Origin of the sequence: Flavobacterium anhuiense, assembly GCF_050990855.1 — a bacterium.
Taxonomy (GTDB): domain Bacteria; phylum Bacteroidota; class Bacteroidia; order Flavobacteriales; family Flavobacteriaceae; genus Flavobacterium; species Flavobacterium anhuiense_C.
Map to the genome: position 1 here is coordinate 2,154,972 of NZ_CP158861.1, position 115,343 is coordinate 2,270,314.

89 protein-coding genes, 6 tRNA genes and 3 rRNA genes (2 of these 98 cut by a window edge) are annotated in these 115,343 nt (G+C 35.2%); 62 read left to right on the forward strand and 36 right to left on the reverse strand.

Features of this window, described 5'->3' with window-relative positions:
- The 6 genes in view from ABTV69_RS09690 to ABTV69_RS09715 are tightly spaced (at most 26 nt apart) and all read left to right on the forward strand, a layout consistent with a single transcriptional unit that may run on beyond the window.
- Positions 1-2,034: the 3' portion of a molybdopterin oxidoreductase family protein gene (locus ABTV69_RS09690; protein WP_433835837.1), read on the forward strand. It extends 183 nt beyond the left edge of the window; only the last 2,034 of its 2,217 coding nucleotides appear in the window; its start codon lies off the left edge, out of view; it ends in the stop codon at positions 2,032-2,034.
- 19 nt (positions 2,035-2,053) lie between these two features.
- On the forward strand, positions 2,054-2,623 hold the full coding sequence (locus ABTV69_RS09695; RefSeq protein WP_433835839.1) for a 4Fe-4S dicluster domain-containing protein: 570 nt from the start codon (positions 2,054-2,056) through the stop codon (positions 2,621-2,623).
- A gap of 11 nt (positions 2,624-2,634) precedes the next feature.
- Positions 2,635-3,144: a ubiquinol-cytochrome c reductase iron-sulfur subunit gene (locus ABTV69_RS09700; protein WP_433835841.1), complete on the forward strand. Its 510-nt coding sequence runs from the start codon at positions 2,635-2,637 to the stop codon at positions 3,142-3,144.
- An 18-nt stretch (positions 3,145-3,162) separates the two neighbouring features.
- Positions 3,163-3,417, forward strand: coding sequence for a DUF6755 family protein (locus ABTV69_RS09705; protein ID WP_248729610.1), 255 nt, complete (start codon positions 3,163-3,165; stop codon positions 3,415-3,417).
- Positions 3,418-3,429: 12 nt separating this feature from the next.
- Positions 3,430-4,449 carry a 2-hydroxyacid dehydrogenase gene (locus tag ABTV69_RS09710; protein WP_433835844.1) on the forward strand — a complete coding sequence of 340 codons (1,020 nt, stop codon included), beginning with the start codon at positions 3,430-3,432 and terminating at the stop codon, positions 4,447-4,449.
- A gap of 26 nt (positions 4,450-4,475) precedes the next feature.
- Entirely contained in the window at positions 4,476-5,072 is a 597-nt protein-coding gene (locus ABTV69_RS09715; RefSeq protein WP_433835846.1) for a hypothetical protein, read from the forward strand.
- Between the two features lie 227 nt (positions 5,073-5,299).
- Here the strand turns inward: ABTV69_RS09715 and lysS are convergent, their stop codons facing one another.
- Positions 5,300-7,000 carry a lysine--tRNA ligase gene (gene lysS / locus ABTV69_RS09720; protein ID WP_433835848.1) on the reverse strand — a complete coding sequence of 567 codons (1,701 nt, stop codon included), beginning with the start codon at positions 6,998-7,000 and terminating at the stop codon, positions 5,300-5,302.
- 405 nt (positions 7,001-7,405) lie between these two features.
- Here lysS and ABTV69_RS09725 point away from each other — a divergent pair, with 405 nt between their 5' ends.
- The 6 genes from ABTV69_RS09725 to ABTV69_RS09750 all read left to right on the forward strand — a co-directional run bounded on the left by ABTV69_RS09725 (position 7,406) and on the right by ABTV69_RS09750 (position 12,185).
- Entirely contained in the window at positions 7,406-8,209 is an 804-nt protein-coding gene (locus tag ABTV69_RS09725; protein WP_433835850.1) for a hypothetical protein, read from the forward strand.
- Between the two features lie 66 nt (positions 8,210-8,275).
- On the forward strand, positions 8,276-9,025 hold the full coding sequence (locus ABTV69_RS09730) for a hypothetical protein (protein WP_433835852.1): 750 nt from the start codon (positions 8,276-8,278) through the stop codon (positions 9,023-9,025).
- Between the two features lie 5 nt (positions 9,026-9,030).
- Positions 9,031-9,729: a lipoyl(octanoyl) transferase LipB gene (gene lipB / locus ABTV69_RS09735; RefSeq protein ID WP_433835854.1), complete on the forward strand. Its 699-nt coding sequence runs from the start codon at positions 9,031-9,033 to the stop codon at positions 9,727-9,729.
- A 20-nt stretch (positions 9,730-9,749) separates the two neighbouring features.
- Positions 9,750-10,325, forward strand: coding sequence for a Crp/Fnr family transcriptional regulator (locus tag ABTV69_RS09740; protein WP_433835856.1), 576 nt, complete (start codon positions 9,750-9,752; stop codon positions 10,323-10,325).
- A gap of 65 nt (positions 10,326-10,390) precedes the next feature.
- Positions 10,391-11,128: an SDR family oxidoreductase gene (locus ABTV69_RS09745; protein ID WP_433835858.1), complete on the forward strand. Its 738-nt coding sequence runs from the start codon at positions 10,391-10,393 to the stop codon at positions 11,126-11,128.
- A gap of 205 nt (positions 11,129-11,333) precedes the next feature.
- The gene (locus ABTV69_RS09750) at positions 11,334-12,185 is read left to right on the forward strand and encodes a nuclear transport factor 2 family protein (protein ID WP_433835860.1); all 852 of its coding nucleotides are present in this window, start codon (positions 11,334-11,336) and stop codon (positions 12,183-12,185) included.
- Positions 12,186-12,300: 115 nt separating this feature from the next.
- On the opposite strand, the gene ABTV69_RS09755 is transcribed toward ABTV69_RS09750, so the two are convergent.
- Positions 12,301-12,963 (reverse strand): ribonuclease HII, encoded by a 663-nt coding sequence (locus ABTV69_RS09755; RefSeq protein WP_433835862.1) that lies wholly within the window; start codon positions 12,961-12,963, stop codon positions 12,301-12,303.
- Positions 12,964-13,132: 169 nt separating this feature from the next.
- Here ABTV69_RS09755 and ABTV69_RS09760 point away from each other — a divergent pair, with 169 nt between their 5' ends.
- From ABTV69_RS09760 to ABTV69_RS09780, 5 genes are all read left to right on the forward strand, one after another.
- Positions 13,133-15,118, forward strand: a complete 1,986-nt coding sequence (locus tag ABTV69_RS09760; RefSeq protein WP_433835864.1) for a putative porin — start codon at positions 13,133-13,135, stop codon at positions 15,116-15,118.
- A 48-nt stretch (positions 15,119-15,166) separates the two neighbouring features.
- Positions 15,167-16,528, forward strand: a complete 1,362-nt coding sequence (locus ABTV69_RS09765) for a pyridoxal-phosphate dependent enzyme (RefSeq protein ID WP_433835866.1) — start codon at positions 15,167-15,169, stop codon at positions 16,526-16,528.
- Positions 16,529-16,606: 78 nt separating this feature from the next.
- On the forward strand, positions 16,607-17,089 hold the full coding sequence (locus ABTV69_RS09770) for a 3'-5' exonuclease (RefSeq protein WP_433835868.1): 483 nt from the start codon (positions 16,607-16,609) through the stop codon (positions 17,087-17,089).
- Positions 17,090-17,165: 76 nt separating this feature from the next.
- Positions 17,166-18,437 (forward strand): DUF2851 family protein, encoded by a 1,272-nt coding sequence (locus ABTV69_RS09775; RefSeq protein WP_433835870.1) that lies wholly within the window; start codon positions 17,166-17,168, stop codon positions 18,435-18,437.
- Positions 18,438-18,516: 79 nt separating this feature from the next.
- On the forward strand, positions 18,517-18,744 hold the full coding sequence (locus ABTV69_RS09780; protein WP_008466940.1) for a PspC family transcriptional regulator: 228 nt from the start codon (positions 18,517-18,519) through the stop codon (positions 18,742-18,744).
- A gap of 53 nt (positions 18,745-18,797) precedes the next feature.
- Here ABTV69_RS09780 and ABTV69_RS09785 read toward each other — a convergent pair whose 3' ends face one another.
- Complete coding sequence (locus ABTV69_RS09785; RefSeq protein ID WP_433835872.1) at positions 18,798-20,270, reverse strand: APC family permease; 1,473 nt, start codon at positions 20,268-20,270, stop codon at positions 18,798-18,800.
- Between the two features lie 263 nt (positions 20,271-20,533).
- Here ABTV69_RS09785 and ABTV69_RS09790 point away from each other — a divergent pair, with 263 nt between their 5' ends.
- The 20 genes from ABTV69_RS09790 to ABTV69_RS09885 all read left to right on the forward strand — a co-directional run bounded on the left by ABTV69_RS09790 (position 20,534) and on the right by ABTV69_RS09885 (position 39,289).
- Positions 20,534-21,421 (forward strand): ComEA family DNA-binding protein, encoded by an 888-nt coding sequence (locus ABTV69_RS09790; protein WP_433835874.1) that lies wholly within the window; start codon positions 20,534-20,536, stop codon positions 21,419-21,421.
- Between the two features lie 13 nt (positions 21,422-21,434).
- Complete coding sequence (locus tag ABTV69_RS09795; protein WP_433835876.1) at positions 21,435-22,574, forward strand: acyl-CoA dehydrogenase family protein; 1,140 nt, start codon at positions 21,435-21,437, stop codon at positions 22,572-22,574.
- Between the two features lie 290 nt (positions 22,575-22,864).
- Entirely contained in the window at positions 22,865-23,059 is a 195-nt protein-coding gene (rpsU, locus tag ABTV69_RS09800; protein WP_026730435.1) for a 30S ribosomal protein S21, read from the forward strand.
- A 95-nt stretch (positions 23,060-23,154) separates the two neighbouring features.
- Positions 23,155-24,048 carry a tyrosine-type recombinase/integrase gene (locus ABTV69_RS09805; RefSeq protein ID WP_433835878.1) on the forward strand — a complete coding sequence of 298 codons (894 nt, stop codon included), beginning with the start codon at positions 23,155-23,157 and terminating at the stop codon, positions 24,046-24,048.
- 32 nt (positions 24,049-24,080) lie between these two features.
- A complete protein-coding gene (gene hpf, locus ABTV69_RS09810) occupies positions 24,081-24,383 on the forward strand; it encodes a ribosome hibernation-promoting factor, HPF/YfiA family (protein WP_008466930.1) in 303 nt (100 codons plus the stop codon).
- 90 nt (positions 24,384-24,473) lie between these two features.
- Positions 24,474-24,547, forward strand: a tRNA-Thr gene (locus ABTV69_RS09815).
- 59 nt (positions 24,548-24,606) lie between these two features.
- Positions 24,607-24,687, forward strand: a tRNA-Tyr gene (locus ABTV69_RS09820).
- Positions 24,688-24,775: 88 nt separating this feature from the next.
- A tRNA-Thr gene (locus ABTV69_RS09825) sits at positions 24,776-24,847 on the forward strand.
- A gap of 55 nt (positions 24,848-24,902) precedes the next feature.
- The gene (gene tuf / locus ABTV69_RS09830; RefSeq protein ID WP_026730432.1) at positions 24,903-26,090 is read left to right on the forward strand and encodes an elongation factor Tu; all 1,188 of its coding nucleotides are present in this window, start codon (positions 24,903-24,905) and stop codon (positions 26,088-26,090) included.
- 55 nt (positions 26,091-26,145) lie between these two features.
- Positions 26,146-26,216 (forward strand) — tRNA-Trp (locus ABTV69_RS09835).
- A gap of 18 nt (positions 26,217-26,234) precedes the next feature.
- On the forward strand, positions 26,235-26,432 hold the full coding sequence (gene secE / locus ABTV69_RS09840; RefSeq protein WP_008466927.1) for a preprotein translocase subunit SecE: 198 nt from the start codon (positions 26,235-26,237) through the stop codon (positions 26,430-26,432).
- Between the two features lie 11 nt (positions 26,433-26,443).
- The gene (gene nusG, locus ABTV69_RS09845) at positions 26,444-26,995 is read left to right on the forward strand and encodes a transcription termination/antitermination protein NusG (protein WP_008466925.1); all 552 of its coding nucleotides are present in this window, start codon (positions 26,444-26,446) and stop codon (positions 26,993-26,995) included.
- 67 nt (positions 26,996-27,062) lie between these two features.
- Complete coding sequence (gene rplK, locus ABTV69_RS09850; protein WP_008466923.1) at positions 27,063-27,500, forward strand: 50S ribosomal protein L11; 438 nt, start codon at positions 27,063-27,065, stop codon at positions 27,498-27,500.
- Positions 27,501-27,513: 13 nt separating this feature from the next.
- The gene (rplA, locus tag ABTV69_RS09855; protein ID WP_025572415.1) at positions 27,514-28,203 is read left to right on the forward strand and encodes a 50S ribosomal protein L1; all 690 of its coding nucleotides are present in this window, start codon (positions 27,514-27,516) and stop codon (positions 28,201-28,203) included.
- A gap of 22 nt (positions 28,204-28,225) precedes the next feature.
- Entirely contained in the window at positions 28,226-28,729 is a 504-nt protein-coding gene (gene rplJ / locus ABTV69_RS09860; RefSeq protein ID WP_012024014.1) for a 50S ribosomal protein L10, read from the forward strand.
- Positions 28,730-28,819: 90 nt separating this feature from the next.
- Positions 28,820-29,191 (forward strand): 50S ribosomal protein L7/L12, encoded by a 372-nt coding sequence (gene rplL / locus ABTV69_RS09865; protein WP_008466917.1) that lies wholly within the window; start codon positions 28,820-28,822, stop codon positions 29,189-29,191.
- 268 nt (positions 29,192-29,459) lie between these two features.
- Positions 29,460-33,272, forward strand: coding sequence for a DNA-directed RNA polymerase subunit beta (rpoB, locus tag ABTV69_RS09870; RefSeq protein WP_379698200.1), 3,813 nt, complete (start codon positions 29,460-29,462; stop codon positions 33,270-33,272).
- A gap of 298 nt (positions 33,273-33,570) precedes the next feature.
- Positions 33,571-37,878 (forward strand): DNA-directed RNA polymerase subunit beta', encoded by a 4,308-nt coding sequence (rpoC, locus tag ABTV69_RS09875; RefSeq protein ID WP_433835882.1) that lies wholly within the window; start codon positions 33,571-33,573, stop codon positions 37,876-37,878.
- A 10-nt stretch (positions 37,879-37,888) separates the two neighbouring features.
- Positions 37,889-38,200, forward strand: coding sequence for a DUF3467 domain-containing protein (locus ABTV69_RS09880; protein WP_201998146.1), 312 nt, complete (start codon positions 37,889-37,891; stop codon positions 38,198-38,200).
- Between the two features lie 333 nt (positions 38,201-38,533).
- On the forward strand, positions 38,534-39,289 hold the full coding sequence (locus ABTV69_RS09885) for a hypothetical protein (RefSeq protein ID WP_433835884.1): 756 nt from the start codon (positions 38,534-38,536) through the stop codon (positions 39,287-39,289).
- Between the two features lie 56 nt (positions 39,290-39,345).
- On the opposite strand, the gene ABTV69_RS09890 is transcribed toward ABTV69_RS09885, so the two are convergent.
- On the reverse strand, positions 39,346-40,938 hold the full coding sequence (locus ABTV69_RS09890; protein ID WP_433835886.1) for a peptide chain release factor 3: 1,593 nt from the start codon (positions 40,936-40,938) through the stop codon (positions 39,346-39,348).
- 149 nt (positions 40,939-41,087) lie between these two features.
- The gene (locus ABTV69_RS09895) at positions 41,088-42,527 is read right to left on the reverse strand and encodes an alpha-amylase (protein ID WP_433835888.1); all 1,440 of its coding nucleotides are present in this window, start codon (positions 42,525-42,527) and stop codon (positions 41,088-41,090) included.
- A gap of 488 nt (positions 42,528-43,015) precedes the next feature.
- Here ABTV69_RS09895 and ABTV69_RS09900 point away from each other — a divergent pair, with 488 nt between their 5' ends.
- The 4 genes from ABTV69_RS09900 (at position 43,016) to ABTV69_RS09915 (ending at position 51,012) form a co-directional block, all read left to right on the forward strand.
- Positions 43,016-44,440, forward strand: coding sequence for a peptidylprolyl isomerase (locus ABTV69_RS09900; RefSeq protein ID WP_433835890.1), 1,425 nt, complete (start codon positions 43,016-43,018; stop codon positions 44,438-44,440).
- Between the two features lie 78 nt (positions 44,441-44,518).
- A complete protein-coding gene (locus tag ABTV69_RS09905; RefSeq protein ID WP_433835892.1) occupies positions 44,519-45,472 on the forward strand; it encodes an AAA family ATPase in 954 nt (317 codons plus the stop codon).
- 379 nt (positions 45,473-45,851) lie between these two features.
- The gene (locus ABTV69_RS09910) at positions 45,852-48,623 is read left to right on the forward strand and encodes a bifunctional aconitate hydratase 2/2-methylisocitrate dehydratase (RefSeq protein ID WP_433835894.1); all 2,772 of its coding nucleotides are present in this window, start codon (positions 45,852-45,854) and stop codon (positions 48,621-48,623) included.
- A gap of 124 nt (positions 48,624-48,747) precedes the next feature.
- A complete protein-coding gene (locus tag ABTV69_RS09915) occupies positions 48,748-51,012 on the forward strand; it encodes an aconitate hydratase (protein ID WP_433835896.1) in 2,265 nt (754 codons plus the stop codon).
- A 71-nt stretch (positions 51,013-51,083) separates the two neighbouring features.
- On the opposite strand, the gene ABTV69_RS09920 is transcribed toward ABTV69_RS09915, so the two are convergent.
- Complete coding sequence (locus tag ABTV69_RS09920) at positions 51,084-52,484, reverse strand: Kelch repeat-containing protein (RefSeq protein WP_433835898.1); 1,401 nt, start codon at positions 52,482-52,484, stop codon at positions 51,084-51,086.
- 163 nt (positions 52,485-52,647) lie between these two features.
- The gene (locus ABTV69_RS09925; protein WP_433835900.1) at positions 52,648-54,027 is read right to left on the reverse strand and encodes a Kelch repeat-containing protein; all 1,380 of its coding nucleotides are present in this window, start codon (positions 54,025-54,027) and stop codon (positions 52,648-52,650) included.
- Between the two features lie 242 nt (positions 54,028-54,269).
- Here ABTV69_RS09925 and ABTV69_RS09930 point away from each other — a divergent pair, with 242 nt between their 5' ends.
- Positions 54,270-55,427 carry an NlpC/P60 family protein gene (locus ABTV69_RS09930; RefSeq protein WP_433835902.1) on the forward strand — a complete coding sequence of 386 codons (1,158 nt, stop codon included), beginning with the start codon at positions 54,270-54,272 and terminating at the stop codon, positions 55,425-55,427.
- Here the strand turns inward: ABTV69_RS09930 and ABTV69_RS09935 are convergent.
- The 4 genes from ABTV69_RS09935 to ABTV69_RS09950 form a co-directional block, all read right to left on the reverse strand.
- Positions 55,424-55,813, reverse strand: a complete 390-nt coding sequence (locus tag ABTV69_RS09935; protein WP_433835904.1) for a response regulator — start codon at positions 55,811-55,813, stop codon at positions 55,424-55,426. The genes ABTV69_RS09930 and ABTV69_RS09935 overlap by 4 nt on opposite strands.
- A complete protein-coding gene (locus ABTV69_RS09940; protein WP_433835906.1) occupies positions 55,803-57,221 on the reverse strand; it encodes a sensor histidine kinase in 1,419 nt (472 codons plus the stop codon). The genes ABTV69_RS09935 and ABTV69_RS09940 overlap by 11 nt, the downstream gene beginning before the upstream one ends.
- Before the next feature lie 408 nt (positions 57,222-57,629).
- Positions 57,630-58,388 (reverse strand): methyltransferase domain-containing protein, encoded by a 759-nt coding sequence (locus ABTV69_RS09945; RefSeq protein WP_433835908.1) that lies wholly within the window; start codon positions 58,386-58,388, stop codon positions 57,630-57,632.
- Between the two features lie 91 nt (positions 58,389-58,479).
- Positions 58,480-58,878: a DUF5958 family protein gene (locus ABTV69_RS09950; RefSeq protein ID WP_433835910.1), complete on the reverse strand. Its 399-nt coding sequence runs from the start codon at positions 58,876-58,878 to the stop codon at positions 58,480-58,482.
- A gap of 306 nt (positions 58,879-59,184) precedes the next feature.
- Between ABTV69_RS09950 and ABTV69_RS09955 the strand changes: the two genes are divergently transcribed.
- Positions 59,185-60,594: an APC family permease gene (locus ABTV69_RS09955; RefSeq protein WP_433835912.1), complete on the forward strand. Its 1,410-nt coding sequence runs from the start codon at positions 59,185-59,187 to the stop codon at positions 60,592-60,594.
- 71 nt (positions 60,595-60,665) lie between these two features.
- Here ABTV69_RS09955 and ABTV69_RS09960 read toward each other — a convergent pair whose 3' ends face one another.
- The 7 genes from ABTV69_RS09960 to dinB form a co-directional block, all read right to left on the reverse strand.
- Entirely contained in the window at positions 60,666-61,070 is a 405-nt protein-coding gene (locus ABTV69_RS09960; RefSeq protein WP_433835914.1) for an MFS transporter, read from the reverse strand.
- A 156-nt stretch (positions 61,071-61,226) separates the two neighbouring features.
- Positions 61,227-61,688: a DUF1810 domain-containing protein gene (locus tag ABTV69_RS09965; RefSeq protein ID WP_433835916.1), complete on the reverse strand. Its 462-nt coding sequence runs from the start codon at positions 61,686-61,688 to the stop codon at positions 61,227-61,229.
- Between the two features lie 161 nt (positions 61,689-61,849).
- Positions 61,850-62,476, reverse strand: coding sequence for an alpha-ketoglutarate-dependent dioxygenase AlkB family protein (locus ABTV69_RS09970; RefSeq protein ID WP_433835918.1), 627 nt, complete (start codon positions 62,474-62,476; stop codon positions 61,850-61,852).
- Positions 62,477-62,484: 8 nt separating this feature from the next.
- Positions 62,485-63,261, reverse strand: coding sequence for an exodeoxyribonuclease III (gene xth / locus ABTV69_RS09975; protein WP_433835920.1), 777 nt, complete (start codon positions 63,259-63,261; stop codon positions 62,485-62,487).
- A gap of 50 nt (positions 63,262-63,311) precedes the next feature.
- On the reverse strand, positions 63,312-64,691 hold the full coding sequence (locus ABTV69_RS09980) for an exonuclease domain-containing protein (protein ID WP_433835922.1): 1,380 nt from the start codon (positions 64,689-64,691) through the stop codon (positions 63,312-63,314).
- Positions 64,692-64,825: 134 nt separating this feature from the next.
- Positions 64,826-67,885: a DNA polymerase III subunit alpha gene (locus ABTV69_RS09985; RefSeq protein WP_433835924.1), complete on the reverse strand. Its 3,060-nt coding sequence runs from the start codon at positions 67,883-67,885 to the stop codon at positions 64,826-64,828.
- Between the two features lies 1 nt (position 67,886).
- Positions 67,887-69,083, reverse strand: a complete 1,197-nt coding sequence (gene dinB / locus ABTV69_RS09990) for a DNA polymerase IV (protein WP_433835926.1) — start codon at positions 69,081-69,083, stop codon at positions 67,887-67,889.
- 87 nt (positions 69,084-69,170) lie between these two features.
- Here dinB and ABTV69_RS09995 point away from each other — a divergent pair, with 87 nt between their 5' ends.
- Positions 69,171-69,944, forward strand: a complete 774-nt coding sequence (locus ABTV69_RS09995) for an XRE family transcriptional regulator (RefSeq protein WP_343589011.1) — start codon at positions 69,171-69,173, stop codon at positions 69,942-69,944.
- A gap of 233 nt (positions 69,945-70,177) precedes the next feature.
- Positions 70,178-70,627, forward strand: coding sequence for a GNAT family N-acetyltransferase (locus tag ABTV69_RS10000; RefSeq protein ID WP_433835929.1), 450 nt, complete (start codon positions 70,178-70,180; stop codon positions 70,625-70,627).
- A 183-nt stretch (positions 70,628-70,810) separates the two neighbouring features.
- On the opposite strand, the gene ABTV69_RS10005 is transcribed toward ABTV69_RS10000, so the two are convergent.
- From ABTV69_RS10005 to ABTV69_RS10060, 12 genes are all read right to left on the reverse strand, one after another.
- On the reverse strand, positions 70,811-71,572 hold the full coding sequence (locus ABTV69_RS10005; RefSeq protein WP_433835931.1) for a phosphatase PAP2 family protein: 762 nt from the start codon (positions 71,570-71,572) through the stop codon (positions 70,811-70,813).
- A gap of 94 nt (positions 71,573-71,666) precedes the next feature.
- Entirely contained in the window at positions 71,667-71,966 is a 300-nt protein-coding gene (locus ABTV69_RS10010; RefSeq protein ID WP_433835933.1) for a type II toxin-antitoxin system RelE/ParE family toxin, read from the reverse strand.
- Entirely contained in the window at positions 71,948-72,184 is a 237-nt protein-coding gene (locus tag ABTV69_RS10015) for a hypothetical protein (protein ID WP_433835935.1), read from the reverse strand. Before ABTV69_RS10015 ends, ABTV69_RS10010 begins: the two co-directional genes overlap by 19 nt.
- Positions 72,185-72,242: 58 nt before the next feature.
- Entirely contained in the window at positions 72,243-73,958 is a 1,716-nt protein-coding gene (locus ABTV69_RS10020) for an ATP-binding protein (protein ID WP_433835937.1), read from the reverse strand.
- Positions 73,959-74,197: 239 nt separating this feature from the next.
- Positions 74,198-75,319: a sensor protein KdpD gene (locus ABTV69_RS10025; RefSeq protein WP_433835939.1), complete on the reverse strand. Its 1,122-nt coding sequence runs from the start codon at positions 75,317-75,319 to the stop codon at positions 74,198-74,200.
- Positions 75,320-75,541: 222 nt separating this feature from the next.
- Positions 75,542-76,618 carry a porin gene (locus tag ABTV69_RS10030; RefSeq protein WP_433835941.1) on the reverse strand — a complete coding sequence of 359 codons (1,077 nt, stop codon included), beginning with the start codon at positions 76,616-76,618 and terminating at the stop codon, positions 75,542-75,544.
- 442 nt (positions 76,619-77,060) lie between these two features.
- Complete coding sequence (locus tag ABTV69_RS10035) at positions 77,061-77,612, reverse strand: K(+)-transporting ATPase subunit C (RefSeq protein WP_433835943.1); 552 nt, start codon at positions 77,610-77,612, stop codon at positions 77,061-77,063.
- Between the two features lie 115 nt (positions 77,613-77,727).
- Entirely contained in the window at positions 77,728-79,785 is a 2,058-nt protein-coding gene (gene kdpB / locus ABTV69_RS10040; protein ID WP_433835945.1) for a potassium-transporting ATPase subunit KdpB, read from the reverse strand.
- A 199-nt stretch (positions 79,786-79,984) separates the two neighbouring features.
- Positions 79,985-81,706, reverse strand: a complete 1,722-nt coding sequence (kdpA, locus tag ABTV69_RS10045) for a potassium-transporting ATPase subunit KdpA (protein WP_433835947.1) — start codon at positions 81,704-81,706, stop codon at positions 79,985-79,987.
- A gap of 109 nt (positions 81,707-81,815) precedes the next feature.
- Complete coding sequence (gene kdpF / locus ABTV69_RS10050) at positions 81,816-81,893, reverse strand: K(+)-transporting ATPase subunit F (RefSeq protein ID WP_073075461.1); 78 nt, start codon at positions 81,891-81,893, stop codon at positions 81,816-81,818.
- Between the two features lie 160 nt (positions 81,894-82,053).
- Positions 82,054-82,335 (reverse strand): DUF7674 family protein, encoded by a 282-nt coding sequence (locus ABTV69_RS10055; protein ID WP_433835949.1) that lies wholly within the window; start codon positions 82,333-82,335, stop codon positions 82,054-82,056.
- Positions 82,336-82,769: 434 nt separating this feature from the next.
- Entirely contained in the window at positions 82,770-84,125 is a 1,356-nt protein-coding gene (locus tag ABTV69_RS10060) for a sigma-54-dependent transcriptional regulator (protein WP_433835951.1), read from the reverse strand.
- A 167-nt stretch (positions 84,126-84,292) separates the two neighbouring features.
- On the opposite strand from ABTV69_RS10060, the gene ABTV69_RS10065 reads away from it, so the two are divergent.
- A complete protein-coding gene (locus ABTV69_RS10065; protein ID WP_433835953.1) occupies positions 84,293-85,504 on the forward strand; it encodes a polysaccharide deacetylase family protein in 1,212 nt (403 codons plus the stop codon).
- A gap of 97 nt (positions 85,505-85,601) precedes the next feature.
- Here ABTV69_RS10065 and ABTV69_RS10070 read toward each other — a convergent pair whose 3' ends face one another.
- The 4 genes from ABTV69_RS10070 to ABTV69_RS10085 form a co-directional block, all read right to left on the reverse strand.
- Positions 85,602-89,138, reverse strand: a complete 3,537-nt coding sequence (locus ABTV69_RS10070) for a M1 family aminopeptidase (RefSeq protein WP_433835955.1) — start codon at positions 89,136-89,138, stop codon at positions 85,602-85,604.
- 4 nt (positions 89,139-89,142) lie between these two features.
- The gene (locus tag ABTV69_RS10075; protein WP_433835957.1) at positions 89,143-90,027 is read right to left on the reverse strand and encodes an ABC transporter ATP-binding protein; all 885 of its coding nucleotides are present in this window, start codon (positions 90,025-90,027) and stop codon (positions 89,143-89,145) included.
- 117 nt (positions 90,028-90,144) lie between these two features.
- A complete protein-coding gene (locus tag ABTV69_RS10080; RefSeq protein WP_008466864.1) occupies positions 90,145-90,351 on the reverse strand; it encodes a helix-turn-helix domain-containing protein in 207 nt (68 codons plus the stop codon).
- A gap of 2 nt (positions 90,352-90,353) precedes the next feature.
- Complete coding sequence (locus ABTV69_RS10085) at positions 90,354-90,869, reverse strand: DUF2975 domain-containing protein (protein ID WP_433835959.1); 516 nt, start codon at positions 90,867-90,869, stop codon at positions 90,354-90,356.
- Between the two features lie 174 nt (positions 90,870-91,043).
- Between ABTV69_RS10085 and ABTV69_RS10090 the strand changes: the two genes are divergently transcribed.
- The 6 genes from ABTV69_RS10090 to rrf all read left to right on the forward strand — a co-directional run bounded on the left by ABTV69_RS10090 (position 91,044) and on the right by rrf (position 98,148).
- On the forward strand, positions 91,044-92,048 hold the full coding sequence (locus ABTV69_RS10090) for an LLM class flavin-dependent oxidoreductase (RefSeq protein ID WP_433835961.1): 1,005 nt from the start codon (positions 91,044-91,046) through the stop codon (positions 92,046-92,048).
- Between the two features lie 950 nt (positions 92,049-92,998).
- Positions 92,999-94,512, forward strand: a 16S ribosomal RNA gene (locus ABTV69_RS10095).
- A gap of 126 nt (positions 94,513-94,638) precedes the next feature.
- A tRNA-Ile gene (locus tag ABTV69_RS10100) sits at positions 94,639-94,712 on the forward strand.
- A gap of 87 nt (positions 94,713-94,799) precedes the next feature.
- Positions 94,800-94,873: transfer RNA gene (locus tag ABTV69_RS10105), tRNA-Ala, on the forward strand.
- A 130-nt stretch (positions 94,874-95,003) separates the two neighbouring features.
- Positions 95,004-97,886 (forward strand): 23S ribosomal RNA (locus tag ABTV69_RS10110).
- Between the two features lie 152 nt (positions 97,887-98,038).
- A 5S ribosomal RNA gene (gene rrf / locus ABTV69_RS10115) occupies positions 98,039-98,148 on the forward strand.
- The 16S, 23S and 5S rRNA genes sit together here with 2 tRNA genes alongside, the layout of an rRNA operon.
- Positions 98,149-98,482: 334 nt before the next feature.
- On the opposite strand, the gene ABTV69_RS10120 is transcribed toward rrf, so the two are convergent.
- Positions 98,483-99,124, reverse strand: coding sequence for a response regulator (locus ABTV69_RS10120; RefSeq protein WP_433835963.1), 642 nt, complete (start codon positions 99,122-99,124; stop codon positions 98,483-98,485).
- 12 nt (positions 99,125-99,136) lie between these two features.
- The gene (locus ABTV69_RS10125) at positions 99,137-101,326 is read right to left on the reverse strand and encodes a tetratricopeptide repeat-containing sensor histidine kinase (RefSeq protein ID WP_433835965.1); all 2,190 of its coding nucleotides are present in this window, start codon (positions 101,324-101,326) and stop codon (positions 99,137-99,139) included.
- Positions 101,327-101,624: 298 nt separating this feature from the next.
- Here ABTV69_RS10125 and ABTV69_RS10130 point away from each other — a divergent pair, with 298 nt between their 5' ends.
- From ABTV69_RS10130 to ABTV69_RS10175, 10 genes are all read left to right on the forward strand, one after another.
- Entirely contained in the window at positions 101,625-102,062 is a 438-nt protein-coding gene (locus tag ABTV69_RS10130; RefSeq protein WP_433835967.1) for a PepSY-like domain-containing protein, read from the forward strand.
- 82 nt (positions 102,063-102,144) lie between these two features.
- Positions 102,145-103,173 (forward strand): LacI family DNA-binding transcriptional regulator, encoded by a 1,029-nt coding sequence (locus ABTV69_RS10135; RefSeq protein WP_433835969.1) that lies wholly within the window; start codon positions 102,145-102,147, stop codon positions 103,171-103,173.
- Positions 103,174-103,433: 260 nt separating this feature from the next.
- Entirely contained in the window at positions 103,434-105,587 is a 2,154-nt protein-coding gene (locus tag ABTV69_RS10140; RefSeq protein WP_433835971.1) for an alpha-glucuronidase family glycosyl hydrolase, read from the forward strand.
- Between the two features lie 180 nt (positions 105,588-105,767).
- Complete coding sequence (locus ABTV69_RS10145; RefSeq protein ID WP_433835973.1) at positions 105,768-106,505, forward strand: SDR family NAD(P)-dependent oxidoreductase; 738 nt, start codon at positions 105,768-105,770, stop codon at positions 106,503-106,505.
- Positions 106,506-106,626: 121 nt separating this feature from the next.
- Positions 106,627-107,790 carry a mannonate dehydratase gene (uxuA, locus tag ABTV69_RS10150; RefSeq protein WP_433836690.1) on the forward strand — a complete coding sequence of 388 codons (1,164 nt, stop codon included), beginning with the start codon at positions 106,627-106,629 and terminating at the stop codon, positions 107,788-107,790.
- A gap of 258 nt (positions 107,791-108,048) precedes the next feature.
- Positions 108,049-110,649 carry a glycosyl hydrolase 115 family protein gene (locus ABTV69_RS10155; protein WP_433835975.1) on the forward strand — a complete coding sequence of 867 codons (2,601 nt, stop codon included), beginning with the start codon at positions 108,049-108,051 and terminating at the stop codon, positions 110,647-110,649.
- Positions 110,650-110,813: 164 nt separating this feature from the next.
- Entirely contained in the window at positions 110,814-111,923 is a 1,110-nt protein-coding gene (locus ABTV69_RS10160) for an endo-1,4-beta-xylanase (RefSeq protein ID WP_433835977.1), read from the forward strand.
- A 276-nt stretch (positions 111,924-112,199) separates the two neighbouring features.
- Entirely contained in the window at positions 112,200-113,633 is a 1,434-nt protein-coding gene (locus tag ABTV69_RS10165) for an MFS transporter (RefSeq protein ID WP_433835980.1), read from the forward strand.
- Between the two features lie 21 nt (positions 113,634-113,654).
- A complete protein-coding gene (locus ABTV69_RS10170; RefSeq protein ID WP_433835982.1) occupies positions 113,655-114,689 on the forward strand; it encodes a glycoside hydrolase family 43 protein in 1,035 nt (344 codons plus the stop codon).
- 4 nt (positions 114,690-114,693) lie between these two features.
- Positions 114,694-115,343, forward strand: partial view of a glycoside hydrolase family 43 protein gene (locus tag ABTV69_RS10175; RefSeq protein ID WP_433835984.1) — the beginning only. Its footprint extends 1,084 nt past the window's final position; 650 of the gene's 1,734 nt are visible here — the first part of the coding sequence; it begins with the start codon at positions 114,694-114,696; its stop codon lies off the right edge, out of view.

A 115,343-nucleotide genomic window follows, 5' to 3' on the forward strand; every position in this document is an offset into this window, starting at 1 on the left:
TTTGAGCCTTGGATGGAATTTCCGTTCAACGAAGGGCGTTTGTGTCCAAAAGGCGTTCAGCGTTATATGCAAAACAACCATCCCGATCGATTACTGCATCCGATAAAAAGAGTAGAAGGTAAAGGCTTCGAAAAAACGACTTGGAATGAAGCAATGGATAAAACGGTTTCTGAAATTAAAAGAATTCAAGAAAAATACGGGAAACATGCTTTTTCGATGCTCTCTGGTGTTTCGCTTACGAATGAAAAAAGTTATTTGGTTGGAAAATTTGCCAGAGTAGCTTTAAAAACCAGAAATTTAGATTACAACGGACGTCTTTGCATGGTAAGCGCGGGCGCAGGAAATAAAAAAGCATTTGGATTAGATCGAGCATCAAACAATTATTCAGATTTAGAATATGCTGAAGTAATTATTGTGGCTGGAGCGAATGTGAGTGAGACCTTTCCAACGTTAACGCATTGGATTTGGAAAGCCAGAGATCGAGGCGCAAAATTAATTGTTGTCGATCCGCGTGTAATTCCGTTGGCAAGAACTGCCGATATTCATTTGGATGTAAGACCCGGAACAGATTCTGCTTTATATGGAGCGATGCTGAAATATCTAGTCGATCATGATATGTTGGATCACGATTTTATTGATAATCACACTTCAGGATTTCAAGAAACTATTGATGCTGTAAAAGAATATACTCTGGAATGGGCAGAAGAAGTTACAGGAATTTCTAAGGAAAAAATCAAAGCCGCAGCCGAATTGTGGGGAAAAGCGAAAACAAGCTTTTTGCTCCACGCAAGAGGAATCGAACATCACTCTAAAGGTGTTGATAATGTAATTGGATGCATCAATTTGGTTTTGGCAACAGGAAGAATCGGAAGACCTTATTGCGGTTACGGAACGATTACTGGACAGGGAAATGGTCAGGGTGGAAGAGAGCACGGTCATAAATGCGACCAGTTGCCCGGAAACCGAGATATCGAAAACATGGAGCATCGAAAATATATTGCCGATGTCTGGAAAATAAAAGAAGAGGATATGCCTCACAAAGGCATCACGGCTTATGAAATTATCGAAGCCATTCACAGCGGTGAAATCAAAGGATTGATTTCGATTTGTTTTAATCCGTTAGTGTCTCTTCCAAATAATAATTACGTGCGTTCTGCTCTTGAAAAATTGGAGTTTTACGCTGCCATAGATTTCTTTTTGAATGAAACTGCCCGTCATGCGGATATTGTTTTAGCAGGTTCATTACAGGAAGAAGAAGAAGGAACAACTACATCAGCAGAAGGTCGCGTTATTCGAATTAGACAAGCTGTTACGCCACCGGGCGAGGCAAGAACAGATACTTCGATATTATTAGAATTAGCCAAAAGATTAGGTGAAGAAGAACGATTTACATATGCCAATAGTGAAGCTATTTTTAATGAATTACGAGTGGCTTCAAAAGGAGGAACTGCCGATTACAACGGAATCACTTATAAAAAAGTAGAAGACAATATGGGTGTTTTCTGGCCATGTCCAACTGAAGATCACCCTGGGACACCAAGATTATGGGAAGATAAAAAGTTTGCCACTCCAGATGGAAAAGCACATTTTAATCCTGCTCCTTACAAATTGCCAGGTGAAATTACGGATGAAGAATATCCGATAATATTAACAACAGGACGCGTTGTGTCGCAATATTTGAGTGGGACACAAACTAGAAGAATTGGAAAATTGGTCGATCAGTTTCCAGAGCCACTATTAGAAATTCATCCAGAAATGGCTAGAAAATATAATATTCAACAAAGGGAATTGGTAAAAGTTTCAACGCGAAGAGGCGAAGGAATTTTTCCTGCCAATATTGTAGAAACAATTAGAAAAGACACTGTTTTTATTCCGTATCACTGGCCGGGGAAAAAATCAGCCAACCAGTTAACGCCTGGAACTTTGGATCCGATTTCTAAAATTCCAGAGTTTAAAGTTTGTGCCTGCAAGCTCGAACCATTAGGAGAAATCGAAAATTCATCAGACAAACCAACAGCTTATGCAAGTGTTTAATCTATAAAAAGCAAGAATTATGAATGTAACCAATTATAATAAAAACGAAGAGTTTTTTGTAGACTTACAAAGATGCATTGGCTGTAAAGCTTGCGAAATGGCTTGTGCAGAATGTGAAACCAACGGCCAGGAATCTATGATTCATGTTAATTATGTAGAACGTGAAGTTACCATTCAAACCACAGTTCAGGTTTGCATGCATTGCGAAGATCCTGTTTGTGCGAATGTTTGCCCAGCTGATGCTATTTCGCAAGATGAATTTGGAGTAGTTCATACCGCAAATACGGAGCGCTGTATTGGCTGTTCCAACTGTGTAATGGCTTGTCCATTTGGGGTTCCGAAGAAAATGGAAGAATACGATTTAATGATGAAATGTACGATGTGTTATGACAGAACCAGTGTTGGCAAAAAACCAATGTGCGCGACAGTTTGTCCGAGTGGTGCCTTGTTTTACGGAACTCGTGCTCAAATCGAAGAAATGCGTCCGAACAGCACTCCTGTAAATTCATTTGTTTTTGGAAAAGAACGTGTAAAAACCAAAGTGAATATTATGATGCCAAAAGGAAGCACTGAACTAAGAATATTCTAAAGCTAAAATCCATGTCTAAAGAAGATAATTTAAAAGAAAATTGGAAGAAGGATTTTCCATATAGAAAACAAGAATCGACACAAGTTAGCCGACGCGATTTTGCCAAATTCCTTACGCTAGTTTCTGGCGGTTTAATGGTTGGTAGCGGATTGGTTGCAGCAAAAGCGTATTTGCTTCCAACTGATGAAGTTGTGGGGGAACATTTTGTATGCGAAATAAAAGATATTCCGTTGGGAGGAACAAGAGGTTTTGTGATTGAAGGGAGTGCGATTCCGTATATTTTGGTGCATTTGGAAAGCGGAATGTTTAGAGCTTACGAACAAAAATGCACACATCTTTCTTGTGCCGTTTTTTATAAACCAGGAACAGGAATTATTCATTGTCCTTGTCACGAAGGCTCTTTTGATGCCTTGACGGGAGACGTTATTGCAGGGCCTCCGCCAAGAGCTTTGCCTCAATTAGAAGTAGTTCTAAAAGGAGAAAAGATTTTTGTAAAAGAATTTGAAAACAAAGCAAGTTAATAGTTTAAAACAGAAATTATGAGTACATTTAGAAAAAGCCAAAATCAGGCAAATCCTAATAAGTTGAATGTTATTCTTTCTACTTTAATATTTGTTTTAATCTTAAATGTAAGCATCCAGATTTGGTTATTATATGCTGCACTAAATAATGCATTAGACAACAATAAAGAGATTTTAATTCCAGCATTTATAGGTTCGCTTATTTTATTTTTAATTGGTTTTGGATGGCTATATTATCTCCCAAAAGGGAATTTTAAAAATAATAAAACATAAATAATAATTATTATGAGCACAAATTTTGGTGCAAACAAAATTGCATTTTTTTCGACCCAGCCCTATGATAAAACGTTCTTCAATAAATACAATGAAGAGTTTGGTTTTCAATTGGATTTTTTCGAAACGCAGCTTAATCCGCAAACAGTTGCTTTAATTGAAAATTGTGAAATTGTCTGTGTGTTTGTAAATGACATTGTAAACGAAACGGTTATAAACCAATTAGCTGAAAAAAAAGTAAAAATACTTGCGCTACGTTGCGCTGGATTTAACAATGTAGATTTGGAAGCCGCTAGAAAACATAATATCAATGTTTGTCGTGTTCCAGCCTATTCTCCGCAAGCAGTTGCGGAACATGCCATGGCAATGATTTTGACTTTAAACAGAAAAACACATAAAGCGTATAATAGAGTTCGTGAACAGAATTTCTCTCTTAACGGTTTATTAGGTTTTGATTTATTCGGAAAAACAGTCGGAATTATTGGAACAGGAAATATCGGAAAAGCATTTTCTAAAATTGTATTAGGCTTTGGCTGTAAAGTTTTAGCGTATGATATTGTGGAAAGTGAAGAAATGAAAAATGATGGGGTTTCTTTTGTTGGTTTAGAAGAGATTTTCAAATCAAGTGATATTATTTCATTGCATTGTCCATTAAACGATCAAACAAAACATGTTATCAATAAAACGTCGCTGACTTTTATGAAAGATAGTGTTATGATTATCAATACAAGCCGCGGCGGATTAATAGAAACGGCATCGGTTATTGAAGGATTGAAGGAAGGTAAAATTGGCTATTTAGGAATTGACGTTTACGAACAAGAAGAAAAATTGTTCTTTAGAGATCTTTCAGCAGACATTATTCAAGACGACGCCATTCAGCGTTTAATGAGTTTTCCGAATGTTTTGGTAACGGCGCATCAGGCCTTTTTTACCAACGAAGCTTTAACGCAAATTGCATTGGTTACGTTTAATAATATAAAATCACTATTGATGCAGCATGATATTGAAAATAAGGCTGCGCTGCTGGTTTGAAAAAAAAAGAATTTAAAAATCTGATCATGAAAAAGAAAATTGTAATTCTAATCGGAATTCTGGTTTTGTCTTCCTGCCAAAACAAAGACAATTCAAAGAATATTGTTAAGACTGTTGTTCAAGATACATTATCTAAAACACTTGGAGGTACGGCAGACTTAAGTGACGTTTCTGAAAAAGAAAATAAAGCGGTTGAAGTAATTCGAAAACAATTACAGGTCTTGTTAAAGAAAGATTTACCTGTAATGACTCCGGAGCAAAGATTCTTTTATTACGAAGCTTTCGATTTAAATAACGATAAGAAAGACGAATATTTCGTTGGCTTTTCCAATTCGTATTTCTGCGGAAGCGGAGGCTGTTCGGGATATATTTTAAATAACGACGGCAGTGTAATTAATTATTTTTCTGTTACCGATTTTCCAATTTATGTGACAACTTCTTCAACAGGAAAGTTTTATGATCTTTTGATGAAAAGCGGTGGCTTAGTCCATTTTATAAAAATGAAAAACGGAAAATATCCGTCAAATCCAACTATCGAAGAAAAATGGAAGGGAGAAATTCCAAAAGACACTACTCCTGTTTTGGATATTCAAGGGAAGAAATTGGAGAAATATTCGTTTTAGACTATAATGTAAATGCAAATCTAAATTAAACCGGATTGAAGTCCGGCTCTACAATATGCTTTGTTCCTTCGGAACTGAAAAAGAGCTTTAGCTCAATTTATATTGTAGGCCCGGACTTCAGTCTGGTTTACATTGGTGTATAAAATATAAATAAAAAACCCGACAGGTTTTTAAAGCCTGTCGGGTTTGAAATATTATAAGTCCAATTGGAATTTGGAATTTTAAATTTACCCCACCAACTCCACAAATTTAAACTCACCATCAACAACAACTTTAGTCAAACCGTGTTTAGATAAGTTTTTCATAGAAGCATCCCATTTTTTACCGCTCAAATTAGCTGTAATTTTAAGCTGGCCTAAATCCATTCTATTTTCGTTTCCTTTTAATAAATCAACGATAAATTTCTCTTCATCAGATAATTCAACGGTTTGTTTTTTCTCAGGACGCATTTGTGGGAACAATAAAACTTCTTGAATAGAAGCGTTGTTAGTCAAATACATAATCAAACGATCCATTCCAATTCCCATTCCAGAAGTAGGAGGCATACCGTACTCAAGCGCTCTTAAGAAATCTTCGTCGATAATTCCGTTTGCTTCATCATCACCTTTTGCTGCCAAACGCATTTGCTCTTCAAAACGCTCTCTTTGGTCAATTGGATCATTTAATTCAGAATAAGCATTTGCGATTTCTTTTCCGCAAACCATTAATTCAAAACGCTCCGTTAAATCTGGATTATCACGGTGCTCTTTACAAAGCGGCGACATTTCTTTTGGATAATCTGTAATGAAAGTTGGCTGAATATAATTTCCTTCACATTTAGCTCCAAAAATCTCATCAATCAATTTTCCTTTACCCATTGTTTCGTCAACCTCGATTCCCATTCCGCGTGCTGCTTCAAACAATTCTTGTTCTGTTTTACCAGAGATATCAAAGCCAGTAAAATGTTTGATAGAATCTGTCATTGTAACACGAGCGTAAGGCGCTTTAAAGTTGATTGTATGCTCGCCAAAAGTAACTTCACTAGTTCCATTTACAGCAATTGCACAATGTTCTAATAAGCCTTCAGCAAATTCCATCATCCAGTTGTAGTCTTTGTAAGCTACATATATTTCCATTGCAGTAAACTCAGGATTATGCGTTCTGTCCATACCTTCGTTACGGAAGTTTCTAGAGAACTCATAAACACCTTCAAATCCACCAACAATTAATCTTTTTAAGTATAACTCATTCGCAATACGCATGTAAAGCGGAATATCAAGTGAGTTGTGGTGCGTAATAAACGGACGTGCAGAAGCTCCACCAGGAATTGACTGTAAAACTGGAGTATCGACTTCCAAATATCCTGCATCGTTAAAATAACCACGCATTGCAGTAAATAACTTAGTACGTTTAATAAAAGTTTCTTTAACCTGAGGGTTTACAGTTAAATCTACATAACGCATTCTGTAACGTAATTCAGCATCTTTAAAAGCATCGTGAACATTTCCGTCAGTATCAACTCTTGGTAAAGGAAGCGGACGTAACGTTTTACTCAAGAAAGTAAGACCGGTTACACGAACGCATTGTGCGCCTACCTGCGTAGTAAACAATTCTCCTTCGATACCCACAAAATCACCTAAATCGGTTAATTTTTTGAAAACAGTATTGTACAAAGTTTTATCGTCACCTTCGCACAAAACATCGCGATTTACGTACAATTGAATACGTCCTTCGCTGTCTTGTAATTCAGCAAAACAAGCTTTACCCTGATCGCGAACACTCATCAAACGTCCAGCAACAATAACCTTCTTACCTTCCTCGAAAGTTTCCTTTATCTGCTTCGAAGTATGATTTACAGGAAAAAGATTAGCCGGATAAGGATTGATTCCTAAGTTGCGTAAGTTTTGAAGTTTTTCTCTTCTGATGATTTCTTGTTCTGATAATGCCATTTTGTGCTATTTTTTTTCGTGCGCAAAGATAGTTTTTAAGTCGCAAAGTTGCAAAGTGATAGAGTCTAAAGTTTTAGAAAAGAGTAATGTTTTTTATTAGGAGCAGAAAAAAGGTTTTTTCAAGAACGTTTTGTCCCGCTATCCGCTTTATCTTTTTCTTGCTAAAGAAGCAAGAAAAAGGATACCGCTTCTATCGGGGCTAGTGTAGAAGTTTTGGTTTTCATAAGAGTTTTTAGTTGGAGTGCAATAGCCAAAAAAGACTCTGAAAACGATAAATTAAAATGTTTATTATTAGAATTTCAATTACAGGATTTTCAAAAGAGCATCAAAATTGTTGTTTTAAAATAAAACCGAAATAATTCAGAAAAGAAAGTATCTTCGCCTATATAACCTAAATCTATTTTTATGAAAAAAACACTACTTTGCTTTTTTATAATGTTATGTCTTTCAAGCTGTATTCTTAAAGAAAAAATGATTATGAATGAAGATGGATCTGGAACTTTCTCGTACGGATTTGACATGTCGCCCATGTTTAAACTGGGAATGAAAAAATCAGATTCTACAAAAGTCAGTAAAGTAATAGACACCACTTTTACCTTTAAAGAAGTATTAGCTAAAATAAAAGACAGCATCTCTAAATTGCCTAATGCAGACAAAGAAAAATTGGCGATGTTGGAGAGTGAAAAAGATAAACTTAAAATTCTAGAGAATTTTAAAATCAGCATGAAAATTAACGAAGAGAAAAAGCAATTCGAATATAGTATGGCGATCGATTTCCCTCCGGGAGAAGATTTTAAATCGATAGCAACGCCTGCTGAAAGTTTAGAAGCTTTGGCGGCTACAGACAAAAAGAATTTAGGAGTTTTAAGTGCAGTGCCAAAACCAGAAGAAAAAGCAACGTCAACTATTTTTTATGATGGTAAAGTTTTTATTAAGAACGTAACGCCATCTAAAGAGGACACAAAAGTTAAAAAGAAAAAAGAATCGAAAAAAGAAAAAAGCGACGATCCTTTCTCAAAAAAAATGGAAGAAATGTTGAAGGAGTGCAAATATATCGCTGAATATCATTTTCCTAAAAAAATCAAAACCGTGTCGCTTAAAAATGCGGTAGTAACTCCAGACAGAAAAAGCTTTACAGTTGAAGTTCCTCTAGACAATATGCAAGAAAGCAATGTAGATTTTGGATTTAAAGTAGAGTTCGAACAATAATTTAGGGTTTTCAATAAAATGTATTTTTAAAAATAGTCTTCGTATCTTTGATAAAAATAAACTGCGATGAAATTATACCAACTACTTAGTTTTTCTTTCTTAATAGCGACTTTAACCAGCTGTACTTTCACTGAAAATATTACAATTAATGAAAATGGAACAGGAAAATTTTCTGTAGATATGGATGGTTCTGCCTTAATGGAAATGGCAGGCGATCAAATTGCAGGTCAAATGGGAGAGACAAAAAAAGACATTGATACTACTTTTACTTTCAAACAGTTATTTGAAGAGAAAAAAGATAGTATTGCTAAGTTATCGCCAGAAACGCAAAAGGAGCTAAAAAAACTGGAAAATTTTGTAGTGTCTACTAAAATGAGTTCGGAGAAAAAGCAGTTTTTAATGAATATGGGAACCGATTTTAAAAACGTAAACGAACTTCAGGATATTCTACAAACATTAGGAACACTTCAAAAATTAGAAGGGGGCGCAAATGCGAATCCACTTGGAAATGGTTTTGGAGATAACGGCAGTAAATTAAGTTATACGTATGACGGAAAGAAATTTACAAGAAAAGCGATAATCGATCAGCAGAAAAAAGCAGCAAAAGCCAAAGATTCTGCTCCAGATATGTCAAAAATGATGTTTGCTTCATCCAGTTATATTGTAAATTATCACTTTCCAAAAAAGATTAAGAAAGTTTCTAATCCAAGTGCCTTGTTTAGCGACGATCGTAAATCAATTACAATTCAATACTCTTTTACGGATTATATGGAGAATCCTGACAAACTTAACTTTGATGTTGAGTTTGAAAAATAATTAAAATGAACAAAAAAATCCAACTTCAGGATCTGGGCAAAAAAGATTATAAATCGACTTGGGAATATCAAGAAGAAATCTTTAAAGATATAGTTGACTTAAAAATCAAGAACAGAAGAGAAGAACTAGAGCTGCCAACACCAAATTACTTATTGTTTGTTGAGCATCCGCATGTTTATACTTTAGGAAAAAGCGGTGATCTTGAAAACTTATTATTGAACGAAAAACAGCTCGAAGCAAAAGGAGCCACTTTTTATAAAATTAATCGCGGAGGAGATATTACGTATCATGGACCTGGACAAATTGTGGGCTATCCAATACTTGATTTAGAAAATTTCTTTACTGATATTCATAAATACCTGCGTTTGTTAGAAGAATCAATCATTTTAACGTTAGCAGAATACGGTTTAGAATCAGGAAGAAGCGACGGAGAAACTGGAGTTTGGTTGGGTGTAGGAACTCCATTTGCGCGCAAAATTTGCGCAATGGGTGTTCGTGCTTCAAGATGGGTAACCATGCACGGATTTGCTTTAAATGTAAATGTCGATTTAGGATATTTTGATAATATAATTCCGTGCGGCATTCGCGGAAAAGGTGTTACTTCTTTAAACGTAGAACTTGGCGTAGAAAAAGTAAACGAAGAAGAAGTAAAAGCCAAAATTATCAAACATTTTACAGCACTTTTTGAAGCAGAATTTGTCTAAAAAGTCAAAATAATTCGAGTATGGAAAATGACAATAAAAATTCATTTTTAAGATATTTAAGTTTTCCAGACAAGGAATTAGAAGAATTAGTGGCTATTTCTAAATATAACAAAATAGCTAAATCAAATTGTTTTATTTGTGAAGGACAAGTACCACGTAAAATGGCTTTTGTCACAAAAGGTTTGTTCCGATATGTTTATACGCATGAAAATGGAAATGAATTCACAAAAAATATTATAGCCGAAGGGAATTTTATAAGTTCTTATTCGGCTATGATTTTTAATATGCCATCGTACTTTTCAATAGAAGCTTTAGAAGATGCTGAAATTTTGGAAATTGACTATAAAGATTGGATTGATTTAAAGGAAAGAAATCCTTTTTGGAACGCCTTTTTAGTTCAAATTCTTGAAAAAGCATTTTCCATAAAAGAAAAAAGGGAAAGAGAATTGTTGCTGCTGGATGCAGAAAAAAGATACGAGATTTTTATTGACGACTTTCCCACTATTGAAAAACGTGTTTCACAGCAAATAATAGCTTCTTATTTAGGCATTCAACCAGAATCATTCAGCAGACTCAAAAGAAAAAGCAGGAGTTAACATAGGTCAATGCGATCTATTGTGGTAAAAATTATTTTTGATTTCTAAATTTTAAAAATGAAAGTATGGAAATCTTAAATAGTACGATCGTGATTACTGGCGGAAGTTCTGGTCTAGGCTTAGAAATGTGCCGACAATTAATAAAAAAGGGAAATAAAATAATAACCTGTTCCCGTTCCTTGGAGAAACTTCAAAACGCAAAAAAAGAATTGCCAGAGTTAATTATCTACAAATGTGATATATCGCAGGAGTCTGAATGCGAAGGTTTTGCAGAATGGCTTCGAATTAATCATGCCGACTTGAATGTTTTGGTTAACAATGCCGCAATTGCAAATAAAATTGATTTTGTTAACGATCTTTCTTCTCTCGAAAAGATGACCCAAGAATTCTTAATCAATTTCCATGCTCCAATACATTTGATAAAATTGTTGTATCCGCTTTTGATTCAAAATCAGAATTCACGAATTGTAAATATTACTACAGGATTAGTTTATGTTCCTCGCGTGATTTACCCTTTTTACAATGCTTCAAAGGTAGCGTTGCATTTTTTTACTCAAGTTTTAAGAAGTCAACTAAAAGAAGAGAAAATTAAGATTATAGAAGTACTATTTCTTGCAGTTGATACGCCTTGGCATGAAGGAAATCCGCCTAAAATTGCTATAACAGCAGAAAAAGCAATCTCAGAGATGTTAGAAGCGATTTCTAAAAATAAAACCGAAATAAGAATTGCAAAAGTAAAACTGCTTTATTTGCTTTATAGAATAGCGCCTTCTTTTGCTTTAAAAAAAATTAATAGCCTTTAAAATAGTGAACGTTTCGAATTAGTAGGGACAATATATTTTACGCATAAAAAGGCTTTTTTCTGAAAAAATATTCGAAAAATGAAAAAACCGTTCTTTGATAGTTAAGATTTTGAAAGGATGATAATTTATAGAATAAAGGTCGTTCTCTTAGGTATTTATGCTAAATTTGAGTACTTAGTATTAAAATTTTAATTCCCGATGGCTTATGAGAAAAATCTACTTATTTTGTTTCCTTTTTGTGCTAAACGGTCTTTTTGCCCAAAAGAAAGATAAATTATATCCAGTTGCAGTGTACGAAAAAGTGTGGCAGGAAAAAAATAGTGATACCAGATTAAAGATGATTAAATCGATCTGGTTAGAAGATAGTACTTTTGAAGATCCATCGGCTTCTATAAAAGGAATTAGCGCTTTTAATAATGTTATCAATGAATTTTACAAGAAAAATCCAGATGCAGTTTTAACCTCTGGAGCAAAGATTGTGAAAGACAATTATGTAACTTGGGAATGGAAAGTTCTTGATTCTAAAAATAACCTGATAATGGCTGGGCGCGATTTTGCGCGTTTAAATGGTAAAGGACAGGTCAGTAAAATTATTGGATTTTGGGATAAAGGAGCGACTCTGTCTGAAGCTGATGTTTTGAAAAACCTAGAGATTGATAATCTGAAAGTTGTGTCGAAATATTACGAAAGCCTTTTTAAAACAAGAGATTTTGATGCTTTAGGGACTGTAATTGCAGATGGAGCCGTTTACAGCCAAGCTAGCGGTTTGCCTTATGGAGGTACTTATATTGGCCTTGGCGAGTGGACTAAAATGTTTACAAAATCAAAAGAGTTTTTTGATTTGCAAATAGAAAAAGAACCTGTCTATTTTAGTGATGCATCTAAAAATGAGGTCATCATATATTTTACCATAAATTGTAAATCTAAAAAATCAGGCAAGACCATGTCAGTTCCAATTTCGGAGCATTTTGATTTAAAAGATGGAAAAATTACAGCTGTCAGACCTTTTTATTACGATACAAAGACGTTTGCTGAATTTTTAAAAAGTAAAAAGTAAAAAGTAAAAAGTAAAAAGTAAAAAGTAAAAAGTAAAAAGTAAAAAGTGAAAAGTGAAAAGTGAAAAGTGAAAAGTGAAAAGTGATAAAAAAACGACCTAAATTGGTCGTTTTTTTTTAGAATAAATCGAGTTCTAATTGCTCTGGCAAAAGCCTAAAACTCATTCTATGGTATTTTGTAGTTCCGAATTCTTTAATCGCCTCACGATGTTCTTTTGTTGGGTACCCCTTATTTTGTTTCCAATTATACATTGGAAATTCTTCGTGAATTTGATCCATGTATTCATCACGATAGGTTTTTGCCAAAACAGACGCGGCAGCAATGCTTAAATATTTTCCGTCACCTTTAATAATGCTTTGATTTGGAATCGATTTTAGGAGTGTAATTTCATCCTGAGAAAACTGTTTTCCAAATGTGTTTTTAAGCCCGAGTTTCGCATTTAAAGAACGATTTCCGTCAACAATAATATATTCGGGAACATGTTTTAGTTTTAAAATACATTCCTGCATTCCTTTCATAGAAGCATTTAGAATGTTTATTTCATCAATTTCTGCTGGAAACAAGTGTGTAACAGCAAAACATAAAGCTTCTTTTTCTATAATGGGTCTTAATTGTGCTCTTGTTTTTTCAGAAAGCTGTTTACTGTCATTTAGAATTTTATTCTCAAAATGTTCAGGCAAAATAATAGCCGCTGCTGTAACAGGACCAGCTAAACAGCCTCTTCCAGCCTCATCAGTTCCTGTTTCTAAAACAAATCCAGAGAAATTTTTTTCGAGCATTTTTTAGGTTTTTAATAACAAATGAGATGAAATTTTTAGCAAAAATATTCGTTTTCGTACTGTCAGCCAAGGCAATTGTATAAAATGAAGTGTTTTTTTATTTATTTGTTTTTATAATTTACCTTTGCTTAGCAAATTTTGTCAAAATAAATTTATACAAAGCCATCAAATGAGAATATTCATTTTTTTATATCTATTAGTTGTTCCAACTTTATTGTTTTCTCAAGAAAAAAAACCTGCTTCTAAAAGTAATTTAGATATGAATACGGAATATTCAAGCATAACGGATACCGTAAAAAAGAAAAAACAAAAAATAGCGACAATAGATCAGTATAAAATTATCACTCTAGAACACGATACCATTTATGCCGATACATCGCTAACAATTAAAAGTGCTTACAGACAAAACCATCTTAGAAAAGATCTTTTTGGACTTCAGGAATTTTCTAATATTGGTCAGCCTTTAAATACATTGCAATATAGCTTGACCAGTTTTTCTCCGTATCCTGAAATTGGTTTCAGCGGTAAACATTCTATTTATATGCAGGCCGATCAAATTAGATATTATTCTGCTGCGACACCTTTCACAGAACTGTTTTTTAATACTACGATTAAAAAAGGACAAAATGTAGACTCTTTTATCACATTAAACGTATCTAAAAATCTTAATTTTTCTATTGCTTATAAAGGACTAAGGTCTGAGGGAGATTATAATAATCAATTGGTTAGTGCCGGAAATTTACGGATAACAACTAGTTACGCGACAACGGACAAACGCTACGCGATAAACGCACATTTTACGAATCAAGATATTATGAACGAGGAAAATGGCGGTATTACAAACGATGCCGATTTTGAAAGTGATAACAAAGATTATAAAAATAGACAAAGATTACAGGTTTATTTAACCGATGCAGAATCTTTTTTAAAAGGAAGAAGATTGTTTTTTGATCACGCTTTTAGAGTAAATCCAAATGACGGAAGCAATAATCTTTATATAACGCATCAATTTAATTATGAATATAAAGATTACGAATATAAACAGCCAACTGTAATTTCGACTATAACAGCCAATGACGGAACAACTAGCCGTGTGCAACGATTTGGAGAATCTTATGCGGCAAACAATATCAACGATCAAACTAAATATGAAAGGCTTTATAATAAAGTTGGTGCAGCTTATGAAAATTCGCTGTTAGGAAAATTCATCTTTTTCATAGACGATTATAGGTCAAACTATAAATACAACAGAATCATTATTGATACAACTGGAAAAGCGATTCCAGACAATTTGTATTTGCAGTTTAATAATTTCGGTGCTCAATACGAATATCAGAAGAACAAATGGAATGGTAGATTTTTATACTCAAGATCAATCACCAACGAATCACTTTCAGATTTAGATGCAAAATTGCGTTATGATATGAATGAGAAAATTAAATTTGATTTTAGATATCGCAACATTAATAAACTGCCAAATAACAATTATAATTTGTATCAAAGTAGTTGGATTTCATACAATTGGTCAAACAATTTTAAAAACGAAAAAATTAATTCGTTAAGTGCAGAAATCACAACTCCTTGGCTTACAGGGCAGGTTCAGTATACCGTGCTGAAAGATCATTTGTATTTTGCAGATGATGCAAACGCCGAACAAATAGCAAATTCTGAGCAAATAGTTAAGCCATTTCAATACGGAAATGCGATCAATTATTTAGAAATAAAAGCAAGTCGTGAGTTTAAATTTGGACCCTTTGCGCTAGATAATACGCTTTTATATCAAAAGGTAGATCAGTCAGATTTAATTTTAAATGTACCTGATTTTGTAACTAGAAATACGTTCTATTACTCTAATCATTTCTTTAAAAAAGCATTGTTTATGCAAACGGGAATTGTGTTTAATTACATGACGAAATATTATGGAGATGATTATAATCCTGTAATTTCAGAATTTTTTGTGCAATCGGAGAAAAAAACGGGTGGTTTTGCAACATTCGATTTATTTGTAAATGCCAGAATACGCCAGACGCGTTTTTATTTGAAAGCAGAGCATTTTAATGCTTTATTTTCGCAAAGCAATTACTATGCTGCACCTCACAATCCGTATCGCGATTTTGTATTGCGTTTTGGTCTAGTTTGGAATTTCTTCCAATAAAAACAGACCTTTTTTTATTTAGAACCACTTAATAAAACTTAAATAAAAATGGACTTTTCAAATAATATTTTAGAAACAATTGGCAATACGCCATTGGTAAAACTCAACAAAATTGTTGCTGAAATTGATGCATTAGTATTGGCAAAAGTCGAAACCTTTAATCCTGGTAATTCTGTAAAAGACAGAATGGCTGTAAAAATGATTGAAGATGCAGAGGCAGATGGCCGACTAAAACCTGGAGGAACTATTATTGAGGGAACTTCTGGAAATACAGGAATGGGACTTGCACTTGTAGCAATCGTAAAGGGCTACAAATTAATTTGTGTAATCTCAGACAAACAGTCTAAAGAAAAAATGGATATTCTTCGCGCCGTCGGAGCAAAAGTTGTGGTTTGTCCTACAGATGTTGAGCCTACAGATCCACGTTCATATTATTCAGTTTCAAAGCGTTTGGCAGAAGAAACACCAAATTCTTGGTATGTAAATCAGTACGATAATATGTCAAATTCTTTGGCACATTATGAGCAAACTGGACCAGAAATCTGGAAACAGACAGACGGAAAAATTACGCATTTTGTTGTGGGAGTTGGAACAGGAGGAACTATTTCTGGAGTTGGAAAATACTTAAAAGAGCAAAATCCAAATATTAAAATTTGGGGAATTGACACGTATGGTTCTGTTTTTAAGAAATATCACGAAACAGGAATTTTTGACGAAAACGAAATTTACTCGTATATAACAGAAGGTATTGGAGAAGATATTTTGCCTAAGAATGTTGATTTCTCTCTAATTGATGGTTTTACAAAAGTAACCGATAAAGATGCAGCTGTCTATACTAGAAAGATTGCGCTTGAAGAAGGAATTTTTGTTGGAAACTCTGCGGGAGCTTGTATAAAAGGTCTTTTACAACTGAAAGAACATTTTAAACCAGAAGATGTTGTCGTGGTATTATTTCACGATTCTGGAAGCCGTTACGTTGGAAAAATGTTCAATGATGATTGGATGCGTGAGCGCGGATTCTTAGAGGAAAACGTAACAAAAGCAGAAGACGTTATCAAAGATCATATTGACAAAGAATTGATCGTCGTGCGTACAGAAGAATTGGTCTCGCACGCTATTGAACGTATGCGTAAATATAAGATCTCTCAAATTCCAGTTGTAGACATCAACGGTTTTGTTGGTTCTGTTGATGAAACAGATTTGTTTAGAAGTTATGTCGAAGATAAAAATGTTGCCGAAAAACCAATTAAAGAGGTGATGGGTAAACCTTTCCCAATTGTAAAATTAGGAACGCCAATAGAGGAAGTTTCAAAACTTTTCAGCAAAGAAAATGATGCTGTTTTGGTAGATTTAGGAAACGGACACCATCACATTATTACTAAATATGATATTATTGGCTCAATAAAATAAGCCTTTGTAAATAGAAATAATCCATAAATCTTATTGTAAAGCAATTCGGTTTATGGATTTGTCTTTTAAAAATATAAAATGAATTTTACAGCAATTGATTTTGAAACGGCAACAGGATATCATCCGTGTTCTGTAGGTATTGTAACTGTCGAAAACGGAATTGTCGTTGACGAATATGTGACCTTAATTAAACCGCCAAATAACGAATATAATCCTTTTACGATTCGTGTGCACGGAATTTATCCTAGAGATACGATAAACGCAAAATCATTCTTTCAAATCTATCCAGAGATTGAAAAGAGATTAAAGAATAGAGTTGTAGTAGCACACAATGAAAGCTTTGACCGTAATGTTCTAATGAAAACAATGTTGCTTCACGGCTTAAATTATGACGATTTGAATATTGCCGCTAAGTGGGAATGTACCGTTAAGATTTATAAAGCAAAAGGTGTAAAGCCAACAAAATTGAGTGATTGTTGTCGCGAAATGAATATTCAGCTCAATCACCACGAAGCGCTATCTGATGCGAGAGCTTGTGCTAAATTATATATGCTCCGTTAATTAATTTTTTATTTTGTAAGAATAATAATATAATTTAATTACTTTTAGATTTTGTAATTGCATTATAAAATCTAAAATGAAAGAAGACTTTCTGCATTATCTTTGGAAATTCAAAAAATTTGATTCCTTACATTTAAAATCTGCTCAAGGCGAATTAATTACGATCCTTAAAACAGGTGATTCTCTGGAACTTTCCGGACCGGACTTTTTTAATGCTCATATAGAAATCGGAAATCAAAAATGGGCTGGGAATGTTGAGATTCATTTAAAATCGTCAGATTGGTATTTGCACAACCATGAAAAAGATCCTGCTTATAAAAATGTTATTCTTCATGTAGTTTGGGAAAATGATACCGCTATTTTTAGAGAGAACAATACTGAAATTTCTGTTTTGGTTCTTAAAGATTATGTCTCAAAAGGAACAATCGAGAATTACAATGCATTGGTCGCTCCAAAAACTTGGATCTCCTGCGAAAGGGAATTAAAAGAAATTGATCGCTTTGTTTTTAGAAATTGGCAAGAACGATTGTTTTTTGAACGCTTAGAGCGAAAGTCAAAGTTTATTTATCAATTATTAGAAGAAACCAATCAAGATTGGGAAGCAGTCTTATTTTGCCTCTTAGCGAAGAATTTTGGTTTAAATACGAATGGAAATTCCTTTCTGCAAATCTCAAAAGCAATTCCTTTTTCAATAATTAGAAAAGAAAGTTTTGAAGTCGAAAATTTAGAAGCGCTGTTTTTTGGCACGTCAAATTTATTGGAAGCAGAAAAAGAAGATGTTTATTATAAAGATCTCAAGTTTCGCTATTTCTATTTATTGCATAAATATCAACTGGAAAAAACATACACAGAACCACTTCAGTTTTTTAAACTTCGCCCAGATAATTTTCCCACAATTAGACTTTCTCAATTGGCAGGTTTATATCATAAACATCAAAATTTGTTTTCGAAAATTATCGATTTAAAATCTGCTGAAGCGGTCTATCGATTACTAAACGTCTCTGCAAGCTCATATTGGCAAAATCATTATCAGTTTGATAAAGAAAGCCCAAAGAAATCTAAAATGCTTTCCAAATCATTTATTGATCTTCTGATTGTAAACACGATTATTCCGCTTCAATTTGCTTATTCAAATATTATGGGCGAATCAATTGCAGAAGATTTAATTGATTTTATGAATGAAGTAACCTCAGAGAAAAATGCGATTATAGAAAAGTTTAATTCGTTTGGTATCAAAACAAAAAATGCATTTGAAAGTCAGACATTATTAGAACTTAAAAATGAATATTGTGAACGCAAGGCTTGCTTGAAATGTGCAATAGGAATTGAATTGCTTCAAAATAATTAGTGAATTAGAAAATGTGATAATTAGATAATTTGTAATTTTGTGAATCTAAAATCTAAAGTCTTAAATCTAAAATATAGAAATGTCAGCAATTTTAAAACTTAAATTCTTTTTTGAAAAATATGGTTTCCATGTTTCTTCAAGACTAGCAGATAAACTCGGAATGCGTGTAACAAGCGTGCGATTATTTTTTATCTATATTTCTTTTGTTACAGCGGGTTTAGGATTTGGAGTTTATTTAACCCTTGCTTTCTGGATTAGGTTAAAAGATTTAATTCGATCAAAAAGAACATCAGTGTTTGATTTATAAAAAAAGCTCCAAATGTAAATTTGGAGCTTTTTTGTTATGAGTAGAATTGAAAATTATTCAACATCTGCTTCTGTATTATTAAGTCTCGATCTTTTCTTGCTATATCCAAAGTATACAATGATACCAAGAATAAGCCATCCAAAAGATAGTAACTGCGCATCTTTACTTAAATTAAAAATTAAGTAAGAGTTGATTGCAATTCCTAATACCGCAATAACTGGTAAAGCAGGAACTTTGAATGTTCTAGTTAATCCTGGTTGTTTTACTCTTAAAATCCAAACAGCGATACAAACCATAGTAAAGGCAAACAAAGTACCAAAACTGGTCATATCAGCCAGTTTGTTGATTGGAGTAAAAGCAGCAACAGTTGCGATAATAATACCAAGAATCATTAAGTTCGTTTTAGGAGTTCCAGAAATTGGATTTACTTTAGAAAAAACTTGTGGAATTAAACCATCTTTAGACATTCCAAGGAAAATTCTAGATTGTCCCATAATCATTACCATTAATACAGAGACTAAACCAATAGTAGCAGCAACAGTAATAATAAAACCAGCCCAACCTTGTCCAGCAATATCAAATGCATAAGCAACTGGAGCTTTAATAGCTTCAGGGTATTTTCCTAGTGGGTTAAAGTCTTGGTAGTTCATCATTCCTGTTAACACTAAAGAAACAAGAATATATAAAGTAGTACAGATTAGCAAAGAAGCAATGATGGCAAACGGAACATCTTTTTTAGGATTGATAGCTTCTCCAGCTTGTGTAGAAACGGCATCAAAACCAACATAAGCAAAGAAAATTGCAGCAGCTCCAGATATAATACCTCCAATTCCATAAGCATTGTGAGTAGTTTCCTTTTCAATAATTTGAGTTGCCTCAGGAATAAATGGGCTCCAGTTTGCTGTATTAATAAAGAAAAGACCAGCAATAATTACAAAAATAACGGCAGATACTTTAAGGATTACAATAGCATTATTTGCTTTTGCAGCACTTTTTGTTCCTTTAATAAGCAATGAAATAACTAAAAGAACGATCAAGAAAGCAGGAAGGTTCATAGAGAAACCTTCTCCAGTGTAACTTGCAGGATCTGTTGTAAGCCAATCAGGAAGTTTTATATGAAATAATTTTAGCAATTTGTTAAAGTAACCGGACCAGGAAACCGCCACAGTCATCGATCCCATAGCATATTCGAGAATTAGCCCCCATCCAATAATCCAGGCAAAAACTTCTCCAATCGTACCATAAGCATATGCATAAGCAGATCCTTCAACAGGCAAGATAGAAGCAAATTCAGAATAGCAAAGAGCCGCAAAAACACACGCAATACCTGCGATGATAAACGAAATTGCTAATGCTGGACCTGCATGATAATAAGCCCCAGTACCTGTAAGTACAAAAATTCCCCCACCGATAATGGCACCAACACCAATGGCAGTAAGACTCCATTTTCCTAGGACTCTCTTTAAATCACTCTTTTTCATATCGGCCTCAAAGGCTGATATAGGTTTAACTCTCCAAATTGACATATTATTTTATTGGTTTATTTGTTATTAAGTGCCAAATGTATTGTTTTTTGTAAAAAATAAAAACAATTATCATGTTTTAAGTTATAAAATGTTTGTTTTTTTTACAATACTCGTAAGAAAGTTTCTCTAAGTATTGACATTCACTAAATTAATTGGCTATTTGTAACATAATCGATAATTTTTTAAAAACTACTTTTCTTACTAATTTTATTGATAAATTTGAAGGGTTTTTCTTATTTTTTATTTTAAAAGTGCTTTTCATCATGAATTTTAAAGCTTTAAAACAATATTTTCTTTTTACAAAACAGCAACAAATAGGTATTTTTATGCTTTTCTTGATAATGATTGGATTGCAATTGTTTTATTTTTTATCCGATTTTACTATTTCAGGAAAACAAAGCCCTGAAAAAGAGAAATGGCTTGCTCTACAGCCAGAAATTGATCAGGAGAAGTTGGTCGATAAGGATGGAAAACCTGCAAATAATCTTTTTAATCCTAATTTTATTTCTGATTATAAGGGATACAAACTCGGAATGTCTGTAGAAGAAATAGATCGTTTAATGGCATTTCGTAAGGAGAATAAATATGTAAACTCGGCCGAAGAATTTCAAAGGGTTACTAGGATTTCAGATTCGCTATTTAATAAAATTTCTCCTTTGTTTAAATTTCCGGATTGGAAACAGAATAAAAATAATTACAGTGCCAAGAAAAGTGATTTTGCTACAAAAAGTTTTCCTAAAAAAGAAAAGTTAGCAATATTAGATATTAATGAAGCAACTCAAGAAGTTCTGATGAAAATTTATGGAATAGGTGAAGGGCTGTCTTCTAGAATTCTAAGACAAAAAGAAATGCTAGGTTCCTTTGTCTCCATGGAACAAATGAAAGAAATTTGGGGGCTTTCGCCGGAGGTAATAAATGAATTAAAGGTATATTTTAAAGTCGTAGTTCCTGCAAATTTGAAGAAAATAAATGTAAACGAAGCCTCATTGAAAGAGTTGGCTCAATTTTCATACTTTAAATACGGATTGGCCAAACAAATAGTAACCTATAGAAGTATGAACGGAAATTTTAATAATATTGAGGATTTAGCAAAAATTAAAGATTTTCCTGTTGAAAAAGCAAAAATAATTAGTTTATATTTGGAGTTCTAAAAGAAACTAACTCATGAACTTTGACTACAACGAAACACAACTAATGATTGCGCAGTCGATAAAAGACTTTGCAGAAAAAAATATTAGGCCTAATATAATGGAATGGGACGAAGCGCAAATTTTTCCACTTCCTTTGTTTAAGCAACTTGGCGAGATGGGCTTCATGGGAGTTTTGGTTCCAGAAGAATACGGAGGTTCAGGTTTAGGTTATCACGAATATATTACAGTAATCGAAGAGATTTCAAAAGTAGACCCTTCAATAGGATTATCTGTTGCGGCACACAATTCATTATGTACCAATCATATTCTAACTTTTGGAAATGAAGAACAAAAGAAAAGATGGCTTCCGAAACTAGCGACAGCCGAATTTATTGGTGCTTGGGGGCTAACAGAGCATAATACAGGTTCAGATGCGGGAGGAATGAATACTACGGCCGTTAAAGACGGAGATCATTGGATTGTAAATGGTGCTAAAAACTTTATTACACATGCTATTTCCGGTGATGTTGCAGTTGTGGTAGTGCGAACTGGCGAAAAAGGTGATTCTAAAGGAATGACAGCTTTTGTTTTTGAAAAAGGAATGAAAGGCTTTTCATCAGGGAAAAAAGAAAATAAACTAGGAATGAGAGCAAGTGAAACCGCTGAATTGGTTTTTGATAATTGCCGAGTTCCAGACGAAAATAGATTAGGGGAAGTTGGAGAAGGCTTTGTTCAAGCAATGAAAATTCTAGATGGCGGAAGAATCTCTATTGGTGCTTTGTCTCTAGGAATTGCAAAAGGAGCGTATGAAGCCGCATTAAAATACTCAAAAGAAAGACACCAGTTCGGACAGCCAATCAGTAATTTTCAAGGAATCTCTTTTAAGTTGGCAGATATGGCAACAGAAATTGAGGCCTCAGAATTATTGCTTCATAAAGCTGCGTATTTAAAACAACAGCATAAACCAGTAACAACATCTGGCGCTATGGCAAAAATGTATGCTTCAGAAGCTTGTGTTAAAATTGCAAACGATGCCGTTCAAATTCACGGAGGTTACGGTTATACCAAAGACTTCCCGGTAGAAAAATTCTATAGAGATTCTAAATTATGTACTATAGGAGAAGGAACGACAGAAATTCAAAAGGTTGTTATCTCTAGAAATTTATTAAAATAGTGATATATGGGCGTGCCCCTAAAAACAAAAGCTATTTAGCAAGCGCGTAATGGCTTTTGTTTTTTGGGTCGGGCTTTTCACTGCAAACGAAGTTCACTGAACTCTAATTAAAATAAATTTAATGTGAAGTAATCTTTTTGTTTTTAAAGAAAAAACAAAAAGGATTTCCGTTGCAATCCCTCACGCATTCGGCAGAAATGGTAGTTTTCGAAAATAATTTGAAATTTATCATTCATAATTCATAATTAATATATACATTTGCAGCCTTAACGAGAGGAGGTGTCTATATTATGTTAATTATACCAATTAAAGACGGAGAAAATATCGATAGAGCATTAAAGCGCTATAAAAGAAAATTTGATAAAACAGGAACTGTTCGTCAATTAAGAGCACGTACTGCTTTTATTAAACCATCTGTTATCAAAAGAGCTCAAATTCAAAAAGCAGCTTACATTCAAGGCTTGAAAGACAGTTTAGAAAGTTAGTATTTAGCTTTTCAAAAATAATTACCGTTAGTGGTCAAAATGTTTTAATTTTGATGCTAACGGTTTTTTTTTTTTTATGCTTAATATTTAGATTTATGAAAACGAATAAAGAGGCTTTTTTGGATTATCTTTTATTGGAAAAAAAATATTCTACACATACGGTTGGCGCTTATCTGAATGATATTGTCTCTTTTGAGTCTTTTGTGAAAGAATCTTTTGATCAGGAAAATATCGATTCGGTAAATTATAGTCAGGTGAGAAGTTGGATTGTTTTTTTGGTGGGTCAGGATATTTCAAATGTTTCTGTTAATAGAAAAATGGCTTCTTTAAAAGCGTTTTATAAATTTCTTTTAAAGACAAAGCAGATAGAAGTTAATCCGATGCTGAAACATAAATCTTTAAAAACTCCAAAGGTGGTTCAGATTCCGTTTTCAGAAAAAGAATTAAAAGATTTGTTTGCTGCAATAGAAGTTCCTGTTGGTTTTGAAGAAATTCGAGATAAGCTCATTGTAGAGATGTTTTACGTGACAGGAATGCGTAGGGCAGAGTTGATTCATTTAATGATTAAGAATGTCGATCGATCGAATAATACAATTAAGGTTTTAGGGAAAAGAAATAAAGAACGCATTATTCCTATTCTTCCAATTATAGCGGATCAAATCGATTCTTATGTAGAGGAAAGAGATGGTTTGGAAAGTCTTCCTGATTCTGACTATTTTTTTGTTTCGAAAAAAGGGTTAAAATTGAGCGAATCTTTTGTTTATCGTTTAATAAATTCATACTTTAGTAGGGTCTCAGAAAAGGTGAAAAAAAGTCCGCATGTGCTTCGTCATACTTTTGCAACTCACCTATTAAATAATGGGGCAGATTTGAATTCAGTTAAAGAATTGCTAGGGCATTCTAGTTTGGCATCTACACAGGTTTATACTCACAATAGTTTGGCGGAACTTAAAAAAGTGTATAAAGATGCACATCCAAGAAATAAATAGTGGTTCTAAATGTTAACCCTAAAATTTTTATTATGAAGGTAGATGTTCATGCAGTTAATTTTACTGTCGACAGAAAATTGGTCGATTTTATCCAAGAAAGAATGGGTAAGCTAGAGAAATACTACGATCGAGTGGTTTCATCAGATGTTTTTTTGAAAGTGGAAAGAACGAGTGATAAAGAGAATAAAGTGGTGGAAATAAAGATTAATGTTCCTGGTGATGATTTTTTGGTAAAAAAACAGTGTAAAACATTTGAAGAGGCGGTTGAGCTTTCGGCAGAATCGCTAGAACGTTTGCTTGTAAAAAGGAAGGAAAAAATTAGAGCACACATTTAATTGAAATTTTTTTTAAAAAATGTTTTGATTAAAAGATAAAATAGCTACATTTGCAGTCCGTTAGAAATAGCGGACTTTTTTAATGTATTCGCCGATGTAGCTCAGCTGGCTAGAGCAGCTGATTTGTAATCAGCAGGTCGTGGGTTCGAGTCCCTCTATCGGCTCAATAAATTTCAAATGCGATTTGAAATTGGTTCTTTAAAATAATGGACTTTTAAAACTAGGGGAGATACTCAAGCGGCCAACGAGGGCAGACTGTAAATCTGCTGTGTGAACTTCGCAGGTTCGAATCCTGCTCTCCCCACTAAATAAAGAAGTTAAGATTGAAGGGTGTTGGTTTTTGAAAGAAAAATCCGAAATCTGAATTCGAAAATCTTAAATCAGAACTCTCTGCCGGTGTAGCTCAGGGGTAGAGTGCTTCCTTGGTAAGGAAGAGGTCTCGGGTTCAAATCCCGACATTGGCTCAAGTAAGTAGGAAATTGAAAATTAATATATAACTAAGATTAAAAATTAAGTAAAATGGCAAAGGAGAATTTTAATCGTTCCAAACCGCACTTAAACATAGGTACAATTGGACACGTAGATCACGGAAAAACTACATTAACTGCTGCAATTACAAAAGTATTGTCAGATGCTGGTTACTGTCAAGCAAAATCGTTTGATCAAATCGATAACGCTCCAGAGGAGAAAGAAAGAGGTATTACTATTAATACATCACACGTAGAGTACGAAACTGCTAACCGTCACTACGCTCACGTTGACTGTCCAGGTCACGCGGATTACGTAAAGAACATGGTTACTGGTGCTGCTCAAATGGACGGAGCTATCTTAGTAGTTGCTGCTACAGATGGTCCAATGCCACAAACTCGTGAGCACATCCTTTTAGGACGTCAGGTTGGTATTCCAAGAATCGTTGTTTTCATGAACAAAGTGGATATGGTTGATGATGCTGAGTTATTAGAGCTTGTTGAAATGGAAATTAGAGATTTATTATCTTTCTACGAATATGATGGAGATAATGGTCCTGTAGTTCAAGGTTCTGCTTTAGGAGGATTAAACAATGATCCAAACTGGGTGCCTAAAATTATCGAATTAATGGAAGCTGTTGATGCTTGGATCGAAGAGCCAGTACGTGACGTTGCTAAACCATTCTTGATGCCAGTTGAGGACGTGTTTACAATTACAGGTCGTGGAACTGTTGCTACAGGTCGTATCGAAACTGGAGTTGCTAACACTGGAGATCCTGTTGAAATCATTGGTATGGGAGCTGAAAAATTAACTTCTACTATTACAGGAGTTGAGATGTTCCGTAAAATCCTTGATAGAGGTGAAGCTGGAGATAACGTAGGTTTATTGTTAAGAGGTATTGATAAAGCTGATATCAAAAGAGGTATGGTTATTATTAAGCCAGGTTCAGTAAAACCACACGCTAAATTCAAAGCTGAGGTTTATATCTTGAAAAAAGAAGAAGGTGGACGTCACACTCCATTCCACAATAACTACCGTCCACAGTTCTACGTACGTACAACTGACGTAACTGGAGTAATTTCTTTACCAGCAGGTGTAGAGATGGTAATGCCAGGGGATAACTTAACTATCGAGGTTGCTTTATTAAGCCCAATCGCTATGAACGTAGGTTTACGTTTCGCTATCCGTGAGGGTGGTAGAACAGTTGGTGCTGGTCAGGTTACTGAAATCGTAGAGTAATTCTATTAAAATAAATAAGAAGCCAGTGATTATTTTTTAATCACTGGCTTTAATTACGGGCGTAGTTCAAGGGTAGAATAGCGGTCTCCAAAACCGTTGATGGGGGTTCGAATCCCTCCGCCCGTGCAATAAAAAATATATCAAATGACAAAAGTTACTAATTATTTATCAGAGGCTTTCGAAGAGTTAAAGTCAAATGTTACTTGGCCAGCTTGGGCTGAAGTTCAAAAATTGACAATTGTTGTGGCTGTATTTTCGATTTTATTCGCTTTGGCAACATGGGGAGTAGACGAATTTTTTGCAAAAGCTTTGGCTGGATTTTTTAACTGGTTAAAAGGATAATTTTTTTTGTGATGGCAGATAATAATGTGAAAAAATGGTACGTAGTTAGAGCGGTTAGTGGTCAAGAGAATAAAGTGAAAGCTTATATCGAGACTGAGATTGCGAGATTAGGTATGGAGGATTATGTTTCTCAAGTTTTGGTTCCTACAGAAAAAGTAGTTACTGTAAAAGATGGGAAAAAATCATCTAAGGATAAAGTGTATTTTCCTGGATATGTTATGATCGAAGCTAACTTGGTTGGTGAGATTCCTCATATTATTAAGTCAATTACTAGTGTTATTGGATTTTTAGGAGAAACTAAAGGCGGAGAACCTGTTCCTTTAAGACTTTCTGAAGTAAACCGTATGTTGGGTAAGGTAGATGAGTTAGCTGTAAATACAGATACTCGTTCTATTCCTTTTAGTGTTGGAGAAACGGTTAAGGTTATTGACGGACCTTTTAACGGATTTAATGGATCTGTTGAAAAAATCAATGAAGAAAAGCGTAAGCTTGAGGTAATGGTTAAGATTTTCGGAAGAAAAACTCCATTAGAATTGAGTTTTATGCAAGTTGAAAAAGTATAATTTTTTGTTACACTATAATAAACCATTGTAATCGCTTCCATTGATTACAGTGTAAAATTTTTTAAAAATGGCTAAAGAAATTAGTAAGGTAGTTAAACTACAAGTTAAGGGAGGTGCTGCGAACCCGTCGCCACCGGTTGGACCTGCTTTAGGAGCTGCTGGGGTTAACATCATGGAGTTTTGTAAGCAATTTAATGCTAGAACTCAGGATAAACCTGGCAAAATTTGTCCAGTGCAAATCACTGTGTACAAAGACAAATCATTTGATTTTGTTGTTAAGACTCCTCCAGCAGCAGTTCAGTTAATGGAAGCTGCAAAGCTAAAATCTGGTTCTGGTGAGCCTAATCGTAAAAAAGTAGCTAGCGTTACTTGGGAACAAATTAGAACTATTGCTGAAGACAAAATGCCAGACTTAAACGCTTTCACAATTGAGAAAGCTATGAGTATGGTTGCTGGAACAGCTAGATCTATGGGTATAACTGTATCAGGAGATGCTCCTTTTTAATTAAGAAAAAGAAATGGCAAAATTAACAAAAAAGCAAAAAGAGGCTGCTTCAAAAATTGAAAAGAACAAATTATACTCTTTAAAAGATGCTGCTGCATTAATTAAAGTTGTTGCTTCTGCAAAATTTGATGAGTCTGTTGATATCGCAGTTCGTTTGGGTGTTGATCCAAGAAAAGCGAATCAAATGGTTAGAGGTGTAGTTACATTACCTCACGGAACAGGAAAAGACGTTAAAGTATTAGCATTGGTTACTCCAGACAAAGAAGCTGAAGCAAGAGAAGCTGGAGCAGATCACGTTGGTCTTGACGATTACTTACAAAAAATTAAAGACGGTTGGACAGATGTTGATGTGATCATTACAATGCCTGCTGTTATGGGTAAATTAGGTCCATTAGGTCGTATTTTAGGACCTAGAGGTTTAATGCCAAACCCTAAAACAGGTACTGTAACTATGGATGTTGCTAAAGCTGTTCAAGAAGTTAAAGCTGGTAAAATTGACTTTAAAGTTGATAAAACTGGTATCGTACACGCAGGAATCGGTAAAGTATCTTTTGGAGCTGAGCAGATTGTTGACAACGCACACGAAATTATTCAAACATTAATAAAACTTAAACCAACTGCTGCTAAAGGTACATACATCAAAGGTATTCACCTTACAAGCACAATGAGTCCTGCTATCGCATTAGACCCAAAAGCAGTATAATTGGTAGTTAAAAATTTTTAGTATGACTAGAGAAGAAAAATCAATCGCGATTGAAAATTTAACTGCGCAGTTAGCTGGTACAAATATCATTTACATTTCTGATATTTCTGGTTTAAACGCAGAGACAACTTCAAACTTGCGTAGAGCTTGTTTTAAAGCAGGTATCAAATTAGAGGTTGTAAAGAACACTTTGCTTGCAAAAGCAATGGAAGCTTCTTCTAATGATTATGGTGATTTACCTACAGTTTTATCAGGTAACAGTGCTATATTTATTTCTGATGTTGCTAACGCACCTGGAAAAATTATCAAAGATTTCCGTAAGAAATCTGATAAACCAGTTTTAAAAGGAGCTTACATCAATTCTGAAGTATATATTGGAGATAACCAATTAGATGCATTAGCTACAATTAAATCTAAAGAAGAGCTTATCGGAGAAATCATTGGATTATTACAATCTCCAGCTCAAAGAATTATTTCTGCTTTACAAAACAAATTCGCTGGAAGCGAAGAAGAAGGAGCAGAGTAATTATCGTAAGGGACTTGCTTCCTTACTGCTTAATTAGCGCACAATAATTAAATTATATTTTTACACAAATCATTTTAAACGATAGAAAAAATGGCAGATTTGAAACAATTCGCAGAACAATTAGTTAACTTAACAGTTAAAGAAGTTAACGAATTAGCAACAATATTAAAAGATGAGTACGGAATCGAGCCTGCTGCTGCTGCTGTAGTAGTTGCTGCTGGTGGAGGAGACGGTGCTGCTGAAGAAGCACAAACTGAATTTACAGTTGTATTGAAAGATGCAGGAGCTTCTAAATTAGCTGTTGTAAAATTAGTTAAAGAATTAACTGGTTTAGGTCTTAAAGAAGCTAAAGATGTAGTTGACGGTGCACCAAGCAACGTTAAAGAAGGTGTTTCTAAAGAAGAGGCTGAAGGTCTTAAAAAATCTTTAGAAGAGGCTGGAGCTACTGTTGAGCTTAAATAATTAAACTCAGTTTAAGAACTAGGTTTAGGTCTTGAGTTAACACTCAAAGGCCTAAACCATTTTTCGTATAATAAAATATATATTAAATTTTATTATCCCATAGTTTAAAATACGAAAAAGTTTTTGATCAATACGAAGAAAGAAAATTATACTTAATTTATAGAACTAATTTTTAAAGATGTATTGATTATAATAAGAAAGTATAGATTAAACAGTGTGTTTTTACACAAAACAAATTACTTTTTTTTAATCAAAATTTTGTCCATTGATGATAACAAATCAGACTGAAAGATTGAATTTTGCCTCTACAAAAAACATCCCTGACTATCCAGATTTCTTGGATGTTCAGGTTAAATCTTTTAAAGATTTCTTCCAACTAGAAACGAAATCTGACGAAAGAGGCAACGAAGGGTTATACAACACCTTCATGGAAAACTTCCCAATTACAGATACGAGAAATAACTTCGTATTGGAATTCCTTGATTATTTTGTTGATCCACCACGTTATACAATTCAAGAATGTATAGAGAGAGGTCTTACTTATAGTGTGCCTTTAAAAGCTAGGTTAAAACTATACTGTACAGATCCAGAACACGAAGATTTTGAAACAATTGTACAAGATGTTTATCTTGGAACAATTCCTTACATGACTCCAAGTGGTACTTTTGTAATCAATGGTGCCGAGCGTGTTGTAGTATCTCAATTACACCGTTCTCCAGGGGTTTTCTTTGGACAATCATTCCACGCAAATGGAACTAAACTTTATTCTGCCAGAGTAATTCCTTTTAAAGGTTCTTGGATAGAATTTTCGACAGATATCAACAGCGTAATGTACGCGTATATCGATAGAAAGAAAAAATTACCTGTAACAACTTTATTCCGTGCTATCGGATTCGAAAGAGATAAAGACATCTTAGAGATTTTCGACTTAGCGGAGGAAATTAAAGTTTCTAAAACAGGAATTAAAAAATATATTGGTAGAAGACTTGCTGCGCGTGTTTTGAACACATGGCACGAGGATTTCGTAGATGAGGATACTGGAGAGGTAGTTTCTATCGAACGTAACGAAATCATCCTTGATCGTGATACAATTATCGACAAAGATAATGTTGAAGAGATCATCGATTCTAACGTAAAATCTATTTTGTTACACAAAGAGGATAATAACCAAGCAGATTATGCTATTATCCACAACACGTTACAAAAAGACCCAACAAACTCTGAAAAAGAAGCTGTAGAGCACATTTACCGTCAGTTGCGTAACGCTGAACCGCCTGATGAGGAAACTGCTCGTGGTATTATAGATAAATTGTTCTTCTCTGATCAACGTTACAACTTAGGTGAGGTAGGTCGTTACAGAATGAACAAAAAATTAGATTTAGATATCCCTATGGATAAGCAAGTGCTTACTAAAGAGGATATCATTACAATCGTAAAATATTTGATCGAATTGATCAACTCTAAAGCAGAGATTGATGATATCGATCACTTATCAAACCGACGTGTTAGAACAGTTGGTGAACAATTGTCTCAACAATTCGGTGTTGGTTTAGCACGTATGGCTAGAACTATTCGTGAGAGAATGAACGTTAGAGATAACGAGGTGTTTACACCAATTGACTTGATCAATGCTAAAACATTATCGTCAGTTATCAACTCTTTCTTTGGTACTAACCAGTTATCTCAATTTATGGACCAAACGAATCCATTAGCTGAGATTACACACAAAAGAAGACTTTCTGCACTTGGGCCAGGTGGACTTTCGAGAGAGAGAGCTGGTTTCGAGGTTCGTGACGTTCACTATACTCACTATGGTCGTTTATGTCCGATTGAAACTCCTGAGGGACCAAACATTGGTTTGATTTCATCTCTTGGTGTTTATGCAAAAGTAAACGGAATGGGATTCATCGAGACTCCATACCGTAAAGTAACTAATGGTGTAGTTGATTTAGAAAGTACTCCAATTTACTTAAGTGCTGAAGAAGAAGAGGGAAAAATGATTGCTCAGGCAAACATTGAAATGGATGAAACTGGTAAAATTACAGCTAGCAATGTTATTGCTCGTGAGGAAGGTGACTTCCCGGTTGTTGAGCCATCAGTAGTTCATTATACAGACGTTGCTCCTAACCAGATCGCTTCGATTTCTGCATCTTTGATTCCTTTCTTGGAGCATGATGATGCGAACCGTGCGTTGATGGGATCAAACATGATGCGTCAGGCAGTTCCTTTGATCCGTCCTGAAGCACCGATTGTTGGTACAGGTTTAGAGCGTCAAGTAGCTTCAGATTCTAGAGTATTAATCAATGCTGAAGGGCATGGAACTGTAGAATACGTAGATGCTAACATCATTACTATTAAATACGATCGTACAGAAGACGAGAGAATGGTAAGTTTTGATGCTGATGAGAAAACGTACAATTTAATTAAATTTAGAAAAACCAATCAAGGTACAAGTATCAACTTGAAACCAATCGTAAGAAGAGGTGATAGAGTTGTTCCTGGTCAAGTATTGTCTGAAGGATATGCTACTCAAAATGGAGAATTAGCTTTAGGTAGAAACTTAAAAGTTGCGTTCATGCCATGGAAAGGGTACAACTTCGAGGATGCGATTGTAATTTCTGAGAAAGTAGTTCGTGATGATATCTTTACATCTATCCACGTTGATGATTATTCATTAGAGGTTAGAGATACTAAGTTAGGAAACGAGGAGTTAACAAACGATATTCCTAACGTTTCTGAAGAAGCTACTAAAGATTTAGATGAAAACGGTATGATTAGAATTGGAGCAGAGGTTAAGCCTGGCGACATTTTGATCGGAAAAATTACACCAAAAGGAGAATCAGATCCAACTCCAGAGGAGAAATTGCTTCGTGCAATCTTCGGAGATAAAGCTGGTGACGTAAAAGATGCTTCATTAAAAGCTTCTCCATCTTTACATGGTGTAGTTCTTGACAAAAAATTATTTGCAAGAGCCGTAAAAGATAAACGTAAACGTACTCAAGATAAAGATGCTTTAGGCGCTTTAGAAATGGAGTTTGAAACTAAATTTGTTGAATTAAAAGACAGATTAGTTGAAAAATTATTCTTGATCGTTAATGGAAAAACATCTCAAGGTGTAATGAATGATTTGGGTGAAGAAGTTTTACCAAAAGGTAAAAAATATACTCAAAAAATGCTTTACGCAGTAGAAGATTTCGCTCACTTAAGCAAAGGTCAATGGGTTGCTGATGATGCTACTAATAAAATGGTTAATGATTTGATTCATAACTATAAAATTAAGCTAAACGACTTACAAGGATCTTTAAGAAGAGAGAAATTCACTATTACAGTTGGAGATGAATTACCTTCTGGAATCTTGAAATTAGCTAAGATTTATATTGCAAAGAAACGTAAGTTGAAAGTAGGGGATAAAATGGCGGGTCGTCACGGTAACAAAGGTATTGTTGCTAGAATCGTTCGTCATGAAGATATGCCTTTCTTGGAAGACGGAACGCCAGTTGATATCGTATTGAACCCACTTGGGGTACCTTCACGTATGAACATCGGTCAGATTTATGAGACTGTATTAGGTTGGGCTGGTATGAACTTGGGTAGAAAATTTGCTACTCCAATTTTTGACGGTGCTTCTCTAGACGAGATCAACGCTTTGACTGATGAGGCTAACGTACCACGTTTTGGACATACTTACCTATTTGATGGTGGAACTGGAGAGCGTTTTGCACAAAAAGCGACTGTGGGTGTAATTTACATGCTTAAATTAGGACACATGGTTGATGATAAGATGCACGCACGTTCTATCGGACCATACTCATTGATTACGCAACAGCCACTTGGAGGTAAAGCTCAATTTGGAGGTCAGCGTTTTGGAGAGATGGAGGTTTGGGCACTTGAGGCTTATGGAGCTTCTAGTACACTACGTGAAATCTTAACTGTTAAGTCTGATGACGTTATTGGTAGAGCTAAAACTTACGAAGCTATCGTTAAGGGTGAAACTATGCCAGAACCAGGTTTACCAGAATCATTCAATGTATTAATGCACGAATTGAAAGGTCTAGGATTAGATCTTCGTTTGGAAGAATAATAAAAGTTTTGTAATCGGTCCCGATAAAAATCGGGACTGATTACTCATTTATAATAAGTTTTTAAAGATTTATACCCGTAACCCGTTCCGATTTTTTATAACAATGCGAGGCATTTTATAACTAGCGCTTCAAACAAGAATTTGAAGTTTAGAGAAGTAACCCGAGGTAGTGTTTTAAGTCGAAAGTTTGAAAGTCCAAAGTCTAAAGTCATTCCTGGCTTTACAACTTTATGACATTTGACTTTAGACTAGGCTAAGAATCAATTTTTTAATTGCAAATAAATCAATAGTAAAAACTATGATGAATAACAGAAACAATAAAGATAAAAATCCAGTAAAAAGATTTAACAAAATCTCTATTGGATTGGCTTCACCAGAATCTATCCTAAAAGAATCAAGAGGAGAGGTTTTAAAGCCAGAAACAATTAACTATAGAACTCACAAACCAGAGCGTGACGGACTTTTCTGCGAAAGAATCTTCGGACCAGTAAAAGATTTCGAATGTGCTTGTGGTAAGTATAAAAGAATTCGTTACAAAGGTATCATCTGCGACCGTTGTGGTGTTGAAGTTACTGAGAAAAAAGTACGTCGTGATAGAGTAGGACACATCAACCTTGTTGTGCCAATTGCTCACATCTGGTACTTCAGATCTCTTCCAAACAAAATTGGTTATATCCTTGGTCTTCCGTCTAAGAAATTAGATATGATTATTTACTACGAAAGATACGTAGTAATTCAGCCAGGTATTGCTAAAAATGCAGATGGAGAATCATTACAAAGATTAGATTTCTTAACGGAAGAAGAATACTTAAATATTTTAGATACTCTTCCGCAAGAAAACCAATATTTAGATGATTTAGATCCTAATAAATTTGTTGCCAAAATGGGAGCAGAATGTATTATGGACTTATTAGCTCGTATTGACCTTGATGCTTTATCTTATGAATTAAGACATAGCGCTAACAACGAGACTTCTAAACAAAGAAAAACTGAGGCTTTAAAAAGATTACAAGTTGTTGAGTCTTTCCGTGAGTCTAACGAAAACCGCGAAAACCGTCCTGAGTGGATGATTATGAAAGTGGTTCCAGTTATTCCACCAGAATTACGTCCGCTTGTGCCACTTGATGGAGGTCGTTTTGCAACTTCAGATTTGAACGATTTATATCGTCGTGTAATCATCCGTAACAACCGTTTGAAAAGATTAATGGAGATTAAAGCTCCAGAAGTTATCTTAAGAAACGAGAAACGTATGTTACAAGAATCTGTAGATTCATTATTCGATAACACACGTAAAGCTTCTGCTGTTAAAACAGAATCAAACAGACCATTAAAATCATTATCTGACTCATTAAAAGGTAAACAAGGACGTTTCCGTCAAAACCTTTTAGGAAAACGTGTGGATTATTCTGCTCGTTCGGTAATTGTCGTTGGTCCTGAGTTGAAATTATATGAGTGCGGATTGCCAAAAGATATGGCATCTGAGTTGTACAAACCATTCGTTATTCGTAAGTTGATCGAAAGAGGTATTGTAAAAACAGTAAAATCTGCAAAGAAAATTATTGACAAAAAAGAGCCTGTAGTTTGGGATATCCTTGAAAATGTAATTAAAGGACACCCAGTATTACTTAACCGTGCTCCTACTTTGCACAGACTTGGTATTCAAGCATTCCAGCCTAAATTAATTGAAGGAAAAGCGATCCAGTTACACCCATTAGTATGTACGGCATTCAACGCCGATTTCGATGGTGACCAGATGGCGGTTCACTTACCATTAGGACCAGAGGCTATTTTAGAGGCACAATTATTAATGTTGGCTTCTCACAATATCTTGAACCCTGCAAATGGTGCTCCAATTACTGTACCTTCTCAGGACATGGTCTTGGGTCTATACTATATGACCAAAGAGCGTATTTCTACAGAAGATCACAAAATTATTGGTCAGGATTTGACTTTCTACTCTGCTGAAGAAGTAAACATTGCATTAAACGAAGGAAGATTAGAATTGAATGCTCGTGTGAAAATCCGTGCAAAAGATTTTAATGAGGCTGGAGAATTAGTGTACCAAATTATTCAAACAACTGCAGGACGTGTATTATTTAATGAAGTAGTACCTGAAGCAGCTGGATATATCAATGACGTATTGACTAAGAAAAACCTTAGAGATATTATCGGACACATTTTAAGTGTGACTGATGTACCTACAACGGCAGCTTTCTTGGATAATATGAAAGATATGGGTTATAAATTCGCATTTAGAGGAGGTTTATCATTCTCTTTAGGTGATATTAGAATCCCAGAACAAAAAACGAAGTTAATTGCAGATGCTAGAGAGCAAGTTGAAGGTATCTCAACTAACTATAACATGGGTCTTATCACAAATAACGAACGTTACAACCAAGTTATTGACGTATGGACTTCAGCAAATGCTCAGTTAACAGAGTTAGCAATGAAAAATATTAGAGAAGACCAACAAGGTTTCAACTCTGTATATATGATGCTTGACTCTGGGGCGAGGGGTTCTAAGGAGCAGATTCGTCAGTTAACTGGTATGCGTGGTTTGATGGCTAAGCCTAAAAAATCTACTGCTGGTGGTGGTGAGATTATTGAAAACCCGATTCTTTCTAACTTTAAGGAAGGTCTTTCAATCCTTGAGTACTTCATTTCTACTCACGGTGCTCGTAAAGGTCTTGCGGATACGGCTCTTAAAACGGCCGATGCTGGTTACTTGACAAGAAGACTTCATGACGTTTCTCAAGATGTTATTGTTAACATCGAAGATTGTGGAACTTTAAGAGGTGTTGAAGTTGCAGCATTGAAGAAAAATGAGGAAATCGTTGAATCTTTAGGAGAGAGAATTTTAGGACGTGTTGCATTACAAGACGTTATTAATCCTCTTACTAACGAAGTAATGGTTAAATCTGGAGAGCAAATTACGGAATCAATTATGAGAACTATCGAAGCTTCTCCAATTGAGAAAGTTGAAGTTAGATCTCCATTAACTTGTGAAGCTTTAAAAGGTATTTGTGCTAAATGTTACGGTAGAAACTTAGCTACAGGTAAGATGACACAAAGAGGTGAAGCTGTCGGAGTTATTGCAGCTCAGTCTATTGGAGAGCCAGGTACACAGTTAACACTTCGTACGTTCCACGTTGGAGGGGTTGCTGGAGGTATCTCTGAAGAGTCTAGTATTATTACAAGATTTGCAGGTAGACTTGAAATTGAAGATTTAAAAACAGTTAAAGGTGAAGACGGAGAAGGAAACTCTGTTGATATCGTAGTTTCTCGTTCTACTGAGTTGAAATTAGTTGATGAGAAAACTGGAATTGTTTTAAATACACATAACATTCCTTACGGATCTAGTATTTTTGTTAACGATGGAGATACTGTTGCTAAAGGAACTGTAATCTGTAAATGGGATCCATATAACGGTGTAATTGTTTCTGAGTTTACTGGTAAGATTGCTTATGAGGATTTAGAGCAAGGACAATCGTTCATGGTGGAAATCGATGAGCAGACTGGTTTCCAAGAAAAAGTAATTTCTGAAGCTAGAAACAAAAAATTAATCCCAACTTTATTGGTTTACGGTAAAGAAGGTGAATTGATTCGTTCTTACAACTTGCCAGTAGGTGCGCACTTAATGGTTGAAAATGGTGAGAAAATTAAAGCAGGTAAAGTATTAGTTAAGATCCCACGTCGTTCTTCTAAAGCGGGCGATATCACGGGAGGTCTTCCTAGAATTACTGAGTTGCTTGAGGCTCGTAACCCTTCAAACCCAGCTGTTGTATCTGAAATTGATGGTGTTGTATCTTTTGGAAAAATTAAGAGAGGTAACCGTGAGATCGTTATCGAGTCTAAATTTGGTGAGATTAAAAAGTATTTAGTTAAACTTTCTAGTCAAATCTTAGTACAAGAAAATGACTTCGTAAGAGCGGGAGTTCCATTGTCTGATGGTGCAATTACACCAGATGATATCTTAAGAATTCAAGGTCCAGCTGCTGTACAACAGTACTTGGTAAATGAAATTCAAGAGGTTTACCGTTTACAAGGGGTAAAAATTAATGACAAACACTTCGAGGTAGTTATTCGTCAGATGATGCGTAAAGTAAGAGTTGAAGATCCAGGAGATACTCTATTCTTAGAAGATCAATTGATCCACACTAAAGACTTTATCATTCAAAACGATAAATTATATGGTATGAAAGTGGTTGAAGATGCTGGAGATTCTTCAGTATTGAAACCAGGTCAGATCATTACTCCTCGTGAGTTACGTGACGAAAATTCATTATTGAAACGTACAGATAAAAATCTTGTTGTAGCAAGAGATGTAATCACTGCAACTGCAACGCCAGTTCTACAAGGTATTACAAGAGCTTCGTTACAAACTAAATCATTCATTTCTGCGGCTTCATTCCAGGAGACAACGAAAGTACTTAACGAAGCTGCTGTAGCTGGTAAAGTAGATGATCTAGAAGGATTAAAAGAAAATGTAATTGTTGGACACAGAATTCCTGCAGGAACTGGTATGAGAGAGTACGATAACACTATCGTAGGATCTAAAGATGATTACAACGAAATGATGGCTAATAAAGAAGAATACATTTATTAATTAGGAAACTATGAGTAATCCGAAACAACAGCAAGAGCAAATTAACATCGAGTTAGATGAAAGCATCGCAGAAGGAATTTATTCTAATCTTGCGATAATTAATCACTCATCATCAGAGTTTGTTTTAGATTTTGTGAGCATTATGCCAGGTATTCCTAAAGCCAAGGTAAAGTCAAGAATTGTCTTGACACCACAACATGCTAAAAGATTATTGCGTGCAATAGGTGAAAATATCCACAGATTTGAAGCCGCTCATGGCGAAATCAAAGAAACGGAGCAAGCACCAATTCCGCTTAATTTTGGTCCAACTGGACAAGCATAAATTTTAAAGCCCCTTTTTAAGGGGCTTTTTTATTGGAATACAGTAAAGAATGTAGTTTGTCTGATTTAATTTACGTTGGTCGACAAAATTTCTTTTCGATCAACTATTATTATAATTTGGTGTTGCCTAAAAAAGATTGAATTTTGAAATATAATGACTTAGTAAGGTTGATTAATTCAAATTATAAAAAAGCGCTAATTTAATGTTAGCGCTTTTTTTTTGTTTAAAATATTAGAAGAGAATTTTTTTTGATTTCTTTCCAACCTTTTGATGCAAAATCTGCTCTATATAAATAAAGATCTGCGAAAGATTTTTAATTTAAATAGATACATCATGAAAAAGAAATTCACTTTAGAGATCGCAAGTCCATGTTCTGAAAACTTTGATAAAATGATTCCAAATGAAAATGGTTCGTTTTGCAATTCTTGCATGAAAAATGTAATTGATTTAAGCAGAAAAACGAATTCTGAAGTGGCAAAATTTATTTCAGAAAACAAAGACAAAAATATTTGTGCAAGATTAAAAACGACACAATTAGAAGAAGAATTTCAATTTAATGAAACCTCTAAAATCAATAATTTAAAATATGCAGCCGTTGCAGCTTCTATTTTATTGGCCTCAAATGTTACAGGACAAGAAAAAACAACTGAAGAAACAGAAATTGCAGTTCAGCAACCAGCTCATTACACAGTTGGTAAAGTTGTTTATGTTCAAAATACAGAAGAACAAACGATTTTTGTGAAAGGAAAATTGTTAGAAGCCAAAACTGAGAAACCTTTCGATAGAAAAATATACAAAAATCTCGAAATTATGATTAATGGGTCAAGAAGTAATGTGAAAATGAATTCGAAAACAGGTGAGTTTTTAATTCCGATATTAGTAGCAAAAGATATTAAAACATTTCAGATCACTATTACAGCGGATGATTATTATCTTTCTAAAGCAGTTGCTTTTGATATGAATTTGGTGAAAGATAATGTTTTACATCAAAATATAATTATTTCTGCTGATGAACTTTCGAGAGTTTACATTGCAGGCGGATTGGGAATAAATTACATCCCAAAAAAAAGAAATGCAGAAATTAAATAACAAAAAAAGGCTGTTTAGAATTCTAAAACAGCCTTTTATATTCAATAAATAAGATTTTAATCAAACTCTGATGTAAAGAATAATTTTACAGATGGGTATTTGCTTTGCGTCATTTGAATGGTAAAATCAGAATCGGCTAAGAATACCAATTGACCGTATTTATCATGAGCCAAGAATTTTTGTTTAATACGTTTAAATTCTTTGAATTCTTCGTTTTTAGCATCATCAGGTTTTACCCAGCAAGCTTTATGTACAGGGAAGTTCTCATAAGTACATTTCGCTCCGTATTCATGCTCTAAACGATATTGAATTACCTCATATTGAAGTGCTCCAACCGTTCCGATAACTTTACGATTGTTCATTTCTAAAGTAAATAACTGAGCGACCCCTTCATCCATTAACTGATCAACTCCTTTTTCTAATTGCTTAGCTTTCATAGGATCAGCATTGTTGATGTATCTAAAGTGCTCTGGAGAGAAACTCGGAATTCCTTTAAAACTCATGATTTCTCCTTCAGTCAAAGTATCTCCAATTTTAAAGTTTCCTGTGTCATGCAAACCGACAATATCACCAGGATAAGAAATATCAACGATTTCTTTCTTCTCAGCGAAAAAGGCATTCGGACTTGAGAATTTTAAGTTTTTCTTCTGACGAACGTGGTAGTAAGGTTTATTTCTTTCAAAAGTTCCAGAAACGATTTTGATAAAAGCTAAACGGTCACGGTGTTTTGGATCCATATTAGCGTGGATTTTGAAAACAAATCCAGACATTTTTTCTTCTGTAGGCTCAACAGTACGAGTTTCAGAATCTTTTGCTCTTGGAGATGGAGCGATTGTAATGAAACAATCTAACAATTCGCGAACTCCAAAATTATTTAAAGCAGAACCAAAGAAAACAGGCTGGATTTTTCCATCCAAATAATCTTGGCGCTCAAATTTTGGATATACTTCATCGATCAATTCTAATTCGTCACGAAGTTTATTTGCAGCTTTTTCACCGACAATTTTATCCAATTCTGGATTATTCTGAACATCAGAAAATGCAATTGTTTCTTCTATATTTTTACGGCTGTCTCCGCTGAAAAGGTTAATATTTTCTTCCCATAAATTGTAAATTCCTTGGAAATCATAACCCATTCCGATAGGGAAACTTAAAGGTGTAACTTTCAGCCCTAATTTTTGTTCTACTTCATCCATTAGATCGAAAGCATCTTTACCTTCACGGTCTAATTTGTTGATGAATACGATCATCGGAATGTTACGCATTCTACAAACGGCAACCAATTTTTCAGTTTGTTCCTCGACCCCTTTTGCAACGTCAATCACAACGATTACGCTATCAACAGCAGTTAAAGTTCTAAATGTATCTTCAGCAAAATCCTTGTGTCCAGGAGTATCAAGGATATTGATTTTTTTGTCTTTATAATTAAAAGCAAGCACAGAAGTCGAAACCGAGATACCTCTTTGGCGTTCGATTTCCATAAAGTCACTCGTTGCTCCTTTTTTAATTTTGTTATTCTTTACAGCTCCTGCTTCTTGAATTGCACCTCCAAATAAAAGTAATTTCTCTGTTAATGTCGTTTTACCGGCATCGGGATGCGATATAATTCCAAATGTTCTTCTGCGTTGTATTTCTTTTAAAAAGCTCATATTTCGTATAAATAGGTTGCAAAAGTACTATTAAATTACGGCTTTATAAAAATATTCAGTTCTTAAATTTGGAAGTCTTTCTTCTAATGGGGTTTTCAAACAAAAAAATAAGGCTGTTTTGCAACAGCCTTAAAATAGTCATTTTTAAATTACTGATTAATTGACCAAATTGAATATCCTTTTGGAGGACATTGTATTTTTACCCATTTGTCTGCCTGAGTAGTCGGGTACCAAGATGAGTTTCCTGTGAAATCTTTAATCTGCGTATTAGCCCAATTGGTTTGAATCCATCTTTCTTGCCAAACGTCTGAGTTGTTAATGTAAACTACCAATCCTGGATTTCCGTTATAACCGTTTCTTCTCGCTACATATTCGTCATTATCAGAATATAAAATAGAAGTTGTTCCAGTTGCTTTATTGTTGTGAATCCAGATTAGATTGTTCAATTTGTTTTTGTCTAGCCATTCTTCGTAATCTCTGTAGAAAATTGTTGGATAACCTTCGTGAGTTAATATATAGGAGTAGGCTAGCATTTTGCTCCAAATTTCATCTGTATCATGATTGGTTACAAAAGTCACTGCTTTGTACGGATTACGCTTCCACATCATATCATCATTCAATAAAGCGAGATTGTTTCCGTCAAAAGCGTCATTCATTTTGTAGTAACAAGCAAAGTCAAAAACAGAACTGTTGGCATTATTTGCCCAATCATTTAACACATTTACATTAGAATCCCATAATTCTCCAACAGAAAATCCGCCAACATTAGCGTTCCATGCATTTACAACCCATGCACCAAAACCTTTTACATAGTCGAATCTCCAGCCATCAAATTTCATGGTGTTTTTATAATATTTGCCTACACCATCAGTTCTCAGCCAAAGCCAGTTTTGAACATTTGGTGCTGCGTGACATAGATCTGGAAAACCTCCAAAAGAGCCTTCGTCATTATTTCCGTAGTTGTTTTTATAAAAATCGTTATAATTGCGAGGAAATTTACCCGAAGCAACTCCTGTAAAATTGGTCCAAGTATTTGTTCCCGTAAACGGATTTGCTTCTGATTGTCCGCCGCTGTTATGATTAATGACGATATCAGCATAAACTTTGATGTTTTCGTTGTGTGCTGCAGTGATTAAGTTTACTAATTCCGTCTTAGAACCAAATCTTGTTTCAATACTTCCGTTTTGGTTGTAATCTCCAAAATCAAAGTAATCTGTTGGATCATATCCCATAGAGAAAGCTCCATTTTGTGCTTTTGAAGCTGGCGGAAGCCAAATTGAACCAATTCCAGCATTTCCCCAAGCGGTTACTTTACTGCTTACAGTATTCCACCAAGTTCCTCCCGAAGGAACATCCCAATAGAAAGCCTGCATCATTACGCCACCTCCAGGATTGTCTACATATTTTCCTGTTGTAGAGCTAGAAGTTCCAGTGCTAAAAGGTTTTCCATCGTGGTGGGTTACATCAATGATTTTAAATTGTTGGCTTTCAGCTTTTGAATCTGATTCGCTCATTTCATTTTGTGAACAGGAATAGAGCAGTGCTGAAAATGCCGTAAAGAGGCATAGTTTTAAAATAGGTTTTTTCATAAAGAGATGTGGTTAATTACTTAGTAAGTTTTGAATTATTTAGTTTTTTGATTTAAATAAGGTAATATTGATATTTTTGTACGTGCCAAATTGATAATTACGCATCTAAAGTAAGTGTTTTTTGATTTAGTTTTAATTTGTAAGAAAATAGGTTGAAGCGAAAACGTTGTAGTGTTGAGAACTTTTTTTATAGTGCTTATAATTAAGTGTTTATTTAAGCTGGGGATTCAAATTTTGCAAGGAGCTATAAAAATTGTTTTTACTTTTATTGAAAAAAAGGAAATAGTGATTTTGCGTACTGCGAGAGACGTATCCCATAATTTTTTGTTAATAGTATATCGGATAGTTGGATTATGTAATTGAATTGTTATTTTTGTTCGTTATAAGTTACGCAAGAACTATGCTTTGATTATTTATGTTTAGTTGAACATCAATAATTTAAGAAGGATTATCTAAAACAGGCTTACATTCAAATAAAAATTAAAATAATGCTATTAAAAAAATTACAGCTAAAAACAATTGAGTTTGCACTAACAATTTGTTTTTTTCTTTTTTTTGCTCCAATTATTACAGCGCAAGAAATTATTCCTGATGTTGTTGCTCAAAAACCGGTTGAAACTCCATCTGGCGGGAAATTAAAAATTGACGGAATTATTGCGACAGTAGGAGATTATATCGTTTTAGATTCTGATATCGATAAAGGATTTTTAGAAATTACTGCACAAGGAGGATCTGTAAAAGATATTACAAGATGCCAAATGCTTGGTAAACTTTTGGAAGATAAATTGTATGCTCATCAAGCAATTCAAGATAGTATTATCGTTAGTGACGCTGAAGTTAGAGGTATGATGGAAGAGCGTATTAACTACATGACACAGCAAGTTGGTGATATTAATAAAATTGTGGAGTATTATAAAAAAAGCTCTGTAGAAGAATTTAAAACGTATTTTGCTGATATCTTAAAGGAGCAAAAATTAGCTTCTGAGATGAGAGATAAAATCGTTAAAGATGTTGAGATTACTCCAGAAGAAGTTCGTAATTTCTTTAAGAAAATCCCAAAAGATGAATTGCCAACTTTTGGAGCTGAAATGGAAGTAGCACAGATTGTTGTAGAGCCAAAAATCTCTAAAGAAGACAAGCAAAAAGTTATAGATAGATTAAATGCTATAAGACAAGATGTTCTTGAAGGTTCTAGTTTTGCAACAAAAGCAGTCTTGTATTCTCAAGATCCAGGGTCGGCGCCAAATGGAGGATACTATAAGATGACACGAAAGACTCCCTTTGTTAAAGAGTTTAAAGATGTAGCGTTTAGTTTGCAGGCAGGTGAGATTTCTCAGCCATTTGAAACTACTTTTGGGTTTCATATCATTATGGTGGAAAAAATTAAAGGACAGGAAGTTGAACTTCGTCATATTTTAATTGCGCCAACTGTTTCGGAAGCGGCATTGAAAGAAGCTAAAGAAAGAATCACTAATATTAGGAATAAAATCATCAATAAAGAAGTGACTTTTGCAGAGGCGGCAAGAACAGAATCTGATGAAAAAGAAACAAGAGCTAACGGAGGAACATTAGTAAATCCGACTACACAAGATACTCGATTTGAGTTGACTAAAATGGATCCGCAATTGTACAGCCAAGTTTCAAATTTAAAAGGAGATGAAATTTCTCAGCCACTTTTAAATACTGATGATAAAGGTAAAAAAACATATAAGTTAATTACCGTTACTAACAGAATTGACGAGCACACGGCAGATTATGCTAAAGATTATACTAAAATTAAAGAATTGGCATTAAAAGAAAAGCAGATCAATGCCATTGCTAAATGGTTTGATGCTAAAATTAAAGATACTTACATTAAAATTATTGGAGAGTATAAAGACTGTTCTTTTGCAAACAATTGGTTGAAAAAATAAGTTTTAATAAATAAATAAAAAGAGTTAGTTTTATGAATTCATAGAATTAACTCTTTTTAATTTTAAATACATTCATAAATGTCTGACGTAACAGCAATTCACAATTTAGTTCAAAAAAGAAACGAATTAAAAAAAGAAATAGCGAAAATCATTGTAGGGCAGGACGCCGTTGTAGATCAAATTTTACTTTGTATATTTTCTGGAGGACACGCTCTTTTAATTGGAGTTCCAGGGTTGGCAAAAACCTTAATGATTAATACTTTGTCTCAGGCTTTAGGCTTGGATTTTAAAAGAATTCAGTTTACACCAGATTTAATGCCTTCTGATATTTTAGGAAGTGAAATTTTGGATGAAAATAGAAACTTCAAATTTATTAAAGGGCCGATTTTTTCTAATATTATTTTAGCAGACGAGATTAACAGAACGCCACCTAAAACACAAGCTGCTTTATTGGAAGCGATGCAAGAAAGATCGGTCACTATTGCGGGGCAGCATCATAAGTTAGATTTGCCGTATTTTGTTTTAGCAACTCAAAACCCTATTGAGCAGGAAGGAACTTATCCTTTGCCAGAAGCTCAGTTAGACCGTTTTATGTTTGCTATTAAATTGGAATATCCAACTTTTGAAGAGGAAGTTCAAGTAGTAAAAAGAACAACTTCTGATGTTAAAACAGAAATTAACCCTTTGTTTAATGCTCAGGAAATTATCGATTTTCAACATTTAATTCGTAGAATTCCTGTTGCAGATAATGTTATTGAGTATGCGGTAACTTTGGTAAGTAAAACCCGTCCAGATAATAGTTTGACTAATGATTTTGTTAAAAACTATTTAGATTGGGGAGCTGGGCCAAGAGCTTCACAAAATTTAATTTTAGCAGCAAAAGCACATGCGGCTTTCAATGGAAAGTTTTCGCCAGATATCGAAGATGTTCAAGCTGTTGCAACAGGTATTTTGAGACACAGAATTATTAAAAATTATAAAGCTGATGCTGAGGGAATAACAGAAGAGGCGATTATTAAAAAAATAATGTAAAGTACTAAATCGCGTACTAAGAAATCCTGATGATTTATTGTCAGGATTTTTTGTTTTTAAGAAACCGAAAAAATCCTTTCAAGTGGCGTTTAAAATTCCAACTATAACGTTATAATTGCTTATTTAGAAAGATTCTTTCTGAAAACGGATGTAAAAACTTACTTGCTTTATAACATTGAATTTCGACTTTGTTAAAGAAAAGATTTTTAAATGTTAATAATTCATTATTTTAATATTAAATTGATTTTTTGATAAAAACAAGCAGTGAAAATCGTTTTTTAGCAATAATAATTTTTGAAAACGCTTGTTCTATTAAATTTTTTTTAATTATCGTCTTTAATGCTTAAATTTGCCTCAAAAAAATAAATCCGCTTTTATTATGAATATTTATCAGGATTACCTTCAAGAAATTGAAGAAAGAAAAAATCAAGGGTTACACCCTAAACCAATCGATGGAGCTGAATTATTAAGCGAAATCATTGCTCAAATTAAAGATGTTGATAACGCAAATCGCGAAGACTCTCTTAAGTTTTTTATTTACAATACGTTACCGGGTACTACAAGTGCTGCTGGTGAAAAAGCAAAGTTTTTAAAAGAAATTATTTTAGGTCAATCTATAGTTAAAGAGATTACACCTGCTTTTGCTTTTGAATTATTATCACACATGAAGGGTGGACCTTCAATCGAAGTGTTATTAGATTTAGCTTTGGGATTTGATGCTGCAATCGCTCAACAAGCAGCAGATGTTCTTAAAACGCAAGTTTTCCTTTACGATGCAGATACAGACCGTTTGAAAGAAGCTTTCAAAGCAGGAAATGCATTCGCTAAAGAAATCATCGAAAGTTATGCAAAAGCGGAGTTTTTTACTAAACTTCCAGAAATAGCTGAAGAAATTAAAGTTGTTACATATATTGCTGGGGAAGGAGATATCTCTACAGATTTATTGTCTCCAGGAAACCAAGCGCACTCTCGCTCAGATCGTGAACTTCACGGTAAATGTATGATTACGCCTCAAGCACAAGAAGAAATTCAAGCTTTACAAGCAAAACATCCTGATGCTAGCGTAATGTTAATTGCTGAAAAAGGAACAATGGGTGTTGGTTCTTCTAGAATGTCAGGTGTAAACAACGTGGCGCTTTGGACAGGAAAACAAGCAAGTGAGTACGTTCCTTTCGTAAATATTGCTCCAATTGTTGGAGGAACAAATGGTATTTCTCCAATTTTCCTTACTACAGTTGACGTAACTGGAGGTATTGGAATTGACCTTAAAAACTGGATTAAGAAAGTTGATGCAGACGGAAAGCCAGTATTGAACGAAAACAATGAACCAATTCTTGAGCAAGCATATTCTGTTGCTACAGGAACTGTTTTAACAATCAATACTCAAACTAAAAAATTATACAACGGTGATCAAGAATTAATTGACATTTCTAGATCATTTACTCCTCAGAAAAAAGAGTTCATTAGAGCTGGAGGATCTTACGCAATTGTATTTGGTAAAAAATTACAAACATTTGCTGCGAAAGTGTTAGATATTGAAGCTCCTGCTGTATTTGCTCCATCTAAAGAAATTTCTAACGAAGGACAAGGTTTAACTGCAGTTGAGAAAATTTTCAATAAAAATGCTGTAGGTATCGCTCCAGGAAAAGTTTTACACGCTGGTTCTGACGTTCGTGTGGAAGTGAACATTGTAGGTTCTCAAGATACTACAGGTCTTATGACTGCTCAAGAATTAGAGTCTATGGCTGCTACAGTTATTTCTCCAATTGTTGACGGTGCTTACCAATCTGGTTGTCACACTGCTTCTGTTTGGGACAAAAAAGCTCAGGCTAATATTCCTAAATTGATGAAATTCATGAACAACTTCGGATTGATCACAGCTCGTGACCCTAAAGGTGTTTATCATTCAATGACTGACGTTATCCACAAAGTGCTTAATGATATTACTATCGACGAATGGGCAATCATTATCGGTGGTGACTCTCACACGAGAATGTCTAAAGGTGTTGCTTTTGGTGCTGACTCAGGAACTGTTGCTCTTGCATTGGCAACTGGAGAGGCTTCTATGCCAATTCCAGAATCTGTAAAAGTGACTTTCAAAGGAGACATGAAAGGATATATGGATTTCCGTGATGTGGTTCACGCTACACAAGCTCAAATGCTTAAGCAATTCAACGGTGAGAACGTTTTCCAAGGAAGAATCATTGAGGTTCACATCGGAACTCTTACTGCTGACCAAGCGTTTACATTTACAGATTGGACTGCAGAGATGAAAGCAAAAGCTTCTATCTGTATTTCTGAAGATGATACTTTGATTGAATCATTGGAAATTGCTAAAGGCAGAATCCAAATTATGATCAATAAAGGAATGGATAATGACAGACAAGTTCTTCAAGGCTTAATCAACAAAGCGGATAAGAGAATTGCTGAAATTAAATCTGGCGAAAAACCAGCTTTAACTCCAGACGCAAACGCTAAATATTATGCTGAAGTGGTAGTTGATTTGGACCAAATTGCTGAACCAATGATTGCTGACCCAGACGTAAATAATAAAGACGTTTCTAAACGTTATACTCACGATACAATTAGACCTTTATCTTTCTATGGTGGAGAGAAAAAAGTAGATCTTGGATTTATTGGTTCTTGTATGGTGCACAAAGGAGATATGAAAATCCTTGCTCAAATGTTGAAAAACGTGGAAGCGCAAACAGGAAAAGTTGAATTTAATGCTCCTCTTGTAGTTGCTCCTCCAACTTACAATATCGTAGATGAATTGAAAGCGGAAGGTGATTGGGAAGTCTTACAAAGATACTCTGGTTTTGAATTTGACGATAATGCTCCTAAAGGTGCAGCTCGTACAGAATACGAAAACATGTTGTACTTAGAGCGTCCTGGATGTAACCTTTGTATGGGTAACCAAGAAAAAGCAGCTAAAGGAGATACAGTAATGGCAACATCTACTCGTTTATTCCAAGGTAGAGTTGTAGAAGATGCTGAGGGTAAAAAAGGAGAATCATTGCTTTCTTCTACTCCAGTTGTGGTTCTTTCTACAATCTTAGGTAGAACTCCAACAATCGAAGAATATACTGCTGCGGTAGATGGAATCAACTTAACTAAGTTCGCGCCGTCTAACAAACAATTAGTTATGTAATCGAAAGATTATTTAATATAATTTTCAAAGCCCGAGTCATAAAACTCGGGCTTTTTTTGTAATAATTACTCTATTTTTTGTATCTTGTGATGTTCAAAAAAGAATAATAAAAACAAAAAAATCTATGGCTTTTGATATCGAAATGATTAAAAAAGTGTACGAAAACATGCCAGCGCGAGTTGATAAAGCGCGTGAGATTGTTGGTCGTCCGCTTACTTTAACAGAGAAAATTTTATACAACCACCTTTGGGAAGGAAATCCGACTAAGGCGTTTGGAAGAGGAGTTGATTATGTTGATTTTGCACCAGACCGCGTTGCGTGTCAAGATGCAACCGCACAGATGGCATTGTTGCAGTTTATGCACGCTGGTAAGTCTAAAGTGGCAGTTCCTACAACGGTTCACTGCGATCACTTAATTCAAGCAAAAGTAGACGCTGTAACCGATTTGGCTAGAGCAAAAACACAAAGTAATGAAGTTTTCGACTTCTTATCGTCTGTTTCTAATAAATACGGAATTGGTTTTTGGAAGCCAGGAGCTGGAATTATTCACCAAGTTGTACTTGAAAATTACGCTTTCCCTGGTGGAATGATGATTGGTACCGATTCTCATACTGTAAACGCAGGCGGTTTAGGAATGGTGGCAATTGGTGTTGGTGGAGCAGATGCTGTAGATGTTATGTCTGGAATGGCTTGGGAGCTTAAATTTCCTAAACTGATCGGAGTTAAATTAACAGGGAAATTGTCAGGTTGGACAGCTCCAAAAGATGTAATTCTTAAAGTTGCTGGTATTCTTACTGTAAAAGGAGGAACAGGCGCTATTGTAGAATATTTTGGAGAAGGTGCAAAAGCAATGTCTTGTACCGGTAAAGGAACTATCTGTAATATGGGAGCTGAAATTGGAGCTACAACTTCGACTTTTGGATATGATGATTCAATGAGCCGTTATCTTCGTTCTACAAATAGAGCAGAAGTGGCTGATGCTGCAGATAAAATTGCGCCTTACTTAACAGGAGATCCTGAAGTATATGCTAATCCAGAGCAATATTTTGATCAAGTAATCGAGATTAATTTATCTACATTAGAGCCGCACTTAAACGGGCCTTTTACTCCAGATTTGGCTACTCCAATTTCCAAAATGAAAGAGGAAGCGGTTAAAAATAATTGGCCATTACAAATTCAAGTTGGTTTAATTGGTTCTTGTACAAACTCTTCTTATGAAGATATTTCTCGTGCTGCTTCGTTGGCAAGACAAGTTGCAGATAAAAATCTAAAAACAAAATCGCAATTTACCATCACTCCAGGTTCTGAAGTAGTTCGTTCTACAATTGAAAGAGACGGGTTTATTGACACATTCCATAAAATTGGGGCAACCGTTTTTGCAAATGCCTGCGGACCATGTATTGGTATGTGGGACAGAGAAGGAGCGGAAAAAGAAGAAAGAAATACTATTGTTCACTCTTTCAACCGTAACTTCTCAAAACGTGCAGATGGTAATCCAAATACTTTAGCTTTTGTAGGTTCTCCAGAATTGGTAACAGCTTTAGCGATTGCAGGTGATTTAAGTTTTAATCCATTAACAGATAAACTAATCAACGAAGATGGAGAAGAAGTAATGCTTGACGAGCCAACAGGAGATGAACTTCCTGCTAAAGGTTTCTACGCTGAAGACCCAGGTTTTCAAGCTCCTGCAGCCGATGGTTCAAATGTTCAGGTTGTGGTAAATCCAACTTCAGAACGTTTGCAATTATTGGCTCCATTTAATGCTTGGGATGGTAAAAACATCACTGGTGCTAAATTGTTAATCAAAGCATTCGGAAAATGTACTACAGACCACATTTCTATGGCTGGGCCTTGGTTGCGTTTCCGCGGACACTTAGATAATATTTCAAATAACATGTTGATCGGTGCTGTAAATGCTTACAACCAAAAGACAAATTCGGTTAAAAACCAATTGACAGGAGAATACGATGCTGTTCCTGCTGTAGCACGTGCATACAAAGCAGCTGGAGTTCCGTCTATCGTGGTTGGAGATCATAATTACGGAGAAGGTTCTTCTCGTGAGCATGCTGCTATGGAGCCTCGTTTCTTAGGTGTTAAAGCGGTATTGGTAAAATCTTTTGCCCGTATCCATGAAACAAACCTTAAAAAACAAGGCCTTTTAGGATTGACATTTGCAAACGAAGCAGATTATGATAAAATCCAAGAAGATGATACAATTAACTTCTTAGATCTAACAGAATTTGCTCCAGGCAAACCGTTAACATTAGAATTCGTTCATGCAGATGGTTCAAAAGATATTATCTTAGCTAATCATACATATAACGAAGGTCAAATTGGCTGGTTTGTTGCAGGTTCTGCATTGAACTTAATTGCAGCTGGAAAAGCTTAATATTAGATTTATATAGTACGCAAAAATGCCCTGTTTTTACAGGGCATTTTTATTTGATAGTATTGTTGAAATTAGTTCACCTTGGCTAGATTATTTTGAGATAATACTCTAATCGCATTGGGTTTTGTAGTGTCAAATTCATCCAAAGAAATGCTATATGTTTTTGATGAAGAAGATACGTGATAGTTGGTAAAATCATATCCGCCAACAATGTATAATTTGTCATTAATAAAATGCATTGCAGCAGACTTTATCTCAAGATCGATATAATATTCTTTAATTAGTTTTGATTTTATATTGTACACGAATAGTTTCCCGTTTTCAAATAAGTAGATAATGTCGTCATTATATGTAATTGCAGGGTTTTCGAGTTGGCAAAAAAGAGTCGCTTCATGTTTCCAGATTTCATTTGTTAAATCAAAACTTTGAATCTCAGAGGAGCTTTTTTTGCTGGCGTTGCCAATCGTGAAGATTTTATCGCCAATCAAAACACCCTTTACTTCTTGTGCGATAGGCATTTTTGCTAGCTCATACCAAAGACCAGAAGTTAAGTTATACAAATGTACTTTGTCGGTAAAAGTTTTTATGCCACTTTCAGTCGATCTTATTGATCCTCCCATAACAATAATATTGTCATTATAGGTAAAAGAAGCAGCGTTTACAGCTTGATGCGGGTTGGTTTTGTCAATTGCAACTGTATTTTTATTAAGGTCAAAAACTTCAATTTCATTATCCAGATATTCGCGTTTTTTGTTGCGCGGAGTTCTTTTTCCTCCTAAAACATAGAGTGTGTTGTTGTAAAAATTTACATTATGATAGGCTCTTTTTTTAAAGTTTTGATTCGATTTCTCCCATATATCTGTTTTGGGATCATAAATAAATAAATTTTCAGCGAAAAAAATTCTTTCTGCCGGATCACCTCTAAGTGCTAGAAAATATTTATTTAGAAAACCAGGATCGTCAAAGCTATTAGGGTCGCCGCCTATGTTTTGTGATTTAATAGTAGTTAAAATGTTCCATTGGTCACTTTTATCACCTCCAATAACATAGATTTTTCCATTTGCTGCCACAGAACCGAAAGAATAAATGCCATACTCTAAAGATGACAATTTTGTAAAATCAAGTTTCGATTTTAATTTCGACCATCTATTGTCGGTAATATTTACATTTTTTAAAGTTTCAATATCTTCCTCAAGCGAGATAATGTAATTTGATTTCTTTAAATCTGTAATTGCGATTTTTATTGTAGTGTAACCAATATGAGAAACTTGAAGAGTATCATTTGCCTTTATTTTTTTGCTAAATGAAAATTCTCCTTTCTCATTGGTTAAAGTGCCAATTTGAGAACTCAATGCATAGATATTGGTGTCTTCTATTGGCAAGTTGGAAGCTTTAGATTTTACAATTCCGTTTACTGCTTGCGCATTTGTAATAAAAGGCATTAAAATAATAATGTAAAGTAGTTTTTTCACTCTAGATGATTTTTATTTTAGATGATATTCACTTTCAAAAAAAAAACTTTTAAAAGCAGGTTGGATTTTTATATTGCCAGCTAATTTGAAATAAATTTAGGGTTAAAATTATTAAAAGACTATGAAAAAAATGACACCTTTTATGGGACGCTATTTTTTTTAGCTAATTTCTTTGAGCTATGTTACTTTGTGATAAAACTCGAATGCGACTAGGTCTTGTTGTGTCAAATTCATCAATAGAAATGCTATATACTTTTTCTGAAGGAGTTTTAATATATGTTGTAAATGTGTGGCCGCCAATAATGTATAATTTGTCATTTAAGAAATGCATTGTTGCCGACTTCAATTCAAGCTGAACAAGGTATTCTTTAATTTGCTTTGATTTTGTGTTGTAGACTAGCATTTTTCCATCTTCAAACAAATAAATAGTATCATTATTAGAAGTAATTGCTGGGTTTTCCAGTCTTGAGAATAAAGCTGTTTCATTTTTCCAGGTTTCGGTAGTTAAATCAAAACTCTGGATTTCAGAAGGATTTTTGCTGTCGTTATTGCCTACTGTAAAGATTTTATCTCCAATTAAAACTCCTTTTACTTCTTTGGCTTCAGGCATTTTGGCCAGCTCATACCATAATCCCGATGTGATGTTGTACATATGGACTTGGTCAGTAAAAACCTTTTGATTTTTTTCATTTGATTTTATTGAACCTCCCATGACAATGATATTGTCTTTATAAACAAAAGAAGCAAAATCTGCAGCCTTATGCGGATTAGTTTTGTCAATTGCAATTGTGTTTTTGTTTATGTCAAAAACTTCAATTTCGTTATCTAAATATTCTATTTTTTTGCTTGTCGATAATTTTTTTCCACCCAAAACATAAAGCGAATTGTCGTAATAATTTAGAGTATGATAAGCTCTTTTTTTGAATTTATCAGCAGATTTTTGCCATACATCTGTTTTTGGATCGTAAATTAATAAATCGCCATTGTAGAAATTTTTGCTGCCTTGAAAGTTGAGCAATTGCATATATTTCTGTTCAAATTTTGGATCTTCGCTATCTATGCCTTTTTCCTTTAGAGTATGTAATGCATTTGATTCTTCACTGCTATCTCCTCCCGTTACATAGATTTTGTTGTTTACTACTGTAGAGCCAAACGAGTAGATGCCTTGTTCAAGAGGTGCTAAAGTCGCAAAATCAAGTTTAGGCTTTAATTTGACTTTTCGATTAGTGATGTCGATATTATTTAAGGTTTCAATATCTTCTTCAAGCGAAATGATGAAATTAGATTCTTTTAAATCTTTAATAGCGATCTTTGTTGTGATGTAACCAATGTGAGAAATCTGAAGAGTGTCATTTGGTTTAGTTTTGTTTTGTAATGAAAATTCTCCTTTGTCGTTGGTTAAAGTTCCAATTTGAGTGCGGATAGCATATATATTGGCATCTTCGATTGGTAAATTATTGTTTACAGATTTAACAATTCCGCTTATTGTTTGCGCATTTGTAAGAAAAGGCAGTAAAATGATAAGGTAGAGTAATTTTTTCACGATAATAAGGTTGTTTGGTTTGGAAATAGTATCTAATATACGACTTTTTTATAAAAAACTGCGTTTCAAAAAGTTGGCGCAATTTTTATGCCGAGGCTGTTAATTTGAGGTAAATTAATTGTTAAAAATTTCGATTTTTTTACTTTAAAAAGTTAAATTCGCTTTTTAGGCAATATATTTGTCTTTTTAGAGTTGAAAGTATGTGTAATTTAAAGAAAGTGTAAAAACTTTAATAAAAGAGTATGGTGTATCGGTTAATAATAGTATTGTTTTTTATCAGTGTTGGAGCTTTTGCGCAGGATAATTTTATTAAGCACAAAATTTCGCAAGGAGAAAATCTTTCTGTTATTGCTAAAAAATATGGAGTTAAAGTAAAAGATATAGCCGATGCCAATCCGAATGCTCCTAAAATCTTAAAATTAAATTCAACACTTTTAATTCCAAACAAAAATAAAACTGCTGTAAAGGCCAAGACAAAAAATGTTGAAATTGCAGCAAATACCCCTAATACTTCTGGGACTCATGAAGTAGCATCCAAAGAAACACTTTGGGGAATTTCAAAAAAATATAATGTTTCGGTTGATGATCTAAAGAAAGCAAATCCGCTTTTAGAAACAGAGGGATTGAAAATTGGGCAACGTATTCTTATTCCGTCTGAAGTAGCAGCTGTAGTAAATGAAAAACAAACGGAAATTCCTGTAGAAACGATTTCAACAGATGTGGAGCTTTTTCGCGAAGTTAAATCAAAAGAAACAAAATACGGGATTTCTAAAGAATATGGCATTACAGTAGCAGAATTAGAACGCCAAAATCCATCTATTAAGGGCAAAGTTCCAGTTGGCTACCTGTTGAAAATCCGTATTCCAAAAGAAAAAGCAGATGCAATTCAAGCTGCAAAAGCGTTGCAAGAACCTAATGTGCAAACGGATGCTCCTTCGAATCAAGTAGCTGAGGCTGCTGCTCCCGAAATAAAAAAAGATTCTACTTTTGTTAGGCCAATAGGAAATCATTCCGAGTTAATAGAACAACTTATTGCCAATGCTACGGAAAATATTGGAACAAGATACAGATCGGGTGGGACAACAAAAGCTGGTTTTGATTGCTCGGGTTTAATGATTTGTACGTTTAATAATTTTGATATTAAATTACCTAGAAGCTCTATAGAACAATCACGCATCGGAACAAAAGTAAGTGCTGACGAAGCTCAAAAAGGAGATTTAATTTTCTTTAGAACGAATGGGCGACGTCATATAAATCATGTCGGAATGATTGTAGAAGTGGCTGAAGGCGGAGAAATTAAATTTGTACACTCGTCAACTCACGGCGGAGTTATTATTTCTTCTACAAAAGAACCGTATTATACGAGAACTTTTTCTCAAGTAAACCGCGTTTTAAATTAAACTTCAAGAAAAGTATTCTTTAATATTTCTAATCTAAAAGGTTTATTCCAAAAGTCGGATACGTATTTGTTTTCTCTAACCTTTTTGATTTCGTCGGTATCCAAAGTTGAAGAAAGAACAAAAATTTCAGTTCGATCTTTTACATCTTCTGGCAGCTTATCAAACTCTTCTAAAAATTCAAATCCATTCATAATTGGCATTTGAATGTCTAAAAGAATAATCAATGGATTTTGAGGCTGATTTTTTAAAATCCAGTTCATTCCTTCTTTTCCATTATTTGCAATGCAAACAGGATTGATGTCAAGTCCTTTTTTAAGCAACTTTTTAGTGACAAATTGATCGATCAAATTGTCTTCTATGATTATAAATTGAGATCTATACGGCATATGAATTTGGTATTGTTACTATAAATTTACTTCCAACACTACTTTCTGAAAAAACAGAAATATCACCTCTAATATTTTCGACAGCTTCTTTTACAATGTACAAGCCTAATCCGGAACCTTTGTTTTTGTTTGTTCCAAAATACATGTCAAAAATATTGGCTTTATGGTCATCATGGATTCCGATTCCATTATCTGTTACCTCGATTTTATTTAAGCCTTCGCTAAAATAGGTTCTTATTGTAATAAACATTTCCTGTTTGCTGCAATCCGCATACTTTATTGCATTAGAAAGCAAGTTGTTGATGATGATTTTTAGACGAAGACCATCGCTTTCAATCTGATCAACCAAAAGTTCTTGCGTGAATTTGATTCTATTTGCATTTTCAATATGCATTAATTGTAAAATAGCTTCATTGCACAACTCTTTTAGGCTTACAGGCTCCATGATTATCTCTTTTCTTTTGTTTTTAGAATAATCTATAATATCGCTTATAAACTGATCTTGTCTTGCAAGACTTTGATGCATCATGTGCAGATAAGTACGAACCTGTTGTACATCGTCTTCCAGTGCTGTTATTTCGATAAGCCCTTTTAAAGAAGTAATTGGCGATCTCAAATCGTGTGAAGCGCTGTAGACAAATCGGTCTAATTCGCGATTTACAATAATAAGATTTTCGTTCTTTACTTCGGTTTCTTTCTTGGAAACCAATAATCTTTTAACCATGATAGAATAATACATACAAACGCTGCAAATTATAATCAGTATAAAAAAGATGTTTGTGATAATGAGCAAATCTTTTATTTTTCGAGTTCCTTCTCCTAATGTGTTAGAAAAATTGCGCTCATTTACAGTCAATCGGTCGCTTATAGAACTTATTTTTTTTAAAAACTTTTTTTGATCTTCGACAGTTAATAAATTATGTTCAATTTTAGCGTTAATCTGCTGTCCAATACTAAACAAATCAAAAATTAATTTGTCTCCTTGTCCCCATTCGTGTATCGCTTTGGAGAGAAAGCTTACATTTTTGAAGTTTTCAAACAGCCAGATAATATCATCTAAGTCATCTTCATTATTTCGGCCAATAAGAAATCCGTTTCGGGCTACTTGGTTATCTCCAGCTTTTAAAAGTGTAATTCTTGCAATACCATCTCCTTGCGGAACTTTCAATTCTTCTAGATATAATTTCCACTGTGTGTGGTTCTTTGTAAATAAATAGGTAATCAAATGCCTTGATGCATCTTTTTGTCCTTTTGAATAATGTGATTCTCCGTTTACATAAGCTCTATTTGCTGATAAAATTTTAATAGTGAAAAAATTAATGCAAATTAGTAATGCACAAGAAATAAAAACTATTAAAATAAGAATAAAAACATTCGGAAAACGAAAGTTTTTTAAAGCTCGAAACATAGACATATTTTTAGAATTAGTAGGTTAATAATAAATTGCCTTAATAATAATTTTTAATCTTTTTTAATTGAATATGGGGAAGTTTTTTTGTTTTTAAAAATTAAACATTTGTTAAATTAAATGAAACTTAAAATAATAGTAATAAACCGTTAACTCAAATGTAATAAAAAATTTCTGAGACTTTATAAAAAAAATAGTGCTCAAAAATAAAAGTTTACAAACTTATCATGTTATTGATTATCAGTTATTTGTAGTTTTTAACGCCTATTTTTGAGCTTTATTTTCTACAAAGCCATTGCAAATAAATAAGAGAGGTAGAATTAAAATATGCTTCAGTCAGGTACTAATAACGGATAGTTGTTTGTTATTTTGTTTAGTTTTTTATTGAAATTGTTTTTCTTATAGAACTCAAAAACGAGCATACAAAATTAATCTTCTAAAAGCGTAAATCGAGGGTATAATGGGAAAATGAAAATCGATTCTTTTCTTGAATTCGACCGTTAATTCGGCAAAATCCTGTTCCTTTAAACGTTCTTGGTAAACAGTTAGAGCAGAACCTGAAATAAAGTCGAAAAAGTCATCTTTTTGAGTCGAAATCAAAGGGTAAACTTTTTCATATAAGACTAAATCTTTTCCGCCATTTTCGAAAAGAATTTTAGCATATTCATCTAAATTTAATACTGGAGAAGGTCGGGTCCAATTTTTAAGATAGGACGCAAAAGGTTCTTCCTGCACCAATTGCAAAAGTATTTTGTTAAGTATGTTTTCATTCTGCTGTGGCATCTGAACAGCCAGTTGTCCGCCTGGATTGATACGAGAAATAATTTTTGGAAAAAGTTCATGGTGATTATCAATCCATTGCAATGCGGCATTTGAAAAAATCACATCCCATTTGGAGTCGTCATTGATCTGTTCTAAAATGGTTTTTTCTTTAAACTCAAGATTTTCTTGTGTGGGCGCTTTTGCCAGCATTTCAGCAGAGTTGTCAATTCCAAGAACATACGGATTGGTAAGTTTCTGATGCAATTTTTGAGTAAGTTCACCTGTTCCGCATCCAAGGTCTATAACTTTCAGATTGGGTTTATTAACAATATGACTTGCAAGATCATTAAAAGGTTTAGAACGTTCTTCTTTAAACTCATTGTATTTTTTAGGATCCCAAGTCATAGCGTTGTTTTTACTTAAAGTTAGGGAAAATTTCTAATCTTTAAAAGAAACATAGTTATTCATAATTTACAATTAAATGAAAGACTTAAAGTTATTCTAATTCATGCCAGAAATGACTGCAACCATTTTTACATTCTGTATTCCTTCTTTCAGTATCAGTGATTTTGAAAATCCAAAGTAAAGAGGTTATTACTTTTCTGTTTTCATTTTCTGGCAGTGAAGCCAATTTATTGAAAGCAATTTTGGTCGAGAAATTTTTTAAGATTACAATTGGCGTGTAAGTGGGTTTTAGAGGAATGCTATTGACTGCTCTTTGATAAGCTTCTGAATTATAATCTGTTTTGTTCGGAATAGAATTAATAATATAATTGTGTAAAGTGCAAGAAAGTTCTTTGAAATTGTAATTGTCCTCTAACAAAACATGTACTCCAAGATGAAAATCTATTTTATCTTGAGCAATTTTATTGATTATTTCCTCTGTTTTCGTCAATGTTTTAATTCTTTGAAGCGAATTTAATAGATTTTTGAATAAAGAACAGAAAGTCATGATGCTTTTAACTGTTTGCGTAAGGGACAGAAACGGCATCCTTTTAAGGTCTCGTTTTTTAACGAGACCTTAAAAGATGTAGTGGATAGCCTGGCCTGCCTTTTCGGCGGGATACGCCCAAAATATTTTAATGAAGATTAGTGTTGAATTTAAGAAAATAAGCTCTTTTTTAAGAATCTATAGAATTTATAATTTGAAGATTAAGATTTCAGAAAAAAGTATATCTTTAGCCAACCTAAACCAATAAAAATGCAAGAAAACGACCAAGAACATTTTAAAAGAGAACTCGGCCTCTTAGACGGAACCATGCTTGTGGTTGGCTCTATGATCGGATCCGGGATATTTATTGTAAGTGCTGATATCGCCAGACAAGTAGGTTCGGCAGGATGGCTTACATTGATCTGGCTTTTGTCCGGATTTATTACTGTTGTTGCAGCAGTGAGTTACGGCGAATTGAGTGCCATGTTTCCTAAAGCAGGAGGACAGTATGTTTACCTAAAAGAAGCATATAATAAGCTAATCGCCTTTTTGTACGGTTGGAGTTTTTTTGCAGTTATTCAGACCGGAACTATCGCTGCGGTAGGAGTTGCTTTTTCTAAATTTGCGGCTTACTTATACGAACCTCTTAGTGACGAAAATATTCTTTATGAATTAGGGGCTTTTAAACTGAATGCGGCTCAGTTAGTTTCGATTTTGACCATTATTATACTGACTTTTATCAATAGTCGTGGTGTGAAAAACGGAAAAATTCTCCAAACTGTTTTAACCATAATTAAAATTTTATCGCTTCTTGGATTAGTCGTTTTTGGATTAACGCTTGCCGCGAAAGCTTCTGTTTGGGATACCAACTGGACAGACGGATGGAGTACAAGAACTTTTGATAAAGAAAGTGGTTCATGGCTGCCAATTAGTGGAACTGCTTTGATTTCTGGAATTTCAGCAGCTATGGTTGGATCATTATTTTCGAGCGATGCTTGGAATGGTGTGACTTTTATTGCGGGTGAGATTAAAAATCCGAAGCGAAATGTCGGTCTTAGTTTATTTTTGGGGACATTTATTGTAACTTCTCTTTATGTTATAACAAATCTGATGTATTTGGCTGTAGTTCCGTTTGATGAGATTGCAACGGCAAAGTTTGATCGTGTTGCGGTGGTAGCTTCAGATTATATATTTGGAAATATCGGAGCGTTGATTATCGCAATTATGATCATGATTTCGACTTTTGCCTGTAATAACGGATTAATTATGGCAGGTGCGAGAGTATATTATACAATGGCAAAAGATGGCTTGTTTTTCAAAAAAGCGGCGGTTTTAAACAGTTCTAGCGTTCCTGCTTGGGCGCTTTGGGCACAATGTATTTGGGCTTCAGCTTTATGTCTGACAGGTAAATATGGTGATTTGCTGGATTTCGTAATTATTATTGTTTTGATTTTCTATATTCTTACCATCTATGGAATTTTTATTCTACGAAAAAAGATGCCAGATGCAGAACGACCTTATAAGGCTTTTGGATATCCATTTTTGCCAATGTTATATATTATTGTGGCGACAGCAATTTGTATTTCATTATTAATCACGAAATTTTCAACTTGCGGTTGGGGAGTATTAATTATGCTAACCGGAATTCCAGTTTATTATTTGACAAAACCTGCTGAATAAGAGTTAAGTTGGAAAACAATACAAAAAAGCATCTTGATCTTTCAAGATGCTTTTTTTTGAGTCTTCGCGATTTACTGATCGGATAGGTCAGCAGTAATTTTTTCTTCTGTTGGTCTAAGAAAAAGAAGATAAACGATCAGTAAGATTCCGAATAGAATAAAATCAGGTTTAAAGATCAAAATAATAAAAGCAGCGCCTTCCAAAACCGCCCATCGCATAATGGAGGCCGCTTGATAAATAGGAAGCTTATCTTCTAGTTTTAGTTTCGGATTAATCTGTTTTAATTGCACTTTAAATAATATACTGCTTAAAACAAAGGCTAGAACTGGAATGGCAAGATAAACTATCGAAGAAGAGTCAATAATAGGAATGTTCAGTTTTTCCAGCGAAAGGTCTCCTATAATGTAGTAAGCGATAATTGTTCCTATACAAATAGCAAGATGGATAATCTGTAAAGCTTTGATTTTTTCGGTCATAATGTGGTTAGATTTGAGGTTAATTATGCAAGTTAAGGCTAATTCTTTTTAAATGAATGATTTATGTTTGGATTTATAAAACTGCATAGTTTGTAAACAAAAAAAAGACACTAATTATAGTGTCTTTTAAATGTAAATAATCGCTGTAAGCTCCAGTTATATGGTAACTGATTCGTCAACCGATTTTATAGTTGAATTAATAATAGACAAAGTAACGGGATCTGTTTCTCCAGAAAAGAAAGCATCCAAAATTTCTTGAAATATTGGACTTGTATTTTCTACCAAAGAGAATAAAGTCATGCATGAACGTAATTTTCGAGCGTCTAGGTCACCAAAAATTCCGTCAGCTGATTTCATTTTAAAAGTCAATAATAGCTCTGAAATCTCGATTAAATGTTTTCCTAAAATTGGATGTTCCAAATAATCTGTAGCTTCTTTTAAATCATTAATGGCATAAAGATTTGCAGTATCGCTTTTCCCTAAACCTTTTATTTGCGGAAAAATGAACCACATCCAGTGTGTTTCTTTTTTCCCTTTGCTGATTTCAGAAAGAGCGGTAAGATAAAGTTTGTTTTGTGCGTCTAAAAAACGCGCTAAATCATTGTTCGAATAAGCCATTACGGTATTGTATTTTAAAAAAGGTTGCAAAAATAGTAAAAAAGATAGGTTTAGCCTAATAAAACGTTCATACAGTGTATGTTTTAACTTTTTAATGAAGGAATATCTTACGTCGTTTTCAAAAAAAAACGCTTCTTTTTGATGATTCAATAGTATAAAAATCAAAGATTTCGATTAGTTCTTCTAAAGGTAAGATTGATCCTAGGCAAAACATCGCGAGCTGTTTTCGGAACTTGGTGTTGCCAAAAACTATTGGTTGTTCCTGCCATCAACAAAAAGGATCCATGATGCAACGGAATCTCAATTGGATCAATATCTTTCCTGAATTTGTGCCGAAGTTTAAACATTCGGGTTTCTCCAAAAGTAACCGAAGCAATAATCGGATTGGGTCCTGTATTGTGTTCTTTGTCACTATGCCAGCCCACGCCATCATTTCCGTCTCTATATAAATTAAGCAATACAGTATTAAAATCGAGCTGTGTTTCTCTTTCCACGCGACCTCTGATTTTTAATAATTCATACGTCCAGTCTGGACCTTTTGGATCTGCTCCCACATTGTCTTTGTCTTCGTACCAAGCAATCATTCTTGGAACGGTATACGTTTTATCGTAAATTTCCATTTGATGCTCTCTCCATTTGGTTTTGCGAAGTATTCTCTCGTAAAAAATATCAGACTCTTCTTTAGTAAAAAAATCGTCGATTAGAATCAGTTCAGAATCAGGAATGTCAAATATTTTTTTTCCTCCCAAACCTGTGGTAAATAATTCGGTGTCGTTAAATAATGTCATTGTTTCCTTTATTTTGTATCAATTTCAATCCACACGGGAGCGTGATCGCTTGTTTTCTCCCAGCCACGGACATGACGATCTACTGCGCCAGATTTTAATTTTTTCGCTATCTGCGGACTCAGTAAAAAGTGATCGATTCGAAGTCCGGCATCACGTTGGTAAGCATTTCTGAAATAATCCCAAAACGTATAAATCTTTTCATCGGGATATAATTTCCGAATCGCATCGGTCCATCCTTGTGACACAATAGTTGCAAATGCATCACGAACTTCAATTCTAAAAAGTGCATCGTTAACCCATTTTTCAGGTTTATAAACATCTAATTCTGTTGGCATCACATTATAATCGCCAATTAGAATTACAGGAACTTTTAAGTTCAATAAGGTTTCAGCCCGATGTGCCAGACGATCAAACCATTTTAATTTGTATTCAAATTTTGGCCCCGGATAAGGATTCCCGTTTGGCAAATAAAGACAGGCAATTACGATTCCGTTAATCAATGCTTCGATATAACGGCTTTGTACATCTTCTTTATCACCAGGAAGTGTACGTGTAATCTCTTCTATTTCCATATTTCGAGCGAGAATAGCAACACCGTTCCATTGTTTTTGTCCGTGCCAAATGGCGTTGTAACCTGCATCGTTAATAGCTTTAAGCGGAAATTTATCCTGAGGTGCTTTTAATTCCTGCAAGCATACAATATCTGGTGTCGCTTCTTCTAGCCAGCGTAATAAAACATTTAATCTTCCGTTGACTCCGTTCACGTTATAAGTGGCTATTTTCATAGTAGATTTTCAATTAGTTCTAATCTTAAATTTACGACTTTTTCAGAATTTTATTCGATAAAGTGCTTGCTAAAGAACACTTTACGGGGATTTTTTTCTGCGTAAGCAAAAATTAGCTGCTCAATGTATTGATTGCTTTTATACTGCGTCACGTAACTTTTCACTTCATCAGGATCGTTGATCGCAACATCTCTCGGAATATATCCCATTCCATGAAAACGGCCGTTTTCAATCCAGATACAGCTTCGTTCATCTGAAGATCTTCCTTTATCTATAATGGCAAAACTTGGTCGGTTATGCAATAAAAAATCAATAGCATTATCCACTTGTTCATTATGAAGAAAAGGATCTGGTAATTCTTTTACTTCAGGAGTATAAAAAAACTCGCCTTCTTCGGGTCTTGAATATTTACAAAAGCGATGGTCGATTTGAAATTGTTCCGCTAGACTTCGTAATAAATGAATCCCAGTATGCTGGTTATTGAATTCATGAATGCAGACTTGAAATTTACTTAATTTCCCGACAGCCAGATATTTGTAACCGTTTCGCGCCTCGTATTGATAAATACCAAATTTGGCTTCAAAACGCTTTAAAGCTCGGTTGTACGTCGGCCAGAGTTTCTTGATTTCAGTGCATTCTAAAAGAAGCGCCATTAGTTCGGTAGCACAGATTTCAAACGAAATGCCGTGAATGTCTCTTAAAAAATGTTGCCTCTGCGGATTGATATTATTACCCGTAAAATGTGAAGTCACCCGTTTCTTTAAGTTGATTGCTTTTCCAACATAAATCACTTTTTTCTGCTGATTATAGAAATAATAAATTCCCGGTTTAGCTGGTAAATTATTGAAATCATCAGGAGGAAGATTTGGAGGCAATCGCTGGTCGGGTGCTGTTTTTTTGATCATTTTATCGATTTCTCCGGCATCGTCCCATTCGAGTAAAAGTGAAAATAATAGGGCAGTAGCATCAGCATCTCCGCCGGCGCGGTGTCGATTTTCTAAAGATATATTTAAAGAATTGCAAAGATTGCCCAAACTATAAGAACCCAATCCAGGTTTGATTTTTCGAGCTGCACGAACCGTACAAAGTTTTTTTGCCGACCATTTAAAACCCGCTTGTTCCAGTTGATGATGAATAAATGAATAGTCAAAGTTGACATTATGCGCCACGAAAATACGATCCGTTAGCATTTCCAAAACCTTCTCTGAAATGTCATCGAAAATAGGAGCATTAGCCACCATTTCGTTATTAATTCCCGTTAATCCAAAAATAGAAGGAGGAATATCCTGTTCTGGATTTACAAGTGTTTCATAACGATCCAAGACATTTTTACCGTCATGTATAATAATGGCAATTTCTGTAATACGGCTTCCACTGGCATTACCGCCTGTGGTTTCAATATCGACTATGGCATATTCTTGCTTCTTCATTTGTATATAACGTAAAGTGTTCTATTTCTGTTGTTTAATCTCGAAAAGTCACAGAGTCGCAAAGTTTTATTTAAAAAAACTTAAAAAGAAAAACTTTGCGTCTTCGCGTCTTTGCGAGCAATTTTTTTCGTCGCTTAAGAATTAAACTTCATTCGATGTCTCGGAAGATTAATTTCATGTCCTTGCGGATATGGCGCCCGATGTGTCATACTAACATCTTCTTTAATCTGGCGCTGTGTTTGGTATTGATCCTTAGCATCCATATATCTCGGATCTGGAATAAAAGGCATTTTCGCCATTTTGAGAATCGTAATCGTTGGAAAATGATAGTCGACCTCGACATTTCCTAACAAAAGATAACAGCCTCCGCCTTGAAAAGGATGTTGTGCTAAACTATCAGGAAAGTGCGCTGTATCAAAATAAGTGCCTTCGTGATCGATCCAAGTTCCAAAATACATTGCGCCTTTTTTGGTCGGAACGTGTTTTCTGGAAATTAAATAAGCCAGCATTCGAACTTGCTTTTTATGATATTTTACCAAATCTTTTGCCATAATATCGCCTCTATGTTTGGTTTGTAAAAGATCGAAAACCGTACATGAAATGGGGAAACTCAGTAATTCGATTTCGTCAAAAGCATCTTCAAAAATCGAGCGTTCCAAAACAGGCAATTTAAATTCTTTCGCAGGTTCTTGAAGCAATTTCAAATTCCGATTTTCAGGTTTGTAATTGTTCAAAAGCAAACTCGCCACCACCAAAAGTTGATTTTTTGTTTTTCCTGTAAAACGAAAAGCGCCAATAAAAATCAGGATTTTAACGCCTTCAATTCCAATTGGAATACGATTGATGAAATCCTCTAAAGAAAGATATTCGCCATTTTCTATTCTTTCCGATTCGATTAAATGTGCAATTTTAGATTCTAAACTTTGCAGATGCATAAAACCTAAATAAATATCAGTTCCGTACAAAGTCGTTTGATATTCGCTTTTATTCACACACGGATTATGAACGGTTCCGCCCGACATTCGCGCTTCGTGTACATAAACCTCCGTTCTGTAAAACCCGCCTTGATTGTTGATTACCGCCGTCATAAATTCGACTGGATAATTCACTTTCAAATACAAACTCTGATAACTCTCCACCGCATAAGAAGCCGAGTGCGCTTTGCAGAAAGAATATCCAGCGAAAGATTCGATCTGACGGTAAATTTCCTGACTCAAAGCCTCAGGATGTCCTTTTTGAGCACAACTTGCAAAGAAATTATCTTTCACTTTTTGTAAAGCTTCTAGAGAACGCCCTTTTCCAGACATCGCACGACGCAGAATATCGCCATCAGGAGCGGGAAGTCCGCCGTAATGCTGGGCAATTTTAATCACATCTTCCTGATATACCATAATGCCGTAGGTTTCGCCAAGATGTTCTCTAAAAACGTCATGAAAATATTCAAAGTGATTCGGATTATTATGACGAAAAATATATTCTTTCATCATTCCGGATTGTGCCACTCCAGGACGAATAATAGACGAAGCAGCAACGAGAATTTTATAATTGTCACAGTTCAATCTTCGTAACAATCCGCGCATGGCAGGACTTTCGATATAAAAACAGCCAATTGTATCTCCTTTTGCCAAATGAGAATTGCAAACGGCTTCATCCTTCGAAATCGAAGTATTTCGAATGTCAACTTTTATGCCTCTATTTTTTTCAATCAGTTTTACGCTGTCGTCAATATGTCCGATACCGCGCTGGCTTAAAATATCAAATTTGTCAAACCCAATTTCTTCAGCAATATGCATATCAAAAAGCACGATTGGAAAACCTTTTGGAGGCATTTCTAGTGGCGTGTAATTGGTAATTGGTTCTTCAGAAATAATGATTCCACAGGCGTGCATACTGCGCTGGTTTGGATATTTCTGCATCATAAAACCATATTCTTGAACCAATTTTACAATTTTATTGGTAGGATGAAGTTCTTCTGGATTTTTTGCCAATACATCCAATTCTTCTTTCGGAAGACCAAAAACTTTGCCGACTTCTCTGTAAATAGATCGGTATTTAAATTCGACATTCGTTCCGCAGAAAGCGACATGATCTTTTCCATATTTTCTGAAGATATATTCTAAAATTACATTGCGTTCCTGCCAGCTCCAGTCAATGTCAAAATCGGGTGGACTTTTTCGGTTCAGATTTAAAAAACGTTCAAAATACAAATCAAGTTCGATTGGACAGATATCTGTAATTCCGAGGCAATATGCGATGATACTGTTGGCACCGCTTCCGCGACCAATATGCATAAAACCTTGGCTGTTGCTGTATTGAACAATGTCCCAAGTAATTAAAAAATAACCGCTAAATTCTAGTTCGTCAATAACTTTTAATTCTTTTTCTACACGTTTTCTCGCAATGGTGTTTTCCTTTCCATAGCGCCATTCAAAGCCTTCTTCAGCTAATTCGGTTAGTTTTTTCAAGTCTTTTTCACGGCTTCCAGTAAAGAATTTTTTGTTTCTTTTAATTGAAAAATCATATTGAAAATTACATTCGTCAATAATACGTTCTGTATTCAAGACGATTTCAGGATATTTTTCGTAGAAAGGCAAAAGAGCTTCTAAAGGCTTCATGAAATCAGAAGTTTTACAATAATCTGCTTCAGTCAATTTTGACAGAATGATGTTCGTATCAATTGCTCGAAGTACTTTATGCAGATTGTATTCTCTTTTACAGCTAAAAGTCACGGGCTGTAAAACTAACATTTTAGCGATTTTATTTTTATGTCTTGAAGTCAGAAGACCAGTAACTTCTTCAGGACGAACTCCGATAAATTCATTTTCATATAGTGTTTCAGGAGCATTTTCTAAAGTATAAATCACAAAAGCCGATTTAAATTCGGGGGCTCGCAAAGGCAAAGTTTCTCCGCTGAAATTATGATCCGTTAAAAAACGATTCATTTCAGCTAATCCTTCTGCATTTTTAGCCAAACCAATATATCTGAATTCATGATTACAGCGAAATTCCATTCCAACCAAAGGCTTGATTCCTTTTTTTTCGCAATCTCTTATAAAATCATAAATTCCTGTTACCGTATTAATATCTGTCAAAGCCATTGCTTTTAAGCCACAAGAAATTCCCTGCTCGATAAGTTTATCAAGCGGAATTGTGCCGTAACGCAGAGAATGATAGGAATGACAGTTTAGATACATATTAAGGTTTAGGGTTTTCGTTTTTTCGTTTTAAAATTTCGTCTTTAGTATTGGGTTTAAAATGAGCACCAGCACAACGCATTACGGCATCAAAACCGTATCGGCTTTTCATTTTGTCCATAGCGGCATAAAGTGCGAGCATTTCCTGAGTATCTTCAAAAAGATCAATTTGATAGGTTCCGCGCACCAATCCGCTAAAGCGAACACCAATCAAACGCAAACGCATACGACGCTGATACACTTTCTCAAAAAGTTCCATTACATTTTTAGTCAAAATATGATCGGCTGAAGTATAAGCAACTCGGCATTGTTTGGTTTCGGTATCAAAATTGGCGTAACGAATTTTGACCGTAACAGTAGAAGTCAGCCATTGTTCAGAACGCAATTGAAAAGCCAGTTTTTCGACCATTCCCAAAAGCACTCTCTTCAATTTTGCAATATCAATGGTGTCTTGTGAAAAAGTATGTTCTGTAGAAATGGATTTTCTTTCGCTATAAGGTTCAACAGGAGTATGATCGATTCCGTTGGCTTTTTTCCAAATATCCAAACCATTTTTACCAATCATTTGCTGTAAAACCTCGGCAGGCATTTCTGCTAAAGTCTGAATTTTACGAACACCAATTCGGGACAAAAGCTGAAATGTTACGGTTCCGACCATTGGTATTTTCTGAATCGAAAGCGGATTCAAAAAAGTCTGTACTTTATGTTCTGGAATTTCCAAATTTCCTACTGGTTTGCCTTCGCCTGTAGCGATTTTAGAAACGGTTTTATTAATAGACAATGAAAAACTAATTGGTAATCCGGTTTCTTTAATTACTTTTTGAGCCAATTCATCCGTCCATTTATAACTTCCGTGAAAACGGTCCATTCCCGTGATATCAAGGTAAAATTCGTCGACACTTGCTTTTTCTAAAACAGGCGCTTTTTCTTGAAGAATTTCGGTCACATCATGAGACATTTTTGAATACAATTCCATGTCGCCTTTGATAATTTTTGCATCGGGACAAAGTTTCATCGCCATTGCAATAGGCATTGCAGAACGTACTCCGAATTTACGAGCTTCATAAGAACAGGAAGCAACAACACCACGTTCGCCCCCGCCTACAATAAGCGGAATTCCGTTAAGTTCAGAATTAGTGAGTCGTTCGCAGGATACAAAAAAGGTATCCAAATCCATATGTACAATTGCCCGTGCCATTTTCCTTTTGTTTTTGTATGAAACAAAATTAGTACAGATTAGAACATTTTGTGTATATTTGCTGTTCCAAATTATAACAAATTCATTATGTCCTTATTTTCAGACAACATCAGAGCGTTAAGGGTTAAGCATAAAATATCACAGGAGAAATTAGCCGAAAACCTTAGCATTACCAGAGGTAGATACGTGAAATACGAAGATGGAACTTCGGAAGCACCGTATGATATTCTAAAGAAGATTGCACTATATTTTCATATGAGTATTGACTTGATATTATCGGTCGATATTCGCAAAATTGACGTGCAAAATTTGATAAAATTAGAAGGCAATCGACTTATTTTACCCATTCAAGTGGATAGTTTTGGAGAAAATTTTATTGAAATCGTATCTCAAAAAGCAAAAGCAGGGTATCTAAACGGATATGCTGATCCAGAATATATTGAAAGTTTACAGCAGATTACACTTCCGTTTTTGGGTCCTGGAAAACACCGCGGATTTCCCGTTGAAGGCGATTCGATGCCCCCACACGAAGATGGTTCTATTATTATTGGCCGTTATGTAGAAAAGCTGGGAGAGGTGATGGATGGTAAAACATATATCCTGATTACTAAGAATGAAGGAATGGTTTATAAACGTTTGAACAAAAACAAAAAGAATTCTTTGGTTTTAGAATCCGATAACAGTTTTTATCCGAATTACGAAGTGAAAGCTTCTGATATTTTGGAGATTTGGGAATACGAATGCAACATTGGACGATCAGATAAAAAACAAGAAACAACAGAAACTGGAGCAATGAAAGATTTGCTTTTAGAATTGAAAAGAGAAGTTCGAGAGATTAAGAATAATACTTCGAATACGTAAAATGCCAATGACATTTCAAAATCAAAATCAATTTTTTATGAAAAAAATAATCAATTCTGGTTTTAAAGTCCCAGAGGGAAGATTCATATTGTAGGGCCGGATTTTAATCCGGTTTTTTTATGAAGCAATATGGAATTGTGCCTACGGCGTTGTATATTTGACTGGATTGAAATCCAGCCCTGCAATATTTGCCGAGCCGATGGCTCTTTTAAACCGAGATTTTATTTATAACAATGAACACCCAAAAAGCTAAAACCGAAGATCATATCCGCTTAACGGAAATCACCAAAAAGTCAAAAGCGTATTGGGGATATTCTGAAGAGCAATTGGAGAAATGGAGCAATAATCTAACCATTACAACAGATTATATTGAGCAAAATCCTGTTTTTAATTTGGTTGATGAAAATCAGATTGTTGGTTATTATTCTTATTTCAAACTAGAAAACAATCAAGTAAAATTGGATAACCTATTTGTTCTGCCTGAATATATAGGAAAAGGATTGGGTTTCTATTTAATGAATGATTTTTTGGAAAGAATGCGAAATGAAAAATGCCAAAAAATCATTTTAGATTCAGAACCCAATGCCGAACAATTTTACCAGAAAATCGGATTCACAAAAATCGGCGAATTTGAAACTTCCATAAAAAATAGATTCATGCCGATTATGGAAATGAATCTATAATTTTGCCACAGATTAAACAGATTAAAAGGATTTTTTTTCTACCACGAATTGTTTCGTCTGTTAACTGTCGCTCAAGTCACGAATTATTTTAAACTAAAATTCGTCAATTCGTGGCGGAAAAAAAATATAGACAAAGTCATAAAAAATCTTTATAATCCTTTTAATCTGTGGCAAAAAAAAAACTTAAAAAACTTTTGCAAATCCCAACCCATATTGTTGGCCATTATAAAAAGGCATTATCATAGAAGTCGATTTGTTTTCTGCGGATGATTTAAACAGTTTTTTAGTGATATACGGATTAATCCAATACGCGATTTTAGTACTCAAAATCCCGATTCCGGCCCCGGCCGCGACATCAGTCAGCCAATGACGGTTGTTGTAAATTCTGAAAAGTCCAGTTCCTGTTGCAACGGCGTAACCTGCAATTCCGTACCAAATGGATTTGTCTTTGTATTCTTGGTATAAAAACTCAGCTCCCATAAATGCAGTTGCAGTATGACCGGAAGGGAAGGAGTTGTTTGAACTTCCATCAGGCCTTTCTACATGTGAAACCGATTTTAAAGTCAAAACCGTTGACGCCATAATAGCATACGAAGTCACAAGTATGACCGTACGATCACGCATATTATGTTTTCCTTCTACACCAAAAGCATTCAGGGCGTAAACAGACGCGGCGGGCGCGTATTGAGAGAAATCGTCAATTGTGATTTTCTCGTCGATATCTTCAGTAACTTCAGCTCTGATTTGTGAATTAAAATTCAAAATCTGATGACTTTCTAAGCCAACTACACCGTAGCCAATCAACACCGACGGAATAATTAATTGTTTGTAATTGAATTTTAAATGATTAGAGGTACTGTCAATTTTTGCAATCGAATCATTTTGTTGTGCATTCGCAGAAAAAAATCCGAATAAACATACTAGGGAAATCGTTTTGTGAAACATTGTTATAGTCGTTATATTTTGCAATAGTAACGAATGTTCGGATGGAGTATTTTGTACTTAATTGAACCTTAAGCGAATATTAATTTGGAGATTCTTATTTTACTTTTCTCTTTTCCAAACTTTGGCGATTATCCCAAAAAGATACAATTTCTATTCGATCACTATTGATTTCATAGAAAATCAAATAAACTTTCATTGGAATAACTCGAGTAATTTTATTCGAAGTAAGTCTTCCAATTAATTCGTTATTAGTAAGGGTTTCTAAAAGATCTTCAATTTCTTCAAGAATTTTTAAACTATAATCTGAATTTCCATTTCTGAGAACATAAAATTCCAGAACATTTGAAAGCTCAAGTTTAGCAAGATCGGACCAAACTATTTCTTTTTTAACCATTCTTTCATTTCTGAAATTACATCTTCGTTTTTGTGAAAATCACCTTTTTGGATTTGACTTCGGCTTGTTTCAATAGAAGATTGTTGCTCAGAATTTAACTCATATAAAGACTGCTCTGAAGAATCAAAAATAGTTTGAAGAGCTTTTAAAAAATTCATGTCTTTAGAATCTCTAATTCTTGAGATCAAATTTTCTTTTATTTGCGCTGTCATATCCATAGTAAATTCTTTTAATACTCAAAATTAAAGATTTATTTTCAAAATCATGTTAAATAATTCATACTTTCAACGTAAACCAAAAAGTACTTCCCAATCCCAAATTACTTTCTACACCAACACTTCCGTTCTGCGCTTCAATAAATTCTTTACTAATAGCTAAACCCAATCCCGTTCCCGATTTTTGGCTTCCCGGAATCTGGAAATATTTATCAAAAACTTTGTCTTTGTATCTCGGCTCAATTCCTTTTCCGGTGTCAATAACCTGAAAAACCATCTGATTGTTTTCTTCTTTTAATTTAATGAGAATCGTACTTTTTTCAGATGAATATCGGATAGCATTCGATAAATAATTAATCAAAACCCAGCCTGTTTTTTCGGCATCGGCTTTTACGTTTTTGAGGTTTTCATTAGCATCAACAATTAACTGAATCTGTTTTTGATCAGCCTGAACTTTTACAGCTTCAACGGCATATTGTACAATTTCATGCGGATTGCTTTTGCCAATATTCAGCTGAATATTTCCTGTTTCCAATTGCGATAAATTCAATAATTCCCCCGTAATTTTCAATAAACGTTGGCTATCATCTTTAATACTTTCTACCAATTGTTTTTGGTCGTCATTCATATCGCCCGTTTTAGCATTTTCAAGCAATTGAAGGCTTAATTTTATAGAGGCAATCGGTGTTTTTAATTCGTGTGAAACGGTTGCAATAAAATTGGTTTTTGCAAAATCTAATTCTTTAAAAAGTGTAATATTTCGAAGAATAATCACATCGCCAATATTGATTTCTTTTTCTTCACCAGTTGGTGTTATCGTAATATTATGAATTTCCTTTTCGAAATAACTTTCTTTTCCGTGAGCAAAAATTTTGAGAGGCTGTTTTTTCGGCGTTTCATTTTCTTTCAGAATTAAAGAACGGATTAAATCATTCGAAAGAGCTATTTCAGAAGCAGGTTTCCCAATAATATCTTCCGATTTCAAACCAATAATTTTCAGTGCTTCATCATTCACAAACAAAACAACTCCTTCGTTATCCAAACCAATAATAGGATCGTTCATATTATTGATAAGCGTTTCCAATCGTTTTTTCTCAAAAAGAAGTTTGTAGACATTGCTGTCGTGGTATTCTTCCAGTTTTTGTGCCATGGTATTAAACGACTTGGCAAGATCTCCAAATTCGCTGTGGCTCGTAAAATGAACACGCTCGGAATAATTTTTATTAGCAATTTCCTTAATACTCAACGTCAATTCCTTAATCGGATTCGCAATATTATTGGGCAGATTAACCAGTAAATTAAAAGCAATCAAAAAACACAAAGTGCCCACAATAGCAATCGACAAATTAGCCGTTTCAGCCGATTGTTTGGCAATATCACTTTTCTGTTTTATGGCGTCGAGATTCAACTTCATAATCGCAAAAATATCCTGACGAATTTGCGCTTTTACAGTTTCATCAGCATTATTTTTTTCTAAAAGAGCGAAACTAGCCATGAGTTTTTCTGTTGCTTGTTTTTCACCAGGCTCCGTAATATTAAGGGTTTGCTTTTCGAGATTTTCCTCAAAATTCTGAATCGTTTTTTTTGAATCTGATTTCATTCCGTCCAAAGCAAAAATCATATTTCGCGAATATTCCAGTGTATTGTAATTCGATTTCAGAATATTCTCCGTGTCCTGCTTAATCAAAAAAACAGAATAAGCACTCACTAACGAGAGAATGATGATCATTAAAAATAACAATCCAACACCCAGATTCAATTTGGTTTTAATTCTCATTTTATAAAACAATTTTTGAACCATATAAGTGATATAAGAAAATATTAGAAGCTTTTTTACCGCAATGGCGCAAAAGTTTTACGCGAAGTTCGCTAGAGTTTTTTGCTCGCAAAGTCGCAAGGGCGCAAAGTATTTTAATTTAATCTTTGCGTGCTTTGCGAAATCTTAGCGCCTTTGCGGTTAAACTTCACGTCCTATAATTTAAATGAACTTATATTACTTATATGGTTTAATATTTTTCATGACAAGATTACAAGGTCGACGTTTGATAACGACAATTTATTTAGCAGACGCCTGAAAATTGTTGTAGACAAAATTACTTTAAATAAATTCAAATGCGGTTTCCCGATACAGACAGTTGTAATTTGTTTTTCCTCAACGGTTGTCAAAATCGCATTCGCAATATTCGAATTTTCTAACTTAATAACTTCAGCTCCTAATTGCACGGCGAGTTTAAAGTTATTAATTAAATGTCTTTGTTTGTCAAGTGCAATTCTCGTACTGCTTTCCTGCGGAGTTTCGACATACAAAACATACCAAATTCCGTTATAATAACTTGCCAAACGCGCTGCTTTTCTAATTACGATTTTAGCTGTTTTTTCATTACTGCTGATACAAGCCAACAATTTTTCATGACGTAAAGCATGCAGATTCGGAACTTCATTTTCTACTTTTCGAACAACCTGACTCGCCACTTCTTTCAAAGCCAATTCACGCAACTGCAGAATTTGTTCCGATTTGAAAAAGTTCTGCAAAGCCATCTGAATCTTATCTGCCGTATAAATTTTACCTTCCTTTAAACGAGCAATCAAATCTTCTGAAGTCAAATCGATATTCACCACTTCATCAGCCAGACGCAGAACATTATCCGGAATTCTTTCCTGAACGTCAATATTTGTAATTCGTTTTACAGCTGAGTTTAAACTCTCAATATGCTGAATATTGACAGCCGAAATAACATTAATTCCAGCTTCTAGAATCTCCAGAACATCTTGCCAGCGTTTTTCGTTTTTGCTTCCTTCCACATTTGTATGTGCCAATTCATCAACGATAACCACTTCTGGTCTAAGGTTGATGATGGCTTGAACGTCGAGTTCTTCGAGTTCTTTTCCTTTGTAAAAAATAGTCCGTCGAGGAATAATCGGCAGGCCAGACAATAACTCATGCGTTTCCTTCCGCATATGCGTTTCGATGTAGCCAATTTTTACATCGATTCCGTTTTTCAATAACGAATGCGCTTCCTGAAGCATACGGAAAGTTTTGCCCACACCAGCGCTCATTCCAATGTAGATTTTGAATTTTCCTTTTCGGGATTTCTGAATCAAATCCAGAAAATGCTGTGCGTTATTTTCGTTTTCCATTTTTAGGTTTTTTTTGCCACGAAGGCGCTAAGACACTAAGTTTTTTTTAAGCCACAGATTATACAGATTAAAATGATTTTTAAATCACTTTGTCTAGGTATTTGCCACGAATTTCACGAATTAGCACAAATTTTTATTTTAAAATTAATCAAAATATAATTCGCGGAAATTGGTGTAATTCGTGGCAAAAATAATCCCTTTAATCTGTGGCAAAAAACTATTCTAGAAACTAATCGCCAATGCAGTCGTTACAAAAGTATTCGTATCTGTTGGCAGATTGTTTTTGGTAAAAATTTCATCTTTGCTAGACAGATTTCTCGCTTCAATTCTAAACATAACATTATCAGTAATTAAGTAATCAAAGTTAGCTGAAAATCCGTAGGTCTTAAATCCGTTTGGCGTTTCTGTCGCGATAATTACACCTTTTTCGTCACTGTAATATTCTCCTCGTGCTGCAAGCTGAATTTTATCTGTTGGTTTGTATTGCAGAACCAAAACAGGCGAAAACCACGTATTGTATTTGTTACTGTTTTTAGCCGATTGCTGTGAACCAATATCAAAACCAGCTGTTAGATTTGTTTTTTCGGTTACTTTAAATTGTCCATAAAAGTTGTTGAAGTAACGCCATTTTTTGTCAATATCAGGCTGTTCGTTTCCAACATACGTACTCCAATTCAAAACTACTTTATCAGTAGGTTTGTACGTAACCTGCGTTCCAAAAGCCGGAGTTTGATTTCCGTCGATTTTCTGAATTCTCTGCCAACCGTTTAAATACATCGCAGCAAAATACCATTTTCCATAATCAGAAGTGTAACCAATTTTTACACCCGTTTCATAATAAGGCGAATTCTCGGCCAGAATGCTTCGGGTTAAATTGGCACAATCTTTTCCAATTGCACTTTCAAAACCAATATGTGAAGGCATAATTCCCGCATCAATCCACAAATCATGTTTTTGTGAAATCTTCACACCGACATTTGCTTCATAAACATTTTGCAGTAAATTTTGTTCTGCAGACATATTGTATTGTGCATAAGTTCCAGCCATTAGGGCAAAATTTCCACGAATATTCTCTTTCGAATAATTCACTTTCGCCATACCCAAATTCAGGTTCATTTCATTGCTTCGGTTATAATTGTAAAAAAAGTTTGGCCGTGTATGATTTTCCGGTTTTCCGAAATCATAACTATAATAAACGTCTACATATCCCGAAAACGTAAATGGACTTTTAGATTCTTCTTGTGCATGTAAATTGCTAAAACCAAAAGCGATCAAAGCAGTAAGTATTATTTTTTTCATTGTTAATTGTCATTGCGAGGGACGAAGCAATCTCATCCTCTTTAGTTATTTATTTAGTAGATTTTTTAGGAGCTATTTCCCGCTATCCGTTTCAATCTTTTCCTGGCTAAAGAAGCCAGAAAAAGGATTTCCACTACTATCGGGGCTAGGGAATTTGGGGTAAAAAGGCGTATCATTTCCTGCAAGGTTTTCAAAACCTTGTAAGTATTATTAAGTTTAGTTTTTACGTTTTGTTTGTCATTTCGACGAAGGAGAAATCGCACTAGAATTTCCACACAGAAAATCGACAATACTTTGGCGAGTTACTTGCGGAGATCCCTCGTTCCTCGGGATGACAAACTGGATAGTTACAGCTTCTAAAATAGAATCACACCTACAAGGTTTTAAAAACCTTGCAGGAGAAAAAACTTAGGAACTTAGCAACTTAGAACCTTAGCATCTTTTAACGCAACGCATCAAGCGCCATATTCAACTCCAAAACATTCACCGTTTCAGGTCCAACAATAGCTGTATTAATTTTAGATTCCACCAAAGCTTTCACTTTAGCTTCAGCTAAATTTCTTTCTTTCGCTACACGTTTCACCTGAACTAAAGCACCTTGCGGAGAAATATTCGGATCTAAACCACTTCCTGAAGCGGTAACCATATCAGCTGGAATTTCAATTTTTTTCAAGTAAGGATGCACGACAAGAAAAGTATCGATTCTCTTTTGAACCAAAGCTAAATATTCAGCATTGCTCGGACCTTTATTGCTTCCGGCACTTCCTGCAGCATTGTAATCAACTGCTGAAGGTCTTCCCCAGAAATAATTCGATTTATCAAACTTTTGTCCGATTTTTTGATAACCAACGATTTTTCCGTTAACAGAAAGTGTTTCTCCTTTTCCTTGATTAGGAGCAATTTGTGCGATTCCGTAAATCGCAAGAGGATAAATAACTGCGAATAAGATTAAAGTAACCGCAGTAAGTTTTAGGATTGAAAATATTGTTTTCATTTCTTTTAAGATTCTAAGGGACTAAGTTGCTAAGATTCTAAGTTTTTCTTCTCAGAACTTAACAGTTCAGAACCGATGTTTTTATTTGAGTTTTGTAAACCTGTCAGGTTTAATTTTACATGAATAGTGCAACAATCACGTCAATTAACTTAATCCCGATGAAAGGAACAATCAAACCGCCTAAGCCATAAATCAAAAGATTACGTTTTAGAATCGCGCTCGCTCCAATCGGACGATATTCAACACCTCTCAAAGCCAGCGGAATCAAGATCGGAATAATAATCGCATTGAAAATTACAGCCGATAAAATCGCGCTTTCAGGACTGTGCAAGTGCATAATGTTCAAACCTTGCAAAGCAGGGATAGCAGTAATGAAAAGTGCAGGAACAATCGCAAAATATTTGGCAACGTCATTCGCAATAGAAAAAGTGGTTAAAGTTCCGCGAGTCATTAAAAGCTGTTTTCCAATTTCGACAATCTCGATAAGTTTTGTTGGGTCATTGTCAAGATCGACCATATTTCCAGCTTCTTTAGCAGCTTGTGTTCCGCTGTTCATGGCAACACCTACGTTGGCTTGTGCAAGGGCAGGAGCATCATTTGTTCCGTCTCCCATCATGGCAACGAGACGACCTTCAGCCTGTTCTTTTCGAATGTAGTTCATTTTATCTTCAGGCTTAGCTTCAGCAATAAAATCATCAACTCCGGCTTTTTCTGCAATAAACTTAGCTGTCAGTGGATTATCACCTGTAACCATAACTGTTTTGATTCCCATTCTGCGTAAGCGCTCAAAACGTTCTTTCATTCCAGTTTTAATGATATCCTGTAATTCGATAACACCTTGAATTTCGTTGTTTTTGATAACTACCAAAGGCGTTCCTCCATTAGAAGAGATTGTGATAACCTGTTGCAAAGTATCTTTAGGAAAAACATTTCCAGCTTGTTCAGCGATTTTTTTAGCAGCGTCCTGTGCACCTTTTCGAATATTTGTTCCGTCTTTTAAAACAACACCCGAAGTTCTGGTTTCAGCAGTAAATTTTATGGTGTGTGAAATGTTGTCTGTGAGAAGTGAAATGTCTGACTGCATTTTACTGTTTTCATCTAACATTTTACCAAGCTCCAAAATACTTTTTCCTTCTGGCGTATCGTCAGCAAGTGAACTCAAGACAGCAGATTTAACGAAATCTTCAAAAGAAATGCCTTTTGTTGGATAGAAGTTAGTTGCTTTTCTGTTTCCAATGGTTATTGTTCCTGTTTTATCCAAAAGCAAAACGTCAATATCTCCAGCAGTTTCAACCGCTTTTCCTGATTTTGTAATCACGTTGGCACGTAGAGCTCTGTCCATTCCCGCAATTCCAATCGCAGAAAGAAGTCCTCCAATTGTCGTAGGAATCAAACAAACGAACAACGCAATAAAAGCAGCAATAGTAATAGGAGCATTTGCATAATCGGCAAAAGGTTTTAAGGTAACGCAGACAATTACGAAGATTAAAGTAAAAGCGGCTAACAAAATAGTCAAGGCAATTTCGTTTGGCGTTTTCTGACGGCTTGCACCTTCAACCAAAGCAATCATTTTATCCAAAAAGCTTTCTCCAGGTTCTGAAGTTACTTTTACTTTGATTTTATCAGACAATACTTTTGTTCCTCCTGTTACAGAAGATTTGTCTCCGCCTGCTTCTCGAATTACAGGAGCACTTTCTCCTGTAATCGCACTTTCATCGATTGTAGCCAAACCTTCTATAATTTCTCCGTCAGCTGCAATTAAATCGCCCGCTTCACAAATGAAAATATCGTCTTTTTTTAATTGAGAAGAACTGATGTTTCTGATTTCTCCATTTGGTAAAATCTGTCTTGCAGGAGTTTCTTCACGGGTTTTTCTTAAACTGTCGGCTTGTGTTTTTCCTCGGGCTTCGGCAATAGCTTCGGCGAAATTGGCAAACAAAAGCGTTACAAATAAAATTAGGAAAACAATTAAATTGTAAATAAAACTGCCTTGATCGGTTGCGCCCATTAAGATCGAAACGCAAACGGCAAACATAATTACAGTTCCAATTTCTACGGTAAACATTACCGGATTTTTAATCATCATTTTTGGATTCAGCTTCACGAAAGACTGCAATAAAGCTTCTTTTACCTGTTTGCTTTCAAACAATGATGTGGATTTATTAGTTGTCATTTTCTTGTAAAAAGTTAAATGTTATTTGTTAAATGTTATGCGGAATAAACACACAGATTATAGAACATAGCCAACGGTTTCAACCGTTGGGACGCAACGTATATCGCAATCGATGAAATTATCAGGACGTTATGCCAATCTTTGTCCCCATGGTTGAAACCTTGGGCTATGTTTTAAATACTTTATCTAATGGCGGATTTTATTTCAGTGTAAAATATTCTGCTAGAGGACCAAGAGCTAATGCAGGAAAGAAAGATAGCGCCGCAACAATAGCGATTACGGCAAAAATCATGATTCCGAAAATTGTTGTATCGGTTTTTAAAGTTCCTGCACTTTCTGGAATGTATTTTTTGTTGGCTAATAAACCAGCGATTGCCAATGGTCCGATGATTGGAATGAAACGGCTTAGCAGTAAAACAATTCCTGTAGTGATATTCCAAAACGGATTATTATCTCCTAAACCTTCAAAACCAGAACCGTTGTTAGCAGCGCTTGAAGTATATTCGTATAACATTTCAGAGAATCCGTGATTTCCTAGATTGTTCAGCCAGCCCGTTGCATTTCCGCTGAACCAATAGCCCATCGCAGTATCATTCGCAGCAAAATAAGAAGCTAAAGCTGTTCCTGCTAGAATCAATAATGGATGAAGAATAGCGATAAAAGCAGCAATTTTGACTTCGCGGGCTTCGATTTTCTTTCCGAAAAACTCAGGAGTTCGACCCACCATTAAACCTGAAATGAAAACAGCCAGAATAATGAAAATGTAAAAGTTGAGGTAACCAACACCGCATCCGCCATAAAATACATTGACCATCATAGCCAATAACTGCATGGCTCCAGAAACTGGCATCGAACTATCGTGCATACTATTTACAGAACCTGTAGAAATCACTGTTGTGGCAATACTCCAGAAACCTGAAATAGCTGGGCCAAAACGGACTTCTTTTCCTTCCATTGCTCCGTTTAATTGAGAAATTCCCATTTTTTCGATAGCAGGATTCCCACTGATTTCGCTTGACATTGTCGGAATTACCAAGAGCAAGAATCCAACGGTCATTACACCAAAAATGATGTAAGCGAATTTTTGTTTTTTAAGGAAGAAACCAAGTGCAAAGATCATCGCAAACGGAACAATCATTTGCGCCCAAAGTTCAACGGCATTCGTAAAATAAGTCGGATTTTCTAAAGGATGAGCTGAGTTAGCTCCGAAGAATCCACCACCGTTTGTACCAATATGTTTAATGGCGATAAAAGCAGCAGCTGGTCCGCGAGAAACTTCAACGTGATCGCCTTGCAAAGTAGTTATCGCATCTTTTCCTTCAAAAGTCATTGGAGTTCCGCCGAAAACTAGAGTAGTTGCTACAATTGCTGAAAGTGGTAATAAAATACGAGTACAGCTTTTTACAAAATAGTTGTAGAAATTCCCCAGTTTGTCTGTTGTTCTTTCGCGCATAGCGGTAAATACCATTACAGCAGCAGCGATTCCAACTCCAGCCGAAACAAATTGTAAAAACATCAATACCATTTGCGATAGGTATGAAACTCCGCTTTCGCCTGAATAATGCTGTAAGTTGCAGTTTACGACAAATGAAATAGCGGTATTAAATGCTAAATCTGGCGACATTGATGGATTATTATCTGGATTTAAAGGTAAAGAACCTTGAAAAAGGAGCACAAAAAAGCAGAGAAAAAACCAAAGCATATTAATGCTTAAAAGTGCTTTTAGATGTTGTTTCCAGTTCATTTCTTCAGCTGGATTGATACCGCTGATTCTAAAAATAAATTTTTCAAGCGGATTGAAAATCGGGTCAAGAAGTGTTTTGTTTCCTAAAAATACTTTAGCAATATATTTCCCAAAGGGAATCGCTAAAACAATAGTTAGGAGAAAAATACCTATGACACCTAGTAATTCTGTATTCATAATGAGTGAGTTGTTGATTGTAAAAAGTGAAATGTGAAGTTGTGAAAAGTGAGATGTGATTTGTAAAATGAAAGACATCTAACATTTCACTTTTGACATTTTACATTTATTAAAATTTTTCAGGTTTAATTAATACATAAACCAAATACCCGAAAACGGCAATTGAAACAATAAAGAGTGCAGTCATGATTTAGATTTTTTCAAAGAATTCAACAGATAGAAAACAAATGGCAAACAGTAAAACGGCAAGCCCGAGTAAAAGAAAAGTGATCATAATTATTTTAGAATTTAGATTTCAGATTGTTGCAGAAACGATTAAACAATTAAACAGTTAACCGATTAAACATTTACACGCCAGAAGCATTAACCTGCTTGATATATTCTGCTTTAAGCGTTTGTGGGAAAAGATGCGAGATGTTGCAGTGGCGCATTTCCATAAAAGACGAAACCGAAAAAACGTACACGTTTGAAATGGCATTTTTAGTTTCGATGCTTCCAGTAATAAATAACCGTTCAGCAAGCGCTAAACATTTTTTAGCCCGAACGATATTACCAGATACAATTGATTTTTTGGTAATCTCAGCAAACCGTTCAGCTTGTTTGTAGATGGAATTAACTTGATTTTTCATGAGAAGGAATTTTTATGTTCTTCCTCCTTATGCCAAAATATATTCCGAAAATGTAAGGTGAGGTGTAAGGTGTTGTAAAATAAGAAGTTGATGTTTTGTGCCAAAAATTAGGCATAAAAAAAGCCTATCATTTTGATAAGCTTTTCTCGTTTTGATATGTTTTTGTTTCCATATTGGAAGCTCCAGAGGAGCGAAATATTTATAGAAACAAATACGTATAATTATTAAAGCCCCAGCGGGGTGACATATTGTAATGCTGGTGTCGCTCCGCTGGAGCTTTTTTCAATGGGAATTATATTATTCTATAAATATTTAGCTCCGCTGGAGCTTTTCAAATCGAATTAAATATTGATTTTTGAAATTTGACATTGCAATTGCCATTGGAATTTGGAATTTGCGTTTTGGAATTTAAGCCCAGCGTTGGAATTTGGAATTTAAATTTTGGAATTTTCTATTCCATATTCTTCAATCTTTCGATACAAAGTCGCAATCCCAATTTCCAATAATCTAGCCGTTTCAGCTTTATTCCCTTTAGTGTAATTCAAAACTTTTTGAATATGCAGTTTCTCAATACTCTGCATCGAAAAAGCAGACATTGATTTTGAGCTTTTCTCTGTTTGATGCTGTATTTCATAAGGCAGAACATCAGAAGTCAAAGTATCGCCATTGCTCAAAATAACCGACCTCTCGATAACATTTTTAAGTTCGCGGATATTTCCCGGCCAGGAATAATTTTCTAATTTTTCCAGAAAATCAGCTGAAGTTTGTAACGTTTTTTTATTCGTTTTTTCAGAAAACTGTTTCACATAATAATTCGCTAACAACGGAATATCTTTTGCTCTTTCGCGAAGTGAAGGCAGTTTGATTTCGAAAATATTCAAACGGAAATACAAATCAGAACGAAAACGATGCGCTTCACTTTCTTCTTTTAAATCACGATTTGTTGCCGCAATTAATCTAAAATTTGATTTTTTGGAAGTCGTGTCACCAACTGGAATATATTCGCTAGTTTCTAAAACACGCAATAATTTCGCCTGAAGATCAATTGGCATTTCTCCAATTTCATCCAGGAATAAAGTTCCACCGTTTGCTTCTTCAATAAAACCTTTTTTATCTTTCAAAGCTCCAGTAAATGCACCTTGTTTATGACCAAAAAGTTCACTTTCTAGAATTTCTTTGCTAAAAGTACTGCAATTTAAAGCCACAAAAGATTTTCCAGCGCGATTACTGTTTTCATGAATTGCTTGTGCAAAAACCTCTTTTCCAGTTCCGGTTTCACCAGTCAATAAAACAGTCGAATCTGTTTTGGCTACTTTTTGAGCCAAATCAATAACCTGCTCAATTCCTTTTGATTTTCCAATTATCGAATTAAAAGAATATTTATCGCTGATACGCTTTTCAAGCTGTTTTACTTTTTTCTGTAAATGCACTTTTTCGACCGCTTTATAAAGAAGCGGAATAATCTTATCATTATCATCGCCTTTTACAATATAATCGAAAGCGCCGTTTTTCATCGCCTGAACGCCATCCGGAATATTTCCGAAAGCCGTCAGCAAGATAACTTCTGCTAAAGGAAAACTGCTTTTTATGTTTTGAACAAAATCAACGCCGTTTCCATCTGGAAGTTTTACGTCACACAAAACAACATCAATATCGGTTTGTTCCAGTTTTTTAAAACCAGATTTTAAATCTTTCGCTTCCAAAACTTCAAATCCTTCCGATTTAATAATGCGAACCAGCAGACTTCTTAGTTTTTCTTCGTCGTCTATAATTAAAATTTTGTGTGTCATTTGCAGAGATGCTAAATCAAATTTTGGTATTCGATGTACAAATTTAGGTTTAAAATAGGTTCACTTTTTTGAATCGACAGAAATTATTTTAGTAGTAGAATCAGTTTTAAAATATTTGTTTGAAAAAGAAATGTACTTTTAGTTCGAAAATGAACCACTAAAAAATAATGTTAAAACGAATTCTCTTACTACTAAATGTTCTGATTTTTGGAAATTTCAACGTTTTTTCAAGCGGAATTATCGAAAAAGATTCTTCAAAACCGAAAACCATTTCATTCAAAATAAAATTAAAATCGGCAGATAAAGTAAAAATTGCCGTTGCTCCTTTAAAATATAACAAACATTTGGCTTATAGTTTTACGCTTGATGATGGTTACAGATCGGCTTATCTGACTGCTTTTCCTTTGTTGAACGGGGGAAAAATAAGTAATTCATCTATAAACGAATGGAAAATCGATCAAGGCGGAGACGGAACAACCTCTGAAGGACTTTTCTATTCGGACGGAATGGGAAATAAAATTCCGTTTAAATTAGCATTAACGATTAATGGAGGTTCAATTCGTGATTTGCCAGAAAACCGTGGACATCTTTCTTGGGCTGAGGTAAAAGAAATGTACAATGCAGGTTGGGATATTTTGAATCACGGTTTTCATCATGCTACAAAACACGGCACAAATTATTTGACAGAAGTGATTGAAAATAAAACTTCGATAAAACAAAATCTAGATTTCACGATGTCTCATTTTGTAGTTCCGGGCGGAGAAGGCGATGAGAAATATTATTTGGAATATGAAAAAGAGGCACTTAATAATGGACATTTTTCGGTAGCGTCTTATTACGGCGTTGGACCAGTTTTTAAAGTCGATTCAAAAGTAGATTTAGATAAAATGATTTCTGCCCGAACTTTTGTGCAGAGTTCAAAAGACACCATCACTTTTAAAACGATGGATCATTATCTAAAAACTTTAGATTCGATCTCGAAACAGCCCAATACCGTTTGGTTTAACGAATTCACACACGGAACAGGAAATACAAATTTGTGGAATCTAAGCATGCGTTTTTCAGAATTCAAATATTATATGATTACTCTTGCGAATAAATACGGTCTCAAAGGAAATGACTCAATTTGGATGGCTCCGTGGCAGGAAGTTTACGAATATATTTGGTTAAGAGACAGAATAAAAGTCGATTTTCAGCAGAAAAAGAAAGAAGTAACCGTAACCATTCAGCTTCCAGAAATTCCAGAAATTTTTAGAAACCGTGATATTTCATTGAATATAGAAACTGCCTCAAAATTTGAAATCGAATCGAGTAATGATTTAAAAATAAAAGATGATGGAAAAACAACTCATAAACAGATTTTCATTCAATTGAAATAAAAAAATATAGTCACAGATTTAAAGGATTAAAATGATTTTTTGCTTTCGCTAAAATTAAAATCCAAATAATCCTTTTAATCTGTGGCTAAAAAAAAACTTAATCAATCTCTTTATCGTTGTCCTTTATAAAAGTGTCAATATTCATTAAATAAGGATCAATTACAATTCGTTGAGGTTTGTTTTTGATTTTAATTTTGCCTTCAATTGTATTGTTTTTGATAGAAAAAGTGTAACGGAATAACTTTCCATTTTCATCATAAATTCCAATATCAATTGTTGCATCGTTGGCAATTTGTTTGCGAACTCCTGTGGCATTTTCCAGATATTTTTTAGAATCGGCTTTAAATGAAACTTCATAAAAACCATTCTTTTTTACACTTTCAACTTCAGAAATTTTAGAAGAATAGGTAATAATCTTTTTAAACATTTCATCTAGTTTTGGATGAAGTTTGGAATCCGTCACCAAATAAATCTCTTTCAATAAATCCTCCGAATCTGGAATTGGATTTGGATATTTATAATGACTCAAGAAATTATGCAAAGCCAGATTAACTTTTTCTTCTCCAATTAAAATTCGAAGCTGATGCATCACCAACATTCCTTTATCATAAGGTAAATGTGGCGTTTCATAATTCGTTTTATATAAAGGAGTTTCTGGTTCGTAACTTCGGCTGCTCAAATACAAATCCAGATGGATTTTTAAAGTTTCCAACGCTTTTTGCAAACCATGTTCTTTTTCATACAACATCAATTCGGTGTATTGTGCGAGAGTTTCGGTTAAAATCCAGCTCCCTTCTTTTTGTTCAGGACTAATCTGCGCATTTCCCCACCATTCGTGAGACAATTCGTGAGCTGTTAACTGATTGATGATATCTTCTTTATCTCGATTATTCAAGTTGCTGTAAAATCCAAAATTCTCCTTCATGAAAACCGTCGACGGATAAGAAGTTGCAGCAAATCCATCCGCGAAAGCAGAAACTTCAGCATAACGAATCGTTTTGTATGGATATTTTCCAAAGCTAAGTTGGCAATAATCTAAAGTGTTTTTTACATCTTGAATCAGTTTGGTAACGTTTCTTGAATGGCTTTTATCATAATACACTTCAATTGAAACACCTTTATAATTTGTTTTCTGAATTTCATATTCGGCAGAAGAAAAAGCAAATCGAAACGGAATCTTTCCATTAGATTTATAATGAAAATAGCTTCGATTGTCCTTTTTCCAATTTCCAATTAAATCTCCAATTCCAATTGCAGTTTGGTTTTTTGAAGTCGAAGCGACAACATCATAATCAATAAAATCATTTATAGTTTTCGATTTTTCTTCTAGCTTTTTAAGTGGCGTTTGCGGTTTTAAATGTCTTTTTGCACGTTCTTTTTCACTGCTGATTTCATTAGAATCCTGATAACCAAAAGTTGGAAAATAACGGCTTATTCGCATAAACGAACCATTTTCAATAATCGAATTAAACGCAGTATGACCTTTAAATGGCGACCAAGTTGAGGTAAAAGCAAAACTCATTTTCATTTTCTGCTGCCGTAACAAAGGCTTTTCCAATCGATACCAATAATGCTGAAATTTAGAAACATCATCTAGATTTTTAGCGTTCTCAATTTCAACAGAAATCAGTTTCGAATTTCGATCTATATATAGGAGTAAACTATCAATTGGTTTTTGCGAATTATTGATCAGTTCATAAGTGCCTTTTACTTCGTAACGATTTTCTTCAGGAAACAAATCGACTTTACTTTTTAAGGAAATAATTGTTGGCTGATCAAGATTCGCATATTTTTTAAATTGCTTTTCGTATTGCTCGCTCCAATTGTTCTGATCGTTTTTGGTTAAATACGGATATTCAATATTCGTTTTATAAAAAAGAAAACTTCCAAAACCGATGAAAAGAATGCTTCCAAAGGCAAAAGTTATTTTTTGAATAGCATTAAATGAATTTCTGCGAATGGTTTTTAGAATCGTTGAATTTCGTTTCCATAAAATTCCAGTCAAAGTCAGGAGAATAAAAGCCAATCCAAAATTGTACAACATTGAAATATGAAACGGAAAAGTATAACTTCCAAAACCATTCAAATCAAAATATTCTCTTTTAAAAGAATCTCCAAATCGGAATAATGGATGCGAAATTCCCAACTGTTCTCCGATTCCCGTACAAAACAAAAGCACAATAAATGCCGAAACTACCAATCCTAAATATTTATTTTTGATAAAAGTTTGAATGGCGATTACCAAAATCGAAATCAAAAACAATGGAAATCCGATATAATAAAACATCGAAAAGTAAAGTCCAGCTTCAATTGGCGCGTTGGCATGAATGATTTGAAAACCAATTCCAATCAAAATGCTAATTCCAATTAAGATTAATGGAATCATAAAAAGTGCTGTCAATTTCGAAATCAAAACTATAAACTGAGAATACGGCGCTGTATTTTCCAGCATTTCAAATCTCGAATTTTCGCTTCGATTCAATAATTCACTGCTGTAAAAAAGAAGAATTAGAATCAAAATAAAAGGCAGACGATCCATAATAGTAGAAATCATCAAAGCCGTATTCGTAATACTTTCCGGCAATCTGATTCCACCGTCAATTTCATCTGAAATCTCAATCATTAATAATCCCGAAAATAAGATTACAATCAGCAAAAACGGAATTCCTTTTAGAACCAAAAAAATATCCATTTTCAAATTGCTTTTAAAAACAGCCCAATTGTGTTTTGAGGTTTTAAATTGCTGTTTCGGAATTTCAGTAGAAAAGACTTTTGCTTCTTTTGTATCGATTTTAAGTGATTTTGCCTTTTTAGTTTTTGTTTTTCTAAATGAAAACAATTTATAGGAAACAAAAATGAGAAGGAAAGAAACGCAAATCCACACGATTCGATTGAATAAAAAATTGCCCGAAAGCGAAAGCAGTTGCGTATTTTTTTCGATGGCTGTCCAATATCTAGTTTGTTCCAAAAAAGCCGCTAAACCAAACGGATCTATTTTTGCTGCCAAAGACATCGCTTTCGCGGAAGACGGAGAAGCATTTGCAAATAAAGGCGAATTAGAAAAAATCGAGCCCGCTATATATAATATGTAGATGAATAATCCGCCAACATAAATAAAAAGTTTACTTCGCGTAAGCCAAGCTAGCGTAGCAAGAATCGAAAGACATAAAAGAATATTAGGAATTACAATTACAAGATAAGGCCAGATATAATTTAGAATTTCAAATGGACCAATTTCGCTTTTCGGAATCCACGACATTTGATGCCCAATCATCATTCCAATAATGAACATTCCAAAAGAAGAAACTGCAATCACAAAAGCTGTGATAAACTTACTTCCCAAAAAATGAAATTTCGAAATAGGAGTAGAGAAGATAATCGCATCAGATTTGGTTTCGTATTCTTTTAAAAATTGCTGGGCAACTTGAAGTGTGATAGAGAAAATAGTCATCAGCGATAGCAAACCAATCGCATAAGTCAATACAAACGGACTGTTTTTATAAGCGCCCGAAAACGAAAAGTTCGCAAAAGCGCTCACAAAAAAGCCGAGAATCAGATATATAATATAGGAAGCATAAAATGTCCAGTTTCTGGTATTATTATGCCATTCAAATTGAATTAATTTCGAAAGCATAACATTATTTTTTAAGTTGATTTTGAGATAAAATATTAAAGTAAACATCGCTCAAATCTGGAGAAGTCAATTCAAAACTAGAATCAGGCTGTTGATCAGAGAAAACATGAATGTTGATTTTTCCAGAATTCAAATGAGACGAAATAATATTAAAATGTTCCTGATGCTCTTTCAGTTCATTTTTATGAATCGCTTTCGTCCAGATTTTTTCTTTCAAAGAATCAACCGCTTCATTTGGATTTCCTTCCAAAAGCAACTTACCGCTAGAAATAATCGCCATTTTGGTACACAAATCACGAACATCTTCTACAATATGTGTGGACAAAACCACAATAATGCTTTCGCCAATTTCACTTAAAAGATTATTGAAACGATTTCTTTCCTCAGGATCAAGTCCCGCAGTCGGTTCATCGACAATAATAATCTTCGGATTTCCCAATAAGGCCTGTGCAATTCCAAAACGCTGACGCATGCCGCCCGAAAAAGAATGAACTGCTTTGTCTTTGTGTTGTAATAAATTCGTTTGCTGTAGCAAATACAGAATCTGATCGTGTCGTTCTTTTTTATTGATAATTCCCTTCAAAATTGCCAAATGATCCAATAAACGAAAAGCAGAAATCTTTGGATAAACGCCAAATTCCTGTGGAAGATATCCAAGATTCTCCCTAATAAACATCGGATTTTCGAGAATATTGATTCCGTTAAATTCGATAATTCCAGAAGTCGGTTCTTGCAAAGCGGCAATGGTTCGCATTAAAGTCGATTTTCCAGCGCCATTCGGACCCAATAAACCAAACATTCCGTTTGTAATTTCAAGCGATAAATAATCAATCGCTTTTGTGCCGTTCTCGTACGTTTTACTGAGATTTTTGATTGATAAACTGTTCATTTTTTGATTGATTTTTGATGATTATATAAATGATGATTTGAAATTTTTGGGCAATAGAATTCCTGTCGGCCTCAAAAAGCCGATTTTTATTTTCAGAAAATTTGATTTAAAAGAAAGCTACTCGCTTACATATTCTAAAATATCGCCGGGTTGGCAATCTAATATTTTGCAAATAGCCTCGAGCGTATCAAATCGAATACCTTTTGCTTTTCCCGTTTTTAGAATCGATAAATTAGCAGGCGTTATATCTAATTTCTCTGCCAATTCTTTACTCTGCATCTTGCGTTTGGCAAGCATTACATCAACATTTACAATTATTGGCATAGCTATATAAATAAGTCTTGTTCGTTCTGAAGGTTTAAACCTTGTTTGAAAATGGCTGCTAGAAAATAAGCAAAAGCGCCAAGCATTCCGTGCAGTATGATAAAAAGTAACACTTCATTATCTAAAGGAACAAAGAAGAAAGCAAACAATATCACGATACTCGGAATGAACAAATTCGATAAATAAAAACGTTTTAAGTGTACAACACTATTTTGAGTAAACAATTTTGGCTGAAAGAAAACTTTAAAGACATTACTGCTCAATAAAAAGAAAAGCCCATAAAGGCTCAACGGAGCAAGAAAGTCAAAAAGAATATAGGGCAAATTGTAATCGCCTAACATCAATGGATGCGAGGTAAACGGATAACAAACCTGAAAATACTTTCCGTTGTCTTTAAAAGTGAGAAATAATCCCGTTACCAAAGTAAAAACCGAATAAGCAGCCAAGAAAAAATAAACTACAGCCAAGAATCTGGTGAAATAAAATAATATTCTAGAAACAATATGAGTCGTCTTCATATACTGAAAGTTAAATTTGATATTGCAAATGTATAATTAATTATCGTAAAACAATAATTAATTATTTAAAAAGAATTATTTTGACCTATTTGAGAATATTATAATTCTATTAACATTAGAAAACAAAAGGCATTCGCATAAATGGCTTAATTTTGCATTTTAGCCTTAATTTATATGAAAAACCCAATTTCAGTCTCATTATTAGAGCTCGCTATTATTACTCAAGATAGCAACGCTACAGAAACATTTCAAAAAACAAAAGATATAGCCCAATTAGCAGATACCCTAGGATACAAGCGATTTTGGCTGGCAGAACATCATAATATGGCACACGTTGCAAGTACGGCAACGGTTGTTTTGATAGGATATGTTGCAAGTCAGACCAAAAATATCCGAGTAGGTTCTGGTGGAATCATGCTTCCGAATCATTCGCCTTTAGTAGTAGCAGAGCAATTCGGAACTTTAGAAACTCTATATCCAAACCGAATCGATTTAGGATTAGGAAGAGCGCCAGGAACAGATCAGCCAACTGCCGAAGCAATTCGAAAAGACTTTTTTGAGCAAGCACAGCGATTTCCGCAAAATGTAAGCAAGCTTCAGGAATACTTTTCATCTGAAAATGCCACAGGAAAAGTTCGTGCATTCCCAGCTGAAGGCCTTAATGTGCCAATCTGGATTCTAGGTTCAAGTATGGACAGCGCGGCTTTAGCAGCAGCTTATGGATTGCCTTACGCTTTTGCTGGTCACTTCGCACCAAAGCTAATGATTCAGGCATTTGAATTTTATAGAGAAAATTTCCAGCCATCAGAGTTCTTGGATAAACCAAGAACCATGTCATGTGTTAATGTAATCGCTGCTGATACAAATGAAGAAGCAGAATTATTATCTACGAGTTTGTATCAAATGTTTCTAAACTTAATTAGAAACGATCGTAAAGGATTGCAGCCGCCAGTTCCATCATTAGACGATATCATGAACGAAGCAGAACGTTTCCATGTAAACCAAATGACCGCAGGAACCTTCACAGGAAACAAAGAACAATTAGTAACCGATTTGAAAAAGTTCATAGACTACGCAAGAATCGACGAACTAATGGTGACAAGCCCGATTTTCGATCACCAGGCAAAACTAAAAAGCATTGAAATCACAAAAGAAGTAATAGATGCTTTAAATCAATAATACATATTATATAGTATAGCTTTTTACTCTATTATATATAAGAGTAATTGTCATTTCCAACCCGACAGGTTTATAAAACCTGTCGGGTTTGTTTTTATACATATATATTATAGCTATTTATTCTCCTGCTGAGAGGAGTAGAAGCCTTTGGCATTTGGAATTTCAATAATAATAAGGAGCTTCTTCCCGCTATCCGCTTCAATCTTTTTGGGGCGAACCCCGCCCCAAAAAGGATTTCCGCTTCTATCGGGGCTAGGGCATGGGTTTCCATAAGAGCTTTTCCGGGAAAAAGAAGATTCTCGAAGCATGAAAAATCATCTGAAAAGGGCATCATGGAGTAAAAATCCAATAAAAAGGAAGGTTCAGAACCCCTATAAAATATGAAAAATCGAAGAAAAAGAAGAAAAACCCTATAGAGATGCGAAAATAATCAGATTGTAAAAACACCGTTATCAGTGAGTTAAGAAAAAGATCAAAAAAAACCGAAAAAAACTCGATAAAAAAGCTTGCGGAAGCGGAAAAAGGTTCTACTTTTGCACCCGCAACAGCGAAAAACGCTCTTAGAAATTCCGATAGCAGGCAAGAATCGAAAGGAAAGAAATTTTCAAAAAAAAAAGATTCGGAAAAGCTTGCGGGAATTGAAAAAGCTTTTTACATTTGCACCCCGCAAAACACGGAAAGTTCATTGGAAGATTGGAAGGAAAACGGAAAAAGGAAGCGAAAAAAAAGCTTCAAAAATTTTTCAGGTTTTGCTTGCAGGAAACAAAAAGAATTTTTAGTTTTGCACCCGCTTTGAGAAACAGGCGAAGAAAGAATAAAAGACACGTTCGTAGACATATTGAATTGACAGCCGTCCCGCTTAACAGCGGGGCAAAAGAAATAAGAGCAGTAGAATCGAGAGATTCGAAAAAGAACCGATAGAAAGCGTCGAATATATAATATTAAAATATACGATGAAGAGTTTGATCCTGGCTCAGGATGAACGCTAGCGGCAGGCTTAACACATGCAAGTCGAGGGGTAGGGTTCTTCGGAACCTGAGACCGGCGCACGGGTGCGTAACGCGTATGCAATCTGCCTTTCACAGAGGAATAGCCCAGAGAAATTTGGATTAATGCCTCATAGCATTGGATAAGGGCATCCTTTTCCAATTAAAGTCACAACGGTGAAAGATGAGCATGCGTCCCATTAGCTAGTTGGTAAGGTAACGGCTTACCAAGGCGACGATGGGTAGGGGTCCTGAGAGGGAGATCCCCCACACTGGTACTGAGACACGGACCAGACTCCTACGGGAGGCAGCAGTGAGGAATATTGGTCAATGGGCGCAAGCCTGAACCAGCCATGCCGCGTGCAGGATGACGGTCCTATGGATTGTAAACTGCTTTTGTACGGGAAGAAACACTCCCTCGTGAGGGAGCTTGACGGTACCGTAAGAATAAGGATCGGCTAACTCCGTGCCAGCAGCCGCGGTAATACGGAGGATCCAAGCGTTATCCGGAATCATTGGGTTTAAAGGGTCCGTAGGCGGTCTTGTAAGTCAGTGGTGAAAGCCCATCGCTCAACGGTGGAACGGCCATTGATACTGCAGGACTTGAATTACTGGGAAGCAACTAGAATATGTAGTGTAGCGGTGAAATGCTTAGAGATTACATGGAATACCAATTGCGAAGGCAGGTTGCTACCGGTGGATTGACGCTGATGGACGAAAGCGTGGGTAGCGAACAGGATTAGATACCCTGGTAGTCCACGCCGTAAACGATGGATACTAGCTGTTGGGCGCAAGTTCAGTGGCTAAGCGAAAGTGATAAGTATCCCACCTGGGGAGTACGAACGCAAGTTTGAAACTCAAAGGAATTGACGGGGGCCCGCACAAGCGGTGGAGCATGTGGTTTAATTCGATGATACGCGAGGAACCTTACCAAGGCTTAAATGCAGACTGACCGATTTGGAAACAGATCTTTCGCAAGACAGTTTACAAGGTGCTGCATGGTTGTCGTCAGCTCGTGCCGTGAGGTGTCAGGTTAAGTCCTATAACGAGCGCAACCCCTGTTGTTAGTTGCCAGCGAGTAGTGTCGGGAACTCTAACAAGACTGCCAGTGCAAACTGTGAGGAAGGTGGGGATGACGTCAAATCATCACGGCCCTTACGCCTTGGGCTACACACGTGCTACAATGGCCGGTACAGAGAGCAGCCACCCCGCGAGGGGGAGCGAATCTATAAAGCCGGTCACAGTTCGGATCGGAGTCTGCAACTCGACTCCGTGAAGCTGGAATCGCTAGTAATCGGATATCAGCCATGATCCGGTGAATACGTTCCCGGGCCTTGTACACACCGCCCGTCAAGCCATGGAAGCTGGGGGTGCCTGAAGTCGGTGACCGCAAGGAGCTGCCTAGGGTAAAACTGGTAACTAGGGCTAAGTCGTAACAAGGTAGCCGTACCGGAAGGTGCGGCTGGAACACCTCCTTTCTAGAGCCCGAGTGTTAGCCGTTGGGCACGCTTGGGAAATAAGATGCCGACAGAGGTTCGGAATCCCGAAATTGTATTGCTCTTGCTGTTAATTTAAAAAAAAATGATAAGGAATCAAGAAGACAGAGTCTCGTAGCTCAGCTGGTTAGAGTACTACACTGATAATGTAGGGGTCGGCAGTTCGAGTCTGCCCGGGACTACTAAAAACCTGATTCAGGAAATTCTAGAGGTTATAATCCTTATTTTTTGGAATTTGGAATTTAAAAATTTGGAATTTTAAAAAAAATGGGGGATTAGCTCAGCTGGCTAGAGCGCCTGCCTTGCACGCAGGAGGTCAACGGTTCGACTCCGTTATTCTCCACGGAAGCGTAAGCTTTAAAGTTCATTGACATATTGGGATAAGAAAATAATAAGAAAGTAGAAAGCGTTTTTCTTAAGCGAAAGCATAAGGAAAACAAAACAAAACGGATCATATTAAATTATGATTTGGTGCAATAAGCAAAATAAGGGCGCATGGGGAATGCCTAGGCTCTCAGAGGCGATGAAGGACGTGATAAGCTGCGAAAAGCTGCGGGGACGGGCACACACCGATCGATCCGCAGGTATCCGAATGGGGCAACCCGCTATATTGAAGATATAGCACACCGATAGGTGGGCAAACCCGCTGAACTGAAACATCTAAGTAGGCGGAGGAGAAGAAAACAAAAGTGATTCCGTAAGTAGTGGCGAGCGAACGCGGATTAGCCCAAACCAGCATTGTTACGGCCTTGCTGGGGTTGTAGGACCGCGATATTTCATGCGCAAGGAACCGGAAGCTTCTGGAAAGGAGCGCCATAGAGGGTGACAGCCCCGTATGGGCAACGAGCGTAATGGATAGCGGTATCCTGAGTAGGGCGGGGCACGTGAAACCCTGTCTGAATTCGGCGGGACCATCCGCTAAGGCTAAATACTCCTGAGAGACCGATAGTGAACCAGTACCGTGAGGGAAAGGTGAAAAGAACCGTGAATAACGGAGTGAAATAGATCCTGAAACCATGCGCTTACAAGCGGTCGGAGCCCTTTCGTGGGGTGACGGCGTGCCTTTTGCATAATGAGCCTACGAGTTAACGCTGCTGGCAAGGATAAGTGGTTAAGCCATGGATCCGCAGCGAAAGCGAGTCTGAATAGGGCGCTTTAGTCAGTAGTGTTAGACGCGAAACCGTGTGATCTACCCATGGGCAGGTTGAAGCTGTGGTAACACACAGTGGAGGACCGAACCGGTTGACGTTGAAAAGTCTTCGGATGACCTGTGGGTAGGGGTGAAAGGCCAATCAAACTCGGAAATAGCTCGTACTCCCCGAAATGCATTTAGGTGCAGCGCTGAGGATAGTTATATAGAGGTAGAGCTACTGATTGGATGCGGGGGCTTCACCGCCTACCAATTCCTGACAAACTCCGAATGCTATATAATGTTTCCCAGCAGTGAGGGCTTGGGTGCTAAGGTCCAAGTCCGAGAGGGAAAGAACCCAGACCATCAGCTAAGGTCCCCAAATATATGCTAAGTTGAAAGAACGAGGTTTGTCTGCCCAGACAGCTAGGATGTTGGCTTGGAAGCAGCCATTCATTTAAAGAGTGCGTAACAGCTCACTAGTCGAGCGGACGAGCATGGATAATAATCGGGCATAAGCATATTACCGAAGCTATGGATTTTGCAGTGATGCAAAGTGGTAGGGGAGCATTCTGACAGGGCAGAAGGTGTATCGTAAGGTATGCTGGACCGGTCAGAAAAGAAAATGTAGGCATAAGTAACGATAATGCGGGCGAGAAACCCGCACACCGAAAAACTAAGGTTTCCACAGCTATGCTAATCAGCTGTGGGTTAGTCTGGACCTAAGGCGAACCCGAAAGGGACAGTCGATGGCCAACGGGTTAATATTCCCGTACTTCTTATTGCTGTGATGGGGTGACGGAGTGATGAAAGCGCCGCGAACTGACGGAATAGTTCGTTGAAGTACCTACCTATAAGAGATGCAGGCAAATCCACATCTTTTGGGGAAATACGATAGTACTCGGAGTCTTCGGACAAAGAGATAGTGCGCCTAAGGGCTTCCAAGAAAAACCTCTAAACTTCAGGCAGTAAGAACCAGTACCGTAAACCGACACAGGTAGTTGAGGAGAGAATCCTAAGGTGCTCGAGAGATTCATGGCTAAGGAATTAGGCAAAATAGACCTGTAACTTCGGGAGAAAGGTCGCCCCGAGCAATCGGGGCCGCAGTGAAGAGGTCCAGGCGACTGTTTATCAAAAACACAGGGCTCTGCAAAATCGCAAGATGAAGTATAGGGCCTGACACCTGCCCGGTGCTGGAAGGTTAAGAGGAGATGTTATCTTCGGAGAAGCATTGAATTGAAGCCCCAGTAAACGGCGGCCGTAACTATAACGGTCCTAAGGTAGCGAAATTCCTTGTCGGGTAAGTTCCGACCTGCACGAATGGTGTAACGATCTGGACACTGTCTCAGCCATGAGCTCGGTGAAATTGTAGTAACGGTGAAGATGCCGTTTACCCGCAGTGGGACGAAAAGACCCTGTGCACCTTTACTATAGCTTAGTATTGACCTTGGATAAATGATGTGTAGGATAGGTTGGAGACTGTGAAGGGGCGTCGCCAGGCGCTTTGGAGTCATTGTTGAAATACAACCCTTTGTTTATCTGAGGCCTAACCCCGCGATGTGGGGGACAGTGCTTGGTGGGTAGTTTGACTGGGGTGGTCGCCTCCAAAAGAGTAACGGAGGCTTCTAAAGGTTCCCTCAGCACGCTTGGTAACCGTGCGTAGAGTGCAATGGCATAAGGGAGCTTGACTGAGAGACATACAGGTCGATCAGGTACGAAAGTAGAGCATAGTGATCCGGTGGTTCCGCATGGAAGGGCCATCGCTCAAAGGATAAAAGGTACGCCGGGGATAACAGGCTGATCTCCCCCAAGAGCTCATATCGACGGGGGGGTTTGGCACCTCGATGTCGGCTCGTCACATCCTGGGGCTGGAGAAGGTCCCAAGGGTTGGGCTGTTCGCCCATTAAAGTGGCACGCGAGCTGGGTTCAGAACGTCGTGAGACAGTTCGGTCTCTATCTACTGCGGGCGTTAGAAATTTGAGTGGATCTGATTCTAGTACGAGAGGACCGAATTGGACAAACCTCTAGTGTATCTGTTGTCCCGCCAGGGGCACCGCAGAGTAGCTACGTTTGGAAGGGATAAGCGCTGAAAGCATATAAGCGCGAAACCCACCACAAGATGAGATTTCTTTTAAGGATCGTGGAAGATGACCACGTTGATAGGCTACAGATGTAAAGGCAGTAATGTCATAGTCGAGTAGTACTAATAATCCGTAAGCTTATGCACACCCTTTTCCTCCCGAGCAATCGGGAGGAGAGAACTTTCTAAAAAAAAGCTTTTATGTTTCTTTATCCCAGTATGTTAAAATATTGTTTGATTGATAATTAATAATTTATAATTAACAATTAAAAAGATTGCCCAAAGCAATTATAACTTCTTAAGGTGGTTATTGCGGCGGGGCTCACCTCTTCCCATCCCGAACAGAGAAGTTAAGCCCGCCTGCGCAGATGGTACTGCAGTTATGTGGGAGAGTATGTCGTCGCCTTTCTTTTGAAAAACCCTGTCCGAATCGGACGGGGTTTTCTGTTTTATGCCGGTTTTGGAAACTTCCAATCCGGATTTGAAAAAAATAGGAAATTAGAAGCAAAATCACTATTTATAGTGATGTGGAAGAATAAATAGAGTAGTAGCTTTGCTTTAAAGTTGCAATGTAAATGAGATGTGTCAAGCTACTTCAGTAGAGTTAAATTGATATAATCATGCAATTTTTTAATTTGATTGAAATCAGATTCTTTATTACTTGCTCGAATAACTAGTAATAGCATTGGGGAGCTATATCCTATTATTCGGGCTTAGTAATGAATATGTTCAAAACTTCGAAATTAATCTACTAAACCATTCTCTACGGCATATTTTACTAATCCTGCGGTGTTTTTAGCGTTTAATTTTGATAATAAATTACGACGATGCGTATTTACGGTGTTTAAACTTATAAAAGTTTTTTCTGCAATTTCTGCTGTATTGTATTCTTGAGCAATTAATACCAGAATTTCTTTTTCCCTTGAGCTTAATTCGCTCAAATTAGAAATATGTTTTTCAATTCTTGAATTGTTGCTAAGATGTTTTTCTTGTAATTCTTCAGCAAAATAATTTTTACCCAATCCAATCGTATTAATAGCTTTTAAAAGTTCTTCCTTTTCTGCATTTTTCAATAAATATCCATTTACACCAATTCTGATTAACCTCGAAACAATCATTACATTACTATGCGTGCTGAGAATTAGAATTTTAATATGAGGATGTTGCTTTTTAATGATTTTACTGAATTCAATTCCGTCCATTTCTGGCATACTAATATCTAGGATGATAAAATCAATAGTTCCTTTCTTTACAATTTCCAATGCTTCAATTCCATTTACAGCTTTGTCAATAATATTTATATTCGATTCTTGTTCTAGTAAGGAAATAATTCCTTGCAGGAACATTGTATGGTCATCAACAATAAGTAGATTAATCTTGTTCATTCAATAGAAATATTAGTTGCTTTTTAATTCGTCAAGTTGATTTTTTAGATCAATGCCTTTAATTGGGAATTTAGATTTTGATTTTGAGATTGGAACTTCAATGTTGAAAATACTACCTCTTTTTAATTTTGAATCAATTAATAATGAGCCATTTAGTTTGTGAATTCGATTTTCCATGTTAATAAGACCGATTCCTTGTAAAGCATTTTCTGTTTCGAAACCTATTCCGTTATCTTCAAATAAAAGATTTAATACATTTTCAATATAATTTAATTGAATTTCAATTTCTGTCGCTTTTGCATGTTTGATTGTATTGGTCAAGAGCTCTTGTATAATTTTAAAAATTTCAATCTGAATATTTTCCTCCAATTCATTAATCTCTTTTTGGGGATAAGGAATATGGGATATTTTAATTTGGCTAGCCTCGCTTATGTTATTCAGATAAGATTCGAGGACTTCTAGGAATTTATTCTGGCAGAATTTTTTTGGAAGTAAAGTATGCGATAAATTTCGAACCTGCTGATATGTTTCATCAAGCTGATTGCTTATTTTTTGAATATTCGAAAAATTTGTAGGGTTTAAATGATTCACTTGTAGCTTAATGGCTGCTAGATTACCGCCAATACTATCATGTAATTCTTGCGAAATACGTTGTCTTTCTTTGTCCTGTCCACTGATTGAAGCTTTAATCAATTCTAGTTCTTGTTCTTTTAAGATGCTGTTTATTTTTTGTGAACTGATCTCAGCCTGTTTGATATTTAAAAGATGCTGTACTTTGAATCGTTTATAAAACTGAAATAAAAGTGCAATTATTGGAATTAATAAAATAAGGAAAGCACTTATAGTAAATGTTTTAATTTTCTTTTGTTGGTTGATTTCAAGGCTTTTTAATTGCTGATCTTTTTTCAAGAGAGCTATTTCATTACGCTTTTTATTGGATGAATTTTGATAAGCAAGAAGTGTGTTTTCATTGTTTTTTGTGAAGATTTCCTCTTTAAGAATCATGTTTTTAATAGCATCTTCTTGACTCGCTAGAATTAGTTTTTTTGTTTCGTTTTCAAATCTCAGTACTTCAATTTCTTTTTGTTTTTGAGCTGTTTGGTATTCGACTTCGAGTTCATTAATTTCTTTTATTCTTTCCATTTTTAGAATAGAATCTTTTAAATGGGTTGATTTTTCAAAAAACAAATACGCTTTTTTATAATCTTCTTGGATGATGGCAATTTCTCGAAGCTGGTTATAAATGTTGATTTGATTTTGAAGCAAACCAAATTTTATAGCTTTTTGGAGTGCTTCAGAATAAGCAAATTTAGCATCACTGTATTTTTTTAACGAAGTATAACAATCACCCATGCTGCTTCTTGAGACAACTGCCAATTGATTCATCTCATTTTTATCGGCAATATAAAGTGCTTCTTGAAATATTTTTAGCGCTTCGTTATGTTTGTTTTGTAATTGATAATTATCGCCTAAACCTAAAAGAATAGTGGCTTTGCCTTGAAAATTATTAGTTTTTTCACAGAGTTCTTGACCTTTTCTATAATAAGAAGTGGCATTGTCATAATCTTTTAGTCGAGAATAAATGTCGCCTATGTTGATATAACTTCCTAAAATTATTTCTTCATCGTCTTTATAAGCTAGGCACTGTTTAAATAGCTTAAGTGCATTTTGATAATCGCCCAGTTCTGTATATGTCTGTGCTAAACCGTGTATGTGAGTATAGGTAAGATTTTGCTCATTGAATTTTTGTGAAGCTTCAATGCCTTTGAGATGCCACTTTTTGCTTTCGTTAAACAAACCTCTTTTATTTGAATTAATTGCTAGAAGGTTGCAGGCCAAAGAGTATAATCGGTTTTTTAAAGAATCGTTTACGATTGTATTGTACTTGAGTGCCTGATTTGTATAATAAATAGAAGAATCGATTTGGGCTCTTTTATTAAAATAGTAAGCAAGTAAGAGGTTTGTACTTGCTGTAGCTCTATCGTTTAGTTTAGATTTTAATAGCAAATGGGCTTTTTTATACGCTTTTTTTTCTTCTCCTTGATTATATAAATCGTAAAGCGTTAGAATTCTAGGGTCGTGTTTATTGGTTGTTGTTTTTTTTGCAATGAAAGATTTCTTTTTATTTTCAATCTGTGCCTGTAGACCGAACGATAAAAAGAGGACAAAAATTAAACAAAACCTTCCTGACCAGATTGCCATAAATTTTTGGTTTATATTCTTAACAAGAATTAGAATAAGAGTCTTGTAAACTTGGGGCCTAAAGAAACAATTTGTTTTTAGCTAAGAAGTAAAAGTACTACAAAATAATTAAATGAAACTTGAGAAAAATAAAATATTTGTACGAAGTTGTGATAACTTAGTATACTAGGTGTTTTTTTAAAATTTACTGCAAATCAGGTTATTATGTCCTATTCGGAAAAATTAAAAGTTTCTTAAAATAATTTGAATGTAAAATTTCTTACAGTAAATTAGTGAAACTATACTTAAAATTATAATGATGAAAACGAAAATATTTTTAGCCGTAGTATTGTTACTAATAACAATTTCGGCCAGTGCTCAAAAGAAAATTGAAGTAACAGAATTGCCAAAACCAGCTCAAGATTTTTTAAAGAAGCATTTTAGTTATACAACTGTTGAAGTTGCTAAAAAAGATGCTGAACATGGGGAGAAAGGTTATGAAGTAAAACTGAAAGATGGTACTGAAGTTGAATTTTGGAAAGATGGTTCCTATCGTGAAGTAGATGGCGGTGATAAGCCAATTCCGACTGCTTTTATTCCAGATAACATCAAAGCATATGTTGCTAAAAATCATCCAAACGAAAAGATAACGCACATCGACTATGGACACAAAGATCTGGATGTAGATTTAACTAATAAAATCGATTTAGAATTTACAAAAGATGGTAAAATTTTAAAAGACAAGAAGAATGATTAGTATCGTTATATTGTAAGTGATTTTTTGAAAATATCAACGTGAAAGAAAATAGTTTATATTTACATCTTCTATTAGGTATTTTATGGAAGAGAATAAACATGTAACGATTTACGATATTGCAGAAAGACTCAATTTGGCAACATCGACGATTTCACGAGCTTTAAAAGATCATCATACCATTAGTGATAAAACGATAAAGAAAGTGAAAAAAACCGCTGAAGAGATGGGGTTTGTTCCCAATACTTTAGCTGCAGGTTTGCGTGGCAATAAAACCAGAACCATTGGTGTTTTAATTCCCACTGTTACACAGCCCTTTTTATCATCATTAATTAGTGGTATTGAAATTACGGCTCAAAAATCTGATTATACTGTAATCATTATGCAGTCGCATGACTCGTATGATGAGGAAGTCAATATGGCAAAATCCTTGTATAGTAATCGTGTGAGCGGCGTAATTTGTTCGCTTGCAATGGAAACTAGGGATACTTCGCATTTTCATCAATTCTCAAATAATAATATTCCGTTAGTTTTTGTCGACAGGGTTCCCAAAGATTATAATACGTTCAGAGTCGTAATTGATAATTATTCGGCTGGGTATAAAGCGACGAAACACCTTATAGAGCAAGGTTGTATTCGTATTGCGCACATTACGGCTGGATCAGAATTAGGGAATTTATATAATGAAAGAAAAAGAGGGTACATTGAGGCCTTAAAAGATCATAATGTTGATATAGATGAAAACCTGATTATCAATTTAAATTCGGTTACCTATGAAGATGGTGTAAAAGCCAGCAATGCATTATTTGATCTAAAACCAATGCCGGACGGATTATTTGCTCCTGGTGATATTATTGCCGTAAGTGCCGTTCAGACAGCAAAAAAACGTGGTGTAAAAGTGCCAGAAGAGTTTAAGGTAATTGGTTTTAATAATGACCCCATTTCGCAGATTATTGATCCTAATTTGTCAACTATAACGCATCCTGCCGAAAAAATGGGGAAAGCAGCAGCAGAAATTATTATTAAGAATTTGAAATCGGCTAAAAATGATGATGCCAAAGAAATTACCTTTTTAAATACAGAAGTGCTCGCAAGAGAATCTACTCAAAAATAAGAATAGCTTTATCATACTTTAGGCAGGATAGTTTTTTAAATTATCCTGCCTTTATTTGTTAAATGAAATTATTTTTGGAAAAAAGCAGCACTAAAATTTTTTTCTTCAGTAACAATCTTATATTTTTACGCAACCGATTGCAATTGTTGTTTTATTTCGGATAATGTATTTTTTGAATTAAATTTTTATCAAATACTTTTAAACGGAAATAAAATATTAATGTTTGAAAAATTAGATTTTAAAGAATAAATTAAAACTAAATGACTTTATTAAGATTTGTTTTCCTGTTTGTTTTGATTTCCTTTTCAGCTTCGGCACAAAAGGATTATAAATTATGGCTTCAGTATAATGCTGTGCATAATTCAGCATTGGCTTTAGAATACAAAAACAATCTTAAAGGAATTGTGATTTTAGGAAATTCAGAAACGATTAAAATTGCTCAAAAAGAACTTTTAACTGGAATTCAAGATATGTTGGGAGTTGTTCCGGTAGTCAAATTAGAAATAAAAGGAGAAAGCAATATAATCATTGGTTCGCAAGCAAATTTGAATGCAGAAATTAAAAATGAATTAAAATCTGATTTTGATAAATTAAATGAAGAGGGTTTTATCATCAAATCTGTTTCCATTAAAAACAAAAGGCAAATCATTATTACAGGAAAAAATGACGTTGCTGTTTTATACGGAGCTTTTAATTTTTTGAGAATATTGCAGACTAATAAATCGGTTAAAAATTTAAATAGTACCGATTCTCCAAAAACAAATATCAGAATTCTAAACCATTGGGATAATTTAGACCGAACAGTCGAAAGAGGTTATGCTGGATTTTCACTTTGGAACTGGCAAAAACTTCCTGATTTTATAGATCAGCGTTATATTGATTACGCTAGAGCGAATGCTTCAATTGGAATCAACGGAACGGTTTTGACTAATGTAAATGCTAATGCTTTAATTCTGACGCCACAGTATTTAGAAAAAGTAGAAGCTTTAGCCAATGTTTTCAGACCTTACGGAATAAAAGTCTATTTAACCGCCAGATTTTCGGCACCAATCGAAATTGGAAACTTAAAAACAGCCGATCCAAAAGATGCTCAAGTGATGAATTGGTGGAAAAATAAGGCAGCGGAGATCTATAAACGAATTCCGGATTTTGGCGGATTTTTAGTAAAAGCCAATTCTGAGGGTCAGCCAGGACCGCAAAATTATGGAAAAGATCATGTCGATGGAGCCAATATGTTGGCTGATGCTGTTGCGCCTTTTGGCGGAGTAATTATGTGGAGGGCATTTGTATATTCAGAACATGATGCAAATGATCGTGCGAAACAAGCTTACGCCGAATTTCAGCCTTACGACGGAAAATTCAAAGACAATGTAATTGTTCAGGTAAAAAATGGAGCTATTGATTTTCAGCCGAGAGAACCGTTTCATCCTTTATTTGGCGCAATGCCGAAAACGCCTTTAATGATGGAGTTTCAGATCACGCAGGAATATTTAGGTTTTAGCACGCATTTGGTTTTTCTACCAAAATTATTTCAAGAAGTTTTAGAATCAGATACCTATCAAAAGGGAAAAGGTTCTACTGTTGCTAAGGTTGTTGACGGAACTTTATACCAAAATAAACTAACTGGAATTGCAGGTGTCGCCAATATAGGAAACGATTTAAATTGGACGGGACATCCTTTTGCACAGGCAAACTGGTATGGTTTCGGGCGATTGGCTTGGAATCCGTATTTAGATTCGGAAACGATTGCTGATGAATGGTTGAGAAGCACTTTTTCAAACGATGAAAATTTCGTTAAACCTGTAAAAAATATGATGATAGAATCGCGTGAAGCGGTTGTAAATTATATGACACCACTTGGATTACATCATATTATGGATACGGGGCATCATTACGGACCAGGACCGTGGGTTTCTAATTTGTCACGACCAGAATGGAATCCGACGTATTATCATAAAGCCGATAAAAACGGAATTGGTTTCGATCGTTCTAAAACAGGAACGAATGCTACAGCACAATACGCACCTGAAGTTGAAAAACTTTTTGATAATTTAGAAACCTGTCCAGAGAAAGATCTTTTATGGTTTCATCATATTTCGTGGGATTATAAACTCAAAAACGGTCAGACACTTTGGAACGGCATGGCATTGAAATATCAGGAAGGGGTAAATCAGGTCAATGAAATGCAAAACGTTTGGAAGAAAACTGGAAAATATGTTGACAGTGAGCGTTTTCATGAAGTTGAAATGTTATTAGAAATTCAATACAAAGAAGCAAAATGGTGGCGCGATGCTTGTCTGTTGTATTTTCAGCAATTTTCTGGAAAAGAGCTGCCGGCAGGAGTAGAAAAACCAACGAAGACTTTAGAGTATTTTAAATCATTAAAATTCCCATTTGCACCGGGAAATGGATAAATAAATTATTGATTAATTAAATGAATGTAACGCGGATGACACAGATTCGCTATCGCGCAGACACGGAAAAAAAACGGATTTTTTTTAGAAAAAAAAGATTTTTAAAATCCGTGTAAATCAGCGTTTTTGCGATAACTAATCCGTGTCATCCGCGTCCAAATAAATATATTTTTAAAAATTATGAGCAATAAAACAGCAATCGTAACCGGAGGAAATTCGGGATTAGGCTTTGCAACAGCAAAAAAGCTTTGTGATAACGGAATCAAAACCTACATAATCGGAAGATCAAAAGAAAAAACAGAAGATGCCTGCAAGGAAATTGGAGAAAATGCTATTCCAGTAATTTTCGACTTGAATAATCTAGCTGGAATTCCTGCAATGATTGAAAGTATCACAAAAGAAAATTCAATTGATATTTTGGTAAACAACGCTGGAATCAATATGAAAAAAGAAATTCCAGATGTTACTGATGAAGATTTTCTTTCAATAATTCATACCAATTTGTTGAGTGTTTTTGCTATAAGCCGAGAAGTTATAAAAAACATGAAAGCGAACGGAAGCGGAAGCATCATCAACATCAGTTCAATGGCATCACAATACGGAATTCCAAAAGTAATTGCATATTCGGCAAGTAAAGGTGCTATTGAGTCGATGACGCGGGCGATGGCAACAGAATTAGCTCCTGCGGGAATTCGTGTAAACTGTATTGCTCCTGGTTTTATTAAAACTAAAATGTCTGCAGCTGCTTTGGATAATGATCCAGAAAGAAAAAATAAAGTATTAGGAAGAACTCCAATGGGATTCTTAGGAGAACCTTCAGACATTGCAGATGCGGTTTATTATTTCGCTTTAAGCGAATCAAAATATACTACAGGTACAGTTCTGCCAGTTGATGGTGGAAATAGCATTGGATTTTAAGTCTATATGAAATTGCTCGCAAAGACGCGAAGTCGCAAAGTATTTTTCTTTTAAGCTTTATTAAATAAAAACTTTGCGCCTCTGCGCCTTTGCGAGATTTAAAAAATGTGTTATGATAAAAATGCAGCAAACCATGCGTTGGTTTGGACCTCAAGACAACGTAAAACTAATCGATATAAAGCAAGCTGGAGCAACGGGAATCGTGACGGCTTTGCATCAAATTCCAGTTGGTGAAATCTGGTCGGTTCAGGATATTCAGGAAAGACAAGAGATAATCAGAAATGCTGGTTTGGAATGGACAGTTGTAGAAAGTCTGCCAGTTCACGAAGAAATCAAACGTGCTTCTGGAAATTATTTGCAATACATTGAAAATTATAAAATTAGTTTAAAGAATTTGGCAGATTGCGGCATCAAAATCATTACCTATAACTTTATGCCGATTCTGGATTGGGTAAGAACCAATCATAATTTTATAAACGAAGATGGAAGCAAAGCTTTGCTGTACAATCAGGACGCGTTTACTTATTTTGATGTGTTTCTTTTGAAAAGGCCAAATTCTGAAAATGATTATTCGGATGCTGAAAAAGAAAGAGCATTGCAATTTGGAAATCAATTATCTGAAGACGAAAAGGCTTTGTTATTTAAAAATGTTTTATTGGGATTGCCGGGAAGTAAAATCAATTTTACGGCAGAACAGATTTTATCGCTTTTAGATAATTATGCCGATATCAATAACGAAAAGTTAAGAGAAAACCTGATTTATTTTTTATTAGAAGTAACGCCAGTTGCAGAGCAAAACGGACAAAAAATGGCTATTCATCCAGACGATCCGCCGTTTTCGGTTTTGGGTCTTCCAAGAATCGTTTCAACAGAAGCTGATTTGAAAGCGATTTTTAATGCCGTTCCGTCAACAGCAAACGGATTGTGCTATTGTACAGGTTCATTAAGCGCTGATCCAAAAAATAATCTGGAGAAAATAATTAACGATCACGAAAATCGAATCCATTTTTTACACCTAAGAAATACCATCCGCGAAAGCGAAACTATTTTTAGAGAATCGGAGCATTTGAATGGTGATGCCAATATGGGCGCAATTGTAGAAAAATTATTGCTGGTGATGAATAAAACCAAAGTAAGTCTGCCGATGCGTCCAGATCACGGTTTTCTTCATGAAGTGGATGAAAAAACAGAAACGTATCCAGGCTATTCGTTGACCGGAAGATTAAAAGGTCTGGCGGAATTAAGAGGCTTGGAAATGGGAATTGCTTATAAATTGAATTTGTAAAAAAAAAGAAATAATACGAACTACTTGTCATTTCGACGAAGGAGAAATCTCCGCGAGAAACTCTACAAAGATTGGAATAGCGTTGCGGAGCTACTTGCGGAGATTTCTCCTTCGTCGAAATGACAAAACTGGCGATAATAGTTGCGAATTTTAGACCTGATAGGTTTTTAAAACCTGTTAGGTCTCCTACGGAAAAAACTATGTTTATTCAAATCAAGCGAAAGCACCTTTTTACAAACAAAGAAAATCTATGCTTCTATGTGTTTAAAAACCAAAACATCCTATATCATTTTGCTGCTTTTCCTAATCGGATTAAGCACAAAATCATACGCCATAAATCCAGAGAAATATGTAGTCAATCAATCTTCTCAAGAAAATTTCCCTTTGGTTTCAAAAGGGAAAACGGCTTCCATTTTGGTAAGTGATAAAGATTATGCAGGTGTTTTAAAAGTAGTAGGACATTTAGAAAATGATATTTTTAAAGTTTCAGATTTACATCCAAAAAGAATTAAAAAGATTGCTGAAGCTGAAGATTTTGTTGTTATAATTGGAACTTTAGGAAAAAGCGAAATCATTGATCAATTAGCCAAAAAAGGAAAAATTGACAAGAATGAGCTTCAAGGAAAATTGGAAAAGTTTACAACGCAGATTGTTGAAAACCCGTTTAAAGGAATCAAAAAAGCTTTGGTCATTGCAGGTTCAGATAAAAGGGGAACGATTTACGGAGTTTATGATTTGTCAAGTCAGATTGGGATTTCTCCTTGGTACTTTTGGGCAGATGTTCCGGTGAAAAAACAATCCGAATTACATGTTTTACCAGGAATTCATACACAAGGGGAACCAAAAGTAAAATATCGCGGTATTTTTATTAATGATGAAGCTCCTGCTTTGACGAGTTGGGCTTTTGAGAAATATGGCGGATTCAATTCAAAATTTTATGATACTGTTTTTGAATTGATTTTGAGAATGAAAGGCAATTATTTATGGCCAGCAATGTGGGGCAGAATGTTTTATATTGAAGATCCGCAGAATGCTATTTTAGCCGATGAATACGGAATTGTGATGGGAACTTCGCATCACGAACCTTTAACGCGAGCGCATGCCGAATGGGGAAAAGAAAATGGAAAATGGGATTTTAATACCAATTCGGAAACTTTGATTCATTTCTGGAAAGACGGAATCAAAAGAATGGGTAATAAAGAAACTCTTGTCACAATTGGAATGCGTGGCGACGGCGACGAACCGATGACGGAAGGAACTGCAATTGGTTTATTGGAAAATATTGTCAAAAAGCAGCGAAATATCATTCAAGAAGTAACCAAAAAACCGATTGAAGAAACGCCTCAAATGTGGGCGCTTTACAAAGAAGTTCAGGATTATTACGACAAAGGAATGCGAGTTCCAGACGATGTAACGCTTTTATTGTGTGATGACAATTGGGGAAATATCCGAAAATTGCCAGAACTGAATGCTAAGCCTAGAAAAGGCGGTTACGGAATTTATTATCATTACGATTATGTTGGAGGTCCGCGCAATTACAAATGGATCAACACAAACCAAATCGAGCGAACTTGGGAACAAATGGATTTGGCGTATCAATATGGAGTTGACAAAATCTGGATTGTAAATGTGGGCGACATCAAACCAATGGAATTCCCGATTGAGTTTTTCTTGGATATGGCTTGGAATCCTGAAACGTTTAATGCAGGAAATCTGCAAGACTATTATGTGAATTGGGCGGCAGCCAATTTCGGAAATCAGTTTTCAGAAGAAATTGCCGAAATTTTAAAATTGTACACCAAATACAATGCACGAAGAAAGCCAGAATTATTAGATGCTAAAACCTACAGTGTAACTAATTATAATGAAGCAGATCGAGTTGTTGCCGATTATCAGAAATTGGTAGAAAAAGCCAATTCAATAAACGAAAAATTGCAGACAGAATATAAAGATGCTTTTTATCAGTTGGTTTTATTTCCTGTTTTGGCGAGTTCGAATTTGAATGAATTGTATGTTGCAACAGCTAAAAATCAGTTTTATGCAGAACAGGGAAATGTTATTGCAAATACCTATGCTGAAAAAGTAAAAGAGTTATTTGAAAAAGACAGTCAGTTGATGAATTATTATCATACGAAAATGGCAAATGGCAAATGGAATCATATGATGTCTCAGACGCATATTGGTTATGATAATTGGCAACAGCCAGATAAAAATGTGATTCCGAAAACTAAAACAGTTGAAGTTTCCAGCGAAGCTCGAAAGGGAATTTCTGCCGAAAATTCTCCAAAAACTGAAACATCAATTATTAAAAAATTAGATGGTGTTCACGGTTTCGTAGAGAACGACGGTTACATTTCGATAGAAAGTAAAAATTATTCAAAAGCCATAAATTCTGGCTCTGTAAAATGGACTGTAATTCCGAATCTAGGTAAAACAGATTCGGGAATAACAGTAAAGCCGTCTAATATTCAACCTTTTGAAATTTTAGAAAAATCACCAAGATTAGAATATGACGTTCATTTATTTAGCAAAGGAAAAGTAAAGGTAAAAGCGTATTTTTCGCCAACTATTAATTTAAAAATAGGTGACGGATTAAAATACGGAATTGCTTTCGATTCTGAAAAACCGCAAATCATGAACCTCAACGCAGATTCTTCAGAGAAAAATTGGGCAGAATCGGTTGCGAACAATATTAAAATTATAACCTCAACGCATCAAATAGAAAATGCTGGCGATCATGTTTTGAAAATTTATGCTATTGATTCGGCTTTAGTGCTTCAGAAAATTGTAATTGAGACAGAAGAAGGAAAGGCTTTGGAGTCGTATTTGGGACCGCCGGAGAGTTTTAGGAAGGAGTAATAACATAACGTAACACGCTCTATTTGTCATTCCGACGGAGGAGGAATCTCACGCGGGATTCGACAAAGATTGGAGACATTCTGTACGGAATTACTAGTGTGATTTCTCGTTCCTCGAAATGACAAACGAAGCGAAAAAAACTATTAACTATTAAACCAAAATATATGAAATTTATTAAACCTTACTTATTTGCCGTCACGACCTTGCTGGCTGTAAGCTGTACTTCGCAGAAAGAAACCGCTTCATTAAAAGATGCTTATAAAGATGATTTCTACATCGGAACAGCTTTAAGCGCAGATCAAATCGAAGTCAAAAATGCGAAAGAAGATTCGCTGATTCGAAAAGAATTCAATGCTATTACGGCTGAGAATATCATGAAATCAATGTACATTCATCCGCAGAAAGACAAATACGATTTTAATTTAGCAGATAAATTTGTGGCATACGGAGAAAAGAATAAAATGTTTGTTCACGGACATACTTTGATTTGGCACAGCCAATTAGCACCTTGGATGGAGAAAATCGCTGACAGTACAGAAATGAAAGCTTTTATGCAAGATCACATTAATACAATTGTTTCAAAATACAAAGGAAAAATCAATTCTTGGGATGTTGTAAATGAAGCTTTAAATGAAGATGGAACGTTGAGACAATCGGTTTTTTTGAAAACATTGGGAGAGAAATATCTAGTTGATGCTTTTAAATTAGCAGCAAAAGCAGATCCAAAAGCGGAATTGTATTATAATGATTATAACATCGAAGAACCAGCAAAAAGAGCAGGAGCGATAGCTTTAATAAAAAAAATAAAAGCAGAAGGCGGAAAAGTTGACGGAGTTGGAATTCAAGGACACTGGAGATTAGGAAGCCCGTCAATAGAAGAAATAGAAAAAAGCATTTTAGAGTATTCAGCTTTAGGAGTTAAAGTAGCGTTTACAGAATTGGATATAACAGTTTTGCCAAATCCGTGGGATTTAAAAGGAGCAGAGATCAGCCAGAAATTTGAAGGAAGTGCAAAAATGAATCCGTACCCAAAAGCGTTGCCAGATTCTATTCAAAACAAGCTTGCAGAACGTTATGCTTCGATTTTTAAATTATTTTTGAAACACAAAGACAAAATCAGCAGAGTGACTTTTTGGGGCGTTCATGATGGACAATCTTGGCTAAACGACTGGCCAATAAAAGGAAGAACAAATTATCCTTTGCCATTTGATGCAGCCTTGAGACATAAAAAAGCTTATGATAGCATCTTAAAGTTGAAAGAAACTAAAGAATAAATACTAAAAAAGCCTAAGTTTTGATAAATTGATCAACAATCGGTTGTGGTTTGAAAAATAACTTAAATAAAGTAAACTAAATTTGCATAATATGTTTTTTTGTCTAATTTTACACAACCGATTGTTTTAATTCTAATTCACGTTCCTGCAAGGTTTTTGAAAACTTGTAGGTATGAAATTGAAAAGCAGTTTGAACCAATAGGAAACCTATAAGGTTTAGAAAAACCTTGCAGGATTAGAAACTAACTAATCAACAAAATGACCACAAACCCACGAATGACTAACATTTCACAAAAACTATCCATCAAAGAAAAAATTGGATACAGCTTAGGGGACTTAGCAGCCAATTTGGTTTTTCAGACTTTGATGACGTATCTGGCGTATTTCTACACCGATATTTACGGCTTATCGCCAACCGATTCTTCCATTATTATGTTGATCGTTGGTCTTGTTGCAGCCTTTATTTTTAATCCGATTATAGGAGTTTTGGCAGACCGAACGAGCACCAAATGGGGAAAGTTTCGACCTTGGATTCTAATAACTGCAATTCCGCTTGGAGTAGTGGCTTTATTAGCCTTTTCAACACCCGATTTCTCCTATAAAGGAAAAGTAATTTATGCCGTTGTAACGTATACTTTGTTGTTGCTTTTTTACGCAGCAAACAACTTGCCATATTCTGCTTTAAGCGGTGTAATTACTGGTGATATGAAAGAACGAAACAGTATGTCATCATACCGTTTTGTGGCAGTAATGTTTGCTCAGTTTTTCGTTCAGGTTTTCATGCTTGGCATTATCAAAAGCGCTGGAAACGGAGATAAAGCAGTTGGAATTGAGAAAGTAATGACCGCTTTGGCGATTATCGGAACGATTATGCTTTTAATTACGTTTTTAACGACGAAAGAAAGAATTATTCCGAAACCAGAACAAAAGTCAAGTGTCAAGGAAGATTTGAGCGATTTAATCAAAAACAGACCTTGGGTGATCATGCTTACGCTGACTACTTTGGTTTTTGTGACTTTGGCAATGAAAGGCGGTTCTTATGTGTACTACTTCGAAAACTATGTAAACAAAGAGCAATTAGCTGTTTTTATTCAGCCAATATTGGATTTTTTAACTAAAATAGGGTTAAATCATTTTGGTAGCGATCCTGTTTCTGCGGGCTTTGGTTTATTCAATGCAGGAGGAATTATCTTTATGATTGTTGGAATCACACTCTCTAAAAATTTAGCTGACAAATACGGAAAACGAAATGTTTTCGGACTGTTTTTGTTTATTTCGACTTTATTCATTATCGCTTTCTATTTCTTTCCGCCAGCTTCAATCGGATTGATGTTTTTCTCTCAAATCTTGCACGGATTTTTCTACGGAATCACAATCCCAATTCTTTGGGCAATGATTGCCGATGTTGCCGATTATTCGGAGTGGTTGAATAATCGTCGCGCAACTGCTATCATTTTTTCTGCCATGATGGTTGGGCTGAAAACAGGATTAAGTGTTGGAGGTGCTTTGACAACCTTATTTTTAGGTTATTTCCATTACGTTCCAAATGCTTCGCAACAATCAGAAACAGCTATAAACGGAATTAAATTACTAGTGAGTATTTTCCCTGCAATCCCTTTTTTAATAGGAGCTGGATTGCTGTTTTTCTATAAAATCAATAAAGAAATGGAAGTGCAGATCGAAACAGACCTTAAACAAAGAAGAACTTAATTATTTAAACAAAATAGCACTATGCCTGAAGATAGCATTGAACACATCGATTTCAAGGAAATTGATGAACTGGCGATTTCAAAGCCTTTAGTATCGCACATTTATACAGCCGATCCTTCGGCACATGTATTTAATGGTAAAATTTATATTTATCCGTCGCACGACATCGATGCGGGAATTCCGTTTAACGACAATGGAGATCATTTCGGGATGGAAGATTACCATGTTTTTTCGATGGACGATATTTCGTCAGAAGCAGTTGATAATGGCGTTGCATTACACGTAAATGATGTTGCCTGGGCCGAAAAGCAAATGTGGGCGCCTGATGCAGCTTGTAAAAACGGAAAATATTATTTGTATTTCCCTGCCAAACGCGCCAATGGAATTTTCCAGATTGGAGTTGCGATTTCAGAATCGCCTGTAGGGCCTTTTATTCCAGAAAAAGAGGCTATAAAAGGAAGCTACAGCATTGATCCAGCGGTTTTTGAAGATGAAGATGGCAAACATTATATTTATTTTGGAGGAATTTGGGGTGGACAGCTTCAGAAGTACCGAAATAACAAGTACGATCAGAATAATGAAGAACCGGCAGCAGGTGAAAATGAGTTAGGACCTATCGTCGCGAGACTTCAAGATAATATGCTGGAGTTTGATGAAGAGCCAAAAGAGATTTTAATTCTCGATGAAAATGGGGAAGTTATAAAAGCGGGAGATAACGACCGACGTTTTTTTGAAGCTTCATGGGTTCATAAATACAACGGAAAATATTATTTCTCTTATTCAACTGGAGATACACATTTTATCTGTTATGCAATAGGAGATAATCCATATGGGCCATTTACGTATCAGGGAAGAATCCTGAATCCGGTTGTGGGCTGGACATCACATCATTCTATTTGTGAAGTAGAAGGAGAATGGTATTTGTTTTACCACGATTCAAGTTTGTCAAAAGGAGTAACCCATTTGAGAAGTATGAAAGTAACTAAAATCGATTATTTAGAAGACGGCTCAATTATCACGATTGATCCTTACGGAATAAGAAGATTAATTGATTAAGAATATGATAAGAAGAAAAACAGGTTTAAAAATTGTTGCAGCAGTCCTTTTGATGAGTGCCACTTCTTCGTGTAAAAAAATTTCACAAACTTCACAATCGGTTGTGTATTCTGATTATGCTGCTTTTGACTGGTTTGATTATCGAGGAAATGATGATGCTTATCAAAATGTATCGAAATCGGATGCTGATTATTTAAATCCTGTATTGGCTGGTTTTTATCCTGATCCTACGATTTGCAGGGTTGGAGATAAATTTTACTTGGTCAATTCTTCTTTTTGCTATTTTCCGGGATTGCCCATTTTTGAAAGCACCGATTTAGTGCATTGGAAACAAATCGGAAATATTATTAATCGTGCTGAACAAGCCGATTTTGGCAATTCGCGTTTGTCAGGCGGAATGTACGCGCCGACAATTCGTTACAATAAAGGAACATTTTATGTGATTTGCACTAACGTAAGTGGTGTCGGCAATTTTATTGTTACGGCTAAAAATCCTGCTGGACCTTGGTCAAATCCGATTGTGCTTCCTCAGGTTAACGGTATCGATCCTGATATCTTTTTTGACGAAGATGGAAAAGTCTATATTACGCATAACGGCCCTCCGCCCAATAATATTTCGGTTCATGATGGTCATCGCGCCATTTATATGCTGGA

What these genes read in the sequence shown, in the direction of transcription:
- ABTV69_RS10055 (WP_433835949.1), bottom strand. Translation starts at nt 82,335, where the DNA reads ATGAAAAATCAAGTTAATTCCATCTACAAACAAGCTGAACGGTTTGCT.
- rpsU (WP_026730435.1), top strand. Translation starts at nt 22,865, where the DNA reads ATGTTAATTATACCAATTAAAGACGGAGAAAATATCGATAGAGCATTA.
- ABTV69_RS09965 (WP_433835916.1), bottom strand. Translation starts at nt 61,688, where the DNA reads ATGGCTTATTCGAACAATGATTTAGCGCGTTTTTTAGACGCACAAAAC.
- ABTV69_RS10025 (WP_433835939.1), bottom strand. Translation starts at nt 75,319, where the DNA reads ATGGAAAACGAAAATAACGCACAGCATTTTCTGGATTTGATTCAGAAA.
- ABTV69_RS10120 (WP_433835963.1), bottom strand. Translation starts at nt 99,124, where the DNA reads ATGAACAAGATTAATCTACTTATTGTTGATGACCATACAATGTTCCTG.
- rplK (WP_008466923.1), top strand. Translation starts at nt 27,063, where the DNA reads ATGGCTAAAGAAATTAGTAAGGTAGTTAAACTACAAGTTAAGGGAGGT.
- ABTV69_RS09730 (WP_433835852.1), top strand. Translation starts at nt 8,276, where the DNA reads ATGAAATTATACCAACTACTTAGTTTTTCTTTCTTAATAGCGACTTTA.
- ABTV69_RS09740 (WP_433835856.1), top strand. Translation starts at nt 9,750, where the DNA reads ATGGAAAATGACAATAAAAATTCATTTTTAAGATATTTAAGTTTTCCA.
- lysS (WP_433835848.1), bottom strand. Translation starts at nt 7,000, where the DNA reads ATGGCATTATCAGAACAAGAAATCATCAGAAGAGAAAAACTTCAAAAC.
- ABTV69_RS09750 (WP_433835860.1), top strand. Translation starts at nt 11,334, where the DNA reads ATGAGAAAAATCTACTTATTTTGTTTCCTTTTTGTGCTAAACGGTCTT.
- rplJ (WP_012024014.1), top strand. Translation starts at nt 28,226, where the DNA reads ATGACTAGAGAAGAAAAATCAATCGCGATTGAAAATTTAACTGCGCAG.
- ABTV69_RS09910 (WP_433835894.1), top strand. Translation starts at nt 45,852, where the DNA reads ATGAATATTTATCAGGATTACCTTCAAGAAATTGAAGAAAGAAAAAAT.
- ABTV69_RS09995 (WP_343589011.1), top strand. Translation starts at nt 69,171, where the DNA reads ATGTCCTTATTTTCAGACAACATCAGAGCGTTAAGGGTTAAGCATAAA.
- rplA (WP_025572415.1), top strand. Translation starts at nt 27,514, where the DNA reads ATGGCAAAATTAACAAAAAAGCAAAAAGAGGCTGCTTCAAAAATTGAA.
- kdpA (WP_433835947.1), bottom strand. Translation starts at nt 81,706, where the DNA reads ATGAATACAGAATTACTAGGTGTCATAGGTATTTTTCTCCTAACTATT.
- dinB (WP_433835926.1), bottom strand. Translation starts at nt 69,083, where the DNA reads ATGGCACGGGCAATTGTACATATGGATTTGGATACCTTTTTTGTATCC.
- rpoB (WP_379698200.1), top strand. Translation starts at nt 29,460, where the DNA reads ATGATAACAAATCAGACTGAAAGATTGAATTTTGCCTCTACAAAAAAC.
- ABTV69_RS10125 (WP_433835965.1), bottom strand. Translation starts at nt 101,326, where the DNA reads ATGGCAATCTGGTCAGGAAGGTTTTGTTTAATTTTTGTCCTCTTTTTA.
- ABTV69_RS10140 (WP_433835971.1), top strand. Translation starts at nt 103,434, where the DNA reads ATGACTTTATTAAGATTTGTTTTCCTGTTTGTTTTGATTTCCTTTTCA.
- ABTV69_RS10015 (WP_433835935.1), bottom strand. Translation starts at nt 72,184, where the DNA reads ATGGATATGACAGCGCAAATAAAAGAAAATTTGATCTCAAGAATTAGA.
- ABTV69_RS09695 (WP_433835839.1), top strand. Translation starts at nt 2,054, where the DNA reads ATGAATGTAACCAATTATAATAAAAACGAAGAGTTTTTTGTAGACTTA.
- ABTV69_RS09955 (WP_433835912.1), top strand. Translation starts at nt 59,185, where the DNA reads ATGCAAGAAAACGACCAAGAACATTTTAAAAGAGAACTCGGCCTCTTA.
- ABTV69_RS09960 (WP_433835914.1), bottom strand. Translation starts at nt 61,070, where the DNA reads ATGACCGAAAAAATCAAAGCTTTACAGATTATCCATCTTGCTATTTGT.
- kdpF (WP_073075461.1), bottom strand. Translation starts at nt 81,893, where the DNA reads ATGACTGCACTCTTTATTGTTTCAATTGCCGTTTTCGGGTATTTGGTT.
- ABTV69_RS09935 (WP_433835904.1), bottom strand. Translation starts at nt 55,813, where the DNA reads ATGCCGTATAGATCTCAATTTATAATCATAGAAGACAATTTGATCGAT.
- ABTV69_RS10130 (WP_433835967.1), top strand. Translation starts at nt 101,625, where the DNA reads ATGAAAACGAAAATATTTTTAGCCGTAGTATTGTTACTAATAACAATT.
- ABTV69_RS09890 (WP_433835886.1), bottom strand. Translation starts at nt 40,938, where the DNA reads ATGAGCTTTTTAAAAGAAATACAACGCAGAAGAACATTTGGAATTATA.
- ABTV69_RS09900 (WP_433835890.1), top strand. Translation starts at nt 43,016, where the DNA reads ATGCTATTAAAAAAATTACAGCTAAAAACAATTGAGTTTGCACTAACA.
- ABTV69_RS09915 (WP_433835896.1), top strand. Translation starts at nt 48,748, where the DNA reads ATGGCTTTTGATATCGAAATGATTAAAAAAGTGTACGAAAACATGCCA.
- ABTV69_RS09905 (WP_433835892.1), top strand. Translation starts at nt 44,519, where the DNA reads ATGTCTGACGTAACAGCAATTCACAATTTAGTTCAAAAAAGAAACGAA.
- ABTV69_RS09700 (WP_433835841.1), top strand. Translation starts at nt 2,635, where the DNA reads ATGTCTAAAGAAGATAATTTAAAAGAAAATTGGAAGAAGGATTTTCCA.
- rplL (WP_008466917.1), top strand. Translation starts at nt 28,820, where the DNA reads ATGGCAGATTTGAAACAATTCGCAGAACAATTAGTTAACTTAACAGTT.
- tuf (WP_026730432.1), top strand. Translation starts at nt 24,903, where the DNA reads ATGGCAAAGGAGAATTTTAATCGTTCCAAACCGCACTTAAACATAGGT.
- ABTV69_RS10020 (WP_433835937.1), bottom strand. Translation starts at nt 73,958, where the DNA reads ATGAGAATTAAAACCAAATTGAATCTGGGTGTTGGATTGTTATTTTTA.
- ABTV69_RS10035 (WP_433835943.1), bottom strand. Translation starts at nt 77,612, where the DNA reads ATGAAAACAATATTTTCAATCCTAAAACTTACTGCGGTTACTTTAATC.
- rpoC (WP_433835882.1), top strand. Translation starts at nt 33,571, where the DNA reads ATGATGAATAACAGAAACAATAAAGATAAAAATCCAGTAAAAAGATTT.
- ABTV69_RS10145 (WP_433835973.1), top strand. Translation starts at nt 105,768, where the DNA reads ATGAGCAATAAAACAGCAATCGTAACCGGAGGAAATTCGGGATTAGGC.
- ABTV69_RS10085 (WP_433835959.1), bottom strand. Translation starts at nt 90,869, where the DNA reads ATGAAGACGACTCATATTGTTTCTAGAATATTATTTTATTTCACCAGA.
- ABTV69_RS09880 (WP_201998146.1), top strand. Translation starts at nt 37,889, where the DNA reads ATGAGTAATCCGAAACAACAGCAAGAGCAAATTAACATCGAGTTAGAT.
- xth (WP_433835920.1), bottom strand. Translation starts at nt 63,261, where the DNA reads ATGAAAATAGCCACTTATAACGTGAACGGAGTCAACGGAAGATTAAAT.
- ABTV69_RS10065 (WP_433835953.1), top strand. Translation starts at nt 84,293, where the DNA reads ATGTTAAAACGAATTCTCTTACTACTAAATGTTCTGATTTTTGGAAAT.
- ABTV69_RS10075 (WP_433835957.1), bottom strand. Translation starts at nt 90,027, where the DNA reads ATGAACAGTTTATCAATCAAAAATCTCAGTAAAACGTACGAGAACGGC.
- ABTV69_RS10160 (WP_433835977.1), top strand. Translation starts at nt 110,814, where the DNA reads ATGAAATTTATTAAACCTTACTTATTTGCCGTCACGACCTTGCTGGCT.
- ABTV69_RS10135 (WP_433835969.1), top strand. Translation starts at nt 102,145, where the DNA reads ATGGAAGAGAATAAACATGTAACGATTTACGATATTGCAGAAAGACTC.
- ABTV69_RS09895 (WP_433835888.1), bottom strand. Translation starts at nt 42,527, where the DNA reads ATGAAAAAACCTATTTTAAAACTATGCCTCTTTACGGCATTTTCAGCA.
- nusG (WP_008466925.1), top strand. Translation starts at nt 26,444, where the DNA reads ATGGCAGATAATAATGTGAAAAAATGGTACGTAGTTAGAGCGGTTAGT.
- ABTV69_RS09710 (WP_433835844.1), top strand. Translation starts at nt 3,430, where the DNA reads ATGAGCACAAATTTTGGTGCAAACAAAATTGCATTTTTTTCGACCCAG.
- lipB (WP_433835854.1), top strand. Translation starts at nt 9,031, where the DNA reads ATGAACAAAAAAATCCAACTTCAGGATCTGGGCAAAAAAGATTATAAA.
- ABTV69_RS09940 (WP_433835906.1), bottom strand. Translation starts at nt 57,221, where the DNA reads ATGTTTCGAGCTTTAAAAAACTTTCGTTTTCCGAATGTTTTTATTCTT.
- ABTV69_RS09885 (WP_433835884.1), top strand. Translation starts at nt 38,534, where the DNA reads ATGAAAAAGAAATTCACTTTAGAGATCGCAAGTCCATGTTCTGAAAAC.
- ABTV69_RS10165 (WP_433835980.1), top strand. Translation starts at nt 112,200, where the DNA reads ATGACTAACATTTCACAAAAACTATCCATCAAAGAAAAAATTGGATAC.
- ABTV69_RS09970 (WP_433835918.1), bottom strand. Translation starts at nt 62,476, where the DNA reads ATGACATTATTTAACGACACCGAATTATTTACCACAGGTTTGGGAGGA.
- ABTV69_RS09980 (WP_433835922.1), bottom strand. Translation starts at nt 64,691, where the DNA reads ATGAAGAAGCAAGAATATGCCATAGTCGATATTGAAACCACAGGCGGT.
- secE (WP_008466927.1), top strand. Translation starts at nt 26,235, where the DNA reads ATGACAAAAGTTACTAATTATTTATCAGAGGCTTTCGAAGAGTTAAAG.
- ABTV69_RS10155 (WP_433835975.1), top strand. Translation starts at nt 108,049, where the DNA reads ATGTGTTTAAAAACCAAAACATCCTATATCATTTTGCTGCTTTTCCTA.
- ABTV69_RS10060 (WP_433835951.1), bottom strand. Translation starts at nt 84,125, where the DNA reads ATGACACACAAAATTTTAATTATAGACGACGAAGAAAAACTAAGAAGT.
- ABTV69_RS09785 (WP_433835872.1), bottom strand. Translation starts at nt 20,270, where the DNA reads ATGTCAATTTGGAGAGTTAAACCTATATCAGCCTTTGAGGCCGATATG.
- ABTV69_RS10005 (WP_433835931.1), bottom strand. Translation starts at nt 71,572, where the DNA reads ATGTTTCACAAAACGATTTCCCTAGTATGTTTATTCGGATTTTTTTCT.
- ABTV69_RS09930 (WP_433835902.1), top strand. Translation starts at nt 54,270, where the DNA reads ATGGTGTATCGGTTAATAATAGTATTGTTTTTTATCAGTGTTGGAGCT.
- hpf (WP_008466930.1), top strand. Translation starts at nt 24,081, where the DNA reads ATGAAGGTAGATGTTCATGCAGTTAATTTTACTGTCGACAGAAAATTG.
- ABTV69_RS09705 (WP_248729610.1), top strand. Translation starts at nt 3,163, where the DNA reads ATGAGTACATTTAGAAAAAGCCAAAATCAGGCAAATCCTAATAAGTTG.
- ABTV69_RS09760 (WP_433835864.1), top strand. Translation starts at nt 13,133, where the DNA reads ATGAGAATATTCATTTTTTTATATCTATTAGTTGTTCCAACTTTATTG.
- ABTV69_RS10070 (WP_433835955.1), bottom strand. Translation starts at nt 89,138, where the DNA reads ATGCTTTCGAAATTAATTCAATTTGAATGGCATAATAATACCAGAAAC.
- ABTV69_RS10010 (WP_433835933.1), bottom strand. Translation starts at nt 71,966, where the DNA reads ATGGTTAAAAAAGAAATAGTTTGGTCCGATCTTGCTAAACTTGAGCTT.
- ABTV69_RS09745 (WP_433835858.1), top strand. Translation starts at nt 10,391, where the DNA reads ATGGAAATCTTAAATAGTACGATCGTGATTACTGGCGGAAGTTCTGGT.
- ABTV69_RS09805 (WP_433835878.1), top strand. Translation starts at nt 23,155, where the DNA reads ATGAAAACGAATAAAGAGGCTTTTTTGGATTATCTTTTATTGGAAAAA.
- ABTV69_RS09790 (WP_433835874.1), top strand. Translation starts at nt 20,534, where the DNA reads ATGAATTTTAAAGCTTTAAAACAATATTTTCTTTTTACAAAACAGCAA.
- ABTV69_RS09945 (WP_433835908.1), bottom strand. Translation starts at nt 58,388, where the DNA reads ATGACTTGGGATCCTAAAAAATACAATGAGTTTAAAGAAGAACGTTCT.
- kdpB (WP_433835945.1), bottom strand. Translation starts at nt 79,785, where the DNA reads ATGACAACTAATAAATCCACATCATTGTTTGAAAGCAAACAGGTAAAA.
- ABTV69_RS09780 (WP_008466940.1), top strand. Translation starts at nt 18,517, where the DNA reads ATGTCAGCAATTTTAAAACTTAAATTCTTTTTTGAAAAATATGGTTTC.
- ABTV69_RS09770 (WP_433835868.1), top strand. Translation starts at nt 16,607, where the DNA reads ATGAATTTTACAGCAATTGATTTTGAAACGGCAACAGGATATCATCCG.
- ABTV69_RS09755 (WP_433835862.1), bottom strand. Translation starts at nt 12,963, where the DNA reads ATGCTCGAAAAAAATTTCTCTGGATTTGTTTTAGAAACAGGAACTGAT.
- ABTV69_RS09725 (WP_433835850.1), top strand. Translation starts at nt 7,406, where the DNA reads ATGAAAAAAACACTACTTTGCTTTTTTATAATGTTATGTCTTTCAAGC.
- ABTV69_RS09715 (WP_433835846.1), top strand. Translation starts at nt 4,476, where the DNA reads ATGAAAAAGAAAATTGTAATTCTAATCGGAATTCTGGTTTTGTCTTCC.
- ABTV69_RS09985 (WP_433835924.1), bottom strand. Translation starts at nt 67,885, where the DNA reads ATGTATCTAAACTGTCATTCCTATCATTCTCTGCGTTACGGCACAATT.
- ABTV69_RS10080 (WP_008466864.1), bottom strand. Translation starts at nt 90,351, where the DNA reads ATGCCAATAATTGTAAATGTTGATGTAATGCTTGCCAAACGCAAGATG.
- ABTV69_RS10090 (WP_433835961.1), top strand. Translation starts at nt 91,044, where the DNA reads ATGAAAAACCCAATTTCAGTCTCATTATTAGAGCTCGCTATTATTACT.
- ABTV69_RS09765 (WP_433835866.1), top strand. Translation starts at nt 15,167, where the DNA reads ATGGACTTTTCAAATAATATTTTAGAAACAATTGGCAATACGCCATTG.
- ABTV69_RS09775 (WP_433835870.1), top strand. Translation starts at nt 17,166, where the DNA reads ATGAAAGAAGACTTTCTGCATTATCTTTGGAAATTCAAAAAATTTGAT.
- ABTV69_RS10030 (WP_433835941.1), bottom strand. Translation starts at nt 76,618, where the DNA reads ATGAAAAAAATAATACTTACTGCTTTGATCGCTTTTGGTTTTAGCAAT.
- uxuA (WP_433836690.1), top strand. Translation starts at nt 106,627, where the DNA reads ATGCAGCAAACCATGCGTTGGTTTGGACCTCAAGACAACGTAAAACTA.
- ABTV69_RS10000 (WP_433835929.1), top strand. Translation starts at nt 70,178, where the DNA reads ATGAACACCCAAAAAGCTAAAACCGAAGATCATATCCGCTTAACGGAA.
- ABTV69_RS10170 (WP_433835982.1), top strand. Translation starts at nt 113,655, where the DNA reads ATGCCTGAAGATAGCATTGAACACATCGATTTCAAGGAAATTGATGAA.
- ABTV69_RS09795 (WP_433835876.1), top strand. Translation starts at nt 21,435, where the DNA reads ATGAACTTTGACTACAACGAAACACAACTAATGATTGCGCAGTCGATA.